86 protein-coding genes, 1 other RNA gene and 1 other annotated feature (1 of these 88 only partly in view) are annotated in these 83,714 nt (G+C 56.9%); of the genes, 34 read left to right on the top strand and 53 right to left on the bottom strand.

Going from position 1 to position 83,714, the window contains the following annotated elements:
* From KHQ23_RS18685 to KHQ23_RS18675, 3 genes are all read right to left on the bottom strand, one after another.
* The coding region (locus KHQ23_RS18685; protein ID WP_374193557.1) for a shikimate dehydrogenase at positions 1-429 on the bottom strand (429 nt) is incomplete at its 3' end.
* Between the two features lie 15 nt (positions 430-444).
* A complete protein-coding gene (locus KHQ23_RS18680) occupies positions 445-1,767 on the bottom strand; it encodes an MFS transporter (RefSeq protein WP_032434718.1) in 1,323 nt (440 codons plus the stop codon).
* 71 nt (positions 1,768-1,838) lie between these two features.
* Positions 1,839-3,692: a bifunctional sugar phosphate isomerase/epimerase/4-hydroxyphenylpyruvate dioxygenase family protein gene (locus tag KHQ23_RS18675; RefSeq protein WP_032434720.1), complete on the bottom strand. Its 1,854-nt coding sequence runs from the start codon at positions 3,690-3,692 to the stop codon at positions 1,839-1,841.
* Between the two features lie 126 nt (positions 3,693-3,818).
* Here KHQ23_RS18675 and KHQ23_RS18670 point away from each other — a divergent pair, with 126 nt between their 5' ends.
* Entirely contained in the window at positions 3,819-4,457 is a 639-nt protein-coding gene (locus KHQ23_RS18670) for a TetR family transcriptional regulator (protein ID WP_002908844.1), read from the top strand.
* 17 nt (positions 4,458-4,474) lie between these two features.
* Here KHQ23_RS18670 and fumD read toward each other — a convergent pair whose 3' ends face one another.
* The 3 genes from fumD to KHQ23_RS18655 all read right to left on the bottom strand — a co-directional run bounded on the left by fumD (position 4,475) and on the right by KHQ23_RS18655 (position 5,055).
* Complete coding sequence (gene fumD / locus KHQ23_RS18665) at positions 4,475-4,687, bottom strand: fumarate hydratase FumD (protein ID WP_004180357.1); 213 nt, start codon at positions 4,685-4,687, stop codon at positions 4,475-4,477.
* Entirely contained in the window at positions 4,677-4,835 is a 159-nt protein-coding gene (locus KHQ23_RS18660) for a hypothetical protein (RefSeq protein WP_020317048.1), read from the bottom strand. Before KHQ23_RS18660 ends, fumD begins: the two co-directional genes overlap by 11 nt.
* Before the next feature lie 88 nt (positions 4,836-4,923).
* A complete protein-coding gene (locus KHQ23_RS18655; protein WP_004217210.1) occupies positions 4,924-5,055 on the bottom strand; it encodes a hypothetical protein in 132 nt (43 codons plus the stop codon).
* A gap of 137 nt (positions 5,056-5,192) precedes the next feature.
* Between KHQ23_RS18655 and pykF the strand changes: the two genes are divergently transcribed.
* Both pykF and KHQ23_RS18645 read left to right on the top strand, forming a co-directional pair.
* On the top strand, positions 5,193-6,605 hold the full coding sequence (gene pykF, locus KHQ23_RS18650; protein ID WP_002908859.1) for a pyruvate kinase PykF: 1,413 nt from the start codon (positions 5,193-5,195) through the stop codon (positions 6,603-6,605).
* Between the two features lie 312 nt (positions 6,606-6,917).
* Positions 6,918-7,154 (top strand): major outer membrane lipoprotein, encoded by a 237-nt coding sequence (locus tag KHQ23_RS18645; protein ID WP_002908860.1) that lies wholly within the window; start codon positions 6,918-6,920, stop codon positions 7,152-7,154.
* Between the two features lie 61 nt (positions 7,155-7,215).
* Here the strand turns inward: KHQ23_RS18645 and KHQ23_RS18640 are convergent, their stop codons facing one another.
* The 8 genes from KHQ23_RS18640 to KHQ23_RS18605 all read right to left on the bottom strand — a co-directional run bounded on the left by KHQ23_RS18640 (position 7,216) and on the right by KHQ23_RS18605 (position 14,506).
* Positions 7,216-8,202: a L,D-transpeptidase family protein gene (locus KHQ23_RS18640; protein ID WP_004143241.1), complete on the bottom strand. Its 987-nt coding sequence runs from the start codon at positions 8,200-8,202 to the stop codon at positions 7,216-7,218.
* 99 nt (positions 8,203-8,301) lie between these two features.
* Positions 8,302-8,718, bottom strand: coding sequence for a cysteine desulfuration protein SufE (sufE, locus tag KHQ23_RS18635; RefSeq protein ID WP_002908865.1), 417 nt, complete (start codon positions 8,716-8,718; stop codon positions 8,302-8,304).
* A gap of 11 nt (positions 8,719-8,729) precedes the next feature.
* Positions 8,730-9,950 carry a cysteine desulfurase SufS gene (sufS, locus tag KHQ23_RS18630; protein ID WP_023285261.1) on the bottom strand — a complete coding sequence of 407 codons (1,221 nt, stop codon included), beginning with the start codon at positions 9,948-9,950 and terminating at the stop codon, positions 8,730-8,732.
* Positions 9,947-11,221: a Fe-S cluster assembly protein SufD gene (gene sufD / locus KHQ23_RS18625; RefSeq protein ID WP_002908869.1), complete on the bottom strand. Its 1,275-nt coding sequence runs from the start codon at positions 11,219-11,221 to the stop codon at positions 9,947-9,949. Before sufD ends, sufS begins: the two co-directional genes overlap by 4 nt.
* On the bottom strand, positions 11,196-11,942 hold the full coding sequence (sufC, locus tag KHQ23_RS18620; RefSeq protein ID WP_002908876.1) for a Fe-S cluster assembly ATPase SufC: 747 nt from the start codon (positions 11,940-11,942) through the stop codon (positions 11,196-11,198). Before sufC ends, sufD begins: the two co-directional genes overlap by 26 nt.
* A gap of 16 nt (positions 11,943-11,958) precedes the next feature.
* On the bottom strand, positions 11,959-13,446 hold the full coding sequence (sufB, locus tag KHQ23_RS18615; RefSeq protein WP_002908877.1) for a Fe-S cluster assembly protein SufB: 1,488 nt from the start codon (positions 13,444-13,446) through the stop codon (positions 11,959-11,961).
* Between the two features lie 2 nt (positions 13,447-13,448).
* Positions 13,449-13,826, bottom strand: coding sequence for a Fe-S cluster assembly scaffold SufA (sufA, locus tag KHQ23_RS18610; protein ID WP_004143232.1), 378 nt, complete (start codon positions 13,824-13,826; stop codon positions 13,449-13,451).
* A 482-nt stretch (positions 13,827-14,308) separates the two neighbouring features.
* Positions 14,309-14,506: a hypothetical protein gene (locus KHQ23_RS18605; RefSeq protein WP_002908880.1), complete on the bottom strand. Its 198-nt coding sequence runs from the start codon at positions 14,504-14,506 to the stop codon at positions 14,309-14,311.
* Between KHQ23_RS18605 and KHQ23_RS18600 the strand changes: the two genes are divergently transcribed.
* The 4 genes from KHQ23_RS18600 to lldD all read left to right on the top strand — a co-directional run bounded on the left by KHQ23_RS18600 (position 14,505) and on the right by lldD (position 17,206).
* Positions 14,505-14,642 (top strand): hypothetical protein, encoded by a 138-nt coding sequence (locus tag KHQ23_RS18600; protein ID WP_020314287.1) that lies wholly within the window; start codon positions 14,505-14,507, stop codon positions 14,640-14,642. The genes KHQ23_RS18605 and KHQ23_RS18600 overlap by 2 nt on opposite strands.
* A 100-nt stretch (positions 14,643-14,742) precedes the next feature.
* The gene (locus KHQ23_RS18595; RefSeq protein WP_004143228.1) at positions 14,743-15,138 is read left to right on the top strand and encodes a DoxX family protein; all 396 of its coding nucleotides are present in this window, start codon (positions 14,743-14,745) and stop codon (positions 15,136-15,138) included.
* Complete coding sequence (locus KHQ23_RS18590; RefSeq protein ID WP_002908882.1) at positions 15,135-15,767, top strand: TetR/AcrR family transcriptional regulator; 633 nt, start codon at positions 15,135-15,137, stop codon at positions 15,765-15,767. Before KHQ23_RS18595 ends, KHQ23_RS18590 begins: the two co-directional genes overlap by 4 nt.
* A 254-nt stretch (positions 15,768-16,021) precedes the next feature.
* On the top strand, positions 16,022-17,206 hold the full coding sequence (gene lldD / locus KHQ23_RS18585) for an FMN-dependent L-lactate dehydrogenase LldD (protein ID WP_032434726.1): 1,185 nt from the start codon (positions 16,022-16,024) through the stop codon (positions 17,204-17,206).
* Between the two features lie 55 nt (positions 17,207-17,261).
* Here the strand turns inward: lldD and KHQ23_RS18580 are convergent, their stop codons facing one another.
* The 4 genes from KHQ23_RS18580 to KHQ23_RS18565 form a co-directional block, all read right to left on the bottom strand.
* Entirely contained in the window at positions 17,262-20,354 is a 3,093-nt protein-coding gene (locus KHQ23_RS18580; RefSeq protein WP_032434728.1) for an efflux RND transporter permease subunit, read from the bottom strand.
* Positions 20,351-21,460, bottom strand: a complete 1,110-nt coding sequence (locus tag KHQ23_RS18575) for an efflux RND transporter periplasmic adaptor subunit (RefSeq protein ID WP_032434729.1) — start codon at positions 21,458-21,460, stop codon at positions 20,351-20,353. Before KHQ23_RS18575 ends, KHQ23_RS18580 begins: the two co-directional genes overlap by 4 nt.
* A 74-nt stretch (positions 21,461-21,534) precedes the next feature.
* Positions 21,535-22,149: a TetR/AcrR family transcriptional regulator gene (locus KHQ23_RS18570; RefSeq protein WP_266097792.1), complete on the bottom strand. Its 615-nt coding sequence runs from the start codon at positions 22,147-22,149 to the stop codon at positions 21,535-21,537.
* Positions 22,150-22,244: 95 nt separating this feature from the next.
* Positions 22,245-23,240 carry an NAD-dependent epimerase/dehydratase family protein gene (locus KHQ23_RS18565; protein WP_032434731.1) on the bottom strand — a complete coding sequence of 332 codons (996 nt, stop codon included), beginning with the start codon at positions 23,238-23,240 and terminating at the stop codon, positions 22,245-22,247.
* A 96-nt stretch (positions 23,241-23,336) separates the two neighbouring features.
* Between KHQ23_RS18565 and KHQ23_RS18560 the strand changes: the two genes are divergently transcribed.
* The 5 genes from KHQ23_RS18560 (at position 23,337) to KHQ23_RS18540 (ending at position 28,446) form a co-directional block, all read left to right on the top strand.
* On the top strand, positions 23,337-24,248 hold the full coding sequence (locus KHQ23_RS18560) for a LysR family transcriptional regulator (RefSeq protein ID WP_073553366.1): 912 nt from the start codon (positions 23,337-23,339) through the stop codon (positions 24,246-24,248).
* Positions 24,249-24,405: 157 nt separating this feature from the next.
* A complete protein-coding gene (locus KHQ23_RS18555) occupies positions 24,406-25,404 on the top strand; it encodes an ABC transporter substrate-binding protein (protein ID WP_004180366.1) in 999 nt (332 codons plus the stop codon).
* Entirely contained in the window at positions 25,404-26,441 is a 1,038-nt protein-coding gene (locus tag KHQ23_RS18550) for an iron ABC transporter permease (RefSeq protein WP_023285269.1), read from the top strand. The genes KHQ23_RS18555 and KHQ23_RS18550 overlap by 1 nt, the downstream gene beginning before the upstream one ends.
* Positions 26,441-27,202 (top strand): ABC transporter ATP-binding protein, encoded by a 762-nt coding sequence (locus KHQ23_RS18545; RefSeq protein ID WP_002909000.1) that lies wholly within the window; start codon positions 26,441-26,443, stop codon positions 27,200-27,202. Before KHQ23_RS18550 ends, KHQ23_RS18545 begins: the two co-directional genes overlap by 1 nt.
* Positions 27,203-27,258: 56 nt before the next feature.
* Positions 27,259-28,446, top strand: a complete 1,188-nt coding sequence (locus tag KHQ23_RS18540; RefSeq protein ID WP_073553382.1) for an MFS transporter — start codon at positions 27,259-27,261, stop codon at positions 28,444-28,446.
* Between the two features lie 82 nt (positions 28,447-28,528).
* Here the strand turns inward: KHQ23_RS18540 and KHQ23_RS18535 are convergent, their stop codons facing one another.
* Both KHQ23_RS18535 and KHQ23_RS18530 read right to left on the bottom strand, forming a co-directional pair.
* Complete coding sequence (locus KHQ23_RS18535; protein WP_002909005.1) at positions 28,529-29,560, bottom strand: methionine synthase; 1,032 nt, start codon at positions 29,558-29,560, stop codon at positions 28,529-28,531.
* 23 nt (positions 29,561-29,583) lie between these two features.
* Positions 29,584-30,564, bottom strand: a complete 981-nt coding sequence (locus KHQ23_RS18530) for a DUF1852 domain-containing protein (protein ID WP_002909008.1) — start codon at positions 30,562-30,564, stop codon at positions 29,584-29,586.
* A 569-nt stretch (positions 30,565-31,133) separates the two neighbouring features.
* Between KHQ23_RS18530 and KHQ23_RS18525 the strand changes: the two genes are divergently transcribed.
* Positions 31,134-31,454, top strand: a complete 321-nt coding sequence (locus KHQ23_RS18525) for a hypothetical protein (RefSeq protein WP_004184563.1) — start codon at positions 31,134-31,136, stop codon at positions 31,452-31,454.
* Between the two features lie 97 nt (positions 31,455-31,551).
* On the opposite strand, the gene KHQ23_RS18520 is transcribed toward KHQ23_RS18525, so the two are convergent.
* From KHQ23_RS18520 to KHQ23_RS18510, 3 genes are all read right to left on the bottom strand, one after another.
* A complete protein-coding gene (locus KHQ23_RS18520) occupies positions 31,552-31,800 on the bottom strand; it encodes a GlsB/YeaQ/YmgE family stress response membrane protein (RefSeq protein WP_002909014.1) in 249 nt (82 codons plus the stop codon).
* 204 nt (positions 31,801-32,004) lie between these two features.
* Entirely contained in the window at positions 32,005-32,415 is a 411-nt protein-coding gene (gene menI / locus KHQ23_RS18515; RefSeq protein ID WP_002909015.1) for a 1,4-dihydroxy-2-naphthoyl-CoA hydrolase, read from the bottom strand.
* Entirely contained in the window at positions 32,412-35,468 is a 3,057-nt protein-coding gene (locus KHQ23_RS18510) for an FAD-binding and (Fe-S)-binding domain-containing protein (RefSeq protein ID WP_023278899.1), read from the bottom strand. The genes menI and KHQ23_RS18510 overlap by 4 nt, the downstream gene beginning before the upstream one ends.
* A 218-nt stretch (positions 35,469-35,686) precedes the next feature.
* On the opposite strand from KHQ23_RS18510, the gene ydiK reads away from it, so the two are divergent.
* On the top strand, positions 35,687-36,799 hold the full coding sequence (gene ydiK, locus KHQ23_RS18505; protein WP_004148729.1) for an AI-2E family transporter YdiK: 1,113 nt from the start codon (positions 35,687-35,689) through the stop codon (positions 36,797-36,799).
* 188 nt (positions 36,800-36,987) lie between these two features.
* Positions 36,988-37,095: antisense sRNA RprA (rprA, locus tag KHQ23_RS18500), an RNA gene on the top strand.
* A gap of 86 nt (positions 37,096-37,181) precedes the next feature.
* Here the strand turns inward: rprA and ppsA are convergent.
* A complete protein-coding gene (gene ppsA / locus KHQ23_RS18495; protein ID WP_002909055.1) occupies positions 37,182-39,560 on the bottom strand; it encodes a phosphoenolpyruvate synthase in 2,379 nt (792 codons plus the stop codon).
* A gap of 75 nt (positions 39,561-39,635) precedes the next feature.
* Between ppsA and KHQ23_RS18490 the strand changes: the two genes are divergently transcribed.
* The 4 genes from KHQ23_RS18490 (at position 39,636) to hemP (ending at position 42,269) form a co-directional block, all read left to right on the top strand.
* Positions 39,636-39,755 (top strand): hypothetical protein, encoded by a 120-nt coding sequence (locus tag KHQ23_RS18490; RefSeq protein WP_019705803.1) that lies wholly within the window; start codon positions 39,636-39,638, stop codon positions 39,753-39,755.
* A gap of 144 nt (positions 39,756-39,899) precedes the next feature.
* Positions 39,900-40,733 (top strand): pyruvate, water dikinase regulatory protein, encoded by an 834-nt coding sequence (locus KHQ23_RS18485; protein ID WP_002909061.1) that lies wholly within the window; start codon positions 39,900-39,902, stop codon positions 40,731-40,733.
* A 154-nt stretch (positions 40,734-40,887) separates the two neighbouring features.
* A complete protein-coding gene (gene aroH / locus KHQ23_RS18480) occupies positions 40,888-41,934 on the top strand; it encodes a 3-deoxy-7-phosphoheptulonate synthase AroH (RefSeq protein WP_004180369.1) in 1,047 nt (348 codons plus the stop codon).
* A 155-nt stretch (positions 41,935-42,089) separates the two neighbouring features.
* Complete coding sequence (gene hemP / locus KHQ23_RS18475; RefSeq protein ID WP_014343179.1) at positions 42,090-42,269, top strand: hemin uptake protein HemP; 180 nt, start codon at positions 42,090-42,092, stop codon at positions 42,267-42,269.
* Positions 42,270-42,298: 29 nt separating this feature from the next.
* Here hemP and selO read toward each other — a convergent pair whose 3' ends face one another.
* From selO to KHQ23_RS18455, 4 genes are all read right to left on the bottom strand, one after another.
* A complete protein-coding gene (selO, locus tag KHQ23_RS18470; RefSeq protein ID WP_073553368.1) occupies positions 42,299-43,741 on the bottom strand; it encodes a protein adenylyltransferase SelO in 1,443 nt (480 codons plus the stop codon).
* 113 nt (positions 43,742-43,854) lie between these two features.
* Positions 43,855-44,319: an NlpC/P60 family protein gene (locus KHQ23_RS18465; protein WP_002909082.1), complete on the bottom strand. Its 465-nt coding sequence runs from the start codon at positions 44,317-44,319 to the stop codon at positions 43,855-43,857.
* A 79-nt stretch (positions 44,320-44,398) separates the two neighbouring features.
* Positions 44,399-45,148, bottom strand: coding sequence for a vitamin B12 ABC transporter ATP-binding protein BtuD (gene btuD / locus KHQ23_RS18460; RefSeq protein ID WP_211776866.1), 750 nt, complete (start codon positions 45,146-45,148; stop codon positions 44,399-44,401).
* Positions 45,148-45,699, bottom strand: coding sequence for a glutathione peroxidase (locus KHQ23_RS18455; RefSeq protein WP_004898898.1), 552 nt, complete (start codon positions 45,697-45,699; stop codon positions 45,148-45,150). The genes btuD and KHQ23_RS18455 overlap by 1 nt, the downstream gene beginning before the upstream one ends.
* 236 nt (positions 45,700-45,935) lie before the next feature.
* Here KHQ23_RS18455 and KHQ23_RS18450 point away from each other — a divergent pair, with 236 nt between their 5' ends.
* Positions 45,936-46,736 carry a MetQ/NlpA family ABC transporter substrate-binding protein gene (locus KHQ23_RS18450; protein ID WP_002909085.1) on the top strand — a complete coding sequence of 267 codons (801 nt, stop codon included), beginning with the start codon at positions 45,936-45,938 and terminating at the stop codon, positions 46,734-46,736.
* 36 nt (positions 46,737-46,772) lie between these two features.
* Here KHQ23_RS18450 and btuC read toward each other — a convergent pair whose 3' ends face one another.
* Together btuC and KHQ23_RS18440 are read right to left on the bottom strand one after the other, a co-directional pair.
* Entirely contained in the window at positions 46,773-47,759 is a 987-nt protein-coding gene (btuC, locus tag KHQ23_RS18445) for a vitamin B12 ABC transporter permease BtuC (protein ID WP_032434739.1), read from the bottom strand.
* A gap of 123 nt (positions 47,760-47,882) precedes the next feature.
* Positions 47,883-49,316, bottom strand: coding sequence for a gluconate:proton symporter (locus KHQ23_RS18440; protein ID WP_073553370.1), 1,434 nt, complete (start codon positions 49,314-49,316; stop codon positions 47,883-47,885).
* Between the two features lie 280 nt (positions 49,317-49,596).
* Between KHQ23_RS18440 and KHQ23_RS18435 the strand changes: the two genes are divergently transcribed.
* From KHQ23_RS18435 to KHQ23_RS18425, 3 genes are read left to right on the top strand one after another with little or no spacing between them, the layout of a single operon-like run.
* Positions 49,597-50,511, top strand: coding sequence for a LysR family transcriptional regulator (locus KHQ23_RS18435; RefSeq protein ID WP_002909089.1), 915 nt, complete (start codon positions 49,597-49,599; stop codon positions 50,509-50,511).
* 37 nt (positions 50,512-50,548) lie between these two features.
* Positions 50,549-51,814: a D-amino acid dehydrogenase gene (locus KHQ23_RS18430; RefSeq protein WP_323053263.1), complete on the top strand. Its 1,266-nt coding sequence runs from the start codon at positions 50,549-50,551 to the stop codon at positions 51,812-51,814.
* A complete protein-coding gene (locus KHQ23_RS18425; RefSeq protein ID WP_002909094.1) occupies positions 51,811-52,164 on the top strand; it encodes a RidA family protein in 354 nt (117 codons plus the stop codon). The genes KHQ23_RS18430 and KHQ23_RS18425 overlap by 4 nt, the downstream gene beginning before the upstream one ends.
* A gap of 52 nt (positions 52,165-52,216) precedes the next feature.
* On the opposite strand, the gene ihfA is transcribed toward KHQ23_RS18425, so the two are convergent.
* The 10 genes from ihfA to KHQ23_RS18375 form a co-directional block, all read right to left on the bottom strand.
* On the bottom strand, positions 52,217-52,516 hold the full coding sequence (gene ihfA, locus KHQ23_RS18420; protein ID WP_002909098.1) for an integration host factor subunit alpha: 300 nt from the start codon (positions 52,514-52,516) through the stop codon (positions 52,217-52,219).
* A 4-nt stretch (positions 52,517-52,520) separates the two neighbouring features.
* Positions 52,521-54,908, bottom strand: coding sequence for a phenylalanine--tRNA ligase subunit beta (pheT, locus tag KHQ23_RS18415; protein WP_002909101.1), 2,388 nt, complete (start codon positions 54,906-54,908; stop codon positions 52,521-52,523).
* 15 nt (positions 54,909-54,923) lie between these two features.
* Entirely contained in the window at positions 54,924-55,907 is a 984-nt protein-coding gene (pheS, locus tag KHQ23_RS18410; protein WP_002909105.1) for a phenylalanine--tRNA ligase subunit alpha, read from the bottom strand.
* Positions 55,908-55,970: 63 nt separating this feature from the next.
* Positions 55,971-56,095 (bottom strand) — a sequence feature (Phe leader region).
* Positions 56,046-56,090, bottom strand: coding sequence for a pheST operon leader peptide PheM (pheM, locus tag KHQ23_RS18405; protein WP_001386830.1), 45 nt, complete (start codon positions 56,088-56,090; stop codon positions 56,046-56,048). (Overlaps the previous feature by 45 nt.)
* A 118-nt stretch (positions 56,096-56,213) precedes the next feature.
* Positions 56,214-56,570 carry a 50S ribosomal protein L20 gene (gene rplT / locus KHQ23_RS18400; RefSeq protein WP_000124850.1) on the bottom strand — a complete coding sequence of 119 codons (357 nt, stop codon included), beginning with the start codon at positions 56,568-56,570 and terminating at the stop codon, positions 56,214-56,216.
* Positions 56,571-56,620: 50 nt separating this feature from the next.
* Positions 56,621-56,818: a 50S ribosomal protein L35 gene (gene rpmI, locus KHQ23_RS18395; RefSeq protein WP_001124225.1), complete on the bottom strand. Its 198-nt coding sequence runs from the start codon at positions 56,816-56,818 to the stop codon at positions 56,621-56,623.
* Between the two features lie 92 nt (positions 56,819-56,910).
* Positions 56,911-57,453, bottom strand: a complete 543-nt coding sequence (gene infC, locus KHQ23_RS18390) for a translation initiation factor IF-3 (RefSeq protein WP_004189469.1) — start codon at positions 57,451-57,453, stop codon at positions 56,911-56,913.
* A 3-nt stretch (positions 57,454-57,456) separates the two neighbouring features.
* The gene (gene thrS / locus KHQ23_RS18385) at positions 57,457-59,385 is read right to left on the bottom strand and encodes a threonine--tRNA ligase (protein ID WP_002910026.1); all 1,929 of its coding nucleotides are present in this window, start codon (positions 59,383-59,385) and stop codon (positions 57,457-57,459) included.
* Between the two features lie 432 nt (positions 59,386-59,817).
* Positions 59,818-60,051, bottom strand: coding sequence for a hypothetical protein (locus tag KHQ23_RS18380; protein WP_002910028.1), 234 nt, complete (start codon positions 60,049-60,051; stop codon positions 59,818-59,820).
* A 271-nt stretch (positions 60,052-60,322) separates the two neighbouring features.
* Positions 60,323-61,081: a YdiY family protein gene (locus KHQ23_RS18375; RefSeq protein WP_002910030.1), complete on the bottom strand. Its 759-nt coding sequence runs from the start codon at positions 61,079-61,081 to the stop codon at positions 60,323-60,325.
* Positions 61,082-61,437: 356 nt separating this feature from the next.
* Here KHQ23_RS18375 and pfkB point away from each other — a divergent pair, with 356 nt between their 5' ends.
* From pfkB to KHQ23_RS18360, 3 genes are all read left to right on the top strand, one after another.
* Positions 61,438-62,370, top strand: a complete 933-nt coding sequence (pfkB, locus tag KHQ23_RS18370; RefSeq protein WP_004145382.1) for a 6-phosphofructokinase II — start codon at positions 61,438-61,440, stop codon at positions 62,368-62,370.
* A gap of 94 nt (positions 62,371-62,464) precedes the next feature.
* Positions 62,465-62,749 (top strand): type V toxin-antitoxin system endoribonuclease antitoxin GhoS, encoded by a 285-nt coding sequence (ghoS, locus tag KHQ23_RS18365; protein ID WP_002910033.1) that lies wholly within the window; start codon positions 62,465-62,467, stop codon positions 62,747-62,749.
* 105 nt (positions 62,750-62,854) lie between these two features.
* On the top strand, positions 62,855-63,727 hold the full coding sequence (locus KHQ23_RS18360) for a fructosamine kinase family protein (protein WP_002910036.1): 873 nt from the start codon (positions 62,855-62,857) through the stop codon (positions 63,725-63,727).
* Between the two features lie 43 nt (positions 63,728-63,770).
* Here the strand turns inward: KHQ23_RS18360 and tonB are convergent, their stop codons facing one another.
* Positions 63,771-64,517 (bottom strand): TonB system transport protein TonB, encoded by a 747-nt coding sequence (gene tonB / locus KHQ23_RS18355; RefSeq protein ID WP_032434745.1) that lies wholly within the window; start codon positions 64,515-64,517, stop codon positions 63,771-63,773.
* Between the two features lie 210 nt (positions 64,518-64,727).
* Here tonB and KHQ23_RS18350 point away from each other — a divergent pair, with 210 nt between their 5' ends.
* The 3 genes from KHQ23_RS18350 (at position 64,728) to KHQ23_RS18340 (ending at position 66,353) form a co-directional block, all read left to right on the top strand.
* Positions 64,728-65,024 (top strand): YciI family protein, encoded by a 297-nt coding sequence (locus KHQ23_RS18350; protein ID WP_002910042.1) that lies wholly within the window; start codon positions 64,728-64,730, stop codon positions 65,022-65,024.
* Positions 65,025-65,137: 113 nt separating this feature from the next.
* Complete coding sequence (locus KHQ23_RS18345) at positions 65,138-65,278, top strand: hypothetical protein (protein ID WP_014343182.1); 141 nt, start codon at positions 65,138-65,140, stop codon at positions 65,276-65,278.
* Positions 65,279-65,705: 427 nt separating this feature from the next.
* Entirely contained in the window at positions 65,706-66,353 is a 648-nt protein-coding gene (locus KHQ23_RS18340; RefSeq protein WP_004175590.1) for a YceI family protein, read from the top strand.
* A 485-nt stretch (positions 66,354-66,838) separates the two neighbouring features.
* On the opposite strand, the gene KHQ23_RS18335 is transcribed toward KHQ23_RS18340, so the two are convergent.
* Positions 66,839-67,012 (bottom strand): YciY family protein, encoded by a 174-nt coding sequence (locus KHQ23_RS18335; RefSeq protein WP_004194006.1) that lies wholly within the window; start codon positions 67,010-67,012, stop codon positions 66,839-66,841.
* 143 nt (positions 67,013-67,155) lie between these two features.
* Here KHQ23_RS18335 and cls point away from each other — a divergent pair, with 143 nt between their 5' ends.
* Positions 67,156-68,616: a cardiolipin synthase gene (gene cls, locus KHQ23_RS18330; protein ID WP_002910077.1), complete on the top strand. Its 1,461-nt coding sequence runs from the start codon at positions 67,156-67,158 to the stop codon at positions 68,614-68,616.
* Positions 68,617-68,650: 34 nt separating this feature from the next.
* Entirely contained in the window at positions 68,651-68,980 is a 330-nt protein-coding gene (locus tag KHQ23_RS18325; protein ID WP_002910079.1) for an HI1450 family dsDNA-mimic protein, read from the top strand.
* A 63-nt stretch (positions 68,981-69,043) separates the two neighbouring features.
* On the opposite strand, the gene KHQ23_RS18320 is transcribed toward KHQ23_RS18325, so the two are convergent.
* The 8 genes from KHQ23_RS18320 to KHQ23_RS18285 all read right to left on the bottom strand — a co-directional run bounded on the left by KHQ23_RS18320 (position 69,044) and on the right by KHQ23_RS18285 (position 77,298).
* Complete coding sequence (locus KHQ23_RS18320) at positions 69,044-69,871, bottom strand: ion transporter (protein WP_002910080.1); 828 nt, start codon at positions 69,869-69,871, stop codon at positions 69,044-69,046.
* A 53-nt stretch (positions 69,872-69,924) separates the two neighbouring features.
* Positions 69,925-70,929: a murein tripeptide/oligopeptide ABC transporter ATP-binding protein OppF gene (oppF, locus tag KHQ23_RS18315; protein WP_002910083.1), complete on the bottom strand. Its 1,005-nt coding sequence runs from the start codon at positions 70,927-70,929 to the stop codon at positions 69,925-69,927.
* Positions 70,926-71,939: an ABC transporter ATP-binding protein gene (locus KHQ23_RS18310; protein WP_004151853.1), complete on the bottom strand. Its 1,014-nt coding sequence runs from the start codon at positions 71,937-71,939 to the stop codon at positions 70,926-70,928. Before KHQ23_RS18310 ends, oppF begins: the two co-directional genes overlap by 4 nt.
* 11 nt (positions 71,940-71,950) lie before the next feature.
* Positions 71,951-72,859 carry an oligopeptide ABC transporter permease OppC gene (oppC, locus tag KHQ23_RS18305; protein WP_004145396.1) on the bottom strand — a complete coding sequence of 303 codons (909 nt, stop codon included), beginning with the start codon at positions 72,857-72,859 and terminating at the stop codon, positions 71,951-71,953.
* 14 nt (positions 72,860-72,873) lie between these two features.
* Complete coding sequence (gene oppB / locus KHQ23_RS18300; RefSeq protein WP_032434747.1) at positions 72,874-73,794, bottom strand: oligopeptide ABC transporter permease OppB; 921 nt, start codon at positions 73,792-73,794, stop codon at positions 72,874-72,876.
* A gap of 85 nt (positions 73,795-73,879) precedes the next feature.
* Positions 73,880-75,514, bottom strand: coding sequence for an oligopeptide ABC transporter substrate-binding protein OppA (gene oppA / locus KHQ23_RS18295; RefSeq protein WP_004148754.1), 1,635 nt, complete (start codon positions 75,512-75,514; stop codon positions 73,880-73,882).
* Between the two features lie 737 nt (positions 75,515-76,251).
* Positions 76,252-76,899 (bottom strand): YchE family NAAT transporter, encoded by a 648-nt coding sequence (locus tag KHQ23_RS18290; protein ID WP_002910095.1) that lies wholly within the window; start codon positions 76,897-76,899, stop codon positions 76,252-76,254.
* A 183-nt stretch (positions 76,900-77,082) separates the two neighbouring features.
* The gene (locus tag KHQ23_RS18285; protein ID WP_004145398.1) at positions 77,083-77,298 is read right to left on the bottom strand and encodes a hypothetical protein; all 216 of its coding nucleotides are present in this window, start codon (positions 77,296-77,298) and stop codon (positions 77,083-77,085) included.
* Between the two features lie 77 nt (positions 77,299-77,375).
* Between KHQ23_RS18285 and adhE the strand changes: the two genes are divergently transcribed.
* The gene (gene adhE / locus KHQ23_RS18280; RefSeq protein ID WP_002910097.1) at positions 77,376-80,051 is read left to right on the top strand and encodes a bifunctional acetaldehyde-CoA/alcohol dehydrogenase; all 2,676 of its coding nucleotides are present in this window, start codon (positions 77,376-77,378) and stop codon (positions 80,049-80,051) included.
* Between the two features lie 147 nt (positions 80,052-80,198).
* Here adhE and tdk read toward each other — a convergent pair whose 3' ends face one another.
* Entirely contained in the window at positions 80,199-80,816 is a 618-nt protein-coding gene (gene tdk / locus KHQ23_RS18275) for a thymidine kinase (protein ID WP_002910100.1), read from the bottom strand.
* Between the two features lie 7 nt (positions 80,817-80,823).
* Here tdk and KHQ23_RS18270 point away from each other — a divergent pair, with 7 nt between their 5' ends.
* Positions 80,824-80,955 (top strand): hypothetical protein, encoded by a 132-nt coding sequence (locus KHQ23_RS18270; RefSeq protein ID WP_032434749.1) that lies wholly within the window; start codon positions 80,824-80,826, stop codon positions 80,953-80,955.
* 422 nt (positions 80,956-81,377) lie between these two features.
* Complete coding sequence (gene hns, locus KHQ23_RS18265; RefSeq protein ID WP_002910103.1) at positions 81,378-81,785, top strand: histone-like nucleoid-structuring protein H-NS; 408 nt, start codon at positions 81,378-81,380, stop codon at positions 81,783-81,785.
* Between the two features lie 118 nt (positions 81,786-81,903).
* Here hns and galU read toward each other — a convergent pair whose 3' ends face one another.
* Both galU and rssB read right to left on the bottom strand, forming a co-directional pair.
* Complete coding sequence (gene galU, locus KHQ23_RS18260; protein ID WP_002910105.1) at positions 81,904-82,806, bottom strand: UTP--glucose-1-phosphate uridylyltransferase GalU; 903 nt, start codon at positions 82,804-82,806, stop codon at positions 81,904-81,906.
* A gap of 197 nt (positions 82,807-83,003) precedes the next feature.
* On the bottom strand, positions 83,004-83,714 hold the 3' portion of the coding sequence (rssB, locus tag KHQ23_RS18255; protein ID WP_002910107.1) for a two-component system response regulator RssB. 303 nt of this gene lie beyond the right edge of the window; the window shows 711 of its 1,014 coding nt (coding positions 304-1,014); the start codon falls outside the window, past its right edge — the gene reads right to left on this strand; it ends in the stop codon at positions 83,004-83,006.

Here is an 83,714-nt window from a genome sequence, read left to right as displayed (position 1 = left end):
GGCGGCGATAGCCGATCCCACCCCGCCGCTGCCAACCACCAGCGCCCGCGTCCCCTGCGGGTTAAACCCTTTACGACGCAGGCCCAGCACAAATCCCTCGCCATCGAACATGTCTCCGCTCAGGCTACCGTCAGCCTCGCGGCGGATGGCATTGCAGGCGCCAGCGATGGCCGCCGTCGGGCTCAGGCGCTGCACCAGATCGCAGGTGGCGATTTTATGCGGCATCGTCACCAGCGCGCCGATGATGTTGGTCATCGTAAACAGCGGCGGAATAAACGCGGCGTAGTCCTCCGGCCTGACCCCCATCGGCACCACCTTCACGTCCACCTGCTGGTCAACGAACCACGGGTTGTAGATCATCGGCGCCTTAAAACTGGCGGTCGGATAGCCAAGGTGCGCTATCAGCCGCGTATTCCCACTAATCACCATGCCTTGCTCCTTTGCTTACTGCGATAACTCGATACGTTTGACGTCGCCGAGGATAAACAGATAGGCCACCACGCCCAGCAGCGCGGCGCCGCCGATGTAGATCAAGGCGTAGAAGAAATTGCCGAACCCGGCAACGATAAAGCCGATCACCAGCGGGGTGAGGATCCCCGCGAGGTTGGCGCAGAAGTTAAACAGGCCGCCGGTCAGACCGCCCAGCCCCTTCGGGGCGATATCGGAGATCAGCGTCCAGCCGAGACCCACCATCCCCTGGCCAAAAAAGGCAAACGACATCACCAGGATCACCGCCAGGTCGCTCTCCAGCCAGTTCGCGGTGATGATGCAGCTGGCCATCAGCAGGCCGGCAACGATCGGCAGCTTACGGCCAAGATTGGCCGACCCGGTGGCCTTGAGCAGTTTGTCGGAGAGCCAGCCGCCAAACATCACCCCGCCGGCGGCGGCGACAAACGGCAGGATGGAGAAGAAGCCAACCTTCAGCCAGGGCATATGCCGCTCGGTGGCCAGCCAGGTGGGGAACCAGGTGAGAAAAAACACCAGCACGGTATTGCCGGCAAACTGGCCGATGCTGGCGCCGATGATCTGCCGTTTGCTCAGCAGCTGGCGGACCAGCGGCCAGCTGAACGCCACCTGCTGGTCGGTCGGGGCGCTGAGGCCGCCGCCGTTTTTGATATGCTCGCGCTCCTGCTGGCTAAGGCGCGGATCTTCATGCGGTTCGCGGTAGCAGCGCCACCACACCAGGGCAAACAGAATGCCGACGGCGCCAACGCTGACAAACAGCACCCGCCAGCCGAAACCGTCCATGATCCAGAACAGCAGCGGCGCAAAGCAGGCCAGCCCGAGATACTCCCCCACGGTGTACACCGCCGTGGCCTTCGCCCGCTCCTGCTGTGGGAACCAGGCGCTGACCACCCGGCTGTTGACCGGAAAGCACGGCGCTTCGCTAATACCGAGCCCGAAGCGGCACAGCAGCAGCGTCTTCAGCCCCACCGCCATGCCGTGGAACAGGGTAAACAGCGACCACAGGGTCAGTGACAAAAAGTAGGTCACTTTGTTGCCAAAGCGGTCGAGAAACAGTCCGCCGGGGATCTGCGCCAGAGCATAGGTCCAGGCGAAGGCGGAGAAGAGGATTCCCATGATCGCCGGGTCGATCCCCAGCTCAGCGGTGAGCTTTGGGGCGGCGATCCCCAGTACGGTGCGATCGAGATAGTTGATCATGGTGCCAATGGCCAACAGCGCAAGAATGCCGATACGCCGCCGGGAGCGGCGCACGGTGACGGCTGGCTGGGCGGCAGCCGTCGGGTTAGGGCTATATGAGCTCATAGTCGGTTCCTGTCTCGGGTACAGAGGGTGTTGTTATTGTGTTTAACGCATAATGAACCATTTGATTCAGGCTAACAATACTGCATCGCCGCCAGACGGACGGCCGCATTCGCTGCGCCATAGAGCGCATAGCCAGCCCGGCGCTCGGTTAACTCAAAGAAAAAGCGGCCGGCGGTAAAGGGCCGGGTGTAAAGATGCAGGAAATCTCCCCCCTGCGGATCGCGGTCATAGAGGAGCTGCTGGCGCTGAAGCTGCCCGACGTCCAACTCGCCGCCAAAGCGCGCCAGCAGATCGTCATAATAATTGACCGGGATCGGCAGCGTATGGCGGGCAACCTCGGCAAGCTGGTCGCAGGCGGCCGGCAGATCGCGGCAGGCAAAGGCGGCATGCTGCAGCCCCGCCCCCTGGTAGCAGGCGACGGAGCGGGCGATCTGCGTCGCCCGGCTCTGCGAAATATTCAGCGCCAGACGGATATCGCCCTGCGGGCTGCGCACCGCCAGGCTGCGCACCAGTCCATACGGGTCCGGCAGCGTCTGCTCATGCTCAAGGGAAAAACCAAACACCGTACGGAAGAACATCACCCAGTTATCGCGGCTGTCGGCCTCCATTCCCAGCGCCAGATGATCGATACCGAGATAATCCTCGCGCACCGTCACGCCATCACGCAGATGAAAATCGCGCTCGTAGATAGCCTCACCGGCGTCGATGAGATAGATAAGGCTGCCGTCGGGGGCGCAGATCGCCGGGATCGGCGTTTCGTTCGGCCCGGCGTCGCCCTGCCAGGTGGCATACCCCAGCGCGCGGGCGCGGGCGACAAGCGACGCGCTGTGCTCGACCCGCAGCGCCATCGCGCAGAGCGATACCCCGTGGCGTTGATAAAAATGGTCGGCCCAGCTGTGCGGCTGATGGTTGATGACGATCCGCGCCCCGCCGTTGCGCCACAGCGTCACCTGTCTGGAGCGGTGGCTTCCCTCGTGCTGAAAACCCAGCGCCTGCAGATGTTGCCCCAGGCGCTGCGCCTCGGCGGCGCTGGCGGCGAATTCGATAAACTCCAGCCCGTGATAGACCGGCAGCGGCGGCGGTGAAAACAGATCGGCATCGCACGTCGGGAGCCGACGGCGGGTTTGCTCCTCCAGCCACAGCAGCGAACGATAACCATCTTTGGCCGTCGCGCCGTTCGGCGAGGCGCGAAAACCGTCATTGAAGATCTCCAGCGACCAGGGGCCGCGGTAGCCACAGCGGGTGATCTGCTCGGCAAACGCCTCCAGCGGCAGCTCCCCCTGTCCGGGAAAGCAGCGGAAGTGGCGGCTCCACTCCAGCAAATCCATTTTCATATACGGCGCATCGGCGAGCTGTACAAAGGTGATTTTCTCCACCGGCACCGACGGTAGCGCGTCCAGCGTGTCGCCGCGGGCCAGAATATGGAAGCTGTCGAGCACCAGGCCCAACGCCGGGCTGTCCACCCGCCGCACCCGCTCCCAGGCCTGCTGCCAGCGGTTCACATGGGTTCCCCAGGCCAGGGCCTCATAGCCGATAGCGATCCCCTCCTCTTCCGCCAGCGTGGCCAGCGCCCGCAGGTCCGCGACCTGCAATTCGCTATCCGCCGAGCAGTCCGGCTGCACATTGCTGCACAGCAGCAGCGTCTCGCAGCCCAGCTCGTGCATCAGAGCAAATTTGCGCCGAGCGCGGGCCATATTCGCCGCAAACTGCGCCCGACTGGCGCCTTCAAAATCGCGAAAGGGTTGAAAAAGCGTGATTTTTAACCCTAAATCGGCGGCAAGCTGGCGGATTTCCGCCGGCGTCCCCGTATAATAGAGCAGATCGTTCTCGAAAATTTCCACCCCCTGATACCCCGCCGCCGCAATAGCGTGCAGCTTCTCAGGCAGGGTGCCGGAAATCGAAACGGTGGCGATAGAGCGCAGCATAAGGTCCTCGGGTCAACAGCTGACGTAAGCCTTGAATATGTATCATTTGGTTCATTTGCGCCATGCCAGGTTGCTAAATTGTGATCATTATGTGTATTTTTTGTCACCCAAGAAAAAGGAGTTGCCATGACCGTCGTTGCCCATGATGAAGCACAATCCCTGAAGGCGCGGATTTTCAGCGCCGCTATCGCTGTCTTTGCTGAACACGGGCTGTCAGGCGCCCGCATGGAGCAGATCGCCACCGAGGCGCAGACCACCAAACGCATGGTGGTTTACTACTTCAAAAGCAAAGAACAGCTCTATCAGGAGGTGCTGCAGCATGTGTATGCGCGGATCCGCGAAACCGAGCAGCAGCTGGGGCTGGAGAATGTGCCGCCGGTGGAGGCGCTGGTGCGGCTGGTGCGCTGGAGCGTGCGCTATCACGCCACCCATGCGGACTATATGCGCGTCATTTGCATGGAGAATATGCAGCGCGGCAAGTGGTTAAAAAGCTCGGGTGAACTGAAGCCGCTGAATCGTACCGCCCTGTCGATTCTGGAAGACATTTTACTGCGCGGCCAGCAGCAGGGCGTCTTTCAGGCGGGGCTCGACGCGCGCGATGTCCACCGGTTAATCAGCAGTTTCAGCTTTTATCAGGTGTCGAACTTCTACACCTTCAGCAGCCTGTATCTTGACGATCCGCTACCCGCCATCGACGATGAAGCGATGGTGGCTCACCATTGTGACATTGCCGTCCGGGCAGTGATCCGCTTCGTGATTTCCTGACCCGCCGGCGTAAGGGTTCAGTGCCCGGAAAGCGCATGAATGACTTTCTCCATAGCCTCCACGGTGAGCGGCGAACGCTGGATTTTGCGGTTCGCCAGCGAGGTGCGCAGCACACCGGCAATGACAATGTGTTTCGGCTCCTGACCCAGGTCACGCATTTCCAGCACGACTTTACCCACCACGCGGCACATTTCCTGGTACAGGTCGTCGTCTTTCGCTTTATTTCCCATAGAATTTGGCTCGTATTTTATCATTATCAATCAAATCATTATTGATAGATTTCCCGCACAACGCAAACCATCGCCACTTTAAAGGTTCAATGACGCATTTTACCGGCTCATGATAGCGAAATAATCCATTTCTTTTACCCTTTTTCATAGCCGGTGACGAAAAAGTGTGTTGCGTAGATTTTTGCATAACGTGCCGGTTTTGTTACGCGTTTTGTCCATAATTTGAAACGAGGTTTTTATTTTCCTTTTTGATTTCGGCAGCGTATAATGCGCTTCGATTCTTTCTTGAATGGTTTCAGCGCATTGGACTGCATGATAAAACGCATAACACCTTGCCACATTTCATGGGCTGAACCGCCAGCACACATTCTTCTGCACGCTTCAGGGTTGTCACCTATCCTTAGGGCGTGGCTTAGCAACTTTCGTAATACAGGTTTGGCTCCCCGGCAGTGCGCCCGCGGAGCGAGAATTCCATATCCTTCACAACTTAAAGACTAAAACTGTCATGAAAAAGACCAAAATTGTTTGCACCATCGGTCCGAAAACCGAATCTGAAGAGATGCTGACCAAAATGCTGGAAGCCGGCATGAATGTGATGCGTCTGAACTTCTCCCACGGTGACTATGCGGAACACGGTCAGCGCATCCAGAACCTGCGCAATGTGATGAGCAAAACCGGTAAGAAAGCCGCTATTCTGCTGGACACCAAAGGGCCGGAAATTCGTACCATCAAGCTGGAAGGCGGCAACGACGTCTCCCTGAAAGCAGGCCAGACCTTCACCTTCACTACCGATAAATCCGTCATCGGCAACAACGAAATCGTTGCGGTAACCTATGAAGGCTTCACCTCCGACCTCGCCGTCGGCAACACCGTCCTGGTGGACGATGGCCTGATCGGCATGGAAGTCACGGCTATCGAAGGCAACAAAGTTATCTGTAAAGTGCTGAACAATGGCGATCTTGGCGAGAACAAAGGCGTTAACCTGCCGGGCGTCTCCATCGCCCTGCCGGCGCTGGCTGAGAAAGACAAACAGGACCTGATCTTCGGTTGCGAACAGGGCGTGGACTTCGTCGCGGCCTCCTTCATCCGTAAACGTTCCGACGTCGTCGAGATCCGTGAGCACCTGAAAGCCCACGGCGGTGAAAACATCCAGATCATCTCCAAAATCGAAAACCAGGAAGGCCTGAACAACTTCGACGAAATCCTCGAAGCGTCTGACGGCATCATGGTTGCGCGTGGCGACATGGGCGTGGAGATCCCGGTTGAAGAAGTTATCTTCGCCCAGAAAATGATCATCGAAAAATGTATCCGCGCGCGTAAAGTGGTTATCACCGCCACCCAGATGCTGGACTCCATGATCAAGAACCCGCGTCCGACCCGCGCTGAAGCCGGCGACGTGGCTAACGCCATCCTCGACGGCACCGATGCGGTGATGCTGTCCGGCGAATCCGCGAAAGGTAAATACCCGCTGGAAGCGGTCACCATCATGGCGACCATTTGCGAACGTACCGACCGCGTGATGACCAGCCGTCTGGACTTCAACAACGACAACCGTAAACTGCGCATCACCGAAGCGGTGTGCCGCGGCGCGGTAGAAACCGCTGAGAAACTGGAAGCGCCGCTGATCGTGGTCGCCACCCAGGGCGGTAAATCCGCACGCGCTGTGCGCAAATACTTCCCGGATGCCACCATCCTGGCGCTGACCACCAACGAAACCACCGCTCGTCAGCTGGTGCTGAGCAAAGGCGTGGTACCGCAGCTGGTGGAAGAGATTGCCTCTACCGATGATTTCTATCATCTGGGCAAAGACCTGGCGCTGAAGAGCGGCCTCGCGCGTAAAGGCGACGTAGTGGTGATGGTTTCCGGCGCATTAGTGCCGAGCGGCACGACTAATACCGCTTCCGTACACGTGCTGTAATAATTTACAGGTTAATTGGTTTTTTTTAATAAAGCGCCTCGCGGGGCGCTTTTTTTTATTCATTGATTAGCTCTTCCTATTAAAAATGCAAATCGGAATTTACTATTTAATAAGGGATTATCTAAGATGAATCCGATGGAAGCGCGCTGTTTTCACTCGCCTTTTTCAGCGATTCTGAGCAATTCGATGCTTCTTTGAGCGAACGATCAAAAATAAGTGCGTTCAGGTAAAAAAAATATTCTCATCCCAAAAAACTTTGTGTAATACTTGTAACGCTACATGGAGATTAACTCAATCTAGAGGGTATTAATAATGAATCGTACTAAACTGGTACTGGGCGCGGTAATCCTGGGTTCTACTCTGCTGGCTGGTTGCTCCAGCAATGCTAAAATCGATCAGCTGTCTTCTGACGTTCAGACTCTGAACGCTAAAGTTGACCAGCTGAGCAACGACGTGAACGCAATGCGTTCCGACGTTCAGGCTGCTAAAGACGACGCAGCTCGCGCTAACCAGCGTCTGGACAACCAGGCTCACTCTTACCGTAAGTAAGAGTTCTGGTAATAAAAATGGCGCACTCTGTGCGCCATTTTTTTTGCCCTCAGCATGAGGGCTATTGGGTAAGCAGACCGTTGTCAGACGAACTATTCTGCGCCGACAGCGACGTCGCCGTGCTACCTGCCCCCGCCGACACCACCACCGGATACCCCGCCCTTCTCGACATCGCTTTTTTCAACTGCAGGTCATCCACTGCTTTATCCTCTGCGAAGGCGTGAAACGCCGCTGGCAGCGTGTAAGCGATGGTCCGGGTGTTTTCCCCTTCGGTCTGCGAAAGCGGCCTGTGGACTTCGACATAGCGTTTACCATCCGGCTCGACGGCAAACTTCACCGGCTGATTGATAATCCGTACCGGCGTCCCGGTTTTCACCTGGCTGAACAGCGCTTTGATGTCATCAGCGTTCATCCGCATACAGCCCGAGCTGACGCGCAGACCAACGCTGTCTGGGGCGTTAGTTCCGTGGATGAGATATTCACCGTTACCGTAGGCCAGACGCAGCGCATAGCGGCCCAGGGGATTGTTCGGTCCGGCCGGGACCACCGCTGGCAGCGTCACCCCTTTCTCCAGCGAGCGCGCGCGGATGCCGGCGGTAGGCGTCCAGGTAGGGTTAGGGATCTTCTGCCCCACGCGGGTGGTCATCTCCGGCGTTTCCAGACCTAACTGGCCAATGCCCAGCGGATAGACCTGCACCTGATTCTCTCCCGGCGGGAAGTAATACAGCCGCAGTTCGGCGAGGTTGACGACAATGCCCTCCCTCGGCACGTCGGGCAGCAGCATCTGAGAAGGGATAAGGACCTGAGTGCCGGGCTTCGGCTGCACCGGCGCAATCGTATCGTTGGCTTCGAGGATCAGCATCGCCGCGGTATCGAAATGGCGCGCAATCGCCTGCAGGTTGCGATCTCCCTCCTGGACCGTCCAGTACTGATTCTGACCAATCAGCCGACTGTTGGCGGGAGGAAGCGGGTAATCAACGGCCCAGGCGGCCGTGGAGGCGCCAAGGGCGCTGAGAAGGGCTAAGGTGATCATCGTTTTGCGTTTCATACTGAGATTCCTTCTTTCGCTGATAAAACGCCAGGAGACTGAACGGCGGCAGGGTCAGCGCCCTGCCGGACGTAACAGAATGAAATCTACCTGTTTATTCTAGCTAATATTTGCCGCTTTCGCGCGTATCGCGCGGATCATGGCTTCGAGGCCTTGCGAGCGGGAGGGGGTGAGATGCTGGGTGAGCGCCATTTTTTCAAACCACGGACGCACGTCGAACTCGGTGATGTCCTGAGCGGTCATCCGGTCATAGAGGATAAACACCACCGCTATCAGACCCTTGACGATCGCCGCATCGCTATCGCCGCGCAGGGTGATCACGCCTGTGGGATCCTGGTCCATCACGATCCAGACCTGGCTTTGACAGCCCTGAATAATGTTCTGCACGCTATGTTCTTCCGGGCTTAGCGGCGCCAGACGCTGGCCAAGCTCGATGATATAGAGATACTTCTCTTCCCAGTTGGCGCAACGGCTAAAGTTACGCAACAGTTTGTCTTTGTCCGGTAGTGCCGCCATTGTCCCGTCCTTTACCCTAACAGTTTGCGGATCCGCTGGAGGCCGGCCACCAGGCGGTCCACCTCTTCCGTGGTATTGTACATCGCCAGCGATGCCCGACACATAGCCGGTACCTGATACCGGGCCATCAACGGCATCGCGCAGTGGTGTCCGGTGCGCACGGCGATCCCGTAGTTATCGAGGAAGCTGCCGACGTCATAGGCGTGATGCTGACCGAGGTTGAAAGCAATTACCCCTTTACGCTGCGCCGGGCCGTAAAGGATCAGATCCGGTACCGCGCGCAGGGCATCGAGCGCGTAGCGCATCAGCGTCTGCTCATACTCGGCAATCTGCGTCAGTCCCAGCTGGCTGACGTAGGTCAGCGCCGCGCCGAGGCCGATGATCCCCCCGGTATTCGGCGTGCCGGCCTCAAAGCGCCACGGCGCCTGATTCCAGGTGGTGCCCTCCGTCAGGCTGACGGTGGCGATCATCGACCCGCCCCCTTCCCAAGGCGCCATCGTCTGCAGCAGCTCGGACCGGGCGTAGAGCACGCCGATCCCGGTCGGCCCATACAGCTTGTGGGCGGAGAAAACATAAAAATCGCAGCCCAGCGCCTGGACGTCCACCGGGTGGTGCATCACCGCCTGGGCGCCATCCACCAGCACTTTCGCGCCATGCTGATGCGCAAGAGCAATCAGCGCCGCCAGCGGGTTTTCCGTCCCCAGCACGTTGGAGACCTCGGTTATCGCCAGCAGGCGGGTGCGCGGGTCAAACAGTCCCGGGACAACATCCAGTTGCAGCGTACCGTCCGGGTTCAGGGGGATCACCCGCAGCTTAGCCCCGACGCGGGCGCAGAGCATCTGCCACGGCACAATATTGGCGTGGTGCTCCATTTCGCTGATGATGATGTTATCCCCGGCGCCGACGTTGGCGTTTCCCCAGCTGTTGGCCACCAGGTTGATACCCTCGGTGGTGCCGCGGACGAACACCACTTCCTCCGCCGATCCGGCGTTAAGGAAGGTGGCCGCCTGCTGACGCACGGCTTCCATCCGCGCGGTGGCTTCCGCGCTGAGGGTATGGATGCCGCGGTGCACCGCCGCGTAGCCGTGGCGATAGAATTCCGCTTCTGCGCCGATCACTGCCTCCGGCTTCTGGGCGCTGGCGGCGCTGTCGAGATAGACCAGCGGCTGACCGTTGACCTCCCGGTTCAGTACCGGAAAATCGGCGCGAACCTGTTCTACTGAAAATGTCATACTGTGCCTCCCGGCAAACGCTGTCCAATACGCGCCAGCACCTGCTCTCTGAGCGCGTCGCTGCGGATAGCCTCGGTGAGCTCGGCGGCGAAGGCGTAGAGGATCATCTGCTGCGCCGCCTGCTGTTCGATACCGCGCGAGCGCAGATAGAACAGCTGCTCTTCGTCAATGCGCCCCACCGTCGCCCCATGGCTGCATTTCACGTCATCGGCGTAAATTTCCAACTGCGGTTTGGTGTCGACCTCCGCCAGCCGCCCGAGCAGCAGATTATTGTTGGTCATCTGACCGTCGGTTTTCAGCGCGAGCGGCGCGACGTTGATCAGCCCGTTAAACACCGCCCGCCCCTTATCGCTGACGATGGTTTTGTGCAGCTGGCGGCTGGTGCAGTAGCCGACCTGATGGTCGAGCCAGGTGCGGCTATCGCAGACCTCATTTTTCACCGGCATCGCCAGCGAATTGAGGCGCAGGTTGCTGTTTTCGCCGCCCAGGCGGGTGCTGGTCTGGTGACGCAGCACCTGGCCGCCAAGCAGGAAACTGCTGCTGAAGGCCGAGGCGTCGCGGCCCAGCAGCAGGTCGTTATGGGCGAAGTGATAGCTGCGGGCATTCTCAAATGCCAGCTTGATATGCTGGAGGTGCGCGTTATCGGCCACCGTCATGGTCAATCGCCCGCCGGTGAAATGCGGCTGCTCATTGAGGCTCAGGTAATGCTCGACAATCGTCGCCTCCGCCCCGCTCTCCAGCGCCAGGTGATGGCGATAGTGGGCGGTATTCAGCGCATCGCCGGCCAGGCCACTGGTGATATGCATCAGCAGCAGCGGTTTATCCAGGCGGCGGTTGCGCGGCACGCGAATGCGGGTCACCGTCTGGGCCAGGCTTTCGGTCAGATGGAGAAACACCTCCGGCTGCAGGGCATCCGGCAGATGCTGGCGCTGATTATCGACACTGACCTCCACGCCGCTGGCGGCAAGATCGTCGCTCAGCTGAGGATGATAGCGGCCATCGATAAACACCAGCCGCCAGGCGTCCAGCGGCAGCGCCAGCGCATCACGCTGTTCAGCGCTGAGAGAGGCCCCCTCATCGGCGACAAAGCGACCGTTAAGTAGGGCATCCAGCGGAGTGTATTTCCAGTCCTCGTGCTTGCGCGTCGGCAGCCCAAGGCGCAGCAGCTGCTGCAGATGCTGACTGGCCTCCGGGGTACGCGGGCCGCCCTGCGCTTCAAACAGATGGTGCCACTGCTGCAGCGCGTTACTGCTGTTCGGTAAGCCAGCCATAGCCCTGCTCCTCCAGCTGTTTGACCAGAGAGAAATCGCCCGACTTCACAATCCGCCCCTGATACAGCACATGGACATAGTCCGGCTTGATATAGTCAAGGATGCGCTGATAGTGGGTGACAATGATAAAGGCGCGTTTGCCGTCGCGCAGGGCATTCACTCCCTGGGAGACGATTTTCAGGGCATCGATATCCAACCCCGAATCCGATTCATCGAGAATGCACAGCTCCGGCTCAAGCACCGCCATTTGCAGAATATCGTTACGCTTTTTCTCACCGCCGGAGAAGCCAACGTTCACCGAGCGGGTCAGGAGATCTTCCGGCATCTGCAGCAGCTTGATCTTTTCTTCCATTAAGTCCTGGAAATCGAAACGATCCAGCGCCTCCTGGCCACGATAGTTGCGCACGGCATTCAGCGCAGTCTGCAGGAAAAACTGGTTGCTGACGCCGGGGATCTCTACCGGATACTGGAAGGCCATAAAGATACCTTCCCCGGCGCGATCTTCCGCAGCGAGTTCGAGCAGGTTTTTGCCCTTAAATTCGACGCGACCGCCAGTCACCTCATAATCTTCACGCCCGGCCAGGGTGGCCGAAAGCGTACTTTTGCCTGAGCCGTTCGGCCCCATAATGGCGTGGACCTCTCCCGGGCGCACCTCTAGGTTCAGCCCGCGCAGGATCGCTTTATCTTCGACGGCGACGTGTAAATCTTGAATACTTAACATCTTTTTTCCTTAATTATCAGCCGACGCTATGTTCAAGGCTAATGGCCAGCAATTTTTGCGCCTCTACAGCGAACTCCAGCGGCAGCTCGGAGAAGACGTCTTTACAGAAACCGTTGACGATCATCGAGATGGCATCGTCTTCGCTGATCCCGCGCTGCAGGCAGTAGAACAATTGATCTTCGCCAATCCGCGAGGTGGTCGCCTCGTGCTCCAGCTGGGCGCTGTTGTTGCGGCATTCAACATACGGGAAGGTATGCGCCCCGCAGTCCGGGCCGATCAGCATCGAATCGCACTGGGTATAGTTGCGGGCGTTGGTGGCGGTCGGCATGATTTTGACCAGCCCGCGATAGCTGTTCTGGCTGTGTCCGGCGGAGATCCCTTTCGAGATGATGGTCGAGCGGGTGTTCTTGCCGATATGGATCATTTTGGTGCCGGTGTCCGCCTGCTGATGGCCGCTGGTCAGCGCCACCGAAAAGAATTCGCCGATCGAGTTATCGCCGCGCAGGATGCAGCTGGGGTATTTCCAGGTGATGGCCGAGCCGGTTTCCGACTGGGTCCATGACATTTTGCTGTTCTCCCCTTCGCACAGGGCGCGCTTGGTGACGAAGTTGAGGATCCCGCCGGTGTTGTTATCGCCGGGGAACCAGTTCTGCACCGTGGAGTATTTCACTTCCGCGTCTTTATGGATGATGACTTCAACGACCGCGGCATGCAGCTGATAGCTGTCGCGCACCGGCGCCGAGCAGCCTTCAATATAGCTGACGTAGCTGCCTTCATCGGCCACCAGAATGGTGCGTTCAAACTGCCCGGTCTTTTCGGCGTTGATGCGAAAATAGGTGGACAGCTCCATCGGGCAGCGGACGCCCTTCGGCACATAGATAAAGGTGCCGTCCGAAGCCACTGCGGCGTTCAGCGCGGCAAAGAAGTTGTCATTCCCCGGCACTACGGTGCCCAGATACTTTTTCACCAGTTCCGGATGGTCGTGGATCGCCTCGCCGAAAGAACAGAAGATGATCCCCTGCTCGGCCAGCTTTTCTCGGTAGGTGGTCGCCACGGACACCGAGTCAAATATCGCGTCCACCGCCACCTCGCGCCCTTCGCGTACCGGCACGCCAAGCTGGTTAAAGGCTTCTTCCACCTCGCTGGTCAGAAAGGTATTGGCCCCGGTCTGCTGCACCGCGCCAGGCTCGGAGGCGCAGGTCTCATCGCAGTTGCCGCAGGAGGGCGCGGAATAGTAGCTGTAATCCTGATAATTCAGCTTATCGTAATGCGCTTTCAGCCAGTGCGGCTCCTCCATTTCCAGCCACGCCCGGTAGGCATTCAGACGAAACTCCAACATCCACTGCGGCTCATTGCGGCGAGCCGAGATAGCCCGAACGACTTCTTCATTAATGCCTTTGGCCAGCTCATCGGTTTGCAGGCGAGTAAAAAAGCCCTCTTTGTAGTTGAGCGGGCCGCCGGTCCAGGTTTTGACATCGTCAGTTGCTTCAGTATTACGCGACATAGTTACTCCGCCTGCACCCCAAAACTTTCGCCGCAGCCGCACTCATGCTGCGCTTTCGGGTTATGAAATTTAAAGATTTCATTTAAACCTTCCCGGACATAATCCAGCTCGGTGCCGTCGATGAACGGCATCGCCTGCAGCGGCGCAAACAGCTTCGCCCCGTCAGATTCAAAGAGCAGATCGTCGGGCGCCGGCTCGGCAATCATTTCGAGCACATAGCCAAAACCAGCGCAGCCGCTGGTTTTAATGCCCAGCCGCAGCCCTTTCTTATCCGGCTGCTTGCGCATCAGATCGCGGATATGCGCGGCAGCGGCCGGCGTCATGGTCAGTCCCTGCCAGCTGAAATCGGCGGGATTAAAAGTTCCTGCTTGTACTTCCATCGATAGACCTCCAGGTTGGCGCCATCAAGGCATACCGCCATGTTAGTGATAATGATTATCACTTCAACCCTTCTGCAGCAGGGGTATTGCCTCATTTAGTGCTTTTTATAAGCATAGACCCTCGCCCGGGGATTATCAGGGCGTGCAAATAGAACTTAATGGATTGATTTATAATATGTTATTTTGAAATCATTCTATCTCCGCACGCAATGGCAAAGATGTATCGAAAATACCGATTTATGCAATAGCGGCAGACCACCTTGCTGGTTATCCTTTGCAGGCGAACATAAAGTGACAACGTAACAAAAAGACCATGCCAGCGCGGGGCGCAACCCCGGCCATACGCTAGAAAAAAGCGGGTAGTGAAAGCGCCCGCCGGTAACGCTTCAGGAAAGGAATAAGCGCCGCTCGCCTGGCCGCGTTCAGGAAATAAAACCAAAATAAAACGGGCAAACGGGGCTGCCAGGCGGGATACCGGCTGGCTAGGTGCCTTTACTCACCAGCCGGGCGGCCTGGACAAAGACCTCATCCTCTACCCCGTCCCCCTTCTGTCTGCCCAGCCTCACCAGTTCATCCACGATACTCCCCTGATTAATCTGCTTTTGTGTAGCCACTAAGCTAATGACCGCCGCGCCGATGGCCATGCCAATCAATGCCGTTTGTTCATCTTTATCTTTCATGGTGTCGCTCCGTCTGTCCTCCAGAGAAAGGCTAGCAAAAGATACCATCTGCTCAATTTCAAATTCACCTTCTTTACGTCTGACGCAAAGCCTGCGGCAGGGCACCTGGCAGGAGAAAAACAAACTAAGCGGCTGATTGCAATGGCATAACACTAATGAACAATTAACAGACTTGTGAGTCTTGAAATTATTTTTTAGACTCATTGGTCTGTTAATTATCAATTGCGTAAAATCTTATGCCTAATTCGACCTTATTTTTCATCACCCTTTGTCTCTCTCGCGTCCTGGTGACCTTCTTCTTCTGGATGGCAGGCATCTACGGCGTCTTTCATTTCGCGGAGATCGTTCAGGAGATGGTGACCGTCGGCCTGCCGTGGCCGGTCTTGTTCGCGGCGGGCACGATTTTTTGCCAGCTGGCGGGTTCGGCGCTGATCGTTTTTAATCCTGCCGGCTACGGCTGGATTGGATCGGGGATGCTGATTGTGTTTACATTACTCACTATTCCGCTGGGACACGCCTTCTGGGCCTTCAGTGAACCCCGGCGCACTGAGGAATTCCATATTGCGCTTGAACACATTACCGTGGTCGGAGGATTAATTATGAGCGCGCTGTTTGCAGGCTATCGGCGATGAGCGAAACCCCTCGTCAGAAAGGTCGGCCAAAAGATCCGTTGAAAACGCAGGCGATACTTCAAGCCGCCCGTAAGCTGTTTCTGGAACAGGGCCTGGAGGTGACAACGGCCGAAATCGCCCGCGTAGCCGGGGTGGCGAAAGCCACCCTGTATGCCAATTTCAGCGATAAAGAACATCTGATAGAGGCGGTCTTACGCCAGGAATCGGATCTCACCATCAGCGACCATGATTTCGCCCAGCGCCATCATCTGCCGCTGATCGAGGTACTGACGGCGTTTGGCTATCGCTTTGTCCGCTTTATCAACCAGCGGGAACTGACCGGCTGGGACCGACTGATCGCCTCGGCTGCCGTGCGTCACCCCGATCTCCCCGGCCGCTTTTACGCCGCCGGGCCGGGGCGCGCGCAGCAGATGCTGGAAGCGATCATCGCCGAGGCGATCGAAGCCGGTACTTTACGAGCCTGCGATCCGCAGGAGGCTGCCGACGAACTGGCCGGTTTATGGCTGGGAATGACCAGCCTGGCGATAAAACTTGGCGCAAGACCTCCGCTGTCCGACGACGAAATCAAACAGCGGGTTGAGCGCGCCCTGGACGTCTTTCTGCGCGCGTATTCCCTGGCGCCGGGCTGATCTCTCCTTCCCCTTTTCAGTGCTGTGGCCTGGCGCAAGGCTGATTTATTGTGCCCAATCCGCGCCCGGCGCAAAAAATAATGTCCTTACCGGTTAGCATTAAAAGAAAATAACAACCACAGAGTGCAACGCAGATTATTCCATGAGGGAATAGTGGGAATGCTAATATTTCATTTCCTCGCCGGTTTTTAGAGGCCTATAGTTTTTTTACCTGCAGAACATCCACTAAGGTTAAAAAACATAAGGACATAATAATGATTGTTTCAGCCCCCAGCGATTATCGCGAAGCCGCTCGTCGTCGTCTGCCCCGCTTCCTTTTCGATTATATTGACGGTGGCGCGGTGGCGGAAAACACCATGAACGCCAACGCCGCCGAGCTTGCCTCGGTAGCTCTTCGCCAGCGCGTACTGTGCGGGGCCGGCGAACCGACGCTGGCGACCACCATCCTTGATGCCCCATGGGCGATGCCCGTGGCGCTGGGGCCCGTCGGCGCCACCGGGATGTACGCCCGCCGCGGCGAAGTCCAGGCGGCCCGCGCCGCCTCCCGCGCCGGGATCCCGTACACCTTATCCACCGTGTCGGTCTGCTCGATTGAAGAGGTGGCGAGCCACGCCAGCGGCGCGCTCTGGTCCCAGCTGTACGTACTCAAAGATCGCGGCTATATGCGTAACGCGCTGGAGCGCGCCTGGGCCGCTGGCATGAAAACCCTGGTATTTACCGTCGATATGCCAATCCCCGGCTCGCGGTATCGCGATAACCGCTCAGGGATGTCCGGGCCGCACGCCAGCCTGCGACAATATCTCCAGGCTTGCACCCATCCGCGCTGGGCGATGAACGTCGGGCTGGCGGGCAGACCCCTGTCGTTTGGTAATATCGAAGCCTACACCGGCCACAAAATGACCATGGACGACTATATGGGGTTCATCAGCAACAACTTCGACCCGTCCATCGCCTGGCACGATCTGGAGTGGATCCGCGACAGCTGGCAAGGGAAATTAATCATCAAAGGGATCCTCGATGCCGACGATGCGCGCAATGCCGTGCGGCTGGGCGCCGATGGCATTGTGGTGTCGAATCATGGCGGCAGACAGCTCGATGGCGCCATCCCCACCGCCCGGGCGCTGCCCAGGGTGGTGGATGCGGTCGGCGACGATCTGACAGTGCTTGCCGATTCCGGGGTGCGCTCCGGCGTGGACGTTATACGTCTGCTGGCCCTCGGCGCGAAAGGCGTGCTGCTCGGTCGGGCCTATATTTATGCCCTGGCCGCGGCGGGCGAAGCGGGCGTGGCGCATCTGCTGCGCTTATTTGCCGAGGATATGAAGGTTACCATGACCCTCACCGGCGCGACCTCGCCATCGGCCATCAGCCTCGATTGCCTTGATCGCCTCGAACAGGATCAACACCGCACTCATGCGGTGCCGGTATCCTTACCCGCCTGACGCTGCCCGGGACCTGGCCTGGCCATGTGCCTCGCCCAGGTCCGGCAAAGTGGAATTACCTCTGAAGGTGCAACTCTGTCTGTTGTACCGTGTTCTCCGGACGGATGCGGAACCAGATCGCGTACATGGCCGGCAGGAAGATAAGGGTCATGATGGTTCCCCCCAGCGTCCCGCCAATCAGCGTATAGGCGAGCGTTCCCCAGAAGACCGAATGAGTGAGCGGAATGAACGCCAGGATCGCCGCCAGCGCGGTCAGCAGAACCGGGCGGGCGCGCTGCACCGTCGCCTCCACCACCGCGTGGAACGGATCGAGCCCCGCCTGTTGGTTATGATGGATTTGGCCAATCAGGATCAGCGTATTGCGCATCAGGATCCCCGACAGGGCGATCAGGCCCACCAGGGCATTGATGCCAAACGGCTGATTGAACAGCAGCAGCGTCGGGACCACGCCAATCAGCCCCAGCGGCGCGGTCAGGAAAACCATGACCATCGCCGACAGCGAACGCACCTGCAGGATAATGATCAGCAGCGTGAGGGCGATCATTATCGGAAATAACGGCACCATCGCCCGGGTGGCCTTGCCGGATTCCTCAATCGACCCCGCCGTCTCGATGCGATAGCCAGGCGGCAGCGAGTCGATAATGGGCTGCAGCGGCTTCATCAGCGCGGTGGAGACATCCGGCGGCTGCAGGTTCTCCGCAACATCTCCGCGGACGGTGATGGTCGGCGTGCGGTCGCGACGGCGAAGCAGCGGGTCCTCCATCCTGATCGACACGTCGCCAATCTGTGACAAGGGAACCCGCTGCCCGCCGCTGCCCACCAGGGTGAAGTCGGCGATTTTCGCCGGATCCAGACGGATGTCGCCCGCCGCGCGGCCGATCACCTGCACGGCGCGAATATCTTCCCGGACGGTGGTGATCGGGATCCCTGACAGCAGGAACTGCAGCTGCTGGGCGACGGACTGGGAGCTGAGTCCGCTCGCCTGCAGCCGGTCCTGATTGAGGCTGAAATGCATCACCGGTACCCGCGAACCCCAGTCGGTATTGACGGTGCGCATCAGCGGACTGGCCTGCAGCACCGATTTAACCCGCTCGGCGATGTCGAGCAGAGCGTGCGGATCGGGCCCCATCACCCGCCAGGCGACCGGATAAGGCGAATAAGGGCCAAACACCAGCTGAGTGACGCGCACCCGCGCCTCCGGCGCCAGGCCATTGGCCACCGCCTCCCGCAGCCGCCGCTTGAGCGCCTCGCGGGCACCCTGCCCGTCGGTCAACACCACCAGTTTGGCGAAGGAGGGATCGGGCAATTCCGGAGCCATCGCCAGGTAAAAGCGCGGCGCGCCCTGGCCGATATAGCTGGTGACAATCTTCGCCTCCGGCTGCAGGTGCAGCCAGTGCTCAATTTTCGCCGCCGCGGCGCTGGTCTGGCTAATCGACGACCCGTAAGGCAGCTGCACTTCAACCAGCACTTCCGGACGATCGGAGGTGGGGAAAAACTGCTTTTTCACCACGCTCATGCCCAGGATCGCCACGATAAACAGCGCCACCACCCCGGCGGCCACGCGCCATTTGTGAGCAATAACCCGGGTCAGCAGCCGACGGAAGCGCTGATAGCGCGGGGTGTCATACAGCGCGGCGTGGCCGGCCGCCGCGGGCTTTCTGTTCGGCAACAGGTGCACCCCCAGCCAGGGGGTAAAAATCACCGCCACAATCCAGGAGGCAATCAGCGCGATACCGACGATCCAGAACACATTGCTGGCGTACTCCCCGGCGGTGGACTGCGCAAATCCATTAGGCATAAAGCCCACGGCCGTCACCAGGGTACCGGCCAGCATAGGCGCCGCGGTATGGCTCCAGGCATAGGCCGAGGCTTTGAGGCGGTCGTACCCCTCCTCCATTTTGACCACCATCATTTCGATGGCAATGATGGCATCATCCACCAGCAGCCCCAGGGCGAGGATCAGCGAGCCGAGAGTGATGCGGTCGAAGTTTTTGCCGGTCGCCGCCATCACCACAAACACCACGGCGAGGGTTAAAGGCACCGCCGCCGCGACCACCACGCCCACGCGCCACCCCATGCTGACAAAGCACACCGCCATCACCACCAGCAGGGCGACAAAGAATTTGATCATGAACTCATCGACCGCGGCGCTGATATTCACCGACTGATCGGTCACTTTGGTCAACGACATGCCGAGCGGCAGGCTCTGATTGATGCTGGTCGTTTCGGCGTCCAGCGCTTTCCCCAGCGCCAGACCATTCCAGCCCTCGCGCATCACCACGCCCAGCAGCAGCGCCGGTTCGCCCTGATTGCGTATCAGGAAGGTGGCGGGATCTTCGTACCCCCGCTCAACCGTGGCGACATCGGCCAGTTTCAGCGTTCTGCCCCCGGCAATAATCGGCGTGTCGCGGATCTGCTGCAGGCGGTCAAACGCCCCATCGAGGCGGATAAAGATCTGCCCGCCCCGGGTCTCGATAGCCCCGGCGGCGGTCAGTACATTCTGGCTGTTCAGCGCGGCAAAAATCGCCTCCGGCGAGAGACCCAGGGTGGCGAGACGGTCATGAGAAAACGAGAGATAAATGCGCTCCGCCTGTTCGCCGAGGATATTCACTTTTTTCACCCCGGGTACATGCAGCAGCTGCTGGCGCAGGGCTTCGGCGTCACGCACCAGCTGCCGCGGCGGCTCTCCCCGCGCCTTCAGGGCAAAGATCGCAAAGGTGACGTCGGCGAATTCGTCATTCATCATCGGGCCGGAGACGCCGGCAGGCAGATTTTTCGCCTCGTCGCCGAGCTTTTTGCGCGCCTGATAAAACTGCTCCGGCACCTCGGAAGGCGGGGTCTGATCCTGCAGCGACAGGGTGATCAACGCCATGCCAGGGCGGGTATAGGTCTCCGTGCGATCGTACCACTTTAACTCCTGGAGCCGTTTTTCCAGCGGCTCGGCGACCTGATCCTGCATCTCCTGCGCGGTGGCGCCGGGCCAGACGGTAATGACCGTCATTTGCTTGACCGTAAAGGGCGGATCTTCCGCTCTCCCGAGTCCGAAGAACGCCACCAGCCCGGCGACGGAGATAAGGATAATCAAAAACAGAGTCACCGACCGCTCGCGGACGGCCAGCGCGGAGAGATTAAAACGCCCGGCGCTCATGGCTGGCTCCCGGCGGCATTATGCCCGCGTCGTTCCGCCAGACGCACCGCCTCGCCCTGGTGCAGAAGATGGGCGCCCAGGGCGACGATCGGCTCGCCGGGCTTCAGCGGGCCGGTCACCCGCGCGGTTTCATCATCCAGGCCGAGCACAGTTACCGGTTGCCAGGAGACGGTGGCCGGACGAGAGGCAATGCGCCAGACGCCAGGGCCGTTACCCGGATCGTAGACCGACGCCAGGGGCACCGCCAGCACCTGGCCTGGTGCCTGGTCGTTGCCGATGCGCAGGGTCACGGTAGACCCCAGCGGGGCATTCGCCAGCGCGCCGTTCAGTACATAGCGCGCTTCAAAGGTGCGGGTGGTGGCGTCAGCCGCGTCCGAAAGCAGGCGCAGGGTCGCCGTGACCGGCTGAGATTCGCTGCCATAGCGTGTCGCCAGCGCCTCGCTGCCGACCGCCGGGCGCAGCGTCTCCGGCAGTTGCACCCGCGCTTCGCGCTGCCCCGCCCGCGCCAGGCGGATCACCACCTGCCCGGCGCTGACCACCTGCCCCGGCTCAGCGAGGGTTTCCACTACCACGCCGTCAGCATCCGCCAGCAGTCCGGCATAGCCGGTGGCGTTTTGCGCCACATTGGCCTGCGCCTGGGCCGCGCTGAGGTCGGCTCTCGCCGCCTCTGCTGCCGCGTTAATCTGGTCGAATTCCGCGGCAGAGATGGCGCCGCTCGCCACCAGGCCGCGATAGCGGGCCAGATCGTTGGCCGCCTTTTTGGCTCGCGCCCGCGCGGCATCTACGGCCCGCTGTTGGGACTGCGCCTGCAAGGCTAGATCAGCCGGATCCAGGCGCAGCAGCAGCTGACCGCGCTTGACGCTCTGCCCGGTTTCCACCCGCCGTTCAAGCACTTTTCCCGCCCCCCTGAAACCGAGGTCGCTTTGGGTTCGGGCCACTATCACGCCGGTAAAGGCCCGCGAGCCGGCCTCCGCGCGCTCGACGGTCGCCACCCGGACCAGCGGCGGCCGGATGCGGGGGTCGTCATGATCGGCAGGTTCGCCGCAGCCCGCGAGGGCCAGCGGCAGGAGGCAGACGGCAAGATGGACGGCGTTTAGCCTGAGCATGGGTCACCTTAATGAAAAGACCGGATGGTGACCGCATTCTCAGACTAGTGACCAATAAAGTCAATGGTCACTAATCAGGGGGAGAGACTTCTCAGGATCAGGGAGGCAAGCAGCACCGCCGCGGTGGGCGCGGTGTCGAGATTGTATTGCAACTGCACCGGGTTGATGAAAGGACACATCACCATATACACCGCCAGGGTCGCTTCATCCAGCGGGGTTTTGCGCTCGAACTCACCCGCCTGGCGGCCTTCGACAAGGATTTGACCAATCAGCTGCTGCAGATGACCGGCATACTGTTCCGTTGAAGGCCATTTATCGCGCGCCGCGACGGCGGCGATGTCGTACAGTTTGCGATCCTCGAAAAACAGTTCAATGCCGGCCTCGGTCAGCGCCCGGAACAGGCGGCGCAGTTTCTCGCTGGCGGACGGCGCATCGGCGATGGCCTCGCTGACGGCCACCATGATCTTCTCCAGCCGGCTGGCGCAAATCGCCTCGCCAATCGCCTGCTTGGAGTCAAAGAATTTATAGATATAGGCTTTGGAAAAGCCTATCGCTTTGGCGAGATCGGTGACCGTCGTTTTCTCATAGCCATAGCGACTAAAGTGCGCCATGGCCGCGTCAAGAATCTGGTCCCGAACGCTGTGGTCATGGGGACCACGGCTTGCAGGGGTGGGGGTATTTTTCGTCATCCGTTTAGCTTAATGCGATCGCTATCGTTTGACAACGAGTGACGTTATTATGATTTGGTCACAATAACGCCCCGCTCTGTGATCCTCTTGCCGCGTTACGCCTCACCCGCCTCTTGGTTTATCGCGCCGGCGGGCAGACAACCCAGGCCTTGCAGCGTCTGATACACCGCGCTGTCGAGCGGGGTATGCGGTTCCGCGCCTAAAAAATCAACCAGTTTATCGTTGCGCAGGCGTACCGGCAGACGCCAGAGATAGTGCATCTCGACCATTTCGCGCAGGGTGGCGTTGAAGGGCGCCGCCAGCTTCACCAGCCACCAGGGAAAGGACTTCACTACCGCCCTGCCGCCATAGCGGGCGACCACCCGCTGGATCGCCTGACTCATTTCGCTGCCGTCCGGGTCCCAGTGGCCCTGCATATGAAAGCGGGCGAACGGCTCAAGCTCGCGCCTGCGGGCCAGCAGCGCGGCGATGGTGGCGGCGACGTCGGGCAACCAGGCCCACTGATGCCCCACGCCGATCGCCCCCGGGTAGCTAATGATGCGGGGAAGCTGACCAGGCTTGACCAGCCCCTGCGAAAACCAGTTATTTCCGGCGCGTGGACCAAAAAAATCGCCCGCCCGAACAATCAACGCCCGGCCGCCGCGCTGCACGTAATCCTTCAGCGCCAGCTCCATCGCCGCCCGGATGGCGCCTTTGCGGGTCACCGGCTGTTGTGCGGCCTCTTCAGCAATCAGCGGAAAGGCATCCGGTCCATAGTTGTAGACCGTGCCGGGCAGGACTACAAGCGCCCGCTGCCGTTCGGCAGCCTGCAGGGTGTTGCGCAGCATAGGCAGTACTTGTTGCCGCCAGTGCCGGTAGCCCGGCGGATTCACCGCATGGACGATGACGTCGCAACCGGCAGCCGCCGCCGCGACCTGGCCGCCATCCAGCGCGTCGCCGGCTATCCACTGTATGCCATCTTCGGGATCACGTATCTGGGCGCCGCGCTTCAGCGCCCGAACCTGCCAGTTGTCTGCCACCAGCCGGCGCGCCACTTCCCCACCGATGCCCCCGCTTGCTCCCAGAATAAGTACCTTGCCGCTGCTGTTCATCCTCTTTCCCCGTTCGCTAATGGATGCTTGACAGCCTACCTGTGGCTCATATCAAATGAAATTGCATACCATCGTCGAGCGGCTATACATATTTGTATGAATACCTCTATTCCCTGGGAGTGGTACCGAACCTTTCTCGCCGTCCTGCAGGAAGGCTCTTTATCGGGCGCATCGCGTACCCTGAACATCACTCAGCCGACGGCGGGGCGCCATATTGCCGGGCTGGAAACCGCCCTCGGCCAGGCCTTATTTACCCGCTCGCAAACCGGCCTGCTGGCGACCGACGCGGCGCTGGCGCTGCGGGTGCACGCCGAGGCGATGGACAATACCGCCCGGGCGCTGGAACGCACCGCGGCTAACTTCAGTCGCGACAGAGCCGAGCTGCGTGGCGTGGTGCGGGTGGCCGCCAGCGAGGTGGTCGGCGCCGAGGTGCTGCCGCCGCTGGTTGCCCGGCTCAGGCAGGCGTGCCCGAATATCGTCATCGAACTGATGCTCTCCAATCGGTTTCAGGATCTGCTTCACCGGGAGGCGGATATTGCGGTGCGGATGGTCACCCCGCAGCAGGAGCAGCTTATCGCCCGCCGTCTCGGCAGGATCGAGCTTGGGTTACATGCCACCGCCGCCTACCTGACGCGCCAGGGCCTGCCCGCGACCCTCGACGATCTGGCCAGCCACGCGCTAATTGGTTTTGATAGCGCCACCCCTCTCGTGCGCCGGGCGCTGCAGGCTTACCCCCGCTTTCAGCGCGAGGCCTTCGCGATGCGGACCGATAGCGACCTCGCCCAGTTGAGCCTGATCCGCGCCGGAGCGGGGATCGGCATCTGCCAGGCGCCTCTTGCGGATGGCATCATTCCCCTGCAGCGAGTGCTGGCGGCCGACTTTTCTCTGTATCTTGATACCTGGCTGGTAATGCATGAGGATCTGCGCCACAGCCCTGCCTGTAATCGGGTATTTGATTTTCTCGCCCAGGGGTTGCAGGCGTATATTCGTGGCCCACTGGCGAGCTGACCCGCCCATCGCGCGGGCATTTCATTGCCTGCGGAAATAGTCACTCATTGACACTGTAAATATGGCATTGTATAAAACCCCGCCCCAATAATGAGTTTCATTTGCATTACTCCCATTTGCTGGTCATCCACTCGCCTGTTTACAAGGATAGCGTTTAATGAAGAAGGTCCTTTGCGCGTTAGGCTTGATGTTCACCGCCGTCAGTTCCGCGCTGGCAACAACCTACCCCCTGACGATTGAAAACTGCGGCTATCAGGAGACCTTCACCCGGCCGCCGGAGCGCGTGGTCGCGCTGGGGCAAAATACGGTCGAAATTCTGCTGCTGCTCGGGCTGCAAAAGCAGGTGGTCGCCAGCGCCTTCTGGCCGACCAGCGTTTTACCGCAGCTGGCTGAGCAAAACGCGAAGATTAAAACCTTGACGGTGGAAATTCCGAGCCTGGAATCGGTGCTGGCGCAAAATCCTGATTTCGTTCCCGCCCAGTTGCCTCTGCTGCTGGGGCCGGAAAGCAAAGTCGCCAGGCGTGAAGATCTCGCCACCGTCGGCGTAAACAGCTACGTCTCTCCGGGGATGTGCGCCACCAAAAAGGCCACCGGCGATATGTACGGCAGCCGGCAAAAGCTGTGGGATATGACCTGGCTGTATCAGGAAATTAGCGATTTTTCCCGCATTTTCAACGTCGAAGATCGTGGTCAGGCGCTGATTGCCGATTTCAAAAAACGTGAAGCCGATCTGCGCCACGAATTTGGTAAAAACAAAAAAGATCTCTCCTTCGTCTTCTGGTTCTCCAGCGCCTCGCCTTCGGCCGATGCCTATGTCGGCGGTAAAAACAGCGCCTCCGGCTTTATCGCCAGCGTGCTGGGCGGTCATAATGCGATAACCTCCGAGACCGAGTGGCCCACGGTGAGCTGGGAGAGCATCATTGCCGCCAACCCGGATGTGATCGTGGTCGCCAGTCTGGACCGTAACCGCTGGGCGCTGGATAAGGCCGAGGAGAAGATCAAATTCCTCAAAAGCGATCCCGCCGTCAGCCAGCTGGAGGCGGTGAAAAAAGGCCATATCGTGGTCATGGACGGTCAGGCGATGAATCCGACCATCCGCACGCTTTACGGCGCGGAACAGGTGGGCGAGCAGCTGAGAAAAATGGGGCTTAACTGATGAGCGTCGCCGCGATTGAGACGCGCCGCAGCATACTGCTCACCGGCTGGTGTGTACTGGCAGCGATCGTGCTGGCGCTGGTGATCGCGGTGGGCGTCAGCGTTGGCGAGCTGGCCATCCCGCTGCAGAATGTCTTTTATGCTATCAGCAACAGAACCGGCTTAACCGCTGAGCCGCTCAACCGTATCTACGAGAGCGTTATCTGGGATTTCCGCCTCAGCCGCGCGCTGGTCGCCGCCTGCTGCGGCGCCGGCCTCGCTATCTGCGGCGTCGTGCTGCAAAGCTTGCTGAAGAATGCCCTCGCCGAACCCTACGTCCTCGGCGTCTCCGCCGGGGCCTCCACCGGCGCGGTATCGATCGTGGTGCTGGGCCTTGGCGCCGGTGCGATTTCCCTCTCGGCAGGCGCCTTTGCCGGGGCCTTCGCCGCCTTCGCCTTTGTCGCCTTGCTGACTAACGGCGCGCGCGGCGGCAATGAGCGTACCATTCTTGCGGGCGTTGCCGCATCGCAGTTATTTAACGCCATCACGGCTTACACCATCAGCACCTCCGCCAGCGCGCAGCAGGCGCGCGATGTGCTGTTCTGGCTGCTGGGCAGCTTCAGCGGCGTTCGCTGGCCCGAATTCCAACTGGTCATCGTGGTGGTGCTCGCGGGTCTGGCGGTCTGCCTGTGGTATGCCCGGGCGCTGGACGCGTTCACCTTCGGCGACGATGCCGCCGCCTCGCTGGGGATTGCTGTGCCGCGCGTGCGCCTGATCCTCTTCACCACTGCGGCGCTGATCACCGCCACCATCGTCAGCATGGCCGGCTCAATCGGCTTTGTTGGCCTGGTGGTGCCGCACGTGATGCGTTTCTTCTTTGGCCCGCTGCACCGAACGTTGCTGATCGCCAGCGCGCTGGCAGGGGCGATATTGATGGTACTGGCGGACATTGCGTCGCGCCTGCTGATTGCCCCGCAAAGTCTGCCCGTTGGGGTAGTAACCGCCCTGGTTGGGGTGCCTTTCTTTGCCGTGATTATCTACCGCTCAAGGAATAAGTGATGAGTATTTGCGCTGAAAATATCACCTGGAAGGCAGGCAAAAAGGTCATCGTCAATAATGTCTCGCTGCGGGTGCCGCGAGGCGAAACGGTCGGACTGCTGGGGCCCAACGGCTGCGGCAAATCCTCGCTGCTGCGCGTTCTGGCGGGCCTGCGCCGCCCGGATGCAGGTCGCGTCACCCTCGACGGCCAGGATATCGCCCGGATGGCGAAAAAGCAGCTCGCCCGCCGCGTGGCTTTCGTCGAGCAACACGGCATGACCGAGGCCAATATGCGGGTGCGCGACGTCGTGCGCCTGGGACGCATTCCCCACCACTCTCCGTTCTCAAACTGGAGCGCTCAGGATGACGAGGCGATTGCCGCCGCGCTGCAGCGGGTAGCGATGCTGGAGAAAAGCGAACAGGGATGGTTAAGCCTCTCCGGCGGCGAGCGGCAGCGGGTGCATATCGCCCGCGCGCTGGCGCAGAGCCCGAGCGAAATCCTGCTGGATGAGCCGACCAACCATCTGGATATACACCATCAGATGCAGTTAATGCAGTTGATCAGCGAGCTGCCGGTAACCAGCATTGTGGCCATTCACGATCTTAACCATGCCGCGATGTTCTGCGATTCGCTGATCGTGATGCAGCAGGGGCAGATCCTCGCCAGCGGGACGCCGGAGGAGATTTTGTCCGAAGGGCTGCTGTGGGACGTTTTCCGGGTGAAAACCAAAATCGAGATCTCCCCTTACCACGGCAAAAAGCACATTCATTTCATCGTTTAGGTTGGGCGGATATGCCTCTTTTCTCCCTGCGCCCTGCGGCAACCCTCTGGCCTCCGGTGTTACTGGGAAGCCAGTTCGTTTTTAATATTGGCTTTTACGCGGTCGTTCCTTTCCTCGCCCTCTTCCTGCGCGACGACATGCTGCTCTCAGGCGGACTTATCGGCCTGATCCTCGGGCTGCGTACCTTCTCCCAACAGGGCATGTTTATCCTCGGCGGGACGCTGGCCGACCGCTATGGCGCTAAGACGATCATTCTCGCCGGCTGCGTCGTTCGCGTCGCCGGTTTTCTCCTGCTGGCGTGCGGGGCGTCGCTGTGGCCCATTATCCTCGGCGCCTGCCTGACCGGCGTCGGCGGCGCCCTGTTCTCCCCGTCGATAGAGGCCCTGCTGGCGCGGGCCGGCACCCTCAGCCAGGCCAACGGGAAACGCAGTCGCGCCGAGTGGTTTGCGCTGTTTGCGGTATGCGGTGAACTGGGAGCGGTGATCGGCCCGGTGGCCGGAGGCGTGCTGAGCGGGATCGGCTTTCGGCATATCGCCCTCGCCGGGGCGGGAATATTTCTTCTGGCGCTGGCGGTGCTCTTTTTCTGTCTGCCCGCCGACGGGCACACGACAACAACGCGCAGACGAGTCCCATGGTGGACGCCTTTGCGCCAGCCGCGCTTTGTCGCGTTTATTCTCGCCTACAGCTCATGGCTGTTGAGCTACAACCAACTGTACCTCGCCCTGCCGGTGGAGATCCAACGTTCCGGCGGCCGCGAGCAGGATCTGGCGCCGCTCTTTATGCTGGCCTCGCTGTTGATTATCACCCTCCAGCTCCCTCTCGCCCGCTTCGCCCGGCGAATGGGCGCCGTGCGCATCCTGCCGGTGGGCTTTCTGCTGCTGTCGGCTTCCTTTGCCAGCGTGGCGTTATTCGCCGCCGCCCCACCCGCCGAAGGTTGGCTGCGGTTAATGCCGGCGGCTGGTTTTGTCACGCTGCTCACCCTCGGCCAGATGCTGTTAGTGCCCGCAGCCAAGGATCTGATCCCGCTGTTCGCCGAGGAGTCGACGCTGGGCGCCCACTACGGAGCGCTCGCCACCGCAGGAGGGTGCGCGGTGTTAGCCGGGAATTTACTGCTCGGTCATTTGCTTGACCAGGCGCTCATTCCCTCGCCGCAGGCGGTTTATCCCTGGCTTCTGCTGGCGCTGTTTCCGCTGTGCAGCGCCGTCGCCCTGCGGGCAATCTGTCGCCCGCTGGCGGCAACATGACTCAGAGCGGGCGACAGCCCGCTCTGGAAGTGAACCGACGATAAAGTACACCGCCTGGGGAAGATAACGGGCGCGCCCCGCCTTACTTTGCCGCCAGCTCGCGACGAATAATCTCGGCGCCGGCGCTCAGGGCGTGCAGTTTGCCGGTCGCGACATGGCGCGGCAGCGGCGCCATACCGCAGTTGGTGGACGGGTAGAGTTTGTCGGCATCGACGAACGCCAGCGCCTTGCGCAGGGTTCCAGCCACCTCTTCCGGGGTTTCGATCGCATGGCTGGCGACATCGATCGCCCCGACCATCACCTTTTTACCGCGGATCAACTCCAGCAGATCCATCGGCACGCGCGAGTTGTGGCACTCGAGAGAGATAATATCAAGGGACGATTTCTGCAGCTGCGGGAAAGCCTCTTCATACTGTCGCCACTCGGAGCCCAGCGTCTTTTTCCAGTCGGTATTGGCCTTGATGCCATAGCCGTAGCAGATATGCACCGCTGTCTCACACTTCAGCCCTTCGGTGGCTCGTTCTAAGGCGGCGATCCCCCAGTCGTTGACCTCATCGAAGAAGACGTTAAAGGCCGGCTCATCGAACTGAATAATATCAACCCCCGCAGCCTCTAACTCTTTCGCTTCCTGATTGAGGATTTTAGCAAATTCCCAGGCCAGCTTTTCCCGGCTTTTATAGTGGTTGTCATACAGCGTGTCGATCATGGTCATCGGGCCCGGAAGCGCCCATTTGATCGGCTGACTGGTGAGCTGCCGCAGATAGCGAGCGTCCTCCACGAAGACCGGTTTCTGGCGCTCCACGGCGCCCACCACCGTTGGAACACTGGCCTCATAGCGGTTACGAATTTTCACGATCTCGCGTTTGGCAAAATCCACCCCGCTGAGGTGCTCGATGAAGGTGGTGACAAAGTGCTGCCGCGTTTGCTCGCCGTCGCTGACAATATCGATCCCGGCCCGCAGCTGGTCGTCGAGGGATAACCGCAAGGCGTCGCGCTTGCCGGCCAGTAATTCTTCGCTGGACAGTTTCCAGGGCGACCACAGGGTCTCTGGCTGCGCCAGCCAGGAAGGTTTCGGTAAACTGCCGGCGGTCGATGTCGGAAGCCATGTTTTCATAGTCATTAGCCTTTTATATGGGTTTAGCAAAGCGCGAAATTAGCAGACCATTGCTCAAGCAACGTCTTGTGCGGGTTGATAAAATGTTGTTGTGTAAATTTCCCCTGCTCAATCGCCAACAGGCTGCGCTCTTCCCGGTCATAGACGATTTTTGTTAATGAATGATCCAGGTGGCTGAGATTGGGCTGATAGTATTGCCCCGCCGGGGAGTTGGCATTGTAGATCTCCGGGCGATATATTTTCTGAAACGTCTCCATCGTGCTGATGGTGGCGATCAGTTCCAGGCTGGTGTAATCGCTGAGCAGATCGCCGGTAAAATAAAAGGCCAACGGCGCGACGCTGTTTTTTGGCATAAAATAGCGTACCTGCAGCCCCATTTTGCTGAAATAGCGCTCGGTCAGCGAGACGCCTTCCTGAGCATATTCAATGCCGAGGACCGGATGTTCGTTACCGGTGCGATGGTAAACATCTTTACTGGAGACGCTCAGGCAAATCACCGGCGCCTTGCTGAAGTTGGCGCGCCAGGCGCTGGATTGCACAAAATCCTTAAAGATATTGCCGTGCAACTCGCCAAAGTTTTCCGGTACGCTGAAGCGACTCTGGTCCTTATTATGTTCCAGAAGCAGTACGCTAAAATCGTAATCCCGCACATAGGAGGAGAAGTTATTGCCGACGATACCGGCATGACGCTCCCCGCTCTTTTTATCGACAATATGCGTTTGCAGGATCTCAATCACCGGGAAGCTGGCGCTATCCTGAGCAATATTCATCTCGACAGAAATAATATCCAGTTCCACCGCATAGCGATCGTTATGGGGATTATCCCAGTGGGCCAGGCTATTAAAACGGTTATTCATCATGATTAACGTATTGCGCAGATTTTCCTCACGGTTCACCCCTCTGGCTAAATTAGCGAAGTTGGTGGTAATACGCGTATTTTCCGCAGGGTTATAGTTTTCATCAAACCGGGTGCGCTTAATCGTATAGGTAAATTTATTATTCATGGCGATTGTCCATCCTGATGGCGGGCATAAAGCGAACCCGGCGGAATACTCTCCACCAGCCTGGCGACGCGGAGTCAGGCCGGGCGCGCTTCAACCGGTAAATGTTGTTGATTCGTTAATGAACCTATTTTTGCCAGAGTCAGCGCTGGAGGGAAAGCGACTTAAATTCAATGCAACATGAGCCATCCTCATGTTGCTCCAGGCGGTGGCCGATGGCCGACGCAGGCCGACAATATTAGTCAATAAACGTTTGTTCAATGGATGTCGGCAGGGTACACTCTTTAACCACTATAAGATGGGCTTTTACCTGCCCGCCGTACCCGTTTAGCTGGAGCTTTTGTCGTACAGAATGATTGTTGATATCAGTATTATGTCGATGTGCATGGCCGTACTGCTGATTATGAGCGTACTGCTGAATTAAGAGGCTCCCGAACGCAATGACACTCGCTCTCATCTGACCTCCACATTCGCGAGGAAAAAAGAAGATTCAGAGGATTCGCGCCGCCTGGGATTGTTCCGCCTGCCGGCACCCTCTACTCTTTTGGGACTTGCTTATTGAGGAATCCCGGATGAAAAAAGCTCTGCTTGCCCTGTTCGCTATCGCCACCGTTACCGCCGCCAGCGCCTTTGCGGCTGATAAAACCGACGTCCCGGCGCCTGTCGTCGATAACGGAGTCCGCCCGCCGATGGAGAGGGATCGTGGCCCCCTGCCGCCGTTCCCGCCGCAGCTTCCGCCGCACAGACCGGTGCTGTTTTCAGCCACGGTAGCAACCGATACGCCAGCGGAAACCATTAACAAACTGACCGCGCTGATCCCCGCCGGCCAGGCGAAACACTACGAAGTGCACGTTGAGGTGGTGCCGGTTGGCGAGGGAACCGACAGACAATAGCCCAGGGGATATCTACGCTGTCATCTGTCAGCAATAAAAAAGCTGCCGCATATCGCGGCAGCTTTTATGTACTTATTTACAGCTGAGCAGCTGAAAATTAGCTACGCACTTTCCGGTAGATAAACAGTACCACCAGCGCACCGATAACCGCTACCACGAAGCTGCCGAAATTAAACCCATCGACCTTGCCAAAACCAAACAGGGTACTGATCCAGCCGCCGACCACGGCGCCGATGATCCCCAAAATAACGGTCACGATAAATCCGCCGCCATCTTTTCCCGGCATAATCCACTTGGCTAAAATACCGGCAATAAGTCCAAAAATGATCCAGGAAAGAATACCCATGGTTAACCGTCCTCTTGTTACCTTTAAGCATTTAGTATTGAAAAGAGTAGCATAAATAACGAGAGTGGATCGGTAATAATATAAATATTAGATAATTCCCTGCCGACGCCCGGCTGATCTTGTGACAACATCTCTGGCTCTGGCAGGCCGGCTCTCGCTTATTACCTTAAAAAAAGGGAGGCTATTCGCCTCCCGCCATGCGGCTTATATTACCGCGGTGGTTAGTCGTGATGAACAACATAACCGCGACTGTTCGTCGAAGATTTCAATTTGCCAGACCTGATGGCGCGTCCCGACGTGCAGCGCTTTGCAGACGCCGCGCACCCGGCCCCCGCGCGCCGAACGGATGTGGTTGGCGTTAACCTCCAGCCCCACCACCTTTTGTTCGCCTTCGCTGCACAGATAGCCTGCCACCGACCCCAGGGTCTCCGCCAGCACCACCGACGCTCCGCCGTGCAGCAGGCCAAACGGCTGCTGTGTGCGGCTATCGACCGGCATAGTGGCCTCCAGCGTATCGTCGGTAACGGTCTCAAAGCGAATATCGAGCAGCCCTACCATGTTCCCCTCACCGAGCCGGTTGAGCTGCTCCAGCGTGGCCTGACGTTTCCAAATCATCCGATTATCTCCAGTAACGCCTGCAGCGGGTGGCGAACGCCGCTGCCTTCAATACGCTTCACCTGACTGCGGCAGGAGTAGCCCGTCACCAGACAGCGGTTTCGCGGCAGCCGCTGCATCGCCTGCTGCCAGGAGAGCGCGTAAATGGCCAACGAGTTGGCGTGGTTTTTCACTTCATGACCATAGGTGCCAGCCATCCCGCAACACCCAACGCTGACGTTTTCCAGCTTCGCGCCGAAGTGGGCAAAAATATCTGCCCACTGCTTTGTCGCCGCCGGTAGCGCGGTCACTTCGGTACAGTGACCGAACAGGTACCAGGGCTCACCGCCCAGATCGGGACGGGCGTCGCTGGTTAGGGCCTTCGGCAACCACTCATGGACTAACAGCACCTGGAAATCGCCGCGCTTGTCGCCGAGCGTCTGCTTGTACTCATCGCGGTAGCAGAGCACCAGCGCCGGATCGACGCCCACCAGCGGCATGCCCAGCTGCGCCACGCGGTTGAGGAAGTCCGCCGTCTTCTGCGCGGTGCGCGCGAAGCGGGTGAGGAAGCCTTTGATATGCTGCGCCTTGCCGTTCGGCGAGAACGGCAGGAGCACCGGCTGATAGCCTAAGGCCTCGACCAGACGGATAAAGTCGGCCACCACCTGGGCGTCGTAGTAGCTGGTGAAGGGATCCTGCACCACCAGCACCATCTTCGCTTTCTGCTCGGCGCTCAGCGCTTCGAGCTGCTCAAGGGTCATATTGGCGGAACGGTGGCCGGCCATCTGCTGCTTCAGCGACGGCGCCGAGAGCAGCGGCAGATCGACCATCCCGATATGCTTCTCCGACAGCTTTTTCAGCCAAGGCTGGTTAATAAAAAAGTTAAAGGTCTTCGGCGCCTGCGCCATCAGCGGCGCATAAGATTCGACCGAGGCCACCAGATGATCGCGCACCGGCCGCAGATAGCGGCTGTGGTACAGCTGCAGGAAGCGCGAGCGGAACTCGGGAACATCGATTTTGATCGGGCACTGGGTCGAACAGGCTTTACAGGCCAGACAGCCGGACATCGCCTCTTTGACCTCATGCGAGAAGTCATATTCGCCTTTGCGCGCATGCCAGCTGTTGCGCGTGCGCGCCACCAGCGAGCGCAGGCTGACGCCCTGCTCCGGCAGCGCCTTCTCCAGCTGGTTGGGATCGACGCCGCGGTCGGCCAGCAGGCGCAGCCATTCCCGCACCAGCGTCGCCCGCCCTTTCGGCGAGTGGATGCGCTGGTTGCTGACTTTCATCGACGGACACATCGGGCTCTTGACGTCAAAGTTGAAGCACAGCCCGTTGCCATTACACTCCATCGCCCCACGCCAGCTGCTGCGCACCGCGATGGGGATCTGCCGATCCCAGGTGCCGCGCTTCGCCGCATCGACTTTCATCATCGGCGCGTCGATACCTTCCGGAGGACAGATTTTCCCCGGATTCAGGCGGTTATCGGGATCGAAGACCGCTTTGATCTTGCGCAGCTCGGCATACAGCGTCTCGCCAAAGAAGGCCGGGCTGTACTCCGCGCGGAACCCTTTGCCATGTTCGCCCCACAGCAGGCCGCCATACTTCGCCGTCAGCGCTACCACCTCGTCGGAGATCTGCTTCATCAGCACCTCCTGCTGCGGATCGCACATGTCCAGCGCCGGGCGCACGTGCAGCACCCCGGCATCAACGTGGCCAAACATGCCGTAGCTCAGGCCGTGGCTGTCGAGCAGCGCGCGGAACTCGACGATGTAATCCGCCAGATGTTCGGGCGGTACGCAGGTGTCCTCGGCGAAAGGAATAGGCTTGGCGGCGCCTTTGGCATTACCCAACAGGCCGACGGCCTTCTTGCGCATGGCATAGATGCGCTCCACGCCTTCAAGATCGTGACAGACCTGCCAGCCAATGACGCCCGCCTCGCTGGCGGCCATCAGCTCGTCCAGCCGCTGGCACAGGGTAGTAACCTGCTGGTCAATCAGCGCCGCGTCATCGCCGGCGAATTCGACGATATTGAGCCCGAGCATCTCTTTATCCGGTACGTCGGTGATCAGTTCGCTTACCGAGTGCCAGACGATATCCTCGCGCGCCAGATTGAGAACTTTAGAATCGACGGTCTCCACCGACAGGGCTTTCGCTTCGACCATAAAGGGCGCATTGCGCAGCGCAGAGTCGAAGGAGTCATATTTGACGTTGACCAGACGGCGCACCTTCGGCAGGCGGGTGATATCCAGCCGCGCTTCGGTAATAAACGCCAGCGTCCCTTCCGAACCGGTTAAAATACGGGTCAGGTCGAACTCGCTCATCTCATCGTTAAAGACGTGACGCAGATCGTATCCGGTGAGGAAGCGGTTGAGTTTGGGAAACTTATCAATGATCAGGTCACGCTGCGCCTTGCAGCGCTGGTAGACCGTGTTGTAGATCCGGCCAACCGTCGAGGGGGTATTGCCCAGCGTCTCCGCCAGCGCCACCGGCACCGCCTGGGTATCGAGGATATCCCCGCCCATCAGCACCGCCCGCAGGCCGAGCACGTGATCCGACGTTTTGCCGTACACCAGCGATCCCTGGCCGGACGCGTCGGTGTTAATCATCCCCCCCAGCGTGGCGCGGTTGCTGGTGGATAGCTCAGGCGCAAAGAAGTAACCATAGGGTTTAAGAAACTGGTTCAGCTGATCTTTGATGACCCCGGCTTCAACGCGCACCCAGCCCTCTTCGGGGTTGATTTCGATAATGCGGTTCATATAGCGGGACATATCGACGATAATCCCGCTGTTCAGCGCCTGGCCGTTAGTGCCGGTGCCGCCGCCACGCGGTGTGAAGATCAGCGATTTAAAACGCGGTTCGGCGGCGACGCGCGCCAGCAACGCCACGTCCGCCGTGGATCGAGGAAAAATGACCGCATCCGGCAGCAGCTGATAGACGCTGTTGTCGGTGGCCATCGTTAGCCTGTCGGCATAGCTGGTGGCGGTATCGCCGGTAAAACCCTGTTGCTCCAGTACCTGTAAAAAATTCAGCACCAGTTGAACTACCCCTGGCGCCTGAGAAATTTGTGGGATCATCACGCTTGACCCTGCCTGACTATGTTGTGTTTGAAAATATTGTGTTGGTGCTAACTAAACGTTTGCGTAGCGCATTCAACTTTTTATCACATTTTTTTCATATGCGCCCACGTGTTTTCTGTGCAAAATCAGCCCGGCAAAATTATTGATATTATTATCAGTATATGGATTTACGCGGCGCCAGCTGTTTGGCGCGACTGGAAAGGTAAAATTTCTCTATGATTAATCCCCATCAGCCTCGGGACATTCCGCAAATACTGCTGTCGGTGCTGTTCCTGGCCCTGATTATCATATCCTGCCTGTGGGTTGTGCAGCCGTTTATTCTGTCCTTCGCCTGGGCCGGTACGGTGGTGATCGCCACCTGGCCGGTGCTGCTGCGTCTGCAGCGTGTGCTGTTCGGCAAACGACTGCTGGCGGTGCTGGCGATGACCCTGTTGCTGTTTCTGCTATTCGTTATTCCTATCGCTCTGCTGGTCAACAGCCTGGTGGATAACAGCGTTCCGCTGATCAAACTCATCAGCAGCGGAAATGTGACGCTGCCGGATTTCGCCTGGCTCAACAGCGTACCGCTGGTCGGCGATAAACTGTACTCCGCCTGGCACGGTCTGCTGGATATGGGCGGCTCGGCGATTATGGCCAAGGTTCGTCCCTATATTGGCACCACCACCAGCTGGTTTGTCGGTCAGGCGGCGCACATCGGCAAGCTGCTGGTCTACTGCGGTTTGATGCTGCTGTTCAGCGCGCTGCTCTACTGGCGCGGCGAGCAGGTGGCCTACGGTTTCCGCTACTTCGCCACGCGCCTCGCGGCCAAACGCGGCGACGCCGCGGTGCTGCTGGCCGGCCAGGCCGTGCGCGCCGTGGCGCTGGGCGTGGTGGTCACGGCCCTCACTCAGGCGGTACTGGGCGGGATTGGCCTTGCCGTCTCCGGCGTGCCCTACGCGGCTCTGCTGACCGTGGTGATGATCTTTACCTGTCTGGTCCAGCTCGGCCCTTTACTGGTTTTGGTGCCGTCGATTATCTGGCTTTACTGGAGCGGGGACACCACCTGGGGCACCGTGCTGCTGGTCTGGAGCTGCGTAGTCGGCACCATGGACAACGTTATTCGTCCGGTGCTCATCCGCATGGGCGCCGACCTGCCAATGATCCTTATCCTCACCGGCGTCATTGGCGGCCTGATCGCCTTCGGCATGATCGGCCTGTTTATCGGTCCGGTGCTGCTGGCCGTCTCCTGGCGGCTGTATGACGCCTGGGTGCATGAGGTGCCGCCGCCGCCGAAAGACCCTGACGTCGTCCTTGAAGAGCTCAGTGAGCTGGAGGCCGGTCGCAAGTAATGCCTGGCAGGCGGGGAGACCCGCCTGTTTCTTTGCCCGCATATTGTTAAGAAAAATTTATTGATCGCCGGCAATGCGCTGGCCCCGCGCGCCCTTCACCTCGCTTTCCTCCCCCGGTCCTTCACAACAATTTAACTATTGAGAGGAATCTGATCGACGGCAAAGGCCCCGCTGCCTACTATTAGCTCACGGTTATAAATCAACACCTTGATTTATAAGCATGGAAATCCCCTGAGTGAAACAACGAATTGCTGTGTGTAGTCTTTGCCCATCTCCCACGATGGGCTTTTTTTTGTCCTGCGCATCACGACACCAGATAGCCTGACACCGGTAAAAAAAATCCCCGGCATCGCTGCCGGGGATCGGTCCTGTCAGGGCGAACTTATTTTTTCAGTTCCGCCAGACCTAACCAGGTTTGTACCACGGTATCCGGGTTCAGGGACAAGCTATCAATCCCCTCTTCCATCAGCCAGGCGGCGAAATCCTCATGGTCAGACGGCCCCTGGCCGCAGATGCCGACGTATTTACCCTGTTTCTTCGCCGCGCGGATGGCCATCGACAGCAGGGCTTTCACCGCGTCGTTGCGTTCATCAAACAGCTCAGAAACCACACCGGAATCGCGATCCAGACCGAGCGCCAGTTGGGTCATGTCGTTCGAACCGATGGAGAAGCCGTCGAAGTACTCGAGGAACTGCTCCGCCAGCAAGGCGTTCGACGGGATCTCGCACATCATAATGATCTTCAGCCCGTTCTCGCCGCGCTTCAGCCCCTGACGCTCCAGCTCTTCGACCACCGCTTTCGCCTGGGCGACGGTACGGACGAACGGGACCATCACTTCAACGTTGGTCAGTCCCATATCGTTACGCACGCGCTTCATCGCTTCGCACTCCAGGGCGAAGCAGTCGCGGAAGCTTTCGGAAACGTAGCGTCCGGCGCCGCGGAAGCCGAGCATCGGGTTCTCTTCTTCCGGCTCATAGCGCTCGCCGCCCACCAGGTTGGCGTATTCGTTCGATTTGAAGTCCGACAGACGCACGATCACCCGTTTCGGATAGAAAGCGGCGCCGAGGGTGGCGATCCCTTCGGTCAGGCGGCCAACGTAGAACTCTCTCGGCGAATCGTAGCCTTTCATCAGCTCGCGGATTTCGTTCTGCAGGCCCGGCTCCTGGTCGTCAAACTCCAGCAGCGCGCGCGGATGAACGCCAATCATACGGTTGATGATAAATTCCAGCCGCGCCAGACCGACGCCTTCGTTCGGCAGGCAGGCGAAGTCGAACGCGCGATCCGGGTTGCCGACGTTCATCATCACCTTCAGCGGCAGATCCGGCATGTCGCCGACGCTGGAGCTCTTGACGCTGAAGTCGAGCAGCTCGGCGTAGACATAGCCGGTGTCGCCTTCGGCGCAGGAGACGGTGACATTCTGATTTTCCTGAATGCGATCGGTAGCATCACCGCAGCCGACCACCGCCGGGATCCCCAGCTCACGGGCGATAATCGCCGCGTGACAGGTACGCCCGCCGCGGTTGGTGACAATCGCCGAGGCTTTTTTCATGATCGGTTCCCAGTCCGGGTCGGTCATGTCGGTAACCAGTACGTCGCCTGGCTCAATGCGATTCATCTCGCTGATATCGTGGATCACCTTGACCGGACCGGCGCCAATGCGGTGGCCGATGGCGCGCCCTTCGGCGATGATCTGCCCCTGAGCGTGGAGGGTATAACGCTCCATCACCTGGCCGCGGGAACGCACGGTTTCAGGACGCGCCTGGACGATAAATAGCTTACCGGTGTGGCCATCTTTCGCCCACTCGATATCCATCGGACGGCCGTAGTGCTTCTCGATCTGCACCGCCTGCTTCGCCAGCTCCTGCACTTCCTCGTTGCTTAACGAGAAAATATCGCGCTGCGCCTGCGGCACATCTTCGATACGCACCTGTTTACCGTGCTCCTGGGTCGGCGCGTAAACCATACGGATCTTTTTCGACCCCATGGTGCGGCGCACGATCGCCGGACGGCCAGCGGCCAGCGTCGGTTTGTGGACGTAGAATTCGTCCGGGTTCACCGCGCCCTGCACCACCATCTCGCCCAAACCCCATGCAGAGGTGATAAACACCACCTGGTCAAAGCCGGATTCGGTATCGATGGAGAACATGACGCCGGAGGAGGCCAGATCGGAGCGGACCATCCTCTGCACCCCGGCGGAGAGCGCCACGCCGCGGTGATCGTAACCCTGATGCACGCGGTAGGAGATTGCGCGATCGTTAAACAGCGAAGCAAACACGTGCTTCACGGCAACGAGCACGGCGTCAAAGCCCTGCACGTTGAGGAATGTCTCTTGCTGCCCGGCGAAGGAGGCGTCCGGCATATCTTCCGCGGTGGCGGAAGAGCGCACGGCGAATGAGGCCTCGGCGTCATCGGCGGACAGCAGGTCATAAGCATCGCGAATCGCGTTTTCCAGTTCGCTCTGGAAGGGGGTATCGATGATCCACTGTCGGATCTGCGCGCCCGCTTTCGCTAATGCGGAAACGTCGTCAATGTCGGTTTCATCCAGCAGCGCATAGATGCGCTGGTTAACACCGCTTTGGTCAAGGAACTGATTGAAAGCATCAGCGGTGGTGGCAAACCCGTTAGGTACGGAAACACCCATACCGGACAGATTCGTAATCATTTCACCAAGGGAGGCATTTTTGCCCCCAACTCTGTCTACATCATTCATGCCGAGTTGGTTATACCAAAGCACCAGCGGTGACGAGCCATTGTTGGACATCGAGACAATCCTTTTGTGATTTAATACCAGTGAAAAAAATTTCACGATCGACTGCAGGATTATCCTGACATATTTATGAAGCTGAAAAAAACGGTGAATCGTTCAAGCAAATTATTTTTTCATTTTTCGGACTGTTCCCCCGATATTGCTAACTTTATGATTTTTAGGAATTCTGATGGAAAACGCTGGAAATAACGGCGACAAAAAGAAAATGAACCACCCTTTTCATAAAAAACAAAAATAGCGTTTCAATTTTAACAAGAGACAAATCAAACAGGGATATGCTTAAATTTAATATCCGCTTTCAGGCAATTAAACTCATTATACCGGATGGTCAAAATGGAAAGTGCTGTAGATCGCCACGTATTTTATATTTCTGACGGTACCGCCATCACGGCGGAGGTGCTGGGGCATGCCGTGATGTCGCAATTCCCGGTCGCCATCAGCAGCGTAACCCTGCCGTTTGTGGAAAACATCAGCCGCGCGCGGGCGGTGAAGGAGCAGATCGACGCCATCTATCAGCAAACGGGTATTCGCCCGCTGGTGTTCTACTCCATCGTCATCCCGGAAATACGCGACATTATTCTGCAAAGTGAAGGCTTTTGTCAGGATATCGTGCAGGCGCTGGTGGCCCCGCTGCAGCAGGAGCTCAACCTCGACCCGACGCCGGTGGCCCACCGTACCCACGGCCTCAACCCCGGCAATCTGATTAAATACGATGCGCGTATCGCCGCCATCGATTATACCCTCGCCCATGACGATGGCATCTCGCTGCGCAACCTTGACCAGGCGCAGGTGATCCTCCTCGGCGTCTCGCGCTGCGGCAAAACACCCACCAGTCTGTATCTCGCCATGCAGTACGGTATTCGCGCCGCCAACTATCCGTTTATCGCCGACGATATGGACAATCTGGTGCTGCCGGCCTCGCTGAAACCCCTGCAGCATAAGATGTTCGGCCTGACCATCAATCCGGAGCGTCTGGCGGCGATCCGCGAGGAGCGCCGGGAGAACAGCCGCTACGCCTCCCTGCGCCAGTGTCGGATGGAAGTGACCGAAGTGGAGGCCCTGTATCGCAAGAATAAAATCCCCTGCCTGAACAGCACCAACTATTCCGTTGAGGAAATAGCGACAAAAATCATGGACATCATGGGGCTGAATCGCAGAATGTACTAATACACTAGTACATTATTAAAAATTTGTTTATGCTATCACCCGTGGCCTATACAGGATCATGCCCTGCTCTTGCAATAAGCAGGGATTGGTTTATCGTGATGCGCATCACTTCCCGGCATTTTCGCCGCGGAAGAAACAGATTTTTGAGACCCCAATGAATAAAACAGACGAATTGCGTACCGCGCGCATTGAGAGCCTGGTAACGCCCGCGGAGCTGGCCCAGCGCCATCCCGTGACGGCCGACGTGGCTGCCCACGTCTCGGCCTCCCGCCGCCGAATTGAAAAAATCCTCAACGGCGAAGACCGCCGACTGCTGGTGATTATCGGCCCCTGCTCCATTCACGACACCGACGCGGCGCTGGAGTATGCCCGCCGCCTGCAGGGCATGCGCGAGCGCTACCAGCCGCAGCTGGAGATCGTGATGCGCACCTACTTTGAAAAACCGCGTACCGTGGTGGGCTGGAAAGGCTTAATCTCCGATCCCGACCTCAACGGCAGCTACCGGGTCAACCACGGAATTGAGCTGGCGCGGCGCCTGCTGCTGCAGGTTAATGAGCTGGGGGTACCGACGGCCACCGAGTTTCTCGATATGGTGACCGGTCAGTTTATCGCCGATCTCATCAGCTGGGGGGCCATCGGGGCGCGCACCACTGAAAGCCAGATCCACCGTGAAATGGCCTCAGCGCTCTCCTGCCCGGTTGGATTTAAAAACGGCACCGACGGCAATACGCGCATCGCGGTGGACGCCATCCGCGCCTCCCGCGCCAGCCATATGTTCCTCTCCCCGGACAAGCAGGGGCAGATGACGATTTACCAGACCAGCGGCAATCCGTATGGGCATATTATTATGCGCGGCGGCAAACGGCCAAACTATCACGCCGAGGATATCGCCGCCGCCGGCGAGGCGCTACGTGAATTCGATCTGCCGGAACAGCTGGTCGTTGATTTCAGCCATGGCAACTGCCAGAAGCAGCACCGCCGTCAGCTGGAGGTGTGCGCCGATATCTGTCAGCAAATTCGCGCGGGCTCCACCGCCATCGCCGGGATTATGGCCGAAAGCTTCCTGCAGGAAGGCACTCAGAAAGTGGTCCCCGGCCAGCCGTTGACCTGGGGCCAGTCGATCACCGACCCCTGCCTGAGCTGGGAAGACAGCGAAAGATTATTGAGCGAGCTGGCTGCGGCCACCGCCACCCGCCTGTAACCGCTCCGCCCGCCGCGCCTGCGGCGGGCAATTCTCTTCGCTGACTCCCCTACCAAATCCGGTAACACGATAAATAACGCTTGCCGTCAAAAACAACATTATTGATAATGATTATCATTGTTGCCTTGATTTTTATTCTGAGAGCTATGACGCGTATGGATAACACTGCCACAGCTGAAAAACCAAAAGACAATGCCCCTTATCCCGTGGCGACGGACAGAGAGATCAGCAGTCGGGTTCTGTTAGGCAGCGAAGGACGAGTAGTGATTGAGCATGGCGGCCAGCGCTATCTGCTGCGCCAGACCCACGCCGGGAAGTTAATTCTGACCAAGTAAGCGCCCCGCTGAACGCGGGGCGAGGCAAGTTAGCTCGAGCAGCTCACTTCCAGACGTTTCCCCCAGTCCGGCGGGCGGCGGACGTAGTCGTCCTCGCGATCGGTAAAGGGGTCTGCCAGCGCGGCATGCAGGCGCTCCAGCTCGCCCATATCGCCCGCCTCAGCCTGCTCGATCGCCCGCTGCGCCAGCCAGTTACGTAACACCAGCGCCGGATTCACGCCCTGCATCCTCTGCTGGCGCTGCGCGTCGTCCACCTGTTCATCACGCAGCCGCGCACGATACCCGGCAAACCAGCTGTCAAAGGCCGCGCGGTCGATAAACTCATCGCGCAGCGGCGATGCGGCGCTGAGCTGTTCGCTGTGGCTCAGCAGGCGGAACGTCCGGGTATAGTCGCTCTTCTCGCGGATCATCAGGGCAAACAGCCCGTCCAGCAGGTCGTTATCCCCTTTCTGCTGGCTGAACAGGCCGAGTTTATCGCGCATCCGCTGGCCATAAGCGGTCAGCAAGGCGTGCTGATACTCATCCAGCGCCGCGTTTAACGCTTCAGCGCTGATAAACGGCGACAGCGATTGGGCGAGACGCTGCAGATTCCACAGCCCCACCGCCGGCTGGTTTTCAAAACTGTAGCGCCCCTGATAATCGGAGTGGTTGCAGATGAAGTCCGGTTGGAAATCGTCAAGGAAGCCATACGGGCCGTAGTCGATGGTCAGACCGAGAATCGACATGTTGTCGGTATTCATCACCCCATGGGCAAAGCCCACGGTTTGCCAGCTGGCGATAGTCTGCGCGGTACGCATGACAATGTCACGGAACCATAACAGGTACTTATCCGCCTCATCCTGCAGCTGCGGCCAGTGGTGGCGAATAACATAGTCGGCCAGTTGCTGGACCTTCTGCGGCTCACGGCGATAGTAAAAATGTTCGAAATGGCCGAAGCGGACATGGCTCTCGGCCACCCGCATCAGTATCGCGCCGGGCTCCACGCGCTCGCGGTAGACCGGGGTATCGCTGGTCACCATCGCCAGGGCGCGCGTCGTCGGGATCCCCAGAGCGTGCATCGCCTCCGACGCCAGACTTTCCCGGATCGTCGAGCGCAGCACGGCGCGGCCGTCCCCCATCCGCGAATAAGGAGTCAGGCCGGCGCCTTTCAGATGCCAGTCGTAACGGCGGCCATCCGCCAGCTGCTGCTCGCCGAGCAGGATCCCGCGTCCGTCGCCCAGCTGGCCGGCCCAGGCGCCAAACTGATGGCCGCTATATACCTGCGCCAGCGGCGACATGCCCGGAAGCAGCGCTTCGCCGCCCCAGACACCGGCCCCGCTTTCAGGCGCAAACAGGGCGTCGGGCACCCCCAGCTGTTGCGCAAGCGGGGCGTTGCGCCAGATGAGTCGGGCGTTATCCAACGGCGTTGGTGACAGGGAAGTGTAAAAGTCCGGCAGTTCATCCCGCCAGTGGGTGGTAAAAGAAAGGGTCATGGTTCCTCCTCTCTCCAGTGTAGTGCCTGGAACAGCGGATTAACACGGGCGGAGTGCAGGGTTATCGGCATAAAAAAGGGAAGCGTTCGCTTCCCTCTTGCTTCTGAATGACGTCAGATTCGCCGCGCCTGCCAGAACTTTTTGTTCCAGTAGACGTTATCCAGCGAGGAACGGGTGACGCCCTGGCTGGTGGAGGCGTGAATAAACTGGTTGTCGGTATCGTAGATGCCAACGTGCAGACCGCTCTCCCCTGAGCCGGTTTTGAAGAACACCAGATCGCCGGGCAGCAGATCGCGCTTATCGATGCGGGTGCCGATTTCCGCCTGCTCGCGGGTTTCACGCGGCAGCTGGAGGGCAAATTTATCGCGAAACGTGCGCACCACGAAGCCGGAGCAGTCAACGCCGCGCGGCGTCATGCCGCCGTAGCGATACGGTGCGCCGCGCCAGCTGCGCAGCTGCTCGTTCAGATTCGCCACCACCGTGATGGAGTCAGCCAGCCGAGGATTCGGCGGCGGTGCCCGATGGCTGCTGCAGCCGGCTAAAATTAACGCCGCCGCCAACATGAACCAGAAGCGCATTTCAGATGATCCCTCTGTCCCTAGTCTCTATCGCAATAATTTAGCTTGTTTATCAATATAGTGACAAGATAACTGCGTGCTACTGTGACGCGATGAGCATAATATGACCGGCCACCTCAACGCGCTGGAACGGGATCGCATAGGCGGCGGTTAAATTTTCCTCATTCAGCACCTCGGCGGTCTCCCCGCAGGCGATGGCTTCCCCCTGGCAGAGCAGCCAGCTCTGACCGGCGTGGCGCAGGGTATGGTTGAGATCGTGGCTGCTCATCACCACAGCAATCCCCGCCGCGCTCAGCTCGTGTAACAGCCGATCCAGCGCCGCCTGCTGGGCCACATCCAGACTGTTCATCGGCTCATCCAGCAGCAGCAGCTGACCCGCGTAATTACTCAAGGGATCGATCTGCAGGATCACTGCCGCCAGCCGCACGCGCTGCCACTCGCCGCCCGACAGCTGATTGACCGGACGGCCCAGCTTATTGTCCAGACCAAGCCTGGCCGCGATATCGCTCAGACGGGCGCTATCACCCTGCTGCTGCATATGCAGCGCCAGGTAGTGCCATACCGGCATGGCGAACGGCGGGGTCTGGTGTTGACTCAGATATCCGCGACGGCGCGCCAGCTCCCTCGCCGGCCACTCGTCAAGCAGACGGCCGTTAAAATGAACCGTGCCGGGGCCGTCGGACAGCCCCGCCATGCGGGTCAGCAGCGTGCTCTTCCCTGCGCCGTTCGGCCCCACCAGATGGACAATCTCCCCGGCGCGAAAGGCCGCAGAAAACGGGGCCAGGCGCCCCGCCGCTTCTACATCCTGTAGCTGCATCAGAAACGACATTATTGCGCCAGCGCTCCTTTAATCGCCGCCACCAGCTGCGGATCGTCCGGCGTCATATCCGGCGAGAAGCGCTGAATGACGTTGCCCTGGCGATCGACGAGGAATTTTTCGAAGTTCCACAGAATGTCGTCCACATACAGCGGCGCCCGGCCTTTGCTGGCCATCCGCTCATAAAAACCGCTGCCTTCCGGGGCCACCGCTTTCGGCGCGGCGGCAATCAGTTTTTGATAGAGCGGCGCGCGATGTTCGCCGTTGACGTCAATTTTGCTAAACAGCGGGAAGGTGACGCCGTAGGTAGTGCTGCAGAAGGTCTTAATCTCCTCTTCACTGCCCGGCTCCTGGCCGAGGAACTGGTTGCAGGGGAACCCCAGCACGCTGAAGCCCTCGGCGGCAAACTGCTTTTGCAGATCCTCGAGTTGCTCATACTGCGGCGTCAGGCCGCATTTCGAGGCTACATTGACGATCAGCAGCACCTTGCCGGCAAAGGATGCCAGGGTGGTTTTCTCGCCATCAATGGTCGTCACTTCGGTATTCAGAATGTCATGTTGCATAGCCTGTCCTCAATGGATAAACCGGTTTCCGGTGAAGGTGATCCCTTTCTACTGTAGCGGATTCAGCGCCCGCCATTCTACTGCCATTCCCCCCGAGTTGTCGCATGATGTAACAGCGCTTCGCTGGCCGCCGGCAACATGAAATCCTCTCAATTGGGCCGTCGACCATTTCCGTGTACAGTGTTCCATGAATGTAATATGGTTTCGTTACTTGTTAATTTAAGAGAGTTTTAGTGATGAAGAAGTTGTTTAGCCTGGCGTTAATCGCCACCTCTGTCGCCCTGCTGAGCGCCTGCTCCCCGGATGAAGATAATAAAGTAAAAGTCGCTATCAATACCGGGCCGGACGAAGCCATCTGGAAAGTGGTGGAGCAGGTGGCGAAGGATAAATACCACCTCGACGTCGAAGTGGTCTCCTTCAATGATTATGTGCTGCCCAACGAAGCGCTGAACAACAAAGATGTCGATGCCAACGCCTTCCAGACCCTGCCGTACCTTGAGGCGCAGTCGAAAGAACGCGGCTATAAATTTGCGGTGGTCGGTAAAACCTTTGTCTTCCCTATCGCCGCCTATTCTCACCGGATCAAAAATATCAGCGAACTGCCCGAAGGGGCGACGGTGACCATCTCTAATGAAACCACCACCCTGGGCCGCAGCCTGCTGCTGCTTCAGGCGCAGGGGTTACTCAAGCTGAAACCGGGCGTCGGCTATTTACCCACCACGCTGGATATCATCGACAATCCGAAACAGCTGAAAATTGTTGAAGTGGATACCCCGCAGCTGACCCGTACCCTTGACGATCCGAACGTCAGCCTGTCAATCATTAACACCAACTTCTCCGCCCAGGCGGGCCTGTCGGCCGCCCGCGACGGTCTGTTTATGGAGGGGCCGGATTCCCCATACGTGAATGCGATAGTCGCCCGCGAGGATAATAAGGACAGCAAGAAAATTCAGGAATTAAAAGCCGCCTTCCAGACCAGCGAAGTCGCGGAAAAAGCGAAGGAAGTCTACAAAGGCGACGCGATCAAAGGCTGGTAAGCCTGAACCGGCGCCGTCCCTGCCGACGGCGCCGCGCTATCCCCGCCCCCGCGAACTCAGCAGCAACCAGATAAAGACCGGCGCGCCCAGGGTCGCCGTCACCACGCCAATCGGCAGCTCTGCGGCGGAAAGCGCCAGCCGGGCAATGATATCCGCCCCCAGCAAGGCGCTTGCCCCGGCCAGCATACAGGCCGGGAGCAACACCCGGTGATCGCTCAAGCCGCATAGCCGCAGAATATGCGGGATCACCAGACCGATAAAGCCAATCGCCCCCGCCAGCGCCACGCTAACGCCGACCATCCAGCCGGTCGCCACCACCAGTAATTTGCGCCACAGCCACAGCGGCAGCCCAAGCTGCCGAGCGGAGACTTCGCCCAGCGCCAGTAAATTCAGGGGTTGCGACTGCAGACAGACCCAGCAGAGCACCGGCAGGAGGGCTATCATCAGCCACAGCTGTTGCCAGTCGACGCCGCCAAACCCGCCCATCATCCAGTACATTAGCTGACGCAGGTCAAAAGAGGTGGAGAAGTAGACTGCCCAGGTCATCAGGGCGCTGCAGATGATCCCCAGCGCCACCCCCGCCAGCAGCAGACGGCTGGTAGACAGATGGCGGCGGGCAAAACGCAGCAGAATAAAAGTGATCAGCAGCGCGCCAAAGATGGCACACAGGCCGAGCGCCCAGCCGGGCAAGACTCCTTTGCCCAGCAGGACGGCGGCAATCAGCCCGACGCCCGCGCCGTTGGAGACCCCCAGCAGCCCCGGCTCCGCCAGAGGATTTTCAAACAACGCCTGCATAATCGCCCCGGAGAGCGCCAGCGCCGCCCCCACCAGCAGCACCGCCAGGGTTCGCGGCAGGCGGATCTGCCAGATAAACAGCTGACCTTTGGCGCTGAGCCACTCGCCGGGCGGGATCCATTGCTCCCCCGCGCACAGGCTGATCAGCAGGGTGACCAGCAGCAACAGCGTTAATCCGAAGAGCCAACGCCGGCTACGGCGCTGTTGAAGATGGGCGAGAGTCAGCATAGATTCCATTACGCAGGGGGAACAAGAGGCTGATTTTACGGTGGCTGTCGCGGTGAGAAAAGGAAAACCTCACGACCAAACGTCGACGCGAAGGAAAATCTCCTCCGCGTCTGCGGTCGTTCGTCACACCAAAATCTGAAACAGCAGCGCAAAGAGAATGATGTTCGCCACCACGATTGCCCAGCCGTTATAGAGCATATATTTCAGATGAGTAGACTGCGCCAGCCCCATCTGGCCGAACATATCTGATGAGGGAAACGGCCCGAACCAGTCCACCTGGGATGAGGCCAGCAGCACGGCGGTGGTCCCCTGGGGCGGCACGCCGGCGGCCATCAGCATCGGGCCAAAGATTTTATGAGTAAAGGTCATCTGGGCCACCGCCGCACCGGGCACATGGCCGATAATATTGAACGCGAAGATGCTAAAGCACAGCCAGGCCGGGGAGATCCCCTTCAGCAGCGGTTGGGTATACTCCAGCAGCCCCTGATAGGCGTGCAGGCCATCCATCAGCTCAAGGATCGGGTTGTACAGCCAGTAGAGAATAAACATCCACACCAGACGGCCGCAGCCGTGATACAGGGCCTGAAGGATCTGCGTCGGTCGCAGGCCGCCTACCAGGCCGGTCATCAGGGCCACCAGCAACATCACGATTATCGCGAAGCTGAAGCCGGCTTTAATCACCACGCCAACGATCGCCATCACGATGATGGTCGCCGCGAAGGCCAGCGCGCTTAATTTACGCCGACGCTGCTGCGCGGCGCTGAGATCCTCTTGCGGCTTTTCCGCGAGATCGACGTCATAGCGCAGTTTGCCTTCGGTCATCTTCTGGATCCGTCCCGCCATTACCCAGCCGGCCAGCAGCGTGACCGCGCTCATCGGCAGACCAACGTACAGCAGATAATCCGGGTAGCTCAACCCACCGAGGCTGAGGATCGTCACGGTACTGGGGGTGAAAGGCCCGGTAAACAGCCCAACGGAACCGGCGGTCATCATCAGCGCGGCGACCGTTGGCGGCGTCAAGCGTACCGCTGCCGCCACCGGAATGATTACTGCCACGATAATGGCATTGCCACCGGCCATAGTGCCCAGCGAACCGCAAATTAAAATCGATGACGCCACAATGCCGAATTTCACCCGCGTCTGACTCGACAACCCGATGCGATGGACGACAAATTTTACCAGCTCAACCGCTGCGCCGGTGCGGGTGGCCACTTCCCCCACGCCGGCGCCGAGCATAATGATAAGCCCAACGGTGGCAATAAATGACCCGGTGGATTTCACCAGCATCGTGCCCATTTCCGGCAGGCCGGTCGAGGTCATTATCATGGCGATAATAATCGAGGAGATGACCGCCAGCACAATATCAACGCCGATCAGCGATAATATCGCTAGCGCCACCAGCGGCGTAAATCCCAGCAGACCAAGCTCGCTGCCTGGTCGACCGTGGCACCACAGCGCGATCAACACGAACAGCAGCAATAACAGACCAATAATAACGTTTTTCCGCGTGATATTTTGTCTGACAGGCGCATTGCCTGTGAGCGTTGAGTCACTCATAACACTCCTTAATGCCAATCAATCCGACCATGATGGTCAGGTGGTGTATGGGGGCCTGCTCAGAAAATATCCTCCCTCTTTTTCATTATTGATTGGCCGCGGCCTGAGGGTTTGTTTGGGTACAAAGGAAACGATTCTGAGAGCGTAATATGCCGCCATTGGGCGGGGTCTACAGCACAAGATGTAACCAATGCGCTGATTGGTGATTAAATCTATGTTAACTTAGTGTTAGTAGAAAATGACTTTTTATCGGTAGGCTATAACCCTGAGTTAACTGTTCATGAAACTGCGTCATCTGGAAATCTTCTATGCCGTCATGACCTGCGGCTCTTTATCGCGGGCGGCGGAAGCGCTCAATATCTCCCAGCCCGCGGCCAGCAAAGCGTTAAAAAGCGCCGAAATGAAGCTGGGTTTTACCCTGTTTCAGCGGGTGCGCGGCAAGCTGCTGCCGACCAGCGAGGCGATCACACTTTTCGAAAAAGCGCAGAGCATTTATCAGGACCTGGACAACTTGCGCCTGCTGGCCGACAACCTGGCTCGCGATCCGCGCGCCAAGATCACTTTAGGCTGTCTGCCAAGCTTGGGGTTAAGCCTGGTGCCGGAGCTGGTGACCGACTTTTATCAGCAAAACAGCAACCTGGTGATGACGCTCACTACCGAGCACACCGAGACGCTGGTCAAAAAACTGGATTTGCGCGAGATAGATTTGGCGCTGACGCTACAGCCGGTGCAGCAGGGGGAGATCCTGACCACCCTGATTGCCGAAGTACCGCTGGTGTACATCGACCGTCATTATCGTCAGGGGGCGGTGGAGATCGATCAGATCGACCAGCAGCGCTGGATCTCGCCGGGACCGCACTCGCTCTCTGCCGCCATCGCCACCCGTCGCGACTTTTCCACCACCCGGCTAAACGTCCAGACCTACTATATGGCCACCGAGTTCGTGAAGCGCGGCATGGGCTGCAGCATCACTGATATCTTCTCCGCCCAGCACAACCTGGCCCCGGAGATGATCCATCCCATTACGCCGCCGATGGCGATTAACCTCTGTCTGTTACGCCGGGCCGACGTTTCCCTGAGCCCGATGGCGCAAAAGTTCGTCGATTTTCTCTGCCAGCGTTTGCGCCAGCAGCTCAAGGAGATTAACCTGCGGTTATACCCTGACCATAAAAAGTCAATTGCGCCGCTGGGGTAAATGCTTTGACATAACCCGATAAATTTATCAGCGGTGGATATATCGGGTTATGAACAAACGCATTGTCATTATCGGCGGCGGCGTGGTCGGTCTGGCCACGGCCTGGGAACTGATCAAGCGCGGCCATCAGGTGCAATTACTGGAGCGCAATGCCGAACCGGGCAGCGCCACCAGTTTTGCCAACGGCGGACAATTAAGTTACCGCTACGTCGCCCCCCTTGCCGACAGCGGCGTTCCCCTGCAGGGAATGAAATGGATGGGCAAAGCCGATTCGCCGCTGAATATGCGTCTCAGGATGTCTCTCCAGCAGTGGCGCTGGCTGCTGCAGTTTCTGCGCGCCTGTAATAACCAGACCAATAAAATGAATGGCGACCATATTTTACGCCTGTCGCTGCTCAGCCGTCAGGTCATGCAGGCGTGGCGGGATGAGGATAATCTTGCCGATTTCCACTGGCGGCGCAGCGGAAAATTAATTATCCATCGTCGCGAATATGATTTTAATAAAGCAGCAAAAGGGATTGATCCTCAGTATCAGCAGGCGCTGAATGCTGAAGCCTGCCTGCAGCTGGAGCCGGCGCTCAAACATATTAGTCCTTCTCTGCAGGGCGGAATCTATTCGCCAGGCGATGAAACGGCAGATTGTCATCAGTTCTGCCTTGCCCTGCTCGACAAGCTCAATGCCAGCAGCGACTTTAGCCTGCTGACCCAGTGTGAGGTGCGGCGACTCAATAAGCGCGGGGGACGCATCAGCAGCCTGGAGAGCAGTCAGGGGACCCTCACCGGCGATGAGTATGTCGTCGCCGCCGGTAACGGCAGTGGTTCTCTGCTTGGGCATCTGGGGGTTCGCGTGCCGCTGTGCGCCCTGAAGGGGTACAGCCTGACCCTGCCCTATCCTGAAAAAGCAGGTATTGCCCCTGACATCAGCGTCACCGACTACGGGCACAAAATCGTTTATGCCCGCCTTGGCCAACAGCTGCGTGTCGCGGCGATGGTGGACATCGGCTACGACGGCGACGAACTGCGCGAAAGCCGCATTCAGGCGCTGAAAAACATCGTCGCCCGCAGCTTTCCTGAACTGGAGGGGCTGGACGAGGCCGAAGTCTGGACCGGCATGCGCCCGTCAACGCCAGCTGGCCCGCCGATGCTGGGGCGCGCCGGATACCCCAACCTGTGGATGAACCTCGGCCAGGGTAGCCTCGGCTTTACTCTCGCCGCCGGCAGCGCGGTGGTGCTGGGCGCGTTAATCGACAATCAGATGCCAGACATTTCTTTAGAAGGTCTCACATGGAAACAAACCGCATGACAATTATTCGCAATAATCCACAACCTCGTCTTGCCGCCAGCGTTGCGTATGGCGATCTGCTGTTCCTCTCCGGGCAGACGCCAAAAAGCAATGAAGACGATATCGTTTTACAAACCCGTGAAGTACTGGAGAAGATCGACGCGCTGCTGGCCGCGGCCGGGAGCGATAAGCAGCACATTCTCTCCGCGCAGATCTGGTTGAAAAATATCGAGCGTGACTTTGCCGCATTCAATGAGGTGTGGGTGCAATGGATGCCGGAAGGCTATAGCCCGGCGCGAGCGGCCGTGCAGGCGGAGATGGCGCGACCAGAAATCCTGGTGGAGATCATGCTCACCGCCGTCAAAGCGTAAAGATTGACAGAAAAGAAAAAGGCCGCAATGCGGCCTTTTTAATTAGTTCAGATTATTTGTCTTTCGGCGACGCGTTTTCGACACGGCTTTTCAGCTTCTGACCGGGTCTGAAGGTCACCACGCGCCGGGCTGTAATGGGAATATCCTCCCCCGTCTTCGGGTTACGTCCCGGGCGTTGGTTTTTATCCCGCAAATCGAAGTTGCCGAACCCGGAGAGTTTGACCTGTTCTCCGTTTTCCAGAGCACGACGGATCTCTTCGAAAAACAACTCGACCAGTTCTTTGGCATCCCGCTTGCTAAGCCCAAGCTTATCAAACAGATATTCTGACATTTCAGCTTTTGTAAGCGCCATAGGTTCAATCCCTCAATGATGCCTGGAATCGCTCTTTTAATGCCTCTACACATCTGGCAACGGTAGCGGCAATCTCCTCTTCTTCGAGTGTACGGCTGGTATCCTGCAGGATCAGGCTAATCGCAAGGCTCTTATACCCTTCCGCCACACCCTTACCACGGTACACGTCAAATAAGTTTACGCCAACTACCTGATTTACGCCAACTTTCTTACATTCGGCTAAAACATCGGCGGCAGCCACGTTTTCCGCGACCAGCACCGCGATGTCGCGACGGTTCGCCGGGAAGCGGGAAATATCGCGCGCCTGAGGCACCACGCGGTCTGCGAGCTTGTTCCACTCCAGTTCGAACACCAGAGTGCGACCGTTCAGATCCAGTTTACGTTCCAGCTCAGGATGAACAACCCCAATGAAACCAATGCGTTCACCTTTAAGATAAATCGCTGCGGATTGTCCCGGATGCAGCGCGGTGGTCGCTTCAGCACGGAATTCGATATCCGCTAATTTTCCGGTTAAATCCAGAACGGCTTCCAGATCGCCTTTCAGATCATAGAAATCGACCGTCTCTTTCGCCAGTGTCCAGTGCTCTTCGTAGCGGTTGCCGCAGATCGCCCCGGCCAGCATCACATCCTGACGAATGCCCAGCGGCGCATTGGTGTCCGGCACAAAGCGCAGGCCGCTCTCAAAGATGCGCACCCGGCTCTGCTGACGGTTCTGGTTGTAGACCACGGTGCCCAGCAGGCCGGTCCACAGCGACAGGCGCATCGCCGACATTTCGCTGGAGATCGGACTTGGCAGGATCAGCGCCTCTTCCCCGGCGTGGATCAGCTGCTGGACTTTCGGGTCGACGAAGCTGTAGGTGATCACTTCCTGATAGCCTTTGTCGTTCAGCAGCGTTTTCACGCGCTTCAGCGACAGGTCCGCTTCGCGGTGGGTTCCCATGATCAGACCCGCCTGCACCGGCTCGTCAGGAATGTTGTTGTAGCCGTAAACGCGAGCCACTTCTTCAACCAGATCTTCTTCGATCTCCATGTCGAAACGCCAGCTCGGCGCAACCGCCTGCCATTCGCCCTCGCCAACCGTCACTTCGCAGCCGAGGCGCTGCAGAATGTCGGTGACCTGCGCGTCAGCGATATGGTGGCCAATCAGGCGATCCAGCTTGCTGCGACGCAGCGTAATGGTGGCGCGTGTTGGTAGATTCTCTTTGCTGGTAACGTCAATGACCGGGCCGGCTTCACCGCCGCAGAGGTCGATCAGCAGACGGGTGGCACGCTCCAGCGCTTTATACTGCAGGGCCGGATCGACGCCGCGCTCATAGCGGTGAGAGGCATCGGTGTGCAGGCCATGACGGCGCGCGCGGCCGGTAATGGACAGCGGGCTGAAGAACGCGCATTCCAGCAGCACGTTTTGGGTTTCGTCGTTAACGCCGGAGTGTTCCCCGCCGAAGATCCCCCCCATCGCCAGCGCTTTGTTATGGTCTGCAATGACCAGCGTGTCGCTGTCGAGCTTTGCTTCAGAGCCATCGAGCAGGACCAGGGTTTCCCCTTCTTTCGCCATGCGCACCACGATCCCGCCTTCAATACGGTCGCGGTCAAAGGCGTGCATCGGCTGGCCCAGCTCAAGCAGCACATAGTTGGTCACGTCAACCACCGCGTCGATGGAGCGGATCCCGCAGCGGCGCAGCTTCTCTTTCATCCACAGCGGCGTCGGCGCTTTGACGTTGATACCTTTCACCACGCGCCCCAGATAGCGCGGGCAAGCCTGCGGCGCGTCAACCTGAATCGGCAGCACGTCGTCAATCGTCGCGGCAACCGGCGTGATTTCCGGCGCGTTCAGCGGCGCTTTGTTCAGGACAGCGACATCGCGCGCCACGCCAATGATGCCCAGGCAGTCGGCGCGGTTTGGCGTGACGCTGATTTCGATGGTGTTATCGTCAAGCTTGAGGTATTCGCGAATATCGGTGCCGATGGGCGCATCTGCCGGCAGCTCGATGATACCGCTATGGTCGTCGGAAATACCCAGCTCGGAGAAGGAGCACAGCATCCCCTCAGACGGCTCGCCGCGCAGCTTCGCGGCCTTGATTTTAAAATCGCCCGGCAGCACGGCGCCGATGGTGGCTACCGCGACCTTTAGCCCCTGACGGCAGTTTGGCGCGCCGCAGACGATGTCCAGCAGGCGTTCGCCGCCGACGTTGACTTTGGTGACGCGCAGTTTGTCGGCGTTCGGGTGCTGACCGCACTCCACCACTTCCCCGACAACGACGCCGTTGAAGCTGCCGGCGACCGGCTCAACGCCATCTACTTCGAGGCCCGCCATGGTGATCTGATCGGAAAGCGCTTCGCTGTCGATCGCCGGGTTAACCCATTCGCGTAACCACAGTTCACTGAATTTCATTGTTCTGTCCTGCCCTTATTTAAACTGTTTGAGGAAACGCAGATCGTTTTCGAAGAACGCGCGCAGATCGGTGACGCCATAGCGCAGCATGGTCAGACGCTCCATGCCCATGCCGAAGGCGAAGCCGGAGTAGACTTCCGGATCGATACCCACGTTACGCAGCACGTTCGGGTGCACCATCCCGCAGCCCAGCACTTCCAGCCATTTGCCGTTTTTACCCATCACGTCAACTTCCGCAGACGGTTCGGTGAACGGGAAGTAGGACGGACGGAAGCGGACCTGCAGATCTTCTTCAAAGAAGTTGTTCAGAAAGTCGTGCAGCGTCCCTTTCAGGTTGGTGAAGCTGATATTTTTATCAACGATCAGACCTTCCATCTGATGGAACATCGGGGTGTGGGTCTGATCGTAGTCGTTACGATAGACGCGGCCCGGCGCGATAATACGGATAGGCGGCTGCTGGTTTTCCATGGTGCGGATCTGCACGCCGGAGGTCTGCGTACGCAGCAGGCGAGTGGCATCGAACCAGAAAGTGTCGTGGTCAGCGCGCGCCGGATGGTGACCCGGAATATTCAGCGCATCGAAGTTGTGGTAATCGTCTTCGATTTCCGGGCCCGTCGCCACGGTAAAGCCGAGCTCACCGAAGAAACTTTCAATACGGTCGATGGTGCGAGTAACCGGATGCAGGCCGCCGTTTTCAATGCGGCGACCCGGCAGCGAGACGTCAATGGTCTCTGCGGCCAGACGCGCATTCAGCGCTGCGCCTTCCAGTTCAGCTTTACGCGCGTTCAGCGCCTGCTGCACCTGCTCTTTCGCCTCGTTGATGACCGCACCGGCTGCCGGACGCTCTTCCGGCGGCAGCTCACGCAGGGTGGTCATTTGCAGGGTCAGATGCCCTTTTTTACCCAGGTATTCCACGCGGACGTTGTCCAGCGCAGCAACATCTGATGCCTCGTTAATGGCTGCCTTGGCACTGGCAACCAGCTCTGCGAGATGTGACATGGTTTTCCTCATTATGTCGGTGCAGACACCGGTTATAGTGAAATTAATATTCCGAATCCATATACGAAAAAAGCCTCCACAGGGGAGGCTTTCTGGCGCTGTTTTCCGTTTCTTCTTTCACGCGCAAGCCCCCTGAGTTCAGGTGCTAAAGTAAAAAAAGAAGCGGAAAATAGCAGCATTCATGCTTGCATTACCTTGTCTGGTAAGAAACGTCAGAGCTGTATTGAAAAGCCTGCGCCGATAAAAGTCAATGTATTGATGGTGTTGAAACGAAAAGAGGGAGACAAGCTCCCTCTTTCAACTGGCTTATGCCAGAGCTGCTTTCGCTTTTTCGACCAGAGCGGTGAACGCTACTTTGTCGAATACAGCGATGTCAGCCAGGATCTTACGGTCGATTTCAACAGAGGCTTTTTTCAGGCCATTGATGAATTTGCTGTAAGAAATACCGTTCTGACGTGCTGCTGCGTTGATACGTGCAATCCACAGTTGACGGAACTGACGTTTACGTTGACGACGGTCACGGTAAGCGTACTGACCAGCTTTGATAACAGCCTGGAAGGCAACGCGGTATACGCGAGAACGCGCACCGTAGTAGCCTTTAGCTTGTTTCAAAATTTTCTTGTGACGTGCACGTGCAATTACACCACGTTTTACGCGAGCCATGTGTGCTCTCCTGTATCTATTCTAAGTTAAAAAAGTTAAACGTTAACGACTTATGCGTACGGCAGGCACGCGATAACCAGGCCCAGATCGCCTTTGGAAACCATGGCTTTCGGACGCAGGTGACGTTTACGCTTAGTAGCTTTTTTAGTCAGAATGTGACGCAGGTTAGCGTGCTTGTGCTTAAAACCACCTTTACCGGTTTTTTTGAAGCGCTTAGCAGCACCGCGTACGGTCTTAATTTTTGGCATTTTAATAACTTCCACTTCGCATTGTTAATAAACGAAACAAAGGCGAACAAAACCAGTGAGCCGAAGCCCACCGGAAATGTTTCTTGATGGCCTTACTGTTTCTTCTTAGGAGCGAGCACCATGATCATCTGGCGGCCTTCGATCTTCGTTGGGAAGGATTCGACTACTGCCAGTTCAACCAGATCGTCTTTCACGCGGTTAAGCACTTCCATACCGATCTGCTGGTGGGCCATCTCACGACCGCGGAAACGCAGCGTGATCTTGGCCTTATCGCCATCTTCGAGAAAGCGAATCAGGCTGCGGAGTTTTACCTGATAGTCACCTTCATCAGTACCAGGGCGGAATTTAATTTCCTTAACCTGGATAACTTTCTGCTTCTTCTTCTGTTCCTTAGAAGACTTACTCTTTTCATAAAGGAACTTGCCGTAGTCCATGATACGACAAACTGGCGGCTCGGCGTTAGGGCTGATTTCAACTAAATCTACTCCAGCCTCTTCAGCCTTTTCGATAGCTTCTCTCAGACTCACAATTCCCAGCTGCTCACCTTCCAGACCTGTTAAGCGAACTTCCTGGGCGCGAATCTCGCCATTAATACGATTCGGACGTGCCGTTTGAACTCGTTTTCCGCCTTTAATACCTTATTCCTCCAGTTGTTGAAGACTGCGGCTGCGAATCTCTTGTTGCAGCTTCTCGATCACTTCATTTACGTCCATGCTGCCGAGGTCTTTCCCGCGACGGGTGCGCACGGCCACTTTGCCGGCTTCGACTTCTTTGTCGCCACAGACCAACATATACGGGACACGACGTAAAGTGTGCTCGCGGATTTTAAAGCCAATCTTCTCATTTCTCAAGTCTGCTTTTACACGAATGCCCGCATTTTGTAGTTTACGCGTCAATTCGTTAACGTATTCAGCCTGAGAATCGGTGATATTCATGACCACTACCTGCACTGGTGCAATCCAGGTTGGGAAGAAGCCTGCGAACTCTTCGGTCAGGATGCCAATGAAGCGCTCCAGAGAACCGAGAATCGCACGGTGAATCATGACCGGCACCTGACGCTCGTTGTTTTCGCCCACATAGGAGGCGCTTAAACGCTGCGGCAGAGAGAAGTCCAGCTGTACGGTACCGCACTGCCATGCACGATCGAGGCAGTCATACAGGGTAAATTCAATTTTCGGGCCGTAGAACGCCCCTTCACCCAGTTGATATTCAAATGGGATGTTATTTTCTTCCAGCGCCACCGCCAGATCCGCTTCCGCGCGATCCCAGGTCTCGTCGCTACCGATACGTTTTTCCGGGCGAGTCGACAGTTTGACGACGATCTTCTCGAAGCCAAAGGTGCTATACATATCGTAGACCATACGAATACAGGCGTTCACTTCATCGCGAACCTGATCTTCAGTACAGAAGATATGCGCATCATCCTGGGTAAAGCCGCGCACGCGCATCAGACCATGCAGCGCGCCAGACGGTTCGTTACGGTGGCAGCTACCGAATTCCGCCATACGCAGCGGCAGGTCGCGGTAGGATTTCAGCCCCTGGTTGAAGATCTGCACGTGACCCGGGCAGTTCATCGGCTTGATACAGTATTCACGGTTCTCAGAAGAGGTGGTGAACATCGCATCTTTGTAGTTGTCCCAGTGGCCGGTTTTTTCCCACAGCACACGGTCCATCATGAACGGACCTTTTACTTCCTGATACTGGTACTCTTTCAGTTTAGAACGAACAAACGTTTCCAGTTCACGGAAGATGGTCCAGCCGTCATTGTGCCAGAACACCATCCCCGGCGCCTCTTCCTGCATGTGATACAGGTCGAGCTGCTTACCGATTTTACGGTGGTCACGCTTGGCGGCTTCTTCCAGACGCTGCAGGTAGGCATTCAGCGCTTTTTTATCTGCCCACGCGGTGCCGTAGATACGCTGCAACATTTTATTGTTGCTGTCGCCGCGCCAGTAGGCGCCGGCGGTTTTCATCAGCTTAAAGTGATGGCAGAAGCGCATGTTCGGTACGTGCGGACCGCGGCACATATCGATATATTCTTCATGATGATACAGGCCAGGCTTGTCATCATGGGCAATGTTTTCATCAAGAATAGAAACTTTATAGCTTTCGCCGCGTTTCACGAAGGTTTCACGCGCTTCATGCCAGCTCACTTTCTTCTTGATAACGTCGTAGTTTTTCTCGGCGAGCTCATGCATACGTTTTTCGAGCGCGTCGATATCTTCCTGGGTCAGGGTATGGTCGAGGTCTACGTCATAGTAGAAACCATTATCGACAACCGGACCGATAGCCATTTTGGTGTTGGGCCACAGCTGTTTGATGGCATGGCCTAACAGGTGCGCGCAGGAGTGACGAATGATCTCCAGCCCTTCTTCATCTTTCGCGGTGATGATAGAGAGAGTGGAATCGGATTCGATCGGGTCACAGGCGTCTACCAGTTCACCGTTTACCCGCCCGGCAATGGTGGCTTTCGCCAGGCCTGGACCGATATCCAGCGCGACATCCATCGGACTAACTGCGTGGTCAAAATGGCGTTGGCTGCCATCAGGAAGCGTAATTACAGGCATTTTATGTCCTTATTTGCAGTGGTGCCCCGCACGAAAGAGCACATACAAAACTATATAATCATAATTATCATCAGGTTAAGGCGCAGTTCCCGCTTCACTCTGCGAAAATAGGAGCACGACCGGAACGATCGCTCCCCCCTGCAACCGCCTGCTGATAACACCGGGGAGTAGTTTACACATCATTGGTACGTGATTAAAGCCGCGACAGCATAAATGATGGCGGAATGCGGAGAAAACAAGAGGGCCACGGATAAAAAAGCAAAATATAAGCGATGTGGCGCGGTAATATTGGCCAATGGCGCCGGACGATATTATTCGGACATGATAAAAGAGACGTGGAGATATTGCCTGCTGAATGTATACCGCGGGCCATTAAACCGGTACCACTTAACCCGGCTTATTAGACCGCTCGCGAAACGATAGCCTGCAATATTAAGACCACTCGCCGGCCACCAGCGTATGCACATTAAAGGCGTCGTTCATGGATTTTCCGGTGGTAGGGGCGCCGGGCGCAATATTCGAACCAGCCTCAACGTCAGAGGCTTTGGCGATACCTACCTGGGTATGATCCTGATGACCCGATGGCGGAACGGGCGTGGCGGCTGATGCGCCAAAAGAAAGCACGCACAGCGCCAGGGCTGCGATGGTATATCGATTGTTTTTCATGATGTTAATTCTCTTATTACGGAAAACAGACCGGGCAATGTCGCCCTCCGGTCAGTGCTTGTTAGTATAGATCCAGATCACATATTTGTCCGTCGAATATTTAGCTATTTGTGTCAAATAGAATGAATATTTGTCAGGCGCCCGTGAATAATGGAGAAAAAATGGAGGGCTATTTCCTTTTTACAAAAAGTAAAACGAACGGCCAGAAAAAATAATATCACTAATTGCTAAAACCAAAACGAACAGGCCGGGGAAAACCCGGCCTGAAATATTACATCTTATACCCGAGGGAGAGCGAGGTCCGGCGATCGGTATGCTCCGGCGCGGACGCAGGCGGCTCAGAGTTCCAGGTCACGTTGTAGGCGACCTTCAGGGCGAAATGGGCGTTAATCGCCACGTTTAACGCGCTCTCTGAGTTGACCGTGGTATCCTCGGCGCCGAACACCGATACCCCTTGCGAAAATTTGGCGTTATCGGTCATCTGCCAGGCCCAGGTACCCGAAGCATAACCCAGCGGCTGGGTATCAGTATCCCCGTCGGTATATTCGTCATAGCGAACGCCAGGACCGAATTCAAACCGCAGACTGTGCACCGGCCCGTTGAGGATCTGACGACCATAGCCCGCCGTCACAACATCGCGCTGTTGATAGCCGTTGTAGCGGTCAGTTAGCCAGCTACCCTGACCAAAGACATAGTTCATATCGGTCAGGTTGTAGCGGCTACGTCCGCCGACAGCATATTTTTCTGAGGATCGCTCATCATTGGACGATGTGTTGCTGGCGTTGCCCCACAGCGACCAGGCGGTGGTATTACCATACCAGGTCAGGGTGGAATCCGCCGTCATCGAAGAGCTCTTGGTGTTGCCGGACTGCGCCAGGTAGCCTGCGTTAACCACCCCTTCGAACGGTTTTTTGGCAGCGGAAGGGTCATCCATGACGGTAAATACAGAATCATCGGCCATTGCGCCAACAGACGCAAAAAGCCCCCCCGCCAGCATAACCGCTGCGGGTACTGTCTTTAAAAGCTTCATTATAACTCTCTAAAATACATTTTTTTAGGACAGTACAAATGATGAACAGGCATAATCTCGCCGGCTCATTGAATTTAGCGTCCGTACAACATAAAAGAGACCTGAGGGTCCCGGAAACTTTCGCGAGGATCGCGGAGTGCAGGTCCTAAGAAAGGTAGCAAATTATAAAAAAGCACGAATAACATAGCAATCACTTACTCTTTCGTTTTTTGAATAAGACAGCTCCGGAAACAATCTTTATTTCATAATGAAAATAGAGGCATCTTTGCAAAACTGTCAGGAACTGGACTTTCCCTCCCCGAGTCATCGTGCCATGCTTAAATTAACGACAGTCGCCGTATTAAGGAGGAGAAGGAATGACCAAAATTTACACGCTCACGCTGGCCCCCTCGCTGGATAGCGCCACGCAAACCCCACAGATCTACCCGGAAGGCAAACTTCGCTGCAGCGCGCCGGTATTTGAACCTGGCGGCGGCGGGATCAATGTGGCCCGCGCCGTGACCTTTCTCGGCGGCAAAGCCACCGCCATTTTCCCGGTCGGTGGCGCTACCGGCGAGCATCTTGCCGCCCTGCTGGCCGATGAGCAGGTGCCGGTCGAGACAGTCGAAACCCGCGACTGGACGCGGCAAAACCTGCACGTCCACGTGGCCGCCAGCGGCGAACAGTATCGCTTCGTTATGCCCGGCGCGGCACTGACGGACGATGAATTCCGCCGTCTGGAAGAGAAGGTTCTGACTATCGAACCCGGCTCTCTGCTGGTGGTCAGCGGCAGCCTGCCGCCAGGTATTAGCGTCGATAATCTGATGCAGCTGGTGAAAAATGCGCAACAGCAGGGACTGCGCTGCATCATTGACAGTTCCGGCGATGCGCTGGCCGCCGCGCTGGACGTCGGCAATATTGAGCTGGTGAAACCGAACCAGAAAGAGCTTAGCGCCCTCGTGCAGCGCGATCTCAGCCAACCCGATGACGTGCGCCTTGCCGCTCAGTCGTTGATCCAGTCCGGTAAAGTGCGCCGGGTGGTGGTCTCCCTGGGTCCGCAGGGGGCATTAGGCGTGGACGCCAGCGGCAGCGTTCAGGTAGTGCCGCCACCGATGAAAAGCCAGAGCACCGTCGGCGCTGGCGACAGCATGGTGGGCGCCATGACCTTGCGTCTGGCGGAAAACGCCAGCCTTGAAGACATGGTACGCTTTGGCGTCGCCGCCGGTAGCGCCGCGACCATCAACCAGGGCACCCGCCTCTGCTCGCGGGCCAATACGCAAAAAATCTATGATTATCTCTGCGGGCGTTGATCTTCCCTGCCCCCTCCGCGCCGGCGGAGGGGAATCACAATATAAGCAGAATGGTCTATGCTGGAAAGGCCATGCATAACAACGGGGTGTAGAGATGAGCAATGAGATTACCGCCTGGGTCGTCAGCGTGACCTTCCATGAACAGGCGCTGACGGAGATCAATGAGGTAAGCAACCATTTTACCCGTGCCGGGTTTGTACTGACGCTCAATGATGAAGAGGGCACGCCCCATGAGCTGGGTACCAACACCTTCGGCCTGCTGAGCGGCCAGACGGCCGAGGAAGTTAAGGCCCTCAGCGCCGGCCTGGCGGAAGCGGCCCTTGGCCGCCCGGCGGAAATCGCTGTGGCCACATTCGCCGAGTGGTTAAAAGCTCAATAAGTGCGTTTAGCGCAACGGAAAGCGTCAGTTGTGCGTCAGTTCCAGGTTTACCCGGTAGTAATGCGCTAACCTTATGATATGGTGGAAAACATGGGGAGAGACAGCATGTGGCAAGCAATCAGTACTCTTTTACGCGATTGGCATACCGAAGACGCTGAAATCGAACTGAAAACCGAGCTGCCCGGTGGAGAGATCCATTCCGCCTGGCATTTACGCTTCGGCGGGAAAGATTACTTCGTGAAATGCGACGAACGGGAACTTCTGCCTATCTTCACCGCCGAGTCCGATCAGCTGGAGCTGCTGTCGCGAAGCAAAACCGTTCGCGTACCGCAGGTCTTTGCCGTCGGCAGCGATCGCGACTATAGCTTCGTGGTCATGGAGTACCTCCCTCCCCGTCCGCTGGATGCGCACAATGCGTTTCTGCTTGGCCAGCAGCTAGCCCACCTCCATCAGTGGAGCGATCAGCCGCAGTTCGGTCTGGATTTTGATAACGATCTTTCCACCACGCCGCAGCCCAACGCCTGGCAGCGTCGCTGGTCGGTTTTTTTTGCCGAGCAGCGTATCGGCTGGCAGCTGGAGCTCGCGGCGGAGAAGGGATTGCACTTTGGCGATATCGATACCTTAGTCGATATGGTACAGCAGCGACTGGCCAACCATCAGCCGCAGCCTTCGCTGCTGCACGGGGATCTGTGGTCCGGCAACTGCGCCTTAGGGCCGGATGGCCCCTATATATTCGATCCCGCCTGCTACTGGGGCGACCGCGAGTGCGATTTAGCCATGCTGCCGATGCATCCGGAACAGCCCCCGCAAATCTATGACGGCTATCAGTCCGTTTCGCCTCTGCCGTCGGGTTTTCTCGATCGTCAGCCGATTTATCAGCTTTATACTCTGCTGAACAGAGCGATTTTGTTTGGCGGCCAGCACCTGGTAACGGCCCAGCAGGCGCTGGATGATGTATTGATGGAGAAAATGCGTTAAACAAGCTTCACGGCGGACCTTGCCGGTCCGCCGCAGCGTTTTATCAGTTAATCTCGACGCCGTTCAGGCGGAATTTGATGGTCATCGTTACGCCGGTACCCGGTCTTCCCTGCTCATAACGCCATCTGCGCATCGCGCTTTTCACCTCGCGTTCGAACATATTCGCCGGCTGAGCAGAGAGGATCTGCAGATTATCAATGCGGCCATCAGGCGAAACGTCAAACTTCACCCGTACCGTCCCTTCAATGCGCAGCGCCTGAGCGCGCGCCGGATAGGACGGCTGAACGCGGCTGATCGCCCGCGGGCCGCTCGGAGCAGTAACGGTGGGTTTAGCCGCTGCGGTCGAGGTACTTGGCGCTGTACGCGCCGGCGCCGTATTGTTGTTTTCAAACGGCGAGGCCGGACGCGGCTCTGCTGCCGGCTTCACTTCCCGCTTCGGCTGTTCAACCTTTTTCGCCGGCTTAGGCTTGGGTTTAGGTTTGGGCTTCGGCTTAGGTTCCGGTTTATGGATCACCACCGGCGCCTCTTTCGGCGGTTCAGGCGCTACCTCTGTCTCCGGCTCAGGTTCGGGTTCAACAACGGGCTCCACGACAGGCTGCGCCGCCGGAGGCGGCTCAAGATCGGCCGGCGCCACCATTGTGATCTCTATCGGCTGCGTCGGAGAAGGCTGTTCAATAACCTGATGTACCGAGGTATAAAGCAGCCCCGCCACAACGGCACCGTGGATAGCCACGGACAGCAGCGTTGGCCACGGAAAGCGGCGAGGTAAATCAAGGGTCATTGCGCTCATAGTCGTTTCTGTTGAAAAATGATGCTCCGATTTTAAATGCAAATAGCAATCATATTCAATAAGGCGTCTTAACCTGAGTCAATTTTTGCCGCCATTTGCAGAAAAAAGCTGCGTCGGCAGTGCTTTCCACTCCAGAGCGCATCTTTGCATTGCAGTCCATCGCTGTTTAACTTAACGTAATTCGCCTGATTATTGATAAGGAGCTTTGCCGTGCTTTACGTTATCTACGCTGAAGATATCGCCGATTCTCTGGAAAAGCGGCTGTCGGTTCGCCCCGCGCATCTCGCGCGTTTACAACTCTTACACGATGAAGGCCGACTGCTTACCGCCGGGCCAATGCCGGCCGTTGACAGTAACGAACCGGGCGCAGCAGGATTCAGCGGCTCAACGGTGATTGCCGAGTTTGAATCGCTGGAAGCGGCCCAGGCCTGGGCTAATGACGATCCGTATATCGCCGCCGGGGTTTACCGCCAGGTCTCTGTTAAGCCATACAAAAAGGTTTTTTGAAAAATACCCTTTCCTTTTTCTGGCTAACCACAAAAACACCCAGGTCATCAGAATGAAGGGCGCATTTTGGTACACGACATTGAAGTGTCGCCCTTTTTAACCTCGCGAAAGCGTTGACTGTTATCCGCCTGAGAAGCCTGGAAGATGAGCACGCACTTTCTCCTGCTACCCCATCATCGACCATCGCCTCGCTTTTTTCGGCAATGGAAAATGCTGACAAAACATCGACGCCACGCGTGATAGTGAATTACTAATACCTTGTGTAAGGCTGTTAAGGAGGATCGCGTTGTTATTTAGCGCTTGCATTTAATGTCAGCACATCCTGATATAGCCCTATAAATCTACAATGCAATAGAAAGAAAATAATTACTGAAAGATAGTTGCTTAACGACAGATATGAAAGCCTGAAAAAAAATATTATTGGGCATCCACTGCGGATGCCGCGGAACCGAACGTAGCCCATCTTGCTATATTCAGGACCGTAGCCGCTTGAAAGCACGTGGAAATAACCCCCTGTAGACAAAGGCTTACCTGGCAGGCATAAAGGGATATTAACTACGCTGCCAGCGTTAAGTTGCTGAGCATCATTTTTAAAGCCTATTAATTTCGTTGCGTAAACTTCACGCAGAGTGATAGTAGGGGCATCACTGCTTGATTAAAAAATTTGAAAGGGAATAACAAATGTTTTCAATAAGCCCTGTATTTTTTTGGGCTAACATTTATGTACCTGCCGATTTTGAGGATTATTGTGTGAATACCCTGAAAAAAACCGCATTGCTTTCTGTACTTGCCTTATATATTCCTGTGTCGCAAGCCGCGGCTAAGGAATACAGTCTTGATCCACAGCATACCTCGGTTGTGATCTCCTGGAACCATTTCGGCTTCTCAAACCCTACCGCCTATCTCTCTGATGTTTCAGGGAAACTGGCCTTTGATAAAGAGAATCCGGAGAAATCCTCGGTGAACGTCACGCTGCCAGTGAAAACCATTGACGCTCACGTCAAGGCGTTAACGGATGAGTTTTTAGGCAAAGAGTATTTTGATGTTAAAACGTTTCCCGACGCCACTTTCCAGAGTACCAAAGTGGAAAGCAAAGGCGACAATAAATATGATGTGGAAGGTAATTTGACCATTAAAGGCATCACCAAACCGGTGGTCCTGCATGCCGTCCTGAATAAGCAGGATATGCACCCAATGGTGAAAAAAGAGGCCATTGGATTTGATGCCACCGGGGTGATAAAACGTTCAGACTTTAAGCTTGATAAATATGTGCCGGCGGTAAGTGATAACGTCACCATCACGTTATCCACGGAAGCCTATGCAAAATAAGTAAAAGCTGGCGCAACGATTGCGTTTTATTCAGGATGCTTATTGCATGGCCTCTCTGGATAATATAACAGGCTCAGATTATTCATGGTCAGGATCGGTCGGTTCATTTAGCTTCAACGCGCTGGACCGCTTAATAACCCCCTTGCCTGTCTGAGTCTGTTTTCTCATTCCCTCAGTTCCCGCCTGGTTACCGCAGCTGGCCGGTCATATCATTAAGCATTTAACAACGCCATGCCCTTCCTGAGCGGCAATAAATGCTATCTGACGGTTAATTCCTGTCGCGCCGCAAACGACTTGGCTCTGGATCTTGTCGTCCGTCATTACAAGCCAGGCGTAGCATCTCTCTTTCACTGAGGCGGGAGCTCTGTTTTGTCGTCGCATAGCAGCATGAAAAACCATCATTGCCCTATGGAGATGTGCAACGGGAATTTAGCGCAGAGAGAAAACGACAACGGCACCGCGTACGGTGCCGTTTGCCTGCTCGCTTAGCTGTCAGGGAAGATAAACAGCAGGGCATGACGCTGCCGTTTCACCAGTCCCTTCCTGATAGCGAGGATCCGCATATTGCGGCGCGATTGGGCTTCCAGCCAGCGCGCTTTACGGCGATTCACCTGTCTCAGCATGCGCCAGCGCCCTACTTCCGTTCTACTACGCTTCATTGCAACGACTCTACGAGTGAAAACAGCCCCCATTATAAACCTCTGCCAGCAACTGACTACCGCTTTCGCTGCGTTTTTATTTGCCAGAAAAATACTGATGCGTAAACTCATCACATATCGTCATTCAAAAGGATTTTACATCTATGACAACCTTTTACACGGTGGTGAACTGGCTGGTCATTCTGGGGTACTGGCTGTTGATCGCCGGTGTAACATTACGAATTCTAATGAAACGCCGCGCTGTCCCGTCCGCCATGGCATGGTTGCTGATCATTTATATCCTGCCGCTGGTGGGGATCATCGCCTATCTCTCCTTTGGCGAGCTGCATCTCGGCAAGCGTCGGGCCGAGCGCGCCAGGGCGATGTGGCCCTCGACGGCCAAGTGGTTAAACGACCTCAAAGCCTGCAAACATATCTTCGCGGAAGATAACAGCCCGGTGGCCGAATCCCTGTTCAAGCTGTGCGAACGGCGTCAGGGCATTGGCGGCGTAAAAGGCAACCAGCTACAGCTGCTGACGGAATCTGACGACGTGATGCAGGCCCTGATCCGCGATATTCAGCTGGCCCGTCACAACATAGAGATGGTCTTTTATATCTGGCAGCCCGGCGGCATGGCCGACAGCGTCGCTGAATCGCTGATGGCCGCCGCTCGCCGCGGGGTTCACTGTCGGCTAATGCTCGACTCCGCGGGCAGCGTGGCCTTTTTCCGCAGCCCATGGGCGGCGATGATGCGTAACGCCGGTATTGAAGTCGTCGAAGCTCTTAAGGTTAACCTGATGCGCGTATTCCTGCGCCGGATGGACCTGCGTCAGCATCGTAAAATGGTGATGATCGATAACTATATCGCCTACACCGGCAGCATGAATATGGTCGATCCGCGCTACTTTAAACAGGACTCAGGAGTCGGACAGTGGATTGATCTAATGGCGCGAATGGAAGGCCCGGTGGCGACCTCGATGGGCATCGTCTACTCCTGCGACTGGGAAATAGAGACCGGCAAGCGCATTCTGCCGCCGCCGCCGGACGTCAATATCATGCCGTTCGAAGAGGCCAGCGGACATACTATTCACACGATCGCCTCCGGACCGGGCTTTCCGGAAGATCTGATTCATCAGGCTCTCCTCACCGCCGCCTATGCGGCGAAAGAGCATCTGATCATGACCACCCCCTACTTCGTACCCAGCGACGACCTGCTGCATGCGATCTGTACCGCCGCCCAGCGCGGCGTTGACGTGAGCATTATTTTACCGCGCAAGAACGATTCGCTGCTGGTAGGCTGGGCCAGCCGGGCCTTCTTCACCGAGCTGCTGGCGGCCGGGGTCAAAATCTATCAGTTTGAGGGCGGACTGTTGCATACCAAGAGCGTGCTGGTCGATGGCGAGCTAAGTCTGGTGGGGACCGTCAACCTGGATATGCGCAGCCTGTGGCTCAACTTCGAGATTACCCTGGTCATCGATGACGCCGGTTTCGGCAGCGATCTGGCGGCGGTTCAGGATGATTATATCTCGCGCTCGCGCCTGCTGGATGCCCGTCTCTGGTTAAAACGTCCGCTGTGGCAGCGGATCGCCGAGCGACTGTTTTACTTCTTCAGCCCGTTGCTGTAAAACGTGCCCATCAGATACCGAATGAGTAGCAATCATGGATATGGATTTAAACAACCGCCTGACCGAAGACGAAACGCTCGAGCAGGCTTACGATATCTTCCTCGAACTGGCGGCCGACAATCTCGACCCGGCGGACATCATTCTGTTTAACCTGCAGTTTGAGGAGCGCGGCGGCGCCGAACTGTTCGACCCTTCGGCAGACTGGGAAGAGCATGTGGATTACGATCTCAACCCGGATTTCTTCGCCGAAGTGGTGATTGGTCTGGCGGATACCGACGGCGGGGAAATCAATGATATCTTCGCCCGCGTTCTGCTGTGCCGCGAGAAAGATCATAAGCTGTGCCATATTCTGTGGCGTGAATAACCTTTAACATCCAGTAAAAAGCCTGCCGCGGTACTCCCGGCAGGCTTTTTTTACGTCGCCAGCTTACTTCGGCAAGGCATGACCGCAGGCATGGCAGAAACGGGCGTTATCGTCATGGTCGCCCTGCTGACACTGCGGACACAGGCGCTGCTGTCGTCGACGATTCAGGGCGCTGGTCATATGCGTGGTGATAAGTCCGGTCGGTATGGCAATAATGGAGTAGCCGATCAGGATAAGAATGGAGGCCAGGATGCGACCCAACGGCGTGTGCGGCGTGATGTCTCCGTAGCCGACGGTGGTGATGGTCACGATGGCCCAATAGACCGAGGCGTTAAGCGTGGTAAAGCCGTATTCCGGCCCCTCAATCAGATACATTAACGAGCCGAAAATCACCATCACAATGGCGATAAACGAATAAAACAGGATCAGCTGATGGCGCGCGCTGACAATCGCTCGCCAGAACACGTTGAGCGAAGGCATAAAGCGCAGTAGTTTGAGAATACGCAGCGCGCGGATCGCCCGCATTGCCCGCCAGGCGAATACATAATTGAGGCTAATTTCCGGCCATAGCCACATCACATACAGCGGTAAAATCGTCGCCAGGTCAATCAGCCCCCAAAAGCTGAAAATATAGTGGAGCGGATTGGGCCAGGTAGCGATACGCAGCAGGTATTCCAGGGTAAAGACCGCGGTCACCAGCAGCTCCAGCCAGACGAAAATATGCCATTCATCTAATGTCAGGTGATATTGCGTGCCCAGTCCCGACTCGATAAATATCACCAGTACGCTGAGCAGGGCGAAAAGTCCGCACAGCCCTTCAAAGCGGCGGCCGGAACGTCGGTTCTGATCGAAAAGTAAATGATAAAGCCGCAGACGAGCGGCAGAAAGCATACCCACTTCGTTAACCTCGCAAAAAAAAGGCTGACCTGCGTCAGCCCCTGAGATTATAACGGGTCTACCTTAAGGCAGGAAACCGCATGGCGGAAACTGCCTTCCAGCACCGGGCGGGTTTTGGCGCACTCCGGTCCGGCAAGCGGACAGCGAGTGCGGAATACGCAACCTGAGGGCGGATTAATCGGCGAGGGTAATTCGCCTTCCAGCAGTTGGATAGTTTTCGTTTTCTCGAGATCAGGATCGGGGATCGGCACCGCCGACATCAGCGCTTTGGTATAGGGATGTAGCGGATTATGGTACACCTCGTCGTAAGTCCCCAGCTCCACCGCATGGCCCAGATACATTACCAGAACCCGATCGGAGATATGCTTAACCACCGCCAGATCGTGAGCGATAAATATCAGCGATAGCCCCATCTCACGCTGCAGTTGCTGCAGCAGGTTGACGACCTGCGCCTGAATCGACACGTCAAGCGCGGAGACCGGCTCATCGCAGATAATCAGCTTTGGCTCAAGGATCAGCGCCCGCGCGATGCCGATACGCTGACACTGACCGCCGGAGAACTCGTGCGGATAGCGGTTGATCAGGTTGGGCAGCAATCCAACTTTCATCATCATCGCTTTGACGCGATCGCGCACTTCCTGACGGGGCATCTTCGGATGATAGGTACGCAGCGGTTCGGCGATAATTTCTCCGATGGTCATGCGCGGGTTCAGCGAGGCCAGCGGATCCTGGAAGATCATCTGGATATCGCTGCGCACGTCGCGCCACTCTTCCTGCTTCATGCCCAGCAGATCTTTACCCAGCCAGGCCACTTTGCCATCGGTCGCTTTCACCAGACCAATAATGGCGCGGGCGAAGGTCGATTTGCCGCAGCCCGACTCCCCTACCACACCGAGGGTTTCACCCTCGTAAAGGCGCAGCGTCACGCCATCCACCGCTTTCAGCGTTTTCGACGGCTGCCAGAACCACTGCTTGCCATCTTTGATATCGAAGTGCACCTTCAGGTCGGCAATTTCGAGCAGGACTTTTCGTTGTTCAGTTACGGCGTTCATAGCAGATCCCCCACCGGTTTAAAGCAGGCGCGCAGGCGGCCTGGCGCGAACGATTCCAGCGGCGGCGCGCTGCTGCACTGCTCCATGGCATGCGGGCAACGCGGCTGGAATGGACAGCCTTTTGGCAATCGCAGCAGGTTCGGTGGGTTGCCGGGAATGGTCAACAACGCATCGCCTTCCGCATCCAGACGTGGAACCGCATTCAACAGCCCAATAGAGTATGGGTGCGACGGTTGATAGAAGACATCGCGCGCCTGACCGTACTCCATGGTGCGCCCGGCGTACATCACCAGCACTTTATCGCAGATACCTGCCACCACCCCAAGGTCGTGGGTGATCATGATAATGGCCGTGTTGAATTCGCGTTTAAGCTCATTCAACAGCGTCATGATCTGCGCCTGCACGGTAACGTCCAGGGCAGTGGTCGGTTCATCCGCAATCAGCAGCCGGGGCCGGCACAGCAGCGCCATGGCAATCATCACGCGCTGACGCATGCCCCCGGAGAACTCGTGCGGGAACATTTTCATGCGCTTACGCGCTTCCGGCATTTTTACCGCGTCGAGCATCTTCACCGACTCTTCAAACGCTTCGGCTTTACTCAGCCCTTTATGCAGCATCAGGACTTCCATTAACTGCTCGCCCACCCGCATATAGGGGTTAAGAGAGGTCATCGGATCCTGGAAAATCATTGAGATTTGTTCAGCGCGCAGTTTGTTCAGCTCACGCTCGGGCAAATTGAGGATTTGCCGACCGTTAAAGGTGGCGGAACCCCCGATGCGACCGTTGGCCGCCAGCAGTCCCATCAGGGCGAAGGCGGTTTGCGATTTACCGGAGCCGGATTCGCCCACAATGCCGAGCGTCTCGCCCGCCTGCAGGGTGAAGTTCAGATCATTGACGGCGGTGACGTCGCCATCCGGCGTTTTAAAGGTGACGCGAAGATCTTTCACGTCCAGCAGTAGTCCGCTGTGGCTCTGCGCTTGCGGCGCTTTTGCCGTTTCAATCATGGTCATGGCAGCGCTCCTTAGCGGTCTTTCGGGTCGAGGGCATCACGCAGACCATCGCCGATAAAGTTGAAACAGAACAGGGTCACCACCAGGAAACCCGCCGGGAACAACAGTAGCCAGGGCGAAACTTCCATTGAGTTGGCGCCATCGCTGAGCAATGCCCCCCAGCTGCTGAGCGGCTCCTGCGTCCCCAGTCCCAGGAAACTGAGGAAGGATTCGAAGAGGATCATGCTGGGGACCAGCAGCGAGGCATACACCACCACCACCCCCAGCACGTTGGGGACGATATGGCGCAGCACGATGCTCGCCGTCGAGACCCCGCCGACCTGCGCGGCTTCGATAAACTCTTTGCGCTTCAGGCTCAGCGTCTGCCCGCGCACGATACGCGCCATATCCAGCCAGGACACCATGCCAATGGCGACAAAGATCAGCAGGATATTCTGACCAAAAAAGGTCACCAGCAGGATGACGAAGAACATAAACGGGAAGGAGTTGAGGATCTCCAGCAGACGCATCATCACCGAATCCACTTTGCCGCCGAGATAACCGGAGAGCGAACCGTACAGCGTGCCGAGGATCACCGCCACCAGCGCCGCCGCCACCCCGACCATCAGCGAAATGCGCCCGCCGATCGCTACGCGCACCAGCAGATCGCGCCCGGAGGAGTCGGTTCCGAAGTAGTGGCCGGAGGCCATATCCGGGGCATTGGACATCATGCCCCAGTCGGTATCGAAGTAGGAGAACGACGATACCATCGGCGCGAAGGTAACGAACAGCGCAATAAGCACCAGCATAATCAGGCTGGTCACCGCGGCGCGGTTATGCATAAAGCGGCGACGCGCGTCCTGCCAGAGGCTACGCCCCTCCACTTCCAGCTTCTCACTGAAGTTTTCCAGCGCCTCGCTATTTTTCTTACTTAACATCATGGCGAACTCCGGCTTCAGTAGCGAATCTTCGGATCGATAACGGCGTACAGCACGTCAACGATGGCGTTGAACAGGATAGTCAGGGCGCCAACGAGGATCGTCAGGCTGAGCACCAGCGAGTAGTCGCGGTTAAGCGCCCCGTTAACGAACAGCTGGCCGATCCCCGGCAGGCCGTAAATGGTTTCAATGACCATTGAGCCGGTGATGATGCCCACGAAAGCTGGCCCCATATAGGAGAGCACCGGCAGCAGCGCCGGCTTCAGCGCATGGCGCAGAATAATGCGACGCATCGGCAGCCCCTTCGCCCGCGCGGTGCGGATAAAGTTAGAGTGCAGCACTTCAATCATTGAGCCGCGAGTAATACGCGCGATGCTGGCGATATAGGCCAGGGAAAGCGCCACCATCGGCAGGATCATAAATTTCAGCGCCCCGCCGTTCCAGCCGCCGCCCGGCAGCCAGTGCAGGGTAATGGCAAAGATCATCACCAGCAGCGGCGCGACCACAAAGCTCGGAATAACCACGCCGGTCATGGCTACCCCCATCACCGCGTAGTCCCAGAGGGTATTTTGCTTCAGGGCGGCTATCACCCCGGCGGCAACGCCGATCACCACCGCCAGTAAAAAGGCGGCGAAGCCCAGTTTCGCTGAAACCGGGAAGCTGGCGGCCACCAGATCGTTGACGGAATAATCTTTGTATTTAAAAGAGGGACCAAAATCGCCATGCGCCAGCTGCTTCAGATAATTGAAGTACTGCGTCATGATAGGGTCGTTTAAATGGTATTTTGCTTCAATATTCGCCATGACTTCCGGCGGTAGCGTGCGTTCCCCGGTAAAAGGACTTCCCGGCGCCAGACGCATCATGAAGAATGAGATGGTGATAAGAATAAATAGCGTCGGAATCGCTTCCAGACAGCGACGTAAGATAAATTTTAACATTGCCCGTACCTTCTGGCGTGTGCCTTTGCACTGCTCTCAAATAAGACACGATGGAGCGAGCCGAGACCCGCTCCACGTATTGCCATTAATGTTTGATAACGTAGAGGTCTTTGGTATAGACGTTATCCATCGGGTCTTTACCGGTATAGCCACCGACCCATGGTTTCACCAGGCGGGCGTTAACGTAGTAATAGACCGGTACGATCGCGCTGTCTTTGTCCAGCTGCTGCTCTGCTTTCGCATAGGCCGCCGTGCGCTGCGCTTCATCGGATGCTTTTACGGATTCAGCCATAATCTTGTCGAACGCCGGGCTCTTATAGTGCGCGGTGTTCATTGAACTGTCAGAGAGCATGGTGTTCAGGAAAGAGGTTGGCTCGTTATAGTCGGCGCACCAGCCCGCACGCGCCACGTCATAGGTGCCCTGATGACGGGTATCGAGGAACGTTTTCCACTCCTGGTTGACCAGCTTCACGTCAATGCCCAGGTTTTTACGCCACAGCGAGGCGGCGGCAATCGCCAGCTTCTTGTGCAAATCAGAGGTGTTATACAGCAGGTTGAAGGTCAACGGTTTATCGGCGCTATAGCCGGCTTCGGCCAGCAGTTTCTTCGCTTCTTCGTTGCGTTTTTCCTGCGACCAGGTAAACCATTCCGGCTCGCTCAGCTTCGCGCCATCGGTATACGGTGGGGTGTAGCCGTAGGCCGGCAGATCGCCCTGTCCTTTCACCTTATTAGCAATAATATCGCGATCCAGACCCAGCTTCAGCGCGGTACGCACGCGCACGTCGGTGAACGGGGCCTTCTGGTTGTTGATTTCGTAATAATAGGTACACAGATAGGGGTCAACGTGCAGCTCGTTGGGGATCTCTTTTTTCAGCTTCTGGAAGAGTTCGATCGGCAGCTGGTTATAAGTCATGTCCAGTTCACCGCTGCGGTAGCGGTTAACATAGGTCACTTCGGAAGAGGTCGGCAGCCAGGTAACGGTGTTAATGACGGTTTTAGCATTATCCCAATAGTGCGGGTTACGCTCCATCACGATCCGCTCGTTGACCACCCAGTCTTTCAGAGTATACGCGCCGTTGGTAACGATATTGCCAGGCTGCGTCCACTTTTCGCCAAATTTTTCGATGGCCGGTTTGTAGACGGGAGACATCGCCGGGTTAACCAGCAGTTTATAAAAATAGGGTACCGGTTCGCTGAGGGTGACTTCCAGCGTGTGGTCGTCAATGGCTTTTACGCCCAGCTCGCTCGGCGCTTTTTTGCCGTCAATGATTTCGTCGACGTTAACGATATGACCATATTGCGGATAGCTGGCATAAGGAGACGCGGTTTTCGGATCCACCAGACGCTGCCAGCTGTATACGAAGTCCTGGGCGGTAACCGGCTCGCCGTTAGACCATTTTGCATCTTTACGCAGATGGAAGGTCCAGACTTTAAAATCTTTATTATCCCAGCTCTCCGCCACGCCAGGGATCGGGTGGCCATCTTTCGGCGAAGTATTCAGCAAACCTTCGAACAGGTCGCGGCTAATATTGGCCTCTGGCACCCCTTCGATTTTATTTGGGTCCAGCGATTGCGGCTCGGCGCCGCTATTACGTACCAGGGTTTGCTTCTCTGCCAGCTGCACACCAGCCGGGACATCCGCTGCCATTGCCATATTGCCGGCGATCAGTGCGGATAGCACTCCCGCGGCGATTAAACGCTTTTTAGTGATGATGGTCATTGTGTTGTAACTCCAGTCATTATAATTACTGGTTTTTTAACCAGCCTGTTTTTCCCGTTTTCGGGTTCTGTCCAACGCAGGAGTATGCGATTGGCAGATTGCTATCACCGACTTATTTATTACGACCGCTCGAACGGCAGTCTTAACGTCGATTCGTTGCCCTCGCTGGAGGGTCGTTCTGGCGAAATGAGTTAATTAAAAATAATTCTCATTTGCGTACATAATTCAGCAGACGATAACGGCGGAAAGTACCAAAAGGTAAACACCTCCGCCAATGCAATTTGCAAATATGTTACCGAATTCTCTTTTATTGCCGGTTTTGCCAGCGTGACAAGCGTTTGCCATAAAACGTCGATGTAAAAATATTATTATTTATCAGAGCATTACGATAATTTCATCAGCCGACATTCTGAGCAGCGACCACAAGATGGTTTTTTGTACAAAAATTTAACAATAGATTACTTTTTAGCACATTCATCTGCCGCCTTGTTAAAATTACTAATATCATTTCGATGATCCGACAGCAAGTACCAGAGAATGATGTGAAGAAAATAACATCACAGGAGTGGGAGGCGTGAGGAGAATGTTAAGAGAAATATTTCATATCTTAATGAAAAATATGAAATTAATAGCGATATCGCAAAATATTATCCCTACCGCCAGTTCCGCGCTGGCTAATAGGTTTTGCTAATAATCGCGCAGGCGTGAAGCGAGACTCCCCGCCTGCTGGCGACGAACTAACTCAGCAGCCCTGGGAAAAGCGCTTTAATCCCGGTCACAATAAACTCAATGCCGAGGGCCATCAGCAACAGGCCCATAATACGGGTGATGACGTTGATTCCCGTCTGCCCCAGCAAACGGACCAGCCACGGCGCCATACGGAAAATCCCCCAGCAGCAGAGGGCAAATACCGCTATCGCCAGTGAGAACCCGACCAGATGCACCCAGGAGTGGTACCGGGTCCCCCAGACGATAGTTGAACTGATTGCCCCTGGCCCGGCCATTAATGGTAGCGCGAGAGGAACGACGCCGATGCTCTCCCGGACCGCCGTCTCCGACTTTTCCTGCTTGTTCTGCTTATCTTCGCCGAGCTTACCGCTGATCATCGACATCGCGATGGTCACCACCAGGATGCCGCCGGCGATACGGAAGGAGTCAATGGAGATACCGAAAATCTGCAGAATGCCATCGCCGAGGAACAGCGACGTCAGGAGGATGATCGCCACCGACAGGTTGGCGGTGAGGTTGGTCTTATTACGCACCGCAGCCGGCTGATAGCTGGTCATACTGATGAATACCGGAATAATGCCAACCGGGTTAACCAGGGCAAATAAGCCGATGAAAAACTTGAAATATGCAGAAAAATCGAACAGTGATTGAGTCACATTGGGCTCCGCAGCATCATCAAAATTGGCGGTTGACTGTTAACAGCATAAAATAACTGCGCGAAACATACGCTTTTTACCTGCAATATTCATTATAAATATGCATAACCCGGTGATATGTATCGAATGTTAGCCATTTGTATATTTAATGCTAATCGTTTTTTTAATTTCAAAACCCTCCCATCACACTTGATCGAACCGGTCAAAAAGCAGCCAGCTGAAAGGTATCAGCAGCGACAATACTTGATCTAAATCACGTAATTTGTACTCAGAAGTGAGTAATCTTGATGACACCAACAGAGTGGAAGGCAGCAGTACCTGAAAGCGAAAGAGATAAAGCTTTTTTAGTAAATCGGTGAAACAGCGCCCTGATTTTTCTACATAAACATTTACATGCAAGCTGTTAACGGCCTGTCTATAATGTCGAATCGAGCGACTGATTTACTAAAAAAGTTTAACATTATCAGGAGAGCATTATGGCTGTTACTAATATCGCTGAACTGAACGCGCTTGTTGAGCGTGTCAAGAAAGCCCAGCGTGAATATGCCAGTTTCACTCAAGAACAAGTCGACAAAATCTTCCGCGCCGCCGCTCTGGCCGCTGCAGATGCTCGAATCCCTCTCGCCAAAATGGCCGTAGCCGAATCCGGCATGGGCATCGTTGAAGACAAAGTGATCAAAAACCACTTTGCTTCCGAATACATTTACAACGCTTATAAAGACGAAAAAACCTGTGGCGTTCTGTCAGAAGACGACACCTTTGGCACCATCACTATCGCTGAGCCTATCGGCATCATCTGCGGTATCGTACCGACCACTAACCCGACTTCAACAGCCATTTTCAAATCGCTCATCAGTCTGAAAACGCGTAACGCCATCATTTTCTCTCCGCACCCGCGTGCAAAAGAAGCCACCAACAAAGCGGCTGATATCGTGCTGCAGGCTGCCATCGCGGCCGGCGCGCCGAAGGACCTGATTGGCTGGATCGATCAGCCGTCTGTAGAACTGTCTAACGCGCTGATGCATCACCCGGACATCAACCTGATCCTGGCGACCGGTGGTCCAGGCATGGTGAAAGCAGCATACAGCTCCGGTAAACCTGCTATCGGCGTCGGCGCCGGTAACACCCCGGTAGTCATTGATGAAACCGCCGACATCAAACGTGCCGTAGCGTCCGTACTGATGTCTAAAACCTTCGATAACGGCGTGATCTGTGCTTCTGAGCAGTCCGTTGTGGTGGTTGATTCAGTCTATGACGCGGTTCGCGAACGTTTCGCCAGCCACGGCGGCTACCTGCTGCAGGGTAAAGAGCTGAAAGCCGTTCAGGACATTATCCTGAAAAATGGCGCGCTGAACGCGGCTATCGTTGGTCAGCCAGCGGCCAAAATCGCTGAACTGGCAGGCTTCACCGTGCCGGCCACCACCAAAATTCTGATTGGTGAAGTGACCAACGTTGACGAGAGCGAGCCGTTTGCTCACGAAAAACTGTCTCCGACGCTGGCTATGTACCGTGCAAAAGATTTCGAAGACGCGGTAGCCAAAGCAGAAAAACTGGTCGCCATGGGCGGTATCGGCCACACCTCTTGCCTGTACACCGACCAGGACAACCAGCCGGCTCGCGTGGCTTACTTCGGCCAAATGATGAAAACCGCGCGTATCCTGATCAACACCCCGGCTTCTCAGGGTGGTATCGGTGACCTGTACAACTTCAAACTCGCGCCTTCCCTGACTCTGGGTTGTGGTTCCTGGGGTGGTAACTCCATCTCTGAAAACGTTGGTCCGAAACACCTGATCAACAAGAAAACCGTTGCTAAGCGAGCTGAAAACATGTTGTGGCACAAACTTCCGAAATCTATCTACTTCCGTCGTGGCTCCCTGCCAATCGCACTGGATGAAGTGATTACCGATGGTCACAAACGCGCGCTGATCGTGACTGACCGCTTCCTGTTCAACAACGGCTATGCCGATCAGATCACTTCCGTACTGAAAGCTGCGGGTGTTGAGACGGAAGTCTTCTTCGAAGTTGAAGCTGACCCGACGCTGACCATCGTACGTAAAGGTGCCGACCTGGCGAACTCCTTTAAACCAGACGTGATCATCGCCCTGGGCGGCGGTTCCCCGATGGATGCGGCGAAAATCATGTGGGTTATGTACGAACATCCGGAAACCCACTTCGAAGAACTGGCGCTGCGCTTTATGGATATCCGTAAACGTATCTACAAGTTCCCGAAAATGGGCGTCAAAGCCAAGATGGTGGCGATCACTACCACTTCCGGTACCGGTTCTGAAGTTACGCCGTTCGCCGTGGTGACCGATGACGCGACCGGTCAGAAATACCCGCTGGCAGACTATGCGCTGACCCCGGATATGGCCATTGTCGATGCCAACCTGGTGATGGATATGCCGAAATCGCTGTGTGCGTTCGGTGGTCTGGATGCGGTGACTCACGCCCTGGAAGCTTACGTTTCCGTACTGGCTTCTGAGTTCTCTGACGGCCAGGCGCTGCAGGCGCTGAAACTGCTGAAAGAGTACCTGCCGGCTTCCTATCACGAAGGTTCCAAGAACCCGGTTGCCCGTGAGCGCGTACACAGTGCCGCGACTATCGCCGGTATCGCGTTCGCTAACGCCTTCCTCGGCGTGTGTCACTCGATGGCGCACAAACTGGGTTCCCAGTTCCATATTCCGCACGGTCTGGCCAACGCCCTGCTGATCTGCAACGTTATCCGCTATAACGCGAATGACAACCCGACCAAGCAGACCGCGTTCAGCCAGTACGACCGTCCGCAGGCTCGTCGTCGTTACGCTGAAATCGCCGATCACCTGGGCCTCTCCGCACCAGGCGACCGCACCGCAGCGAAAATCGAGAAACTGCTGGCATGGCTGGAAAGCATTAAAGCTGAGCTGGGTATTCCGAAATCTATCCGCGAAGCTGGCGTTCAGGAAGCTGACTTCCTGGCCCACGTTGATAAACTGTCTGAAGATGCATTCGATGACCAGTGCACCGGCGCTAACCCGCGCTACCCGCTGATCTCCGAACTGAAACAGATCCTGCTGGATACCTACTACGGCCGCGAATTCGTCGAAGGCGAAGCCGGTGCGAAAGCCGAAGTTGCTCCGGTAAAGGCTGAGAAAAAAGCGAAAAAATCCGCTTAACCAACAGCGATAGCATCGCGACAAGCCCCGTCACCTGACGGGGCTTTTTTTATCCCCGCTATCAGCCATTCTTTATCGCCAGCTACGCCAACCTATAGCAGACATTAAAAAGGCGCCCACAGGCGCCTGTACGAGCTTCTGAGGGTATCAGCAGGGACGGTGCTGGTTTTGTACCTTGGTTAACGAACCGACGCTCAGCGCCTCTTTATAATGCTTACGGCAGACCGATACGTACCGCTCATTACCGCCGATGACGACCTGCTCACCCTCATTATAAGGACGCCCCTCCTGATCGAGGCGCAATACCATGCTGGCCTTGCGGCCGCAGAAGCAGATCGTTTTCAGCTCAACCAGCTTATCTGACCAGGCCAGTAAATACTGGCTGCCGGTAAAGAGCTCACCGCGAAAGTCCGTCCGCAACCCATAGCAAAGCACCGGAATATCCAGCGTATCGACAACTTCGGACAGCTCATGAACCTGTTCACGCGTCAGAAACTGGCTTTCATCCACCAGCACGCAGTGAATCGGCTTTAGCTGGTGCTCCGCCGCAATATCGTCAAATAACGAGGTCTGTGGATTATACAATCGGGCCGGCGAGGAGAGCCCGATACGCGAACTGACTTTTCCGGCGCCAAAGCGGTCATCAATCTCAGCGGTATAAACGACGGTACGCATCCCCCGCTCCTGGTAATTGTACGAAGATTGCAACAGAGCGGTCGACTTACCTGCATTCATTGCAGAGTAGTAGAAATAAAGTTGTGCCATCGGCTGCGTGACCCCAATCAAAGTGTTTTATCGCGGCGACGATTGTACCATATTTTATGCGCACAGCCGCGCTTTCAGCAGGGGTATTGTCGCGAAGCTGAAGGGCCTGCAAACCGAAAGGATTAAGATGATGAATTGAATTTTCAGGGCCACTATTTGTACGCCCCGTTACGCTACTGGCGCGGTAACCATTGTCTTTTCGTGCTTATAGACCGGTTGCCCATGGGCTATAAGCAGGGCTGCCGGTTGTTTTATATTAAGCCTTGTAACCAAAAATGCGCTAATACTGACGAGGGTTATTTACCCATGTAAAGGATCATTTCTCTCACTGAACCTCTCAAAAAGCATACCGTCTCAATGTTTTAGCTTGCCTTCGCCTCATCGCTATAAGCGATGAAAGATGTGAAGCGGCACGGGAATTTTAACTTAAATTAATTAATTCTCGCGACAAATAACCAGTAATTTTGAATTCCTTACATTCCCCCCTATTGCACAACGCATTTTATCGCTCTATTATTAGTTCAACAAACCACCCCACAATATAAGTTTGAGATTACTACAATGAGCGAAGCACTTAAAATTTTGAACAACATCCGTACTCTTCGTGCGCAGGCAAGAGAATGCACCCTGGAAACGCTCGAAGAAATGCTGGAAAAATTAGAAGTCGTCGTTAACGAGCGCCGTGAAGAAGAAAACGCTGCCGCGGCAGAAATTGAAGAGCGTACGCGTAAGCTGCAGCAATACCGTGAAATGCTGATTGCTGACGGTATTGATCCGAATGAACTGCTGAGCACCATGGCTGCCGTTAAAGCCGGTACCAAAACCAAGCGTGCTGCACGTCCGGCTAAATATAGCTATGTTGACGAAAATGGTGAAACCAAAACCTGGACCGGTCAGGGCCGTACCCCGGCTGTGATCAAAAAAGCAATGGATGAGCAAGGTAAATCACTGGACGATTTCCTGATCTAATCTCCGTTGATCGCTATAAAAAATCCCGCTGCGGCGGGATTTTTTTTGCCCTCAGGGCCGATATAAAAAAACCGGGAGTCCCAGATGCGCTCCCGGTTTGTACTTTCAACCGCGCGGATTACTTCGCTACCGCCGTTTCCAGCCAGGCTTTAAAATCGTCGCCCAGCGTTTTGTGACGAATACCATATTCGACAAACGCCTGCATGTAGCCAAGCTTATTACCGCAGTCATGGCTCTTGCCTTTCATATGATAAGCTTCAACCGTTTCTTTCTCGATCAGCATATCAATGGCGTCAGTCAGCTGAATTTCATCACCAGCGCCCGGAGGGGTTTTCGCCAGCAGCGGCCAGATATCGGCGCTGAGGACATAACGCCCCACCACCGCCAGGTTGGACGGCGCAACGTCAGCTTTTGGCTTCTCAACCACGCCCACCATTGGTACGCTTTCGCCCGGCTTCAGGGATTCGCCTTTGCAGTCAACCACGCCATAAGCGGTTACGTCTTCGACAGGTTCAACCATAATCTGGCTGGCGCCAGTCTCATCGAAGCGAGAGATCATCTCAGCGAGGTTATCGCGGCTCAGATCGGATTCATATTCATCCAGAATAACGTCTGGCAGAATAACCGCGACCGGCTCATCTCCCACTACCGGATGGGCGCACAGCACCGCGTGACCCAGACCTTTCGCCAGGCCCTGACGAACTTGCATAATAGTCACGTGCGGCGGGCAAATAGACTGCACTTCTTCCAGCAGCTGGCGTTTTACACGTTTTTCCAGCATCGCTTCCAGCTCAAAACTGGTATCGAAATGGTTTTCGATAGAGTTTTTCGACGAGTGCGTTACCAGAACAATTTCAGTAATTCCTGCAGCGATACATTCATTAACAACGTACTGAATTAACGGCTTATCTACCAGCGGCAGCATTTCTTTTGGAATCGCTTTGGTGGCCGGCAGCATCCTGGTGCCTAATCCCGCAACCGGGATAACCGCTTTTCTGACTTTAGAATTAAGGGCAGCCATTGAAATCTCCTGGACTGTTTGTTTTTTAAACTTCTCGTTACAAATAACGTGTCGAGTATATCAGTCAACCGCGTATTTACTGGTCTGAAAAGCTGCCGATAGCCTCGAATTAGGACTTTTACGCATAAAACTGCTCGATGTTACCACCGCTAAAGGGCAAGAGGTAATCCCGTCTGCTTAGATATAAACGCAATTGCTCATTCCGCAGACAACATTAAGCGTAAACGACCGCCAGCCCCCCAAATTTGGCACTGCCACGAGGTGCAGCGTTGGCTAATTTGGTTAAGATAAGCATCACCCAGTGTCCCCAAAGGAACGCCATTACTAATCTGAATTTGATGCTCCCCTGTATTCAGCGTGCCATTAAGTCCCGCTGACACCAGAATTAAATTTTTCAGCCCGCTGTGGTAATACCCTACTAACAGAGGGAACTGGCCCGGAAGATTTGCCTGACGCAGCAGTTGATTCACCTGTTTTAACAAACTTCCCATTTCTGGTAGCCGTTGTCCCTGGTGCGCCAGTTGCTCCTGCAGCAGACCATTAAACAACGCGCGCAGCAATAATGCTGCCAACACGCCATTATCGCCTGCGCGTGTGACATCCAGACAATAGAAAGCCAAATCATTTTCCGAAAGCGGCGCGATATCGAGTACCAGACCGGGCTTGTCTGCCGACACCAGTTGTCGATAATGAATACGGCAGTGCGACATTTCCTGTTGCACCGGCGGCTGTAATTCCTGCAATAGTCTTGAAGCGGCGATGGGATTACTGACCAGCGCATCCCAGTCCTCAAATAAACGCTCTTCCTCTTCCACGCGCGAACTGAACATCGCGGGATAGAGACAGGCGTAAACGGTCTCGCGCAGGCGATCGAAATCTTTTACTGGCTTTAACAGCACGTCCTGGAC

It is taken from the genome of Klebsiella sp. 64 (assembly GCF_018223915.1).
GTDB lineage: Bacteria > Pseudomonadota > Gammaproteobacteria > Enterobacterales > Enterobacteriaceae > Klebsiella > Klebsiella pneumoniae.
The sequence above is the reverse complement of the archived record's forward strand: the minus strand, read 5'-3'. Positions and strand labels throughout refer to the sequence as shown.

Bases quoted from the DNA above. Each gene is read 5' to 3' on its own strand.
- KHQ23_RS18680 (WP_032434718.1), bottom strand. From the start codon at position 1,767: ATGAGCTCATATAGCCCTAACCCGACGGCTGCCGCCCAGCCAGCCGTC.
- KHQ23_RS18675 (WP_032434720.1), bottom strand. From the start codon at position 3,692: ATGCTGCGCTCTATCGCCACCGTTTCGATTTCCGGCACCCTGCCTGAG.
- KHQ23_RS18670 (WP_002908844.1), top strand. From the start codon at position 3,819: ATGACCGTCGTTGCCCATGATGAAGCACAATCCCTGAAGGCGCGGATT.
- fumD (WP_004180357.1), bottom strand. From the start codon at position 4,687: ATGGGAAATAAAGCGAAAGACGACGACCTGTACCAGGAAATGTGCCGC.
- KHQ23_RS18660 (WP_020317048.1), bottom strand. From the start codon at position 4,835: ATGAAAAAGGGTAAAAGAAATGGATTATTTCGCTATCATGAGCCGGTA.
- KHQ23_RS18655 (WP_004217210.1), bottom strand. From the start codon at position 5,055: ATGTGTGCTGGCGGTTCAGCCCATGAAATGTGGCAAGGTGTTATGCGT.
- pykF (WP_002908859.1), top strand. From the start codon at position 5,193: ATGAAAAAGACCAAAATTGTTTGCACCATCGGTCCGAAAACCGAATCT.
- KHQ23_RS18645 (WP_002908860.1), top strand. From the start codon at position 6,918: ATGAATCGTACTAAACTGGTACTGGGCGCGGTAATCCTGGGTTCTACT.
- KHQ23_RS18640 (WP_004143241.1), bottom strand. From the start codon at position 8,202: ATGAAACGCAAAACGATGATCACCTTAGCCCTTCTCAGCGCCCTTGGC.
- sufE (WP_002908865.1), bottom strand. From the start codon at position 8,718: ATGGCGGCACTACCGGACAAAGACAAACTGTTGCGTAACTTTAGCCGT.
- sufS (WP_023285261.1), bottom strand. From the start codon at position 9,950: ATGACATTTTCAGTAGAACAGGTTCGCGCCGATTTTCCGGTACTGAAC.
- sufD (WP_002908869.1), bottom strand. From the start codon at position 11,221: ATGGCTGGCTTACCGAACAGCAGTAACGCGCTGCAGCAGTGGCACCAT.
- sufC (WP_002908876.1), bottom strand. From the start codon at position 11,942: ATGTTAAGTATTCAAGATTTACACGTCGCCGTCGAAGATAAAGCGATC.
- sufB (WP_002908877.1), bottom strand. From the start codon at position 13,446: ATGTCGCGTAATACTGAAGCAACTGACGATGTCAAAACCTGGACCGGC.
- sufA (WP_004143232.1), bottom strand. From the start codon at position 13,826: ATGGAAGTACAAGCAGGAACTTTTAATCCCGCCGATTTCAGCTGGCAG.
- KHQ23_RS18600 (WP_020314287.1), top strand. From the start codon at position 14,505: ATGGTGTCGCTCCGTCTGTCCTCCAGAGAAAGGCTAGCAAAAGATACC.
- KHQ23_RS18605 (WP_002908880.1), bottom strand. From the start codon at position 14,506: ATGAAAGATAAAGATGAACAAACGGCATTGATTGGCATGGCCATCGGC.
- KHQ23_RS18595 (WP_004143228.1), top strand. From the start codon at position 14,743: ATGCCTAATTCGACCTTATTTTTCATCACCCTTTGTCTCTCTCGCGTC.
- KHQ23_RS18590 (WP_002908882.1), top strand. From the start codon at position 15,135: ATGAGCGAAACCCCTCGTCAGAAAGGTCGGCCAAAAGATCCGTTGAAA.
- lldD (WP_032434726.1), top strand. From the start codon at position 16,022: ATGATTGTTTCAGCCCCCAGCGATTATCGCGAAGCCGCTCGTCGTCGT.
- KHQ23_RS18580 (WP_032434728.1), bottom strand. From the start codon at position 20,354: ATGAGCGCCGGGCGTTTTAATCTCTCCGCGCTGGCCGTCCGCGAGCGG.
- KHQ23_RS18575 (WP_032434729.1), bottom strand. From the start codon at position 21,460: ATGCTCAGGCTAAACGCCGTCCATCTTGCCGTCTGCCTCCTGCCGCTG.
- KHQ23_RS18570 (WP_266097792.1), bottom strand. From the start codon at position 22,149: ATGACGAAAAATACCCCCACCCCTGCAAGCCGTGGTCCCCATGACCAC.
- KHQ23_RS18565 (WP_032434731.1), bottom strand. From the start codon at position 23,240: ATGAACAGCAGCGGCAAGGTACTTATTCTGGGAGCAAGCGGGGGCATC.
- KHQ23_RS18560 (WP_073553366.1), top strand. From the start codon at position 23,337: ATGAATACCTCTATTCCCTGGGAGTGGTACCGAACCTTTCTCGCCGTC.
- KHQ23_RS18555 (WP_004180366.1), top strand. From the start codon at position 24,406: ATGAAGAAGGTCCTTTGCGCGTTAGGCTTGATGTTCACCGCCGTCAGT.
- KHQ23_RS18550 (WP_023285269.1), top strand. From the start codon at position 25,404: ATGAGCGTCGCCGCGATTGAGACGCGCCGCAGCATACTGCTCACCGGC.
- KHQ23_RS18545 (WP_002909000.1), top strand. From the start codon at position 26,441: ATGAGTATTTGCGCTGAAAATATCACCTGGAAGGCAGGCAAAAAGGTC.
- KHQ23_RS18535 (WP_002909005.1), bottom strand. From the start codon at position 29,560: ATGAAAACATGGCTTCCGACATCGACCGCCGGCAGTTTACCGAAACCT.
- KHQ23_RS18530 (WP_002909008.1), bottom strand. From the start codon at position 30,564: ATGAATAATAAATTTACCTATACGATTAAGCGCACCCGGTTTGATGAA.
- KHQ23_RS18525 (WP_004184563.1), top strand. From the start codon at position 31,134: ATGAAAAAAGCTCTGCTTGCCCTGTTCGCTATCGCCACCGTTACCGCC.
- KHQ23_RS18520 (WP_002909014.1), bottom strand. From the start codon at position 31,800: ATGGGTATTCTTTCCTGGATCATTTTTGGACTTATTGCCGGTATTTTA.
- menI (WP_002909015.1), bottom strand. From the start codon at position 32,415: ATGATTTGGAAACGTCAGGCCACGCTGGAGCAGCTCAACCGGCTCGGT.
- KHQ23_RS18510 (WP_023278899.1), bottom strand. From the start codon at position 35,468: ATGATCCCACAAATTTCTCAGGCGCCAGGGGTAGTTCAACTGGTGCTG.
- ydiK (WP_004148729.1), top strand. From the start codon at position 35,687: ATGATTAATCCCCATCAGCCTCGGGACATTCCGCAAATACTGCTGTCG.
- ppsA (WP_002909055.1), bottom strand. From the start codon at position 39,560: ATGTCCAACAATGGCTCGTCACCGCTGGTGCTTTGGTATAACCAACTC.
- KHQ23_RS18490 (WP_019705803.1), top strand. From the start codon at position 39,636: ATGAAGCTGAAAAAAACGGTGAATCGTTCAAGCAAATTATTTTTTCAT.
- KHQ23_RS18485 (WP_002909061.1), top strand. From the start codon at position 39,900: ATGGAAAGTGCTGTAGATCGCCACGTATTTTATATTTCTGACGGTACC.
- aroH (WP_004180369.1), top strand. From the start codon at position 40,888: ATGAATAAAACAGACGAATTGCGTACCGCGCGCATTGAGAGCCTGGTA.
- hemP (WP_014343179.1), top strand. From the start codon at position 42,090: ATGGATAACACTGCCACAGCTGAAAAACCAAAAGACAATGCCCCTTAT.
- selO (WP_073553368.1), bottom strand. From the start codon at position 43,741: ATGACCCTTTCTTTTACCACCCACTGGCGGGATGAACTGCCGGACTTT.
- KHQ23_RS18465 (WP_002909082.1), bottom strand. From the start codon at position 44,319: ATGCGCTTCTGGTTCATGTTGGCGGCGGCGTTAATTTTAGCCGGCTGC.
- btuD (WP_211776866.1), bottom strand. From the start codon at position 45,148: ATGTCGTTTCTGATGCAGCTACAGGATGTAGAAGCGGCGGGGCGCCTG.
- KHQ23_RS18455 (WP_004898898.1), bottom strand. From the start codon at position 45,699: ATGCAACATGACATTCTGAATACCGAAGTGACGACCATTGATGGCGAG.
- KHQ23_RS18450 (WP_002909085.1), top strand. From the start codon at position 45,936: ATGAAGAAGTTGTTTAGCCTGGCGTTAATCGCCACCTCTGTCGCCCTG.
- btuC (WP_032434739.1), bottom strand. From the start codon at position 47,759: ATGCTGACTCTCGCCCATCTTCAACAGCGCCGTAGCCGGCGTTGGCTC.
- KHQ23_RS18440 (WP_073553370.1), bottom strand. From the start codon at position 49,316: ATGAGTGACTCAACGCTCACAGGCAATGCGCCTGTCAGACAAAATATC.
- KHQ23_RS18435 (WP_002909089.1), top strand. From the start codon at position 49,597: ATGAAACTGCGTCATCTGGAAATCTTCTATGCCGTCATGACCTGCGGC.
- KHQ23_RS18425 (WP_002909094.1), top strand. From the start codon at position 51,811: ATGACAATTATTCGCAATAATCCACAACCTCGTCTTGCCGCCAGCGTT.
- ihfA (WP_002909098.1), bottom strand. From the start codon at position 52,516: ATGGCGCTTACAAAAGCTGAAATGTCAGAATATCTGTTTGATAAGCTT.
- pheT (WP_002909101.1), bottom strand. From the start codon at position 54,908: ATGAAATTCAGTGAACTGTGGTTACGCGAATGGGTTAACCCGGCGATC.
- pheS (WP_002909105.1), bottom strand. From the start codon at position 55,907: ATGTCACATCTCGCAGAGCTGGTTGCCAGTGCCAAGGCAGCCATTAAC.
- rplT (WP_000124850.1), bottom strand. From the start codon at position 56,570: ATGGCTCGCGTAAAACGTGGTGTAATTGCACGTGCACGTCACAAGAAA.
- rpmI (WP_001124225.1), bottom strand. From the start codon at position 56,818: ATGCCAAAAATTAAGACCGTACGCGGTGCTGCTAAGCGCTTCAAAAAA.
- thrS (WP_002910026.1), bottom strand. From the start codon at position 59,385: ATGCCTGTAATTACGCTTCCTGATGGCAGCCAACGCCATTTTGACCAC.
- KHQ23_RS18380 (WP_002910028.1), bottom strand. From the start codon at position 60,051: ATGAAAAACAATCGATATACCATCGCAGCCCTGGCGCTGTGCGTGCTT.
- KHQ23_RS18375 (WP_002910030.1), bottom strand. From the start codon at position 61,081: ATGAAGCTTTTAAAGACAGTACCCGCAGCGGTTATGCTGGCGGGGGGG.
- pfkB (WP_004145382.1), top strand. From the start codon at position 61,438: ATGACCAAAATTTACACGCTCACGCTGGCCCCCTCGCTGGATAGCGCC.
- ghoS (WP_002910033.1), top strand. From the start codon at position 62,465: ATGAGCAATGAGATTACCGCCTGGGTCGTCAGCGTGACCTTCCATGAA.
- KHQ23_RS18360 (WP_002910036.1), top strand. From the start codon at position 62,855: ATGTGGCAAGCAATCAGTACTCTTTTACGCGATTGGCATACCGAAGAC.
- tonB (WP_032434745.1), bottom strand. From the start codon at position 64,517: ATGAGCGCAATGACCCTTGATTTACCTCGCCGCTTTCCGTGGCCAACG.
- KHQ23_RS18340 (WP_004175590.1), top strand. From the start codon at position 65,706: ATGTTTTCAATAAGCCCTGTATTTTTTTGGGCTAACATTTATGTACCT.
- KHQ23_RS18335 (WP_004194006.1), bottom strand. From the start codon at position 67,012: ATGAAGCGTAGTAGAACGGAAGTAGGGCGCTGGCGCATGCTGAGACAG.
- cls (WP_002910077.1), top strand. From the start codon at position 67,156: ATGACAACCTTTTACACGGTGGTGAACTGGCTGGTCATTCTGGGGTAC.
- KHQ23_RS18325 (WP_002910079.1), top strand. From the start codon at position 68,651: ATGGATATGGATTTAAACAACCGCCTGACCGAAGACGAAACGCTCGAG.
- KHQ23_RS18320 (WP_002910080.1), bottom strand. From the start codon at position 69,871: ATGCTTTCTGCCGCTCGTCTGCGGCTTTATCATTTACTTTTCGATCAG.
- oppF (WP_002910083.1), bottom strand. From the start codon at position 70,929: ATGAACGCCGTAACTGAACAACGAAAAGTCCTGCTCGAAATTGCCGAC.
- KHQ23_RS18310 (WP_004151853.1), bottom strand. From the start codon at position 71,939: ATGACCATGATTGAAACGGCAAAAGCGCCGCAAGCGCAGAGCCACAGC.
- oppC (WP_004145396.1), bottom strand. From the start codon at position 72,859: ATGATGTTAAGTAAGAAAAATAGCGAGGCGCTGGAAAACTTCAGTGAG.
- oppB (WP_032434747.1), bottom strand. From the start codon at position 73,794: ATGTTAAAATTTATCTTACGTCGCTGTCTGGAAGCGATTCCGACGCTA.
- oppA (WP_004148754.1), bottom strand. From the start codon at position 75,514: ATGACCATCATCACTAAAAAGCGTTTAATCGCCGCGGGAGTGCTATCC.
- adhE (WP_002910097.1), top strand. From the start codon at position 77,376: ATGGCTGTTACTAATATCGCTGAACTGAACGCGCTTGTTGAGCGTGTC.
- tdk (WP_002910100.1), bottom strand. From the start codon at position 80,816: ATGGCACAACTTTATTTCTACTACTCTGCAATGAATGCAGGTAAGTCG.
- hns (WP_002910103.1), top strand. From the start codon at position 81,378: ATGAGCGAAGCACTTAAAATTTTGAACAACATCCGTACTCTTCGTGCG.
- galU (WP_002910105.1), bottom strand. From the start codon at position 82,806: ATGGCTGCCCTTAATTCTAAAGTCAGAAAAGCGGTTATCCCGGTTGCG.